The sequence below is a fragment of the Citrobacter telavivensis genome, from assembly GCA_009363175.1.
Lineage (GTDB): Bacteria > Pseudomonadota > Gammaproteobacteria > Enterobacterales > Enterobacteriaceae > Citrobacter_A > Citrobacter_A telavivensis.
The window spans coordinates 1,782,759-1,897,486 of record CP045205.1; the positions used below are offsets into that span (position 1 = coordinate 1,782,759).

Annotated in this window: 116 protein-coding genes, 1 tRNA gene, 3 rRNA genes, 4 pseudogenes and 1 other annotated feature (2 of these 125 cut by a window edge); of the genes and pseudogenes, 92 read left to right on the top strand and 32 right to left on the bottom strand. The window is 52.6% G+C overall.

Going from position 1 to position 114,728, the window contains the following annotated elements:
* The 7 genes from GBC03_10680 to GBC03_10710 form a co-directional block, all read left to right on the top strand.
* Positions 1-976, top strand: partial view of a signal recognition particle protein gene (locus tag GBC03_10680; protein QFS70641.1) — the 3' portion only. It extends 386 nt beyond the left edge of the window; the window shows 976 of its 1,362 coding nt (coding positions 387-1,362); its start codon lies off the left edge, out of view; its stop codon occupies positions 974-976.
* Positions 977-1,231: 255 nt separating this feature from the next.
* Positions 1,232-1,480 carry a 30S ribosomal protein S16 gene (gene rpsP, locus GBC03_10685; GenBank protein ID QFS70642.1) on the top strand — a complete coding sequence of 83 codons (249 nt, stop codon included), beginning with the start codon at positions 1,232-1,234 and terminating at the stop codon, positions 1,478-1,480.
* A gap of 18 nt (positions 1,481-1,498) precedes the next feature.
* Positions 1,499-2,047, top strand: coding sequence for a ribosome maturation factor RimM (gene rimM, locus GBC03_10690; protein QFS73970.1), 549 nt, complete (start codon positions 1,499-1,501; stop codon positions 2,045-2,047).
* Between the two features lie 44 nt (positions 2,048-2,091).
* Positions 2,092-2,859, top strand: coding sequence for a tRNA (guanosine(37)-N1)-methyltransferase TrmD (gene trmD, locus GBC03_10695; protein QFS70643.1), 768 nt, complete (start codon positions 2,092-2,094; stop codon positions 2,857-2,859).
* 40 nt (positions 2,860-2,899) lie between these two features.
* A complete protein-coding gene (rplS, locus tag GBC03_10700) occupies positions 2,900-3,247 on the top strand; it encodes a 50S ribosomal protein L19 (GenBank protein ID QFS70644.1) in 348 nt (115 codons plus the stop codon).
* 141 nt (positions 3,248-3,388) lie between these two features.
* Positions 3,389-3,799, top strand: a complete 411-nt coding sequence (locus GBC03_10705; protein ID QFS70645.1) for a DUF2946 domain-containing protein — start codon at positions 3,389-3,391, stop codon at positions 3,797-3,799.
* A 57-nt stretch (positions 3,800-3,856) separates the two neighbouring features.
* Positions 3,857-5,215 carry a PepSY domain-containing protein gene (locus GBC03_10710; GenBank protein QFS70646.1) on the top strand — a complete coding sequence of 453 codons (1,359 nt, stop codon included), beginning with the start codon at positions 3,857-3,859 and terminating at the stop codon, positions 5,213-5,215.
* A gap of 3 nt (positions 5,216-5,218) precedes the next feature.
* On the opposite strand, the gene GBC03_10715 is transcribed toward GBC03_10710, so the two are convergent.
* From GBC03_10715 to GBC03_10730, 4 genes are all read right to left on the bottom strand, one after another.
* Positions 5,219-5,701 (bottom strand): OmpA family protein, encoded by a 483-nt coding sequence (locus GBC03_10715; GenBank protein QFS70647.1) that lies wholly within the window; start codon positions 5,699-5,701, stop codon positions 5,219-5,221.
* Between the two features lie 15 nt (positions 5,702-5,716).
* Positions 5,717-6,940 carry a diguanylate cyclase DgcN gene (gene dgcN, locus GBC03_10720; protein QFS70648.1) on the bottom strand — a complete coding sequence of 408 codons (1,224 nt, stop codon included), beginning with the start codon at positions 6,938-6,940 and terminating at the stop codon, positions 5,717-5,719.
* Positions 6,933-7,451 (bottom strand): DUF4154 domain-containing protein, encoded by a 519-nt coding sequence (locus tag GBC03_10725; protein ID QFS70649.1) that lies wholly within the window; start codon positions 7,449-7,451, stop codon positions 6,933-6,935. The genes dgcN and GBC03_10725 overlap by 8 nt, the downstream gene beginning before the upstream one ends.
* A 140-nt stretch (positions 7,452-7,591) precedes the next feature.
* A complete protein-coding gene (locus GBC03_10730; GenBank protein QFS70650.1) occupies positions 7,592-7,966 on the bottom strand; it encodes a DUF2799 domain-containing protein in 375 nt (124 codons plus the stop codon).
* Between the two features lie 214 nt (positions 7,967-8,180).
* Between GBC03_10730 and aroF the strand changes: the two genes are divergently transcribed.
* Together aroF and tyrA are read left to right on the top strand one after the other, a co-directional pair.
* Positions 8,181-9,251 (top strand): 3-deoxy-7-phosphoheptulonate synthase AroF, encoded by a 1,071-nt coding sequence (aroF, locus tag GBC03_10735; GenBank protein QFS70651.1) that lies wholly within the window; start codon positions 8,181-8,183, stop codon positions 9,249-9,251.
* 10 nt (positions 9,252-9,261) lie between these two features.
* On the top strand, positions 9,262-10,383 hold the full coding sequence (tyrA, locus tag GBC03_10740) for a bifunctional chorismate mutase/prephenate dehydrogenase (protein ID QFS70652.1): 1,122 nt from the start codon (positions 9,262-9,264) through the stop codon (positions 10,381-10,383).
* A 102-nt stretch (positions 10,384-10,485) separates the two neighbouring features.
* Here the strand turns inward: tyrA and pheA are convergent, their stop codons facing one another.
* The 4 genes from pheA to bamD form a co-directional block, all read right to left on the bottom strand.
* Positions 10,486-11,646 carry a bifunctional chorismate mutase/prephenate dehydratase gene (gene pheA, locus GBC03_10745; GenBank protein QFS70653.1) on the bottom strand — a complete coding sequence of 387 codons (1,161 nt, stop codon included), beginning with the start codon at positions 11,644-11,646 and terminating at the stop codon, positions 10,486-10,488.
* 22 nt (positions 11,647-11,668) lie between these two features.
* Positions 11,669-11,793 (bottom strand) — a sequence feature (Phe leader region).
* Complete coding sequence (locus GBC03_10750) at positions 11,745-11,792, bottom strand: hypothetical protein (protein QFS73971.1); 48 nt, start codon at positions 11,790-11,792, stop codon at positions 11,745-11,747. Its footprint overlaps the feature before it by 48 nt.
* 102 nt (positions 11,794-11,895) lie before the next feature.
* Positions 11,896-12,234: a ribosome-associated translation inhibitor RaiA gene (raiA, locus tag GBC03_10755; GenBank protein QFS70654.1), complete on the bottom strand. Its 339-nt coding sequence runs from the start codon at positions 12,232-12,234 to the stop codon at positions 11,896-11,898.
* Positions 12,235-12,505: 271 nt separating this feature from the next.
* Positions 12,506-13,243 (bottom strand): outer membrane protein assembly factor BamD, encoded by a 738-nt coding sequence (bamD, locus tag GBC03_10760; protein ID QFS70655.1) that lies wholly within the window; start codon positions 13,241-13,243, stop codon positions 12,506-12,508.
* Between the two features lie 34 nt (positions 13,244-13,277).
* Between bamD and GBC03_10765 the strand changes: the two are divergent.
* From GBC03_10765 to GBC03_10805, 9 genes and pseudogenes are all read left to right on the top strand, one after another.
* Positions 13,278-13,462, top strand: a pseudogene (locus tag GBC03_10765) (hypothetical protein).
* The gene (gene rluD / locus GBC03_10770; GenBank protein QFS70656.1) at positions 13,374-14,354 is read left to right on the top strand and encodes a 23S rRNA pseudouridine(1911/1915/1917) synthase RluD; all 981 of its coding nucleotides are present in this window, start codon (positions 13,374-13,376) and stop codon (positions 14,352-14,354) included. Before GBC03_10765 ends, rluD begins: the two are co-directional and overlap by 89 nt.
* Entirely contained in the window at positions 14,351-15,082 is a 732-nt protein-coding gene (pgeF, locus tag GBC03_10775) for a polyphenol oxidase (GenBank protein ID QFS70657.1), read from the top strand. The genes rluD and pgeF overlap by 4 nt, the downstream gene beginning before the upstream one ends.
* Positions 15,083-15,211: 129 nt before the next feature.
* A complete protein-coding gene (gene clpB / locus GBC03_10780) occupies positions 15,212-17,785 on the top strand; it encodes an ATP-dependent chaperone ClpB (GenBank protein QFS70658.1) in 2,574 nt (857 codons plus the stop codon).
* A 455-nt stretch (positions 17,786-18,240) separates the two neighbouring features.
* Positions 18,241-19,792, top strand: a 16S ribosomal RNA gene (locus GBC03_10785).
* Between the two features lie 75 nt (positions 19,793-19,867).
* A tRNA-Glu gene (locus GBC03_10790) sits at positions 19,868-19,943 on the top strand.
* 223 nt (positions 19,944-20,166) lie between these two features.
* Positions 20,167-23,099 (top strand): 23S ribosomal RNA (locus GBC03_10795).
* 83 nt (positions 23,100-23,182) lie between these two features.
* Positions 23,183-23,298 (top strand): 5S ribosomal RNA (rrf, locus tag GBC03_10800).
* Together the 16S, 23S and 5S rRNA genes with 1 tRNA gene alongside form the textbook arrangement of a ribosomal RNA operon.
* Positions 23,299-23,578: 280 nt before the next feature.
* Positions 23,579-24,877 (top strand): MFS transporter, encoded by a 1,299-nt coding sequence (locus GBC03_10805; GenBank protein ID QFS70659.1) that lies wholly within the window; start codon positions 23,579-23,581, stop codon positions 24,875-24,877.
* Here the strand turns inward: GBC03_10805 and GBC03_10810 are convergent.
* The 5 genes from GBC03_10810 to trxC all read right to left on the bottom strand — a co-directional run bounded on the left by GBC03_10810 (position 24,874) and on the right by trxC (position 30,593).
* Positions 24,874-25,197, bottom strand: coding sequence for a YfiM family lipoprotein (locus GBC03_10810; GenBank protein QFS70660.1), 324 nt, complete (start codon positions 25,195-25,197; stop codon positions 24,874-24,876). The two genes, GBC03_10805 and GBC03_10810, sit on opposite strands and share 4 nt — an antisense overlap.
* Before the next feature lie 44 nt (positions 25,198-25,241).
* Positions 25,242-26,597, bottom strand: coding sequence for a CDP-diacylglycerol--serine O-phosphatidyltransferase (pssA, locus tag GBC03_10815; GenBank protein QFS73972.1), 1,356 nt, complete (start codon positions 26,595-26,597; stop codon positions 25,242-25,244).
* Between the two features lie 113 nt (positions 26,598-26,710).
* Complete coding sequence (pat, locus tag GBC03_10820; protein QFS70661.1) at positions 26,711-29,371, bottom strand: protein lysine acetyltransferase; 2,661 nt, start codon at positions 29,369-29,371, stop codon at positions 26,711-26,713.
* A gap of 35 nt (positions 29,372-29,406) precedes the next feature.
* The gene (locus tag GBC03_10825; GenBank protein QFS70662.1) at positions 29,407-30,105 is read right to left on the bottom strand and encodes a DTW domain-containing protein; all 699 of its coding nucleotides are present in this window, start codon (positions 30,103-30,105) and stop codon (positions 29,407-29,409) included.
* 68 nt (positions 30,106-30,173) lie between these two features.
* Complete coding sequence (trxC, locus tag GBC03_10830; protein ID QFS70663.1) at positions 30,174-30,593, bottom strand: thioredoxin TrxC; 420 nt, start codon at positions 30,591-30,593, stop codon at positions 30,174-30,176.
* A 206-nt stretch (positions 30,594-30,799) separates the two neighbouring features.
* Here trxC and GBC03_10835 point away from each other — a divergent pair, with 206 nt between their 5' ends.
* Complete coding sequence (locus tag GBC03_10835) at positions 30,800-31,837, top strand: tRNA/rRNA methyltransferase (protein QFS70664.1); 1,038 nt, start codon at positions 30,800-30,802, stop codon at positions 31,835-31,837.
* Between the two features lie 33 nt (positions 31,838-31,870).
* Here GBC03_10835 and GBC03_10840 read toward each other — a convergent pair whose 3' ends face one another.
* A complete protein-coding gene (locus tag GBC03_10840) occupies positions 31,871-32,560 on the bottom strand; it encodes a uracil-DNA glycosylase (protein ID QFS70665.1) in 690 nt (229 codons plus the stop codon).
* 317 nt (positions 32,561-32,877) lie between these two features.
* On the opposite strand from GBC03_10840, the gene grcA reads away from it, so the two are divergent.
* Complete coding sequence (gene grcA, locus GBC03_10845; GenBank protein QFS70666.1) at positions 32,878-33,261, top strand: autonomous glycyl radical cofactor GrcA; 384 nt, start codon at positions 32,878-32,880, stop codon at positions 33,259-33,261.
* A gap of 45 nt (positions 33,262-33,306) precedes the next feature.
* Here grcA and srmB read toward each other — a convergent pair whose 3' ends face one another.
* Positions 33,307-34,641: an ATP-dependent RNA helicase SrmB gene (srmB, locus tag GBC03_10850; GenBank protein ID QFS70667.1), complete on the bottom strand. Its 1,335-nt coding sequence runs from the start codon at positions 34,639-34,641 to the stop codon at positions 33,307-33,309.
* Between the two features lie 131 nt (positions 34,642-34,772).
* Between srmB and trmN the strand changes: the two genes are divergently transcribed.
* A complete protein-coding gene (gene trmN / locus GBC03_10855; protein ID QFS70668.1) occupies positions 34,773-35,510 on the top strand; it encodes a tRNA(1)(Val) (adenine(37)-N(6))-methyltransferase TrmN in 738 nt (245 codons plus the stop codon).
* On the opposite strand, the gene nadB is transcribed toward trmN, so the two are convergent.
* Positions 35,495-37,117 (bottom strand): L-aspartate oxidase, encoded by a 1,623-nt coding sequence (gene nadB / locus GBC03_10860; GenBank protein ID QFS70669.1) that lies wholly within the window; start codon positions 37,115-37,117, stop codon positions 35,495-35,497. The genes trmN and nadB overlap by 16 nt on opposite strands.
* Positions 37,089-37,227 (bottom strand): annotated as a pseudogene (locus GBC03_10865) (L-aspartate oxidase). Before GBC03_10865 ends, nadB begins: the two are co-directional and overlap by 29 nt.
* Positions 37,228-37,501: 274 nt before the next feature.
* Between GBC03_10865 and rseD the strand changes: the two are divergent.
* From rseD to GBC03_10895, 6 genes and pseudogenes are all read left to right on the top strand, one after another.
* Positions 37,502-37,667 (top strand): annotated as a pseudogene (gene rseD / locus GBC03_10870) (rpoE leader peptide RseD).
* Positions 37,664-38,239 carry an RNA polymerase sigma factor RpoE gene (gene rpoE, locus GBC03_10875; protein QFS70670.1) on the top strand — a complete coding sequence of 192 codons (576 nt, stop codon included), beginning with the start codon at positions 37,664-37,666 and terminating at the stop codon, positions 38,237-38,239. The pseudogene rseD and the gene rpoE overlap by 4 nt, the downstream one beginning before the upstream one ends.
* Before the next feature lie 31 nt (positions 38,240-38,270).
* Positions 38,271-38,921, top strand: coding sequence for an anti-sigma-E factor RseA (gene rseA, locus GBC03_10880; GenBank protein QFS70671.1), 651 nt, complete (start codon positions 38,271-38,273; stop codon positions 38,919-38,921).
* On the top strand, positions 38,921-39,877 hold the full coding sequence (rseB, locus tag GBC03_10885) for a sigma-E factor regulatory protein RseB (GenBank protein QFS70672.1): 957 nt from the start codon (positions 38,921-38,923) through the stop codon (positions 39,875-39,877). Before rseA ends, rseB begins: the two co-directional genes overlap by 1 nt.
* A complete protein-coding gene (rseC, locus tag GBC03_10890) occupies positions 39,874-40,353 on the top strand; it encodes a SoxR-reducing system protein RseC (protein QFS70673.1) in 480 nt (159 codons plus the stop codon). The genes rseB and rseC overlap by 4 nt, the downstream gene beginning before the upstream one ends.
* Positions 40,354-40,881: 528 nt before the next feature.
* Entirely contained in the window at positions 40,882-42,111 is a 1,230-nt protein-coding gene (locus GBC03_10895; GenBank protein ID QFS70674.1) for a DUF4102 domain-containing protein, read from the top strand.
* Here GBC03_10895 and xis read toward each other — a convergent pair.
* The 8 genes from xis to GBC03_10935 form a co-directional block, all read right to left on the bottom strand.
* Complete coding sequence (xis, locus tag GBC03_10900; GenBank protein QFS73973.1) at positions 42,089-42,373, bottom strand: excisionase Xis; 285 nt, start codon at positions 42,371-42,373, stop codon at positions 42,089-42,091. The genes GBC03_10895 and xis overlap by 23 nt on opposite strands.
* 46 nt (positions 42,374-42,419) lie before the next feature.
* The gene (locus GBC03_10905; protein ID QFS70675.1) at positions 42,420-42,659 is read right to left on the bottom strand and encodes a DUF4060 family protein; all 240 of its coding nucleotides are present in this window, start codon (positions 42,657-42,659) and stop codon (positions 42,420-42,422) included.
* Between the two features lie 41 nt (positions 42,660-42,700).
* Complete coding sequence (locus GBC03_10910; protein QFS70676.1) at positions 42,701-43,783, bottom strand: enterohemolysin; 1,083 nt, start codon at positions 43,781-43,783, stop codon at positions 42,701-42,703.
* 10 nt (positions 43,784-43,793) lie between these two features.
* Positions 43,794-46,802, bottom strand: a complete 3,009-nt coding sequence (locus GBC03_10915) for an exodeoxyribonuclease (GenBank protein ID QFS73974.1) — start codon at positions 46,800-46,802, stop codon at positions 43,794-43,796.
* 127 nt (positions 46,803-46,929) lie between these two features.
* Positions 46,930-47,217 carry a DNA breaking-rejoining protein gene (locus GBC03_10920; protein ID QFS70677.1) on the bottom strand — a complete coding sequence of 96 codons (288 nt, stop codon included), beginning with the start codon at positions 47,215-47,217 and terminating at the stop codon, positions 46,930-46,932.
* Positions 47,218-47,302: 85 nt separating this feature from the next.
* On the bottom strand, positions 47,303-47,461 hold the full coding sequence (locus tag GBC03_10925; protein QFS70678.1) for a hypothetical protein: 159 nt from the start codon (positions 47,459-47,461) through the stop codon (positions 47,303-47,305).
* A complete protein-coding gene (locus tag GBC03_10930; protein QFS70679.1) occupies positions 47,461-47,655 on the bottom strand; it encodes a DUF1482 family protein in 195 nt (64 codons plus the stop codon). Before GBC03_10930 ends, GBC03_10925 begins: the two co-directional genes overlap by 1 nt.
* Before the next feature lie 462 nt (positions 47,656-48,117).
* Positions 48,118-48,528, bottom strand: coding sequence for a helix-turn-helix domain-containing protein (locus GBC03_10935; protein ID QFS70680.1), 411 nt, complete (start codon positions 48,526-48,528; stop codon positions 48,118-48,120).
* Positions 48,529-48,643: 115 nt separating this feature from the next.
* On the opposite strand from GBC03_10935, the gene GBC03_10940 reads away from it, so the two are divergent.
* The 46 genes and pseudogenes from GBC03_10940 (at position 48,644) to GBC03_11165 (ending at position 84,732) form a co-directional block, all read left to right on the top strand.
* Positions 48,644-48,877 carry a Cro/Cl family transcriptional regulator gene (locus GBC03_10940; protein QFS70681.1) on the top strand — a complete coding sequence of 78 codons (234 nt, stop codon included), beginning with the start codon at positions 48,644-48,646 and terminating at the stop codon, positions 48,875-48,877.
* 50 nt (positions 48,878-48,927) lie between these two features.
* Positions 48,928-49,422, top strand: a complete 495-nt coding sequence (locus tag GBC03_10945) for a regulator (protein QFS73975.1) — start codon at positions 48,928-48,930, stop codon at positions 49,420-49,422.
* A 376-nt stretch (positions 49,423-49,798) separates the two neighbouring features.
* Positions 49,799-50,797, top strand: a complete 999-nt coding sequence (locus tag GBC03_10950) for a replication protein (protein ID QFS70682.1) — start codon at positions 49,799-49,801, stop codon at positions 50,795-50,797.
* The gene (locus GBC03_10955; protein ID QFS70683.1) at positions 50,794-51,489 is read left to right on the top strand and encodes a phage replication protein; all 696 of its coding nucleotides are present in this window, start codon (positions 50,794-50,796) and stop codon (positions 51,487-51,489) included. The genes GBC03_10950 and GBC03_10955 overlap by 4 nt, the downstream gene beginning before the upstream one ends.
* Before the next feature lie 11 nt (positions 51,490-51,500).
* Positions 51,501-52,214, top strand: a complete 714-nt coding sequence (locus tag GBC03_10960) for a hypothetical protein (GenBank protein ID QFS70684.1) — start codon at positions 51,501-51,503, stop codon at positions 52,212-52,214.
* Positions 52,211-52,438, top strand: coding sequence for a hypothetical protein (locus GBC03_10965; GenBank protein ID QFS70685.1), 228 nt, complete (start codon positions 52,211-52,213; stop codon positions 52,436-52,438). Before GBC03_10960 ends, GBC03_10965 begins: the two co-directional genes overlap by 4 nt.
* Entirely contained in the window at positions 52,435-52,614 is a 180-nt protein-coding gene (locus tag GBC03_10970) for a hypothetical protein (GenBank protein ID QFS70686.1), read from the top strand. Before GBC03_10965 ends, GBC03_10970 begins: the two co-directional genes overlap by 4 nt.
* Before the next feature lie 3 nt (positions 52,615-52,617).
* Complete coding sequence (locus GBC03_10975; protein QFS70687.1) at positions 52,618-53,346, top strand: hypothetical protein; 729 nt, start codon at positions 52,618-52,620, stop codon at positions 53,344-53,346.
* Positions 53,339-53,635, top strand: a complete 297-nt coding sequence (locus tag GBC03_10980; GenBank protein QFS70688.1) for a hypothetical protein — start codon at positions 53,339-53,341, stop codon at positions 53,633-53,635. The genes GBC03_10975 and GBC03_10980 overlap by 8 nt, the downstream gene beginning before the upstream one ends.
* A gap of 228 nt (positions 53,636-53,863) precedes the next feature.
* Complete coding sequence (locus tag GBC03_10985) at positions 53,864-54,121, top strand: hypothetical protein (protein ID QFS73976.1); 258 nt, start codon at positions 53,864-53,866, stop codon at positions 54,119-54,121.
* The gene (locus GBC03_10990) at positions 54,118-56,097 is read left to right on the top strand and encodes a DNA cytosine methyltransferase (GenBank protein ID QFS70689.1); all 1,980 of its coding nucleotides are present in this window, start codon (positions 54,118-54,120) and stop codon (positions 56,095-56,097) included. Before GBC03_10985 ends, GBC03_10990 begins: the two co-directional genes overlap by 4 nt.
* 143 nt (positions 56,098-56,240) lie before the next feature.
* Entirely contained in the window at positions 56,241-56,474 is a 234-nt protein-coding gene (locus GBC03_10995) for a DinI-like family protein (protein ID QFS70690.1), read from the top strand.
* 108 nt (positions 56,475-56,582) lie between these two features.
* Positions 56,583-56,804, top strand: coding sequence for a hypothetical protein (locus GBC03_11000; protein QFS70691.1), 222 nt, complete (start codon positions 56,583-56,585; stop codon positions 56,802-56,804).
* A gap of 82 nt (positions 56,805-56,886) precedes the next feature.
* Positions 56,887-57,489 (top strand): DUF1367 family protein, encoded by a 603-nt coding sequence (locus GBC03_11005; protein ID QFS70692.1) that lies wholly within the window; start codon positions 56,887-56,889, stop codon positions 57,487-57,489.
* 2 nt (positions 57,490-57,491) lie between these two features.
* A complete protein-coding gene (locus GBC03_11010) occupies positions 57,492-58,079 on the top strand; it encodes a recombination protein NinG (GenBank protein ID QFS70693.1) in 588 nt (195 codons plus the stop codon).
* On the top strand, positions 58,076-58,759 hold the full coding sequence (locus GBC03_11015) for a DUF1133 family protein (protein QFS70694.1): 684 nt from the start codon (positions 58,076-58,078) through the stop codon (positions 58,757-58,759). Before GBC03_11010 ends, GBC03_11015 begins: the two co-directional genes overlap by 4 nt.
* A 1,130-nt stretch (positions 58,760-59,889) precedes the next feature.
* Entirely contained in the window at positions 59,890-60,219 is a 330-nt protein-coding gene (locus tag GBC03_11020) for a phage holin, lambda family (protein QFS73977.1), read from the top strand.
* Entirely contained in the window at positions 60,206-60,631 is a 426-nt protein-coding gene (locus GBC03_11025; GenBank protein QFS70695.1) for a structural protein, read from the top strand. Before GBC03_11020 ends, GBC03_11025 begins: the two co-directional genes overlap by 14 nt.
* Before the next feature lie 64 nt (positions 60,632-60,695).
* Entirely contained in the window at positions 60,696-61,577 is an 882-nt protein-coding gene (locus tag GBC03_11030; protein ID QFS70696.1) for a site-specific DNA-methyltransferase, read from the top strand.
* Positions 61,578-61,629: 52 nt separating this feature from the next.
* Positions 61,630-61,911 (top strand): hypothetical protein, encoded by a 282-nt coding sequence (locus tag GBC03_11035; GenBank protein ID QFS70697.1) that lies wholly within the window; start codon positions 61,630-61,632, stop codon positions 61,909-61,911.
* Positions 61,912-61,987: 76 nt separating this feature from the next.
* Positions 61,988-62,527: a hypothetical protein gene (locus GBC03_11040; protein QFS73978.1), complete on the top strand. Its 540-nt coding sequence runs from the start codon at positions 61,988-61,990 to the stop codon at positions 62,525-62,527.
* Between the two features lie 337 nt (positions 62,528-62,864).
* Entirely contained in the window at positions 62,865-63,605 is a 741-nt protein-coding gene (locus GBC03_11045; GenBank protein QFS70698.1) for a hypothetical protein, read from the top strand.
* A gap of 1 nt (position 63,606) precedes the next feature.
* Positions 63,607-64,938 (top strand): terminase, encoded by a 1,332-nt coding sequence (locus tag GBC03_11050; GenBank protein QFS70699.1) that lies wholly within the window; start codon positions 63,607-63,609, stop codon positions 64,936-64,938.
* 11 nt (positions 64,939-64,949) lie between these two features.
* Positions 64,950-66,371, top strand: coding sequence for a DUF1073 domain-containing protein (locus GBC03_11055; protein ID QFS70700.1), 1,422 nt, complete (start codon positions 64,950-64,952; stop codon positions 66,369-66,371).
* Positions 66,368-67,189: a hypothetical protein gene (locus GBC03_11060; GenBank protein QFS70701.1), complete on the top strand. Its 822-nt coding sequence runs from the start codon at positions 66,368-66,370 to the stop codon at positions 67,187-67,189. The genes GBC03_11055 and GBC03_11060 overlap by 4 nt, the downstream gene beginning before the upstream one ends.
* Before the next feature lie 12 nt (positions 67,190-67,201).
* Positions 67,202-68,848 carry an NUDIX domain-containing protein gene (locus GBC03_11065; GenBank protein ID QFS70702.1) on the top strand — a complete coding sequence of 549 codons (1,647 nt, stop codon included), beginning with the start codon at positions 67,202-67,204 and terminating at the stop codon, positions 68,846-68,848.
* A gap of 15 nt (positions 68,849-68,863) precedes the next feature.
* Complete coding sequence (locus tag GBC03_11070; protein QFS70703.1) at positions 68,864-69,724, top strand: hypothetical protein; 861 nt, start codon at positions 68,864-68,866, stop codon at positions 69,722-69,724.
* 16 nt (positions 69,725-69,740) lie between these two features.
* Positions 69,741-70,772 (top strand): DUF2184 domain-containing protein, encoded by a 1,032-nt coding sequence (locus GBC03_11075; protein QFS70704.1) that lies wholly within the window; start codon positions 69,741-69,743, stop codon positions 70,770-70,772.
* 68 nt (positions 70,773-70,840) lie between these two features.
* Positions 70,841-71,323: a hypothetical protein gene (locus GBC03_11080; protein ID QFS70705.1), complete on the top strand. Its 483-nt coding sequence runs from the start codon at positions 70,841-70,843 to the stop codon at positions 71,321-71,323.
* Positions 71,320-71,748: a hypothetical protein gene (locus GBC03_11085; protein ID QFS70706.1), complete on the top strand. Its 429-nt coding sequence runs from the start codon at positions 71,320-71,322 to the stop codon at positions 71,746-71,748. Before GBC03_11080 ends, GBC03_11085 begins: the two co-directional genes overlap by 4 nt.
* Complete coding sequence (locus tag GBC03_11090) at positions 71,745-72,179, top strand: hypothetical protein (GenBank protein ID QFS70707.1); 435 nt, start codon at positions 71,745-71,747, stop codon at positions 72,177-72,179. The genes GBC03_11085 and GBC03_11090 overlap by 4 nt, the downstream gene beginning before the upstream one ends.
* Complete coding sequence (locus GBC03_11095) at positions 72,163-73,104, top strand: hypothetical protein (protein QFS70708.1); 942 nt, start codon at positions 72,163-72,165, stop codon at positions 73,102-73,104. The genes GBC03_11090 and GBC03_11095 overlap by 17 nt, the downstream gene beginning before the upstream one ends.
* Before the next feature lie 4 nt (positions 73,105-73,108).
* Positions 73,109-74,503 carry a hypothetical protein gene (locus GBC03_11100; protein ID QFS70709.1) on the top strand — a complete coding sequence of 465 codons (1,395 nt, stop codon included), beginning with the start codon at positions 73,109-73,111 and terminating at the stop codon, positions 74,501-74,503.
* A gap of 1 nt (position 74,504) precedes the next feature.
* Entirely contained in the window at positions 74,505-74,942 is a 438-nt protein-coding gene (locus tag GBC03_11105) for a hypothetical protein (GenBank protein QFS70710.1), read from the top strand.
* Between the two features lie 2 nt (positions 74,943-74,944).
* On the top strand, positions 74,945-75,520 hold the full coding sequence (locus GBC03_11110; protein QFS70711.1) for a hypothetical protein: 576 nt from the start codon (positions 74,945-74,947) through the stop codon (positions 75,518-75,520).
* A 123-nt stretch (positions 75,521-75,643) separates the two neighbouring features.
* A complete protein-coding gene (locus GBC03_11115; protein ID QFS70712.1) occupies positions 75,644-77,527 on the top strand; it encodes a transglycosylase SLT domain-containing protein in 1,884 nt (627 codons plus the stop codon).
* Positions 77,528-77,529: 2 nt separating this feature from the next.
* A complete protein-coding gene (locus tag GBC03_11120) occupies positions 77,530-78,240 on the top strand; it encodes a hypothetical protein (GenBank protein QFS70713.1) in 711 nt (236 codons plus the stop codon).
* Entirely contained in the window at positions 78,237-78,512 is a 276-nt protein-coding gene (locus GBC03_11125; protein QFS70714.1) for a hypothetical protein, read from the top strand. Before GBC03_11120 ends, GBC03_11125 begins: the two co-directional genes overlap by 4 nt.
* The gene (locus GBC03_11130) at positions 78,512-79,552 is read left to right on the top strand and encodes a hypothetical protein (protein ID QFS70715.1); all 1,041 of its coding nucleotides are present in this window, start codon (positions 78,512-78,514) and stop codon (positions 79,550-79,552) included. The genes GBC03_11125 and GBC03_11130 overlap by 1 nt, the downstream gene beginning before the upstream one ends.
* Entirely contained in the window at positions 79,549-80,265 is a 717-nt protein-coding gene (locus GBC03_11135; GenBank protein QFS70716.1) for a hypothetical protein, read from the top strand. The genes GBC03_11130 and GBC03_11135 overlap by 4 nt, the downstream gene beginning before the upstream one ends.
* Complete coding sequence (locus tag GBC03_11140) at positions 80,262-80,594, top strand: hypothetical protein (protein QFS70717.1); 333 nt, start codon at positions 80,262-80,264, stop codon at positions 80,592-80,594. Before GBC03_11135 ends, GBC03_11140 begins: the two co-directional genes overlap by 4 nt.
* The gene (locus tag GBC03_11145) at positions 80,591-82,009 is read left to right on the top strand and encodes a baseplate J-like family protein (protein QFS70718.1); all 1,419 of its coding nucleotides are present in this window, start codon (positions 80,591-80,593) and stop codon (positions 82,007-82,009) included. The genes GBC03_11140 and GBC03_11145 overlap by 4 nt, the downstream gene beginning before the upstream one ends.
* A gap of 1 nt (position 82,010) precedes the next feature.
* Positions 82,011-82,715: a hypothetical protein gene (locus GBC03_11150; GenBank protein QFS70719.1), complete on the top strand. Its 705-nt coding sequence runs from the start codon at positions 82,011-82,013 to the stop codon at positions 82,713-82,715.
* A 44-nt stretch (positions 82,716-82,759) separates the two neighbouring features.
* Positions 82,760-83,392 carry a hypothetical protein gene (locus tag GBC03_11155; protein QFS70720.1) on the top strand — a complete coding sequence of 211 codons (633 nt, stop codon included), beginning with the start codon at positions 82,760-82,762 and terminating at the stop codon, positions 83,390-83,392.
* Positions 83,393-83,795: 403 nt separating this feature from the next.
* Positions 83,796-84,026 (top strand): annotated as a pseudogene (locus GBC03_11160) (phage tail protein).
* Positions 84,027-84,303: 277 nt separating this feature from the next.
* The gene (locus GBC03_11165) at positions 84,304-84,732 is read left to right on the top strand and encodes a tail fiber assembly protein (protein ID QFS70721.1); all 429 of its coding nucleotides are present in this window, start codon (positions 84,304-84,306) and stop codon (positions 84,730-84,732) included.
* Between the two features lie 127 nt (positions 84,733-84,859).
* Here the strand turns inward: GBC03_11165 and GBC03_11170 are convergent, their stop codons facing one another.
* Entirely contained in the window at positions 84,860-85,099 is a 240-nt protein-coding gene (locus GBC03_11170) for a DinI-like family protein (protein QFS70722.1), read from the bottom strand.
* Positions 85,100-85,177: 78 nt separating this feature from the next.
* Between GBC03_11170 and GBC03_11175 the strand changes: the two genes are divergently transcribed.
* From GBC03_11175 to GBC03_11210, 8 genes are all read left to right on the top strand, one after another.
* Positions 85,178-85,567 carry a LexA family transcriptional regulator gene (locus tag GBC03_11175; protein ID QFS70723.1) on the top strand — a complete coding sequence of 130 codons (390 nt, stop codon included), beginning with the start codon at positions 85,178-85,180 and terminating at the stop codon, positions 85,565-85,567.
* Between the two features lie 154 nt (positions 85,568-85,721).
* Positions 85,722-87,521, top strand: coding sequence for an elongation factor 4 (lepA, locus tag GBC03_11180; GenBank protein ID QFS70724.1), 1,800 nt, complete (start codon positions 85,722-85,724; stop codon positions 87,519-87,521).
* Positions 87,522-87,537: 16 nt separating this feature from the next.
* On the top strand, positions 87,538-88,512 hold the full coding sequence (gene lepB / locus GBC03_11185; GenBank protein QFS70725.1) for a signal peptidase I: 975 nt from the start codon (positions 87,538-87,540) through the stop codon (positions 88,510-88,512).
* A 271-nt stretch (positions 88,513-88,783) separates the two neighbouring features.
* Positions 88,784-89,464: a ribonuclease III gene (locus GBC03_11190; GenBank protein QFS70726.1), complete on the top strand. Its 681-nt coding sequence runs from the start codon at positions 88,784-88,786 to the stop codon at positions 89,462-89,464.
* A complete protein-coding gene (gene era / locus GBC03_11195; protein QFS70727.1) occupies positions 89,461-90,366 on the top strand; it encodes a GTPase Era in 906 nt (301 codons plus the stop codon). Before GBC03_11190 ends, era begins: the two co-directional genes overlap by 4 nt.
* Positions 90,367-90,395: 29 nt before the next feature.
* Entirely contained in the window at positions 90,396-91,106 is a 711-nt protein-coding gene (gene recO, locus GBC03_11200) for a DNA repair protein RecO (GenBank protein ID QFS73979.1), read from the top strand.
* Positions 91,107-91,122: 16 nt separating this feature from the next.
* The gene (pdxJ, locus tag GBC03_11205; protein ID QFS70728.1) at positions 91,123-91,854 is read left to right on the top strand and encodes a pyridoxine 5'-phosphate synthase; all 732 of its coding nucleotides are present in this window, start codon (positions 91,123-91,125) and stop codon (positions 91,852-91,854) included.
* Positions 91,854-92,234, top strand: a complete 381-nt coding sequence (locus tag GBC03_11210) for a holo-ACP synthase (protein ID QFS70729.1) — start codon at positions 91,854-91,856, stop codon at positions 92,232-92,234. The genes pdxJ and GBC03_11210 overlap by 1 nt, the downstream gene beginning before the upstream one ends.
* Here the strand turns inward: GBC03_11210 and GBC03_11215 are convergent.
* Complete coding sequence (locus GBC03_11215; GenBank protein ID QFS70730.1) at positions 92,231-92,491, bottom strand: YfhL family 4Fe-4S dicluster ferredoxin; 261 nt, start codon at positions 92,489-92,491, stop codon at positions 92,231-92,233. The genes GBC03_11210 and GBC03_11215 overlap by 4 nt on opposite strands.
* 55 nt (positions 92,492-92,546) lie before the next feature.
* A complete protein-coding gene (locus GBC03_11220; protein ID QFS70731.1) occupies positions 92,547-93,395 on the bottom strand; it encodes a MurR/RpiR family transcriptional regulator in 849 nt (282 codons plus the stop codon).
* A 116-nt stretch (positions 93,396-93,511) separates the two neighbouring features.
* On the opposite strand from GBC03_11220, the gene murQ reads away from it, so the two are divergent.
* From murQ to tadA, 4 genes are read left to right on the top strand one after another with little or no spacing between them, the layout of a single operon-like run.
* On the top strand, positions 93,512-94,414 hold the full coding sequence (gene murQ / locus GBC03_11225; protein ID QFS70732.1) for an N-acetylmuramic acid 6-phosphate etherase: 903 nt from the start codon (positions 93,512-93,514) through the stop codon (positions 94,412-94,414).
* A gap of 2 nt (positions 94,415-94,416) precedes the next feature.
* Positions 94,417-95,781 carry a PTS sugar transporter subunit IIC gene (locus GBC03_11230; protein ID QFS70733.1) on the top strand — a complete coding sequence of 455 codons (1,365 nt, stop codon included), beginning with the start codon at positions 94,417-94,419 and terminating at the stop codon, positions 95,779-95,781.
* Between the two features lie 3 nt (positions 95,782-95,784).
* The gene (gene yfhb, locus GBC03_11235) at positions 95,785-96,420 is read left to right on the top strand and encodes a phosphatidylglycerophosphatase C (GenBank protein QFS70734.1); all 636 of its coding nucleotides are present in this window, start codon (positions 95,785-95,787) and stop codon (positions 96,418-96,420) included.
* Positions 96,421-96,447: 27 nt separating this feature from the next.
* Positions 96,448-96,966: a tRNA adenosine(34) deaminase TadA gene (tadA, locus tag GBC03_11240; GenBank protein QFS70735.1), complete on the top strand. Its 519-nt coding sequence runs from the start codon at positions 96,448-96,450 to the stop codon at positions 96,964-96,966.
* Positions 96,967-96,981: 15 nt separating this feature from the next.
* Here tadA and mltF read toward each other — a convergent pair whose 3' ends face one another.
* A complete protein-coding gene (gene mltF, locus GBC03_11245; GenBank protein ID QFS70736.1) occupies positions 96,982-98,532 on the bottom strand; it encodes a membrane-bound lytic murein transglycosylase MltF in 1,551 nt (516 codons plus the stop codon).
* A 256-nt stretch (positions 98,533-98,788) separates the two neighbouring features.
* Between mltF and purL the strand changes: the two genes are divergently transcribed.
* The 5 genes from purL (at position 98,789) to glnB (ending at position 107,269) form a co-directional block, all read left to right on the top strand.
* A complete protein-coding gene (purL, locus tag GBC03_11250; GenBank protein ID QFS70737.1) occupies positions 98,789-102,676 on the top strand; it encodes a phosphoribosylformylglycinamidine synthase in 3,888 nt (1,295 codons plus the stop codon).
* Between the two features lie 676 nt (positions 102,677-103,352).
* Complete coding sequence (gene qseE, locus GBC03_11255) at positions 103,353-104,783, top strand: two component system sensor histidine kinase QseE/GlrK (protein QFS70738.1); 1,431 nt, start codon at positions 103,353-103,355, stop codon at positions 104,781-104,783.
* A gap of 21 nt (positions 104,784-104,804) precedes the next feature.
* The gene (qseG, locus tag GBC03_11260) at positions 104,805-105,536 is read left to right on the top strand and encodes a two-component system QseEF-associated lipoprotein QseG (GenBank protein QFS70739.1); all 732 of its coding nucleotides are present in this window, start codon (positions 104,805-104,807) and stop codon (positions 105,534-105,536) included.
* Positions 105,536-106,870, top strand: a complete 1,335-nt coding sequence (gene glrR, locus GBC03_11265; protein ID QFS70740.1) for a two-component system response regulator GlrR — start codon at positions 105,536-105,538, stop codon at positions 106,868-106,870. The genes qseG and glrR overlap by 1 nt, the downstream gene beginning before the upstream one ends.
* A gap of 60 nt (positions 106,871-106,930) precedes the next feature.
* Positions 106,931-107,269, top strand: coding sequence for a nitrogen regulatory protein P-II (gene glnB, locus GBC03_11270; protein QFS70741.1), 339 nt, complete (start codon positions 106,931-106,933; stop codon positions 107,267-107,269).
* Positions 107,270-107,435: 166 nt separating this feature from the next.
* On the opposite strand, the gene hmpA is transcribed toward glnB, so the two are convergent.
* A complete protein-coding gene (gene hmpA / locus GBC03_11275; protein QFS70742.1) occupies positions 107,436-108,626 on the bottom strand; it encodes an NO-inducible flavohemoprotein in 1,191 nt (396 codons plus the stop codon).
* Positions 108,627-108,953: 327 nt separating this feature from the next.
* On the opposite strand from hmpA, the gene GBC03_11280 reads away from it, so the two are divergent.
* Positions 108,954-110,207: an aminotransferase class I/II-fold pyridoxal phosphate-dependent enzyme gene (locus GBC03_11280; GenBank protein QFS70743.1), complete on the top strand. Its 1,254-nt coding sequence runs from the start codon at positions 108,954-108,956 to the stop codon at positions 110,205-110,207.
* A gap of 186 nt (positions 110,208-110,393) precedes the next feature.
* Here GBC03_11280 and GBC03_11285 read toward each other — a convergent pair whose 3' ends face one another.
* Together GBC03_11285 and GBC03_11290 are read right to left on the bottom strand one after the other, a co-directional pair.
* Positions 110,394-110,816: a DoxX family membrane protein gene (locus GBC03_11285; GenBank protein ID QFS70744.1), complete on the bottom strand. Its 423-nt coding sequence runs from the start codon at positions 110,814-110,816 to the stop codon at positions 110,394-110,396.
* 65 nt (positions 110,817-110,881) lie between these two features.
* The gene (locus GBC03_11290) at positions 110,882-112,075 is read right to left on the bottom strand and encodes an ROK family protein (protein QFS70745.1); all 1,194 of its coding nucleotides are present in this window, start codon (positions 112,073-112,075) and stop codon (positions 110,882-110,884) included.
* 113 nt (positions 112,076-112,188) lie between these two features.
* On the opposite strand from GBC03_11290, the gene GBC03_11295 reads away from it, so the two are divergent.
* On the top strand, positions 112,189-114,728 hold the 5' portion of the coding sequence (locus tag GBC03_11295; GenBank protein ID QFS70746.1) for a DUF5107 domain-containing protein. Its footprint extends 727 nt past the window's final position; 2,540 of the gene's 3,267 nt are visible here — the first part of the coding sequence; the start codon lies at positions 112,189-112,191; its stop codon lies beyond the right edge, outside the window.

Below are 114,728 nucleotides of genomic sequence, written 5' to 3' on the forward strand. Positions count from 1 at the left end.
GAAGAAAGTGCTGGTGGTCTCTGCCGACGTGTATCGCCCGGCGGCGATCAAACAGCTGGAGACGCTGGCAGAGCAGGTCGGCGTTGATTTCTTCCCGTCGGATGTCGGTCAGAAGCCGGTCGATATCGTTAACGCGGCGTTGAAAGAAGCCAAACTCAAATTCTACGACGTGCTGCTGGTGGATACCGCCGGTCGTCTGCACGTTGACGAAGCGATGATGGACGAAATCAAACAGGTTCATGCTTCTATCAATCCGGTAGAAACCCTGTTTGTGGTTGACGCGATGACCGGTCAGGATGCGGCGAATACCGCGAAGGCGTTCAACGAAGCGCTGCCGCTGACCGGCGTGGTGCTGACCAAAGTTGACGGTGACGCCCGTGGCGGTGCCGCGCTCTCTATTCGCCACATCACCGGCAAGCCGATCAAATTCCTCGGCGTTGGCGAGAAAAACGAGGCGCTGGAGCCGTTCCATCCGGACCGTATCGCGTCACGTATTCTCGGCATGGGCGACGTGCTGTCGCTGATCGAAGATATCGAAAGTAAAGTTGACCGCGCGCAGGCTGAGAAGCTGGCGACTAAACTGAAAAAGGGCGATGGTTTCGACCTGACCGATTTCCTGGAACAGTTGCGGCAGATGAAAAACATGGGCGGCATGGCGAGCCTGATGGGCAAGCTGCCGGGCATGGGCCAGATCCCGGACAACGTGAAGTCACAGATGGATGACAAAGTGCTGGTGCGCATGGAGGCGATCATCAACTCGATGACGCTGAAAGAGCGCGCGAAGCCAGAAATCATCAAAGGGTCCCGTAAACGCCGTATCGCGCAGGGTTGCGGTATGCAGGTGCAGGACGTTAACCGCCTTCTGAAACAGTTCGATGACATGCAGCGCATGATGAAGAAGATGAAGAAGGGCGGGATGGCTAAGATGATGAGAAGTATGAAAGGGATGATGCCTCCCGGATTCCCCGGTCGTTAATCTTTATAGGCCTGGCTTATTTGCCATTTCGGCACCGGGGTGTGCTCGCCATCCTCACGTACTGCGTGTACGCTCCGGTGGCTGCGCGCACGCCGGCACCGAACTGGCTGCACCGCCGACGGCCTTCTGCGACAGAGTTTTTAACTGCTGATTGCAATTTCCCCAGAAATCAGTAAAATTTTCGGGCTTTTAATATGACACCCGGGCTCCGTTCCTCGATGGGGCCCGGTTGTTTTATTCACACAAGAGGATGTTATGGTAACTATTCGTTTAGCTCGTCACGGCGCTAAAAAGCGTCCGTTCTACCAGGTTGTTGTTACTGACAGCCGTAACGCACGTAACGGTCGCTTCATTGAGCGCGTTGGCTTCTTTAACCCAATCGCTAGCGAAAAAGAAGAAGGCACTCGCCTGGATCTGGATCGCATCGCTCACTGGGTTGGCCAGGGCGCGACCATTTCTGATCGCGTCGCTACGCTGATCAAAGAAGTAAGCAAAGCAGCTTAATCTGTCACGGTGGTCATGATGAGCAAGCAACTCACTGCGCAAGCACCCGTGGACCCAATTGTCTTAGGGAAAATGGGATCGTCTTACGGTATTCGTGGTTGGCTCAGAGTGTTTTCTTCCACTGAAGACGCCGAAAGCATTTTTGACTATCAGCCCTGGTTTATCCAGAAGGCGGGTCAGTGGCAGCAAGTACAGCTGGAAAGCTGGAAGCACCACAATCAGGATCTGATCATCAAGCTGAAAGGCATTGAAGATCGGGATGCTGCGAATCTACTGACCAATTGCGAAATTGTCGTGGATTCTACGCAACTGCCAAAACTGGAAGAGGGTGACTACTACTGGAAAGACCTGATGGGCTGCCAGGTAGTGACTACAGAAGGTTACGATCTCGGGAAAGTCGTCGACATGATGGAAACCGGATCGAATGACGTCATCGTCATTAAGGCAAACCTGAAAGATGCGTTTGGTATCAAGGAACGCCTCGTGCCGTTCCTCGATGGGCAGGTTATCAAGAAAGTCGATCTCACTACGCGGACTATCGAAGTAGATTGGGATCCTGGTTTTTAAACCACCGGATAAGCGGTAAATGACGGCGTGATGGGGATTGGCTTGTGTTTATAGGTATCGTTAGCCTGTTTCCAGAAATGTTTCGTGCAATTACCGATTACGGGGTAACTGGCCGGGCTGTTAAAAATGGCCTGCTGAACATCCAGAGCTGGAGTCCTCGTGACTTCGCGCATGACCGGCACCGTACCGTGGACTCACGTCCTTACGGCGGCGGACCGGGGATGTTAATGATGGTACAACCCTTACGGGATGCCATTCATGCAGCAAAAAGCGCGGCGGGTGAAGGCGCTAAGGTGATTTATCTGTCACCTCAGGGACGCAAGCTTGATCAAGCGGGCGTCAGCGAACTGGCCACGAATCAAAAGCTGATTCTGGTATGTGGTCGCTACGAAGGCATAGATGAGCGTGTGATCCAAACCGAAATTGACGAAGAATGGTCAATCGGCGATTACGTTCTCAGTGGTGGAGAGTTACCAGCAATGGTACTGATTGACTCCGTTTCCCGGTTTATCCCGGGGGTTCTGGGTCATGAAGCATCGGCAACGGAAGATTCCTTTGTGGATGGATTGCTGGACTGCCCGCACTATACCCGACCTGAAGTGTTAGAAGAGATGGACGTCCCGGCAGTGTTACTGTCAGGAAACCATGCTGAGATACGTCGCTGGCGTTTGAAACAGTCGCTGGGCCGCACCTGGCTTAGAAGACCTGAACTTCTGGAAAACCTGGCTCTGACTGAAGAGCAAGCAAGGTTGCTGGCGGAGTTCAAAACGGAACACGCGCAACAGCAACATAAACATGATGGGATGGCGTAAGCCCCCGATTATCAGTTTACCCAGGATAAGAGATTAAATTATGAGCAACATTATTAAGCAAATTGAACAAGAGCAGATGAAGCAGGACGTACCTTCCTTCCGTCCGGGTGATACCGTGGAAGTGAAAGTATGGGTTGTTGAAGGTTCCAAAAAACGTCTGCAGGCATTCGAGGGCGTGGTTATCGCTATTCGTAACCGCGGTCTGCACTCTGCATTCACTGTTCGTAAAATTTCCAACGGCGAAGGCGTTGAGCGTGTCTTCCAGACTCACTCTCCGGTTGTTGACAGCATTACTGTCAAACGTCGTGGTGCCGTTCGTAAAGCTAAACTGTACTACCTGCGTGAGCGTACTGGTAAGGCTGCTCGTATCAAAGAGCGTCTTAACTAAGATATCGCTCAGGCGACATCCTGTTAGAGGGGCTGGCCAGTTGGCTGGCCCTTTTTTTATCTCCGTAATACTCACGACGTTAACCTTCGGTTCATAAATCATTTACAATGCTCTTCGTTTGCAGCGAGTGGGGCAGGTGTTATGGGTAAAATTCGTCAGTCAGGTTTTCAGCAGCGTGCGGCATGTCTCGCGCTGTTGGCGATCCTGCTGATTGTTATTGCCCCGCTGATCTCCGTGGCGCTGCAAAAGGACCCGATGAGTGCGATGCCGGGTATGCATCATGAGATGAATTCGATGACAAAGCACGCCGGGCATCACGGTGATTCTCCTCCCGTCCCGATGCCCGTCGATCACGGCGAAGCCTGTGGTTACTGCGTGTTACTGGCTCACGTTCCCGGGCTTATCCTGGCTCTGGTTATTCTGCTCTGCGGCGTCCTGCTCAGAGTGCCATGCAACCCCATTCGTCCGACGGTTCAACACTGGCACTTCTTCCCCTGGCTGTATCCGGATACTCGCGCGCCGCCGCGCAGGTCTGCGCTTTCCTGTTTCTGAAAATAAGATTGTGCGCATAAGCGTCACGACACTCTTTTGCTTTTTCTGAGGAAAAGTATGACAACCTGCACACCGCGCGCGGCATGGATAACCCTGCTGCGGCGCCTTCATTTCTATATCGGCCTGTTTGTCGGGCCATTTATCTTTGCTGCCGCGCTGACCGGTACGCTGTATGTGGCGACGCCGCAGCTGGAAGAGGCTATTTACGCTCAGGCACTTAACGGGACGATGCAGGGAGAGCCGCAATCGCTGGCGGCACAGGTGGCTATCGCTCAGCAGGTGACCGGTGGGCACCTGCGCTTGCACGCCGTTCGCCCTGGACTGGAACCTGGCGATACAACGCGAGTCATGTTTGCCGATCCTGCACTGGCGGCCTCTGAACACCGGGCTATTTTTATCGATCCAGTGACCCTGGCCATCAAAGGCGATATGCCGGTGTACGGCACCAGCGGCATTCTGCCTCTGCGTCAGTGGATTGATTATGCCCACCGTTCGCTACTGTTGGGGGAGGTCGGGCGCATTTACAGTGAACTGGCGGCATCCTGGATGTGGGTGGCGGCGCTGGGCGGTATCGCACTCTGGTGGTTTACGCGCCCCCGTCGTCGGCTGAACAATCCGGTACAAAACCACCGGCGACTGCACGTTACGCTGGGCTGGCTGTTGTTAGCCGGAATGCTGTTATTTTCGGCAACCGGACTGACCTGGTCACAGTGGGCAGGCGGCAACGTGGATAAAATGCGCGCGGCGTTTGGCTGGCTGACACCACAGCTTAACGCTCAACTCCACGGACCTCGCCAGCTTCATGATGAGCATGCAGACCATCATGGCGGCATGGTGATGCCTGAGACCCGCGTGGATATCCGTCAGTTCGATGCCGTATTACAGACCGCGCAGCAAGCAGGACTGAATGCACTCCGGCTGGAAATCCGCCCGCCGAAGGATGCGCAGCACGGCTGGACGGTGACAGAGATCGATCGCCGTTGGCCTACTCAGGTTGACGCCATTGCTGTCGATCCGGCAACACGGCAGGTGACTGACCGTACGCGGTTTGCCGACTTCCCACTAATGGCGAAGTTGACGCGTTGGGGCGTCGATTTTCATATGGGTATTCTGCTGGGATTGCCGAACCAACTGTTGCTGATCGGTTTTGGCGCCGGGCTATGCCTGATGATAGTGATTGGCTATCGACTGTGGTGGAGCCGCCGCCCTGCGAGCCCATCAGTCAGTCCGGCACAGACGCTGGTTCATTGCTGGCTTATGTTGAGCGTGCGGGGACGTGTTAGCGTCGTGCTGTTGGCGATTGCGCTCGGACTGGCAATGCCGGTGCTGGGGGGAAGTCTGCTGCTGTTCATGCTGATCGACTGGCTGCGCTGGGTTCATGCGTCACGTACGGTGTTCACGCAGTCAGTCGACTGAGGATTAAGGCGTGCTGATGACCACGGCGACGCGGCGGTTTTCAGCGCGACCTTTCGCAGACTGGTTGCTGGCGATCGGATATTTTTTCCCTAATCCCTGGGTGGTCAGATTGGTGCGCGGGATCTTCGCGCCCTCTGACCAAGCATCAGCCACGACATTGGCGCGCTTGAGCGATAAGGCTTCATTGTAGCTGTCCTCACCGTAGTTATCGGTGTGCCCATCCATACGAGCATGGTTCAGACCCACTGAGGCCAGACGAGCGGCCATCGACTCGATCTGCTGCTGGCTTTCCGCTCGTAGCTTGTAGTCATTCTTATCAAACAAAATGGTGTCGGAAAGCCCCAGGGACCAGTCGCCCGCCGATTCCGTAAATCCGTACGATTGCATGGCCGCTACCTGTTCAGGGGTGAATTTCCCCTGTGGAGCCTGACAGCCTGCCAGCAGTAGCGCGGCAAGAATGAGTGGAGATAAAAGACGCTTAAGCATGTGTGCATTCCTTTTTTATTTAATCGAGCGCTCGGTGCGCTGATGTTTAGCCTGATACATATTGCGATCGGCCAGTTCTTGTAATTTCTCGGCGGAAGCGTGCTCCCAGGTCAGCGCGTAACCCATGCTCAGCGTCATACTGACTAAATGCCCGTTATGCAGGTCAAAAGGACGAGTAAACTCTTGTGACAGCGCAGCGCTGATTCGCTGGACTTCGTAGTCTGAATGTACGCCGTAAAGCACGACGGCAAACTCATCTCCGCCGAGGCGATAGGGGATATGGCGGTTGCCACCAAATTCGGCCAGTCGTCTGGCGACTTCAATCAGGACGCGATCGCCTGCGGCATGCCCCCAGGTATCATTCACGAATTTGAAGTTATCGCCATCGAGAAATAAGAGCGCAGAGCTGCTACGGGCGGAATTGTCGTTCATCAGGGCGCTGATACTGCTACGAAAAGCCGCACGGTTTGCCAGACCCGTCAGCGGATCGTGCAGTGCCGTTCGCAGTAATTGCGCATTTTTGGCCTGCAAGCGTAGTTGCCACTCTTCCATTTCATCCAGCAGGCTGTTGAAGTCCTGGGCAAAATTGTGGAACTCTTCAATCCGCTCTTCAGAGACGCGGCGGGAGAAATTGCGGTTGGTACGCACATCGTGCACCACGTCGGTGATATTTTGCAGCGCCTCAACCACGCCGCGGTGCAGATGTCGCGTCAGCAAAATGGCGATACTGGAGGCCAGCAGAATTGACCCGGTGAGCACGGCCAGTGAAAGCCAGATGAAGTGGCTGATTAAACTGTCACGCGCGGTAAGTCGAACTTCACCGATAATCTCTCCGCTGTGCCAGACAGGCTGGGCGACAGGGAAGGGAAAGAGCCAGTGGCTGATAAAATCACCCAACTTATCGTCGTTCTCCTGCGCGTTATAGCGCCAGGAGGCAATGACATTCTGATTATTGTCGCGCACTTCTGCGGCGGAAAATTGCCCCTGCTGGCCAAGTGCGGCCAGCGTTTCTGCGGCGGCGGCATCATCGGTAAATACCAGTGCGGCTTCCAGACTGTGGGTCATTGTCGCCGCAGTGAGCTCGAGGTTTTTTTGCGCATACTGTTTTAACGTCAGTACCGAGGCAACACACAGCAGCAGCCAGATCAGCGTCATGGTCACGATCACGCTGGTGATGTTGATGCGTCGCAACGCTCGCTTAAACGTTGGACGAGTAGTAGGGGAATGATCCTTATCCATGCTTTTTATTCCGTGCGAGCATCAATACATCCGGATTGACTCTTATGCCACTACGCGACAAAGAATCCAGATTAACGGCGAATCTGACATCATTATTGTTAATAATCAGACAAAAGGCGCTACCAATAATGCATTCGGTATTCTGTTCTGCAATTAATAACAACGCCTTAGACGGATATTTATTTGTTAATTCAACCTGAGCAGTGGGAGATTCACTGCCGAAATAAACACCATCACAGCGAGCAGCTAATGCTTCTTGTTCGGTGTTAATAATGACGGGTTGATAAGGCAGTGACGTATCACTGCTGTCCCCCAATACGCTGGCGAACCGGGAAGACGAGAAAATGCACAGTCTGGGCGGCCCTGAGAGGGCAGGCCAGCGCGTATAGCTGACAATGCCAGAGACCATTGCGCGAACGTTTTTTGCCGCATCAGGGATGTCCTGAGCACAAACTGGCGATCCTGCCAGTAAAAGCATTAACAGCATCAGGCGTCGGTGAGAAGCGAACATAACGGTTTCCTCACCAGCATCTTTTATCAGTCATCAAAATACATCCATGTCTTGTTTAAAGCAAAATAGCATTATTTTTGCGGAGCGTCATTATAGCTTATGAATTAACGTATAAGCCTTAAGCTAAATCTGACTAAATATTAATTCAGACGCGTTGAGTTGGCATTTTCATCAGCACCTTGTTGCCATGCTTTACGCAACTGGCTGGCATTTTCTACCGTATCGCAACTGGCAGGGAAAGTTTTCCCCGTCACGCCTCTGGCGTAGGCAAAATTTTGCTGGCAGGTTTTACGTTGACCTTCTGCATAGCCTTTGAGGTATTGCGGACGATCCACTTCCGGATCGTTAAAGGTATCGGCCAGCGTTTCATTATCTTTAACGGCAATGCCGGAAATCGCATCTTCGATGCCGGCATCATACCAGTTGGTACTGGTCCATGTTGGCGCGTGGGTGTAAGGATCTATCTGACAACCGCTGAGCAGAAAAATGACTGCGATACCGACTATTCTCGTCATTGCCCGTTCTCCTGTTTTTTCAAAGCATAGCGGATCGCGTAATAAACACATGTAAATTATTCTGTACGAAAACAAAGGCGTTAAATCGAACAAATATCACTATTGTAACGTAATGTTTACGTATTTTGGATTGATATCTTTACTCGTTGTGTTATCGTTACGTCATCCTCTCTGAGGAAAACTATCGCAAACGAGCTAAAACAGGATCGCCATCATGCAAAAAGACGCGCTGAACAACGTACATATTACCGACGAACAGGTTCTGATGACCCCGGAACAACTTAAAGCGGAATTCCCGCTGAGCCTGGCGCAAGAGGCGCAAATCGGCCAGTCGCGCAAAACCATTTCTGACATCATTGCCGGTCGCGATCCGCGCCTGCTGGTGGTGTGTGGACCGTGTTCCATTCACGATCCTGAAACGGCCCTGGAATATGCTCGTCGATTTAAAGCCCTTGCCGCAGAGGTCAGCGATAGCCTCTATCTGGTGATGCGCGTCTATTTTGAAAAACCCCGTACCACCGTTGGCTGGAAAGGGTTAATTAACGATCCTCATATGGATGGCTCCTTTGACGTTGAAGCGGGTCTGAAAATTGCGCGTCAACTGCTGCTTGAACTGGTCGACATGGGGCTACCGCTGGCGACGGAAGCGCTGGATCCGAACAGCCCACAGTACCTGGGCGATCTGTTTAGCTGGTCGGCGATTGGCGCACGCACCACAGAATCTCAAACGCACCGTGAAATGGCGTCGGGTCTGTCGATGCCGGTGGGTTTCAAAAACGGCACCGACGGCAGCCTGGCGACGGCGATCAACGCCATGCGCGCTGCGGCGCAGTCGCACCGTTTTGTCGGTATTAACCAGGCCGGACAGGTTGCGCTACTGCAAACCCAGGGTAACCCGGACGGGCATGTGATCCTGCGCGGTGGGAAAGCGCCTAACTACAGCCCGGCAGACGTCGCGCAGTGCGAAAAAGAGATGGAGCAGGCGGGACTGCGGCCGTCACTGATGGTAGATTGCAGTCATGGTAACTCCAATAAAGATTACCGTCGTCAGCCTGCCGTGGCAGAGTCGGTGGTTGCACAAATTAAAGATGGCAACCGCTCAATCATCGGTCTGATGATTGAAAGTAACATTCACGAAGGCAACCAGTCCTCCGAGCAACCGCGCAGCGAAATGAAGTACGGCGTGTCCGTTACCGATGCCTGCATCAGTTGGGAAATGACGGACGCGTTGCTGCGTGAAATAAACAAAGACTTGAACGGCCAGTTGGCGGCGCGCCAGGCTTAAGAGGTTCGTTATGGTTGCTGAGTTGACCGCATTACGCGATCAAATTGATGAAGTGGACAAGGCGCTGCTGGATTTGCTGGCGCGCCGTCTGGAACTGGTGGCTGAGGTCGGTGAAGTCAAAAGCCGCTTTGGCCTGCCGATTTACGTACCAGAGCGCGAAGCCTCGATGCTGGCGTCGCGTCGTGCAGAAGCAGAAGCGCTCGGCGTACCGCCCGATCTGATTGAAGACGTGTTGCGCCGGGTGATGCGTGAGTCCTATTCCAGCGAGAACGATAAAGGGTTTAAGACGCTGTGTCCTTCTCTGCGCCCGGTGGTCATTGTCGGCGGGGGCGGGCAGATGGGACGGTTGTTCGAGAAAATGCTCACCCTGTCGGGTTATCAGGTGCGGATCCTTGAACAGCATGACTGGGATCGCGCGCAGGAGATCGTCGCGGATGCCGGTATGGTGATCGTCAGCGTCCCGATCCATCTGACGGAATCGGTGATCGGCAAGTTACCGCCTTTGCCGGCTGACTGTATTCTGGTCGATCTGGCGTCGGTGAAAAATGGTCCCTTACAGGCGATGCTGGCGGCGCACGACGGCCCTGTGCTCGGTCTGCACCCGATGTTCGGTCCGGACAGCGGTAGCCTGGCAAAGCAGGTGGTGGTCTGGTGCGACGGGCGCAATCCGGAAGCCTATCAGTGGTTCCTGGAGCAGATTCAGGTCTGGGGCGCACGACTGCACCGCATCAGCGCCGTCGAGCACGATCAGAACATGGCGTTCATTCAGGCGCTGCGCCACTTTGCGACCTTTGCCTATGGCCTGCATCTGGCGGAAGAAAACGTGCAGCTTGAACAACTGTTGGCACTTTCTTCTCCGATTTATCGTCTTGAACTGGCGATGGTGGGGCGACTGTTTGCCCAGGACCCGCAGCTTTACGCCGATATCATCATGTCCTCGGAGAGCAATCTGGCGCTGATTAAGCGTTACTATAAGCGTTTTGGCGAAGCGATTAGCCTGCTGGAGCAGGGGGATAAACAAGCATTTATCGACAGCTTCCGCAAAGTGGAGCACTGGTTCGGTGACTATGCGAAGCGCTTCCAGAGCGAAAGTCGTACGCTATTACGCCAGGCGAATGACAGTCGACAGTAATGGCAGGATGATGCCGGATGGCGGCTTCGCCTTATCCGGCCTACAAAAGTCGCATGAATTGTAGGCCGGATAAGCGTAGCGCCATCCGGAAAATTAAGATTGTCAGCTCGGATCCACCGGCACCACGTTCTCACTGGGATAGCAGCCCAGCACCTTCATGGAGCGAGTAATTTCGCCCAACTCTTTAAGCGCTTTTTGCATCTGCGGGGATTCCAGGTTGGCCTGGATGTCGAGATAAAACATCTCTTCCCAGGGATTGCCGTGTATGGGGCGGGATTCCAGTTTGGTCATGATCAGATTGTGATTACGCATCACCAGCAGCGCTTCCACCAGAGCACCCGCCTGTTGTCCTGTCGCCATCAGCAGTGTGGTTTTCGCTGGTACCTGGTCGGAGACGTTGATCGCTTTACGTGCCAGCACGATGAAGCGAGTGATGTTCTGCGTCTGGTTCGCTTCGATACGTTCCAGAACCTGTAAACCATGCAGCACGCCACCCGCTTCGCTTCCGAGTGCGGCAACGCGTGGAGAGTTCGCCTGAGCGACCTTTTCCATCGCGGCGGACGTGCTTTCGGTGTACTCAATTTTCCAGTGCGGGTAACGACTGAGAAACTTGCTGCACTGCTGGAACGGCTGCGGATGGCTGTACACCGTTTCGATGGTGTCCAGGTCTGTTGTTCCGCAAACCAGCACGCAGTGGTCGATAGCGATCGTCATCTCGCCCACAATTGACAGCGTCGTGTGTTGCAGCAGATCGTACACATCGTTAATTCCACCGGAGCTGGTGTTTTCAATTGGCACGACCGCGTAGTCGGCCTGGCCGGTTTCGACCTGATTAAAAATATCAGCGAACTTTGCACAGCCGCTTTCAATAAACTGTTCAAAGTGACGTGCAGCATACTGACGAGCCGCGAGATGTGAGTAAGAGCCTTTTGGCCCCAGGAACGCCACGCGCGCGGAATGCGGGTTGGTTTTATTCAGATGTTGCTGGAGCAGCGCCTGCTGGGTGAGAACGGAATCTTCGATGATGAGCTGAAAAAGGCGGGTGATGTAGTGGGCATCAAGATGATGCGCTTTGCCAAGTGTAATCAGCCTGTCCAGCAGATCGCGCTCGCGGTCAATATCCCGTACCGGGCGATGGGATTCGAGCTTGGCTTTACCGACTTCAACCGCCAGCTCACGTCGCTCGGCCAGTAACGCCAGCAATTTTGCATCCAGCGTGCTGATTTTATCGCGCAGCGCCAGTAATGGGTTTTCCGATGTCATAGTGTTGCCTTTATTGTTATCAATAAAAAAGGCCCCCCGGTGTGGGAGGCCTTATTGTTCGTCTTCGCATTCTTTTTCACACGACGAAAGCCTCCCATTCAGGGGAAGGTAAAAAAGAATGCGAAGAAGAACGGGGTGAGTTTCATATCAGTTTCCTTAAGCGATGTGAGTAAAGTACCCGTACTGTTTTCACCCTGTCAACAAAAAACGCGCCCGAAGGCGCGTTGGCGATACACTCAATGTAAGGGACTACTCTTCTTCTGCTTCGACGAAGTTGGCGTCTTTTACTGAAGTTGTTGCACGACGGGCTTCGCCTTTGTGCTGCACTTTATTGAGCTGCCGTTCCAGCTTGTTGATCAAATCGTTAATAGCGGTGTACATATCTTCGTGTTTTGCGCTGGCGACCAGATGTCCGTTCGGTGTATTGATGGTGGCATCAGCAACGAAACCCTTTGGCTCCTTGGACAGAATGATATGCGGATTAATAAGATGGGTTTGCCATTTATCCAGCTTGGCGAGACGGTCTGCGACATGTTGGCGAATTGCCGGAGTAATTTCCATTTGTTTACTGGTAATGTTCATTGTCATAAATTTTACCTCTTGTCTTTCCCGTCTTGGTGATCCCAGCATACCGTTCCTAATGTCAAAATGTGTGACTTTAATCACATTATTTTGTCACTTTTTGTCAAGGGAACCTTTTTGTGAGTTATCGCAGGAAGAGGTGATTTTTCACTTGAGGAAAGCCAGAAAGCAGGCCATATTTGATGGGTTGCGTCATGCAAAAGTCATCAGCGTCATGACGCGAAACGGATAAAAAAACGGCAGCCCTTGGGCTGCCGTTTTTGCATATGAAAATCGATCAGGTGTTGCTGCTATTGGCGGCGATAATTTTCGCCACTTTGTCAGCCTGCGTCGTCATCTGCATTTCGCGATAGGCATTTTCCATTAGCGGCAGGGCGTCACGCGTGGCCTGCGTATCCGGGAAATCGCGCAGCATACCTTCTACACGGTTAACCACGGCAACCCATGCGCCGCGCTTGGTGTAGTAATCCGCAACGGAGTACTCATACTTCGCCAGGCGATCTTTCAGGAACACCAGACGTTTGGTGGCGTCGGTGGTGTACTGGCTGTTCGGATAACCGCGGACCAGTTTCGAAAAGTCATTGAACGCAGCTCGCGCATGCTGCGGATCGCGGTCGCTACGATCGACACCAAAGAATCCTTGTAATGCGCTGTCATCTAACGCCATATTGGTCAGACCACGCATATACATGACATAATCAATGTTAGGATGCGTCGGGTTCAGGCGGATAAAGCGATCGATAGCAGCCTGAGCAAGCGGCAGATCGGCGTTTTTGTAGTAGGCATAGATGAGATCTAACTGCACCTGCTGAGAATAGGGACCAAATGGATAGCGGTTATCCAACGCTTCCAATTGCGTTATTGCCTGTTTCCAGTTACCGTCCTGCAGCTTTTGCTGAGCAGTCGCGTAGATTTCATTAGGCGGATTATCGGGCACCTCTTCCTTTGAACCAGAGCAACCCGCCAAAAACAGGCTCAACGTGGCTGCTGCCACCAGATATTTCATGCGCGTCATGACGTTTTGACTTTCCTCAAAATGTTTACGGGAGATTCTCTGTTCCTGCTCCCGGTTAAGACCAGCTACAATAGCACACTATATTAAACGGCAAAGCCGTAAAACCCAACGATAAACGAAGAAGCTGTATATGGCACAACGAGTACAACTCACCGCAACAGTATCCGAAAATCAACTCGGTCAACGCTTAGATCAAGCTTTGGCCGAAATGTTCCCTGATTATTCGCGATCGCGCATAAAAGATTGGATTCTTGATAGGCGCGTGTTGGTCAACGGTAAACTTTGCGACAGACCTAAAGAAAAAGTGTTAGGCGGAGAGCTGGTCGCCATCGATGCTGAAATCGATGAAGAAATCCGCTTCGAGCCTCAGGATATCCCACTGGATATCGTTTATGAAGATGATGACATCATTGTTATCAACAAGCCGCGCGATCTGGTTGTCCACCCTGGCGCGGGCAATCCGGACGGTACGGTTCTGAATGCGTTACTGCATTATTATCCGCCGATTGCTGATGTTCCACGTGCGGGTATTGTCCATCGTCTGGATAAAGACACCACTGGACTGATGGTGGTCGCGAAAACCGTTCCGGCGCAGACGCGTCTGGTGGAAGCGCTGCAGTTGCGTGAGATCACCCGTGAATATGAAGCGGTAGCGATCGGTCATATGACCGCAGGTGGCACGGTGGAAGAACCTATCAGCCGTCACCCGACGAAACGTACCCATATGGCGGTGCATCCGATGGGTAAACCGGCGGTCACGCACTATCGCATCATGGAGCACTTCCGTGTGCACACGCGTCTGCGGTTACGTCTGGAGACCGGACGTACGCACCAGATCCGCGTGCATATGGCGCATATCACCCATCCGCTGGTGGGCGATCAGGTGTACGGTGGCCGTCCGCGTCCGCCGAAAGGGGCGTCGGATGTGTTTATCTCTACGCTGCGTAAATTCGACCGTCAGGCGCTGCATGCCACTATGCTGCGTTTGTATCACCCGATTTCCGGTATCGAAATGGAATGGCATGCGCCAATCCCGCAGGATATGGTTGAACTGATTGACGCGATGCGCGCGGATTTCGAAGAACATAAGGATGACGTGGCCTGGCTATGAGTGAGCTTATTGTCCCGCAGTGGCCTCTACCGAAAGGTGTGGCGGCCTGCAGTTCGACCCGTACAGGCGGCGTGAGTTTGCCGCCGTATGATGCATTAAATCTGGGGGCTCACTGCGGCGATAACCCGGAGCATGTCGACGAGAACCGCAGACGCCTGTTTGCTGCGGGCAATCTGCCTTCAAAACCGGTCTGGCTGGAGCAGGTTCATGGAAAAGATGTCCTGAAGCTAACCGGCGAGCCTTACGCCTCTAAACGGGCGGATGCTTCATACAGTAATACTCCGGGCACCGTTTGCGCGGTGATGACGGCGGACTGTCTGCCCGTATTATTCTGTAACCGGGCGGGTACTGAAGTGGCGGCAGCCCATGCGGGCTGGCGTGGATTATGTGAAGGCGTACTGGAAGAGACGGTGGCCTGTTTTGTCGACAAGCCAGAAAATATTCTTGCCTGGTTAGGCCCGGCGATTGGTCCAGCCGCGTTTGAAGTTGGGCCAGAGGTGCGTGAGGCATTTATCGCCAAAGAGGCTAACGCGCATGAAGCCTTTGTGCCGCACGGTGAAAAATATCTGGCGAATATTTATCAGCTTGCGCGCCAGCGCCTGGCAAAGGTTGGCATTGAGCAAATTTATGGCGGTGACCGCTGTACTTTTAGTGAAAATGAGACTTTCTTCTCTTATCGTCGCGACAAGACCACGGGGCGTATGGCAAGTTTTATTTGGCTGATATAACCTAAAGAATCAAGACGATCCGGTACGCGTAATTTTCTTTTCACATAATTCAGGTCAATAACCTTGAATAATTGAGGGATGACCTCATTTAATCTCCAGTAGCAAATTTGACCTGTTATGGGAGGAGTTATGCGTCTGGATCGTCTTACTAACAAATTCCAGCTTGCTCTTGCCGATGCCCAGTCACTCGCACTGGGGCACGACAACCAATTCATCGAACCTCTTCATTTAATGAGCGCCTTGCTGAATCAGGAAGGGGGATCGGTACGTCCTTTATTAACCTCTGCCGGCATTAATGCCGGACAGCTACGCACCGCCATCGATCAGGCGCTGAGTCGTTTACCGCAGGTGGAAGGCACCGGCGGCGACGTCCAGCCGTCTCAGGATCTGGTGCGCGTACTGAATCTTTGCGACAAGCTGGCGCAAAAGCGAGGGGACAACTTTATTTCGTCAGAACTGTTCGTTCTGGCGGCGCTTGAGTCGCGCGGCACATTGCCCGATTTACTGAAATCGGCTGGTGCAACAACCGCCAATATTACTCAGGCAATTGAACAAATGCGTGGAGGTGAAAGCGTGAATGACCAGGGGGCTGAAGACCAACGTCAGGCCTTGAAAAAATACACAGTCGATCTGACCGAGCGTGCTGAGCAGGGCAAACTTGACCCGGTTATCGGCCGTGACGAAGAGATCCGCCGTACCATTCAGGTGCTGCAACGTCGTACTAAAAACAACCCGGTGTTAATCGGTGAACCTGGCGTCGGTAAAACGGCGATTGTTGAAGGGCTGGCACAGCGGATCATTAACGGTGAAGTTCCGGAAGGGTTAAAAGGCCGTCGCGTACTGGCGCTGGATATGGGTGCGCTGGTGGCAGGGGCAAAATACCGTGGTGAATTTGAAGAACGCTTAAAAGGCGTACTTACCGATCTCGCCAAACAGGAAGGGAATGTCATCCTGTTTATCGACGAACTGCACACGATGGTCGGCGCGGGTAAAGCGGATGGCGCAATGGATGCCGGGAACATGCTGAAACCGGCGCTGGCGCGTGGGGAACTACACTGCGTGGGGGCGACAACGCTCGACGAGTATCGCCAGTACATCGAAAAAGATGCGGCACTGGAACGTCGTTTCCAGAAAGTGTTTGTAGCAGAGCCTTCAGTGGAAGATACCATCGCGATTCTTCGTGGTCTGAAAGAACGTTATGAACTGCATCACCATGTACAAATTACGGACCCGGCAATCGTTGCGGCGGCTACGCTGTCTCATCGCTACATCGCTGACCGTCAGTTGCCGGATAAAGCTATTGACCTGATCGATGAAGCAGCATCCAGCATCCGTATGCAGATTGACTCCAAGCCGGAAGAACTGGACAGACTCGACCGCCGTATTATCCAGCTCAAACTGGAACAGCAGGCGCTGATGAAAGAGTCTGATGAGGCGAGCAAAAAACGTCTCGACATGCTTAACGAAGAACTGGACGACAAAGAGCGTCAGTACTCTGAATTAGAAGAAGAGTGGAAAGCGGAAAAAGCGTCGCTCTCCGGAACCCAAACGATTAAGGCCGAGCTGGAACAGGCGAAGATTGCCATTGAGCAGGCTCGTCGTGTTGGCGATCTGGCGCGGATGTCCGAACTGCAGTACGGCAAAATCCCTGAGCTGGAAAAACAGCTGGAAGCCGCGACCCAGTCTGAAGGCAAGACCATGCGTCTGCTGCGTAATAAAGTGACGGATGCGGAAATTGCCGAAGTGCTGGCGCGCTGGACTGGCATTCCGGTTGCGAGAATGCTGGAAGGTGAGCGCGAAAAACTGTTGCGTATGGAGCAGGAGTTACACAGCCGCGTGATCGGGCAGAACGAAGCGGTAGAAGCGGTATCGAACGCGATTCGTCGTAGTCGTGCGGGTCTTGCCGATCCAAACCGTCCGATCGGTTCGTTCCTGTTCCTCGGCCCAACCGGGGTAGGTAAAACCGAGCTCTGTAAAGCGCTGGCAAACTTTATGTTTGATAGCGATGATGCGATGGTGCGTATCGACATGTCCGAGTTTATGGAGAAACACTCGGTGTCTCGTCTGGTAGGGGCGCCTCCGGGATATGTCGGCTATGAAGAGGGGGGGTACCTGACAGAAGCGGTTCGTCGTCGTCCTTATTCGGTCATTCTGTTAGATGAAGTTGAAAAAGCGCATCCTGATGTGTTCAACATTCTTCTGCAGGTACTGGATGACGGTCGCCTGACCGACGGGCAGGGGAGAACGGTCGACTTCCGTAATACGGTAGTTATTATGACCTCTAACCTGGGTTCCGATCTGATTCAGGAACGCTTCGGCGATCTGGACTACAGCCATATGAAAGACCTGGTGCTAGGCGTGGTGAGTCACAACTTCCGCCCTGAATTCATAAACCGTATAGATGAGGTTGTCGTATTCCATCCGTTGGGTGAACAACACATCGCATCTATTGCGCAGATCCAACTGCAGCGTCTGTATAAACGTCTGGAAGAGCGTGGCTATGAAATCCACATCTCCGACGAGGCACTGAAACTGCTGAGCGCGAATGGTTATGATCCGGTGTATGGGGCTCGTCCGTTGAAACGTGCAATCCAACAGCAGATCGAAAACCCGCTGGCGCAGCAAATCCTGTCTGGTGAGTTAATTCCAGGCAAAACGATTCGTCTTGAAGTAAACAACGATCGTATTGTCGCAGTACAGTAATTTCTGATGAAATAATAAATGGGCTCTCCGGAGCCCATTTTTGTTTAAAAAACAGGCTAAAATGACGGTTTATGAGGCTGATTGCCTGGAAAGTGAGCGGTTGATAAGTTTTTTGTATTTTTGACTTGTCAGCCTGAAATACTCCCTATAATGCGCCTCCACTGACACGGAACAACGGCACGCAAGCCGCCGGGTCAGCGGGGTTCAGAGATGAATACCCACAGAGAAAAGCGAAATAAATGCTTGACTCTGAAGCGGGAAAGCGTATTATGCACACCCCGCGCCGCTGAGAAAAAAAGCGAAGCGGCACTGCTCTTTAACAATTTATCAGACAATCTGTGTGGGCACTCAAAGTGACATGGATTCTTAATGTCTTCGGACACTAAATGAATACCAAGTCTCAAAGAGTGAACACGTAATTCATTACGAAGTTTAATTCTACGAGCATCAAACTTAAATTGAAGAGTTTGATCATGGCTCAGATTGAACGCTGGCGGCAGGCCTAACACATGCAAGTCGAACGGTAACAGGAAGCAGCTTGCTGCTTCGCTGACGAGTGGCGGACGGGTGAGTAATGTCTGGGAAACTGCCCGATGGAGGGGGATAACTACTGGAAACGGTAGCTAATACCGCATAACGTCGCAAGACCAAAGAGGGGGACCTTCGGGCCTCTTGCCATCGGATGTGCCCAGATGGGATTAGCTTGTTGGTGAGGTAACGGCTCACCAAGGCGACGATCCCTAGCTGGTCTGAGAGGATGACCAGCCACACTGGAACTGAGACACGGTCCAGACTCCTACGGGAGGCAGCAGTGGGGAATATTGCACAATGGGCGCAAGCCTGATGCAGCCATGCCGCGTGTATGAAGAAGGCCTTCGGGTTGTAAAGTACTTTCAGCGGGGAGGAAGGTGTTGTGGTTAATAACCGCAGCAATTGACGTTACCCGCAGAAGAAGCACCGGCTAACTCCGTGCCAGCAGCCGCGGTAATACGGAGGGTGCAAGCGTTAATCGGAATTACTGGGCGTAAAGCGCACGCAGGCGGTCTGTCAAGTCGGATGTGAAATCCCCGGGCTCAACCTGGGAACTGCATTCGAAACTGGCAGGCTTGAGTCTCGTAGAGGGGGGTAGAATTCCAGGTGTAGCGGTGAAATGCGTAGAGATCTGGAGGAATACCGGTGGCGAAGGCGGCCCCCTGGACGAAGACTGACGCTCAGGTGCGAAAGCGTGGGGAGCAAACAGGATTAGATACCCTGGTAGTCCACGCCGTAAACGATGTCTATTTGGAGGTTGTTCCCTTGAGGAGTGGCTTCCGGAGCTAACGCGTTAAATAGACCGCCTGGGGAGTACGGCCGCAAGGTTAAAACTCAAATGAATTGACGGGGGCCCGCACAAGCGGTGGAGCATGTGGTTTAATTCGATGCAACGCGAAGAACCTTACCTGGTCTTGACATCCACAGAACTTGGCAGAGATGCCTTGGTGCCTTCGGGAACTGTGAGACAGGTGCTGCATGGCTGTCGTCAGCTCGTGTTGTGAAATGTTGGGTTAAGTCCCGCAACGAGCGCAACCCTTATCCTTTGTTGCCAGCGGTCCGGCCGGGAACTCAAAGGAGACTGCCAGTGATAAACTGGAGGAAGGTGGGGATGACGTCAAGTCATCATGGCCCTTACGACCAGGGCTACACACGTGCTACAATGGCATATACAAAGAGAAGCGACCTCGCGAGAGTAAGCGGACCTCATAAAGTATGTCGTAGTCCGGATTGGAGTCTGCAACTCGACTCCATGAAGTCGGAATCGCTAGTAATCGTGGATCAGAATGCCACGGTGAATACGTTCCCGGGCCTTGTACACACCGCCCGTCACACCATGGGAGTGGGTTGCAAAAGAAGTAGGTAGCTTAACCTTCGGGAGGGCGCTTACCACTTTGTGATTCATGACTGGGGTGAAGTCGTAACAAGGTAACCGTAGGGGAACCTGCGGTTGGATCACCTCCTTACCTTAAAGAACCTGCCTTTGTAGTGCTCACACAGATTGTCTGATGAAAAGTGAATAGCAAGGCGTCTTGCGATTGAGACTTCAGTGTCCCCTTCGTCTAGAGGCCCAGGACACCGCCCTTTCACGGCGGTAACAGGGGTTCGAATCCCCTAGGGGACGCCAGCGTTCAAACTGATGAGGTGCAAACCTCCCAGGGGACGCCACTTGCTGGTTTGTGAGTGAAAGTCACCTGCCTTAATATCTCAAAACTGACTTCAGAGTCATGTTTGAGATATTTGCTCTTTAAAAATCTGGATCAAGCTGAAAATTGAAACGACACACAGTTAATGTGTGTTCGAGTCTCTCAAATTTTCACAACACTGACGGTGTTTTACGAAACATCTTCGGGTTGTGAGGTTAAGCGACTAAGCGTACACGGTGGATGCCCTGGCAGTCAGAGGCGATGAAGGACGTGCTAATCTGCGAAAAGCGTCGGTAAGGTGATATGAACCGTTATAGCCGGCGATGTCCGAATGGGGAAACCCAGTGCAATTCGTTGCACTATCGTTAAGTGAATACATAGCTTAACGAGGCGAACCGGGGGAACTGAAACATCTAAGTACCCCGAGGAAAAGAAATCAACCGAGATTCCCCCAGTAGCGGCGAGCGAACGGGGAGCAGCCCAGAGCCTGAATCAGCATGTGTGTTAGTGGAACGGTCTGGAAAGGCCGGCGATACAGGGTGACAGCCCCGTACACAAAAGTGCATGTGTTGTGAGCTCGATGAGTAGGGCGGGACACGTGGTATCCTGTCTGAATATGGGGGGACCATCCTCCAAGGCTAAATACTCCTGACTGACCGATAGTGAACCAGTACCGTGAGGGAAAGGCGAAAAGAACCCCGGCGAGGGGAGTGAAAAAGAACCTGAAACCGTGTACGTACAAGCAGTGGGAGCCTCATTTATGGGGTGACTGCGTACCTTTTGTATAATGGGTCAGCGACTTATATTCTGTAGCAAGGTTAACCGAATAGGGGAGCCGAAGGGAAACCGAGTCTTAACTGGGCGTTAAGTTGCAGGGTATAGACCCGAAACCCGGTGATCTAGCCATGGGCAGGTTGAAGGTTGGGTAACACTAACTGGAGGACCGAACCGACTAATGTTGAAAAATTAGCGGATGACTTGTGGCTGGGGGTGAAAGGCCAATCAAACCGGGAGATAGCTGGTTCTCCCCGAAAGCTATTTAGGTAGCGCCTCGTGAACTCATCTTCGGGGGTAGAGCACTGTTTCGGCTAGGGGGTCATCCCGACTTACCAACCCGATGCAAACTGCGAATACCGAAGAATGTTATCACGGGAGACACACGGCGGGTGCTAACGTCCGTCGTGAAGAGGGAAACAACCCAGACCGCCAGCTAAGGTCCCAAAGTCATGGTTAAGTGGGAAACGATGTGGGAAGGCTCAGACAGCCAGGATGTTGGCTTAGAAGCAGCCATCATTTAAAGAAAGCGTAATAGCTCACTGGTCGAGTCGGCCTGCGCGGAAGATGTAACGGGGCTAAACCATGCACCGAAGCTGCGGCAGCGACACTATGTGTTGTTGGGTAGGGGAGCGTTCTGTAAGCCTGTGAAGGTGTGCTGTGAGGCATGCTGGAGGTATCAGAAGTGCGAATGCTGACATAAGTAACGATAAAGCGGGTGAAAAGCCCGCTCGCCGGAAGACCAAGGGTTCCTGTCCAACGTTAATCGGGGCAGGGTGAGTCGACCCCTAAGGCGAGGCCGAAAGGCGTAGTCGATGGGAAACAGGTTAATATTCCTGTACTTGGTGTTACTGCGAAGGGGGGACGGAGAAGGCTATGTTGGCCGGGCGACGGTTGTCCCGGTTTAAGCGTGTAGGTGTGTGTTCCAGGTAAATCCGGTTCACTCTAACACTGAGGCGTGATGACGAGGCACTACGGTGCTGAAGTAACAAATGCCCTGCTTCCAGGAAAAGCCTCTAAGCATCAGGTAACATCAAATCGTACCCCAAACCGACACAGGTGGTCAGGTAGAGAATACCAAGGCGCTTGAGAGAACTCGGGTGAAGGAACTAGGCAAAATGGTGCCGTAACTTCGGGAGAAGGCACGCTGATATGTAGGTGAAGTGATTTACTCATGGAGCTGAAATCAGTCGAAGATACCAGCTGGCTGCAACTGTTTATTAAAAACACAGCACTGTGCAAACACGAAAGTGGACGTATACGGTGTGACGCCTGCCCGGTGCCGGAAGGTTAATTGATGGGGTTATCCTTAGGGAGAAGCTCTTGATCGAAGCCCCGGTAAACGGCGGCCGTAACTATAACGGTCCTAAGGTAGCGAAATTCCTTGTCGGGTAAGTTCCGACCTGCACGAATGGCGTAATGATGGCCAGGCTGTCTCCACCCGAGACTCAGTGAAATTGAACTCGCTGTGAAGATGCAGTGTACCCGCGGCAAGACGGAAAGACCCCGTGAACCTTTACTATAGCTTGACACTGAACACTGGTCCTTGATGTGTAGGATAGGTGGGAGGCTTTGAAGTGTGGACGCCAGTCTGCATGGAGCCAACCTTGAAATACCACCCTTTAATGGCTGGTGTTCTAACGTGGGCCCGTAATCCGGGTTGCGGACAGTGTCTGGTGGGTAGTTTGACTGGGGCGGTCTCCTCCTAAAGAGTAACGGAGGAGCACGAAGGTTAGCTAATCCTGGTCGGACATCAGGAGGTTAGTGCAAAGGCATAAGCTAGCTTGACTGCGAGCGTGACGGCGCGAGCAGGTGCGAAAGCAGGTCTTAGTGATCCGGTGGTTCTGAATGGAAGGGCCATCGCTCAACGGATAAAAGGTACTCCGGGGATAACAGGCTGATACCGCCCAAGAGTTCATATCGACGGCGGTGTTTGGCACCTCGATGTCGGCTCATCACATCCTGGGGCTGAAGTAGGTCCCAAGGGTATGGCTGTTCGCCATTTAAAGTGGTACGCGAGCTGGGTTTAGAACGTCGTGAGACAGTTCGGTCCCTATCTGCCGTGGGCGCTGGAGAATTGAGGGGGGCTGCTCCTAGTACGAGAGGACCGGAGTGGACGCATCACTGGTGTTCGGGTTGTCATGCCAATGGCACTGCCCGGTAGCTAAATGCGGAAAAGATAAGTGCTGAAAGCATCTAAGCACGAAACTTGCCCCGAGATGAGTTCTCCCTGACCCTTTAAGGGTCCTGAAGGAACGTTGAAGACGACGACGTTGATAGGCCGGGTGTGTAAGCGCAGCGATGCGTTGAGCTAACCGGTACTAATGAACCGTGAGGCTTAACCTTACAACGCCGAAGCTGTTTTGGCGGATTTGAGAGAATTTTCAGTTCAGCTTGATAACAGATTATGTCACTTCGAGGAAACGGGGTGATAAAACAGAATTTGCCTGGCGGCTGTAGCGCGGTGGTCCCACCTGACCCCATGCCGAACTCAGAAGTGAAACGCCGTAGCGCTGATGGTAGTGTGGGGTCTCCCCATGTGAGAGTAGGGAACTGCCAGGCATCAAATTAAACAGGAAAACCTCATGCGAAAGCATGGGTTTTTTTGTTTTATCTGCAGTTCAGTGAAGAGGCCATTCTGCGGATGGCCTTTTTGCGTTTATATCTACTTCTAAACCTTTCAAATCTCCTGCGCTTACTCCTAAATTCTTTCCCTGCTAATTAAAATCGTGATCCCTGTCTCATAATAAAATATAACAATTATATAACATTTCATTTACTAAAAATGACAGCAAACACAACCGAAAAGAACAATCGGAACTTTGGCAGGAGTACCATTCTAATGACTGAAAGCAGTGTAACTGCGAACGGGTCACTGACTGACAGTGATACCCGTCGTCGCATATGGGCAATTGTAGGCGCATCATCCGGAAATCTGGTTGAATGGTTTGATTTCTATGTCTACTCGTTCTGCTCGCTCTATTTTGCCCACATCTTCTTTCCTTCCGGAAATACGACAACGCAGCTACTACAAACCGCAGGTGTTTTTGCCGCCGGGTTCTTAATGCGTCCTATTGGCGGCTGGCTATTCGGTCGTATCGCCGATAAACATGGCCGTAAGAAATCCATGCTTTTGTCCGTGTGCATGATGTGTCTGGGATCGCTGGTGATCGCCTACCTGCCGGGTTATGAAACCATTGGAACCTGGGCTCCGGCACTGTTATTGCTGGCGCGTTTGTTCCAGGGGTTATCCGTCGGCGGGGAGTATGGCACCAGCGCAACCTATATGAGTGAAGTTGCCGTAGAAGGCCGTAAGGGGTTCTACGCCTCTTTTCAGTACGTCACGCTTATTGGCGGTCAACTGTTGGCTCTGCTCGTTGTGGTTGTCTTACAGCAGACCATGGAAGATTCAGCACTCAGAGAGTGGGGCTGGCGTATTCCTTTCGCTTTAGGTGCTGTGCTGGCGGTGGTGGCGCTCTGGTTGCGTCGTCAACTGGATGAAACGTCAAAGCAGGAAACTCGTGCGCTGAAAGAGGCGGGATCGCTGAAAGGGTTATGGCGTAACCGCAAAGCCTTCATCATGGTGCTGGGTTTCACTGCGGCAGGATCGCTGTGCTTCTATACCTTCACTACATATATGCAAAAGTATCTGGTGAACACCGCAGGTATGCATGCCAATGTGGCGAGCGGCATTATGACGGCGGCGCTGTTTGTTTATATGCTCGTGCAGCCGCTGTTTGGCGCACTGTCAGATAAAATTGGCCGACGTACCTCTATGTTGTGCTTCGGTGCGCTGGCAACCCTGTTTACTGTGCCTATTTTGACCGCACTTCAGAATGTGACTTCACCGTATGCAGCATTTGGTCTGGTGATGTGTGCGCTGCTGATTGTCAGCTTCTACACGTCAATCAGCGGTATTTTGAAAGCTGAAATGTTCCCGGCGCAGGTTCGCGCACTAGGTGTGGGGCTTTCTTATGCCGTGGCGAATGCGCTGTTTGGTGGTTCTGCGGAATATGTGGCGCTGTCGCTGAAATCGGTCGGTATGGAGACCTCGTTCTTCTGGTATGTCACCGCTATGTCGATCGTGGCATTTCTGGTCTCGCTGACGTTGCATCGAAAAGGGAAAGGTCTGCGTCTCTAGTGATGTGCCATTTGCCAGAGGGTATAGCCGGTCGTTGCGCCGGCGACATCCCAGGCAAAGTCTTTCCAGCTCCAGCCGCTCCCTGCGGGGCGGCTATCCCAAAGTTCTTTTGCTGCCCCCAGACCTACCGAGAACATCAAACCCACCATCGCACTGCGATCGCGGTTCATCCCCTGATGTTGAGCGAACTCATTGCCTGCGGCTGAGAGCATCGCGGAAGCAATAAAGTGCTGTGCTTTGTCCTGCCCACTCCAGCTGTCCTGCGCCATATGGCTACAGCCTGACAAAATAAAGACACTAAGAAGAAAAATAACGCGCACCCGCGGTCCCCATAGAAAAAACCCCGTTCAGGACGGGGTCTCGCTTACAGAATACGGCTTATCAGCCGGTCGATTCGAATACGACGCAATCGACGGATCAGTTTGCGAACTTTTACCGGGTAATCGGCAATGCTCTGCAAGTCACGATAGTGCTTAACGACGGTGGTATGCGTACGAATCAGCGCCAGCTCTTTCTCTCGCTGCGCAGCCAATTCTTGCTTAGGATCGTGGATCAGGATCGCATTTTCCAGATCCAGACGCCAGGCGCGCGGGTTGAGGTTGTTCCCGGTCAACAGCATCCACTTGTCATCGATCCACATCCCTTTGAGATGGTAGGTGTTATCGTCATCTTTCCACAGACGGACAACCAGCTGATCGGTATTCACGTAATACTGCAAACGGCTCAGGAAACGACGCAGGTTAATCTCATAGAGATAGGGTAGTGCGCCGATTATCTTAAATGGCTCGTTTTCCGGGATATAAAAGTCGTTGGCGGTTTTGTCTCCCACAATGATCTCAACCTTTTTCCCTTCCCGCAGCAGTTGAATGATGTTGCGGACAAGAATTGCCGGCAGGTTGAAATAGGGGGTGCAAATCGTAAGCTTATGCTCCGCACAGGGCATAAGGTGGAAAATGGTTTTGTTGAGCAGGCTGGATTTCCCCAGACCGACCAATGGCGTCACGGACAGCTGTTCATTATCGGCATCGCCCTGGAAGTGATAAGCGGCGTCGCGTAACTCCTGGCGATATAAACGAATGTCGTTTTTAATCTCCGGGCTTTTCGGACGCAGGGTATTATCCAGACGATTCACGCCACGACCGTTCATCAGGTTCTGGGTCACCCATTCGAACATGATGTCAGCCATTCGGGCGTTGCGGATTAACTGATAGCGGTCATAGCGATATTTATCGTGCTGATGCAGATAAACATCGTTCAGACTTGCACCGCTATACAGGACGCTATCATCGATGATAAAGCCTTTAAAGTGCAGAACGCCGAGGGCTTCACGGGTATTGATCGGTACGCCGTATACTGGAACATCGACTCCCGGATTTTCATGTGCCATCCGGCAATACCAGTCGGCATTAGTATTGGATGCTGCCGCGCCAATACGTCCACGCTGCGCACGATGCCAGTCGACGAGTACCCGAACATCCAATTCAGGACGCTGCCGTTTCGCCTCGTATAGCGCGCTGAGAATGCCTTTGCCACCGTCGTCCTGTTCCAGATACAGGGCAATAATGCAAATGCGCTGCTTCGCGCTGGCTATCTTTTCCAGCAGGGTCTCCCTGAACCTGGCGGGAGCATAAAAGAAATCGACATCATCAACTGATTGAGAAATCTTAGGTAGTTGGGCAAGGTGTTGTTGATGTTTGTTACGCTTAAATTTTGACAACATCACAGTGCATTTCTTCTCTGTTCATTGAAGGGTCCTCTGTGCTATGCAGACGACATAAGCGGGTAATGATAACACCGTCCCCGTCAAAGTGGTCAACATTTCCAGTACCTTACTCACGATTCCTCGGGCGGAGCCAGATCCAGCGACAGCCCGACGATTCCCTCTTCGAGCTGGATATCCACGCTAAAGCCAAGCTTACGCGCCAGCGCGACCATGCCACGATTATTTGGCATCGTAATACCATTCAGCCTTCTCAGTCCGTGATCTCGTGTATAGGTAATCAATTTTTCCAGCAATCGACGACCCAATCCTAACCCTTTGAGATCGGAACGAACCAGCACGGCAAATTCTGCATCAATGTTATCCGGATCGGAGATCGCACGGGTCACGCCGAGGATCTCTTCCGTTCGTTCTACGCGCCTCACCGCGACAAACGCCATTTCCCGATCGTAGTCGATCTGCGTCATGTTAGCTAAATCTTCATGAGTAAATTCATTTATCTCACTGAAATAACGGTAATAAAGATCTTCTTTGGTGACCTGGGAAATAAACTGCTGAAGCTGAGGTTCATCCTCGGGCAGGATAGGGCGGAACAGACATTGCTCGCCGTTTTTCATCTCCACCCACTCTTCCAGTTGCTGCGGGTAGGGGCGAACGGCAAGACGGCTTTCGTTATCGCCCTCGAATGGGGCGATATCCAGCGTGACGTCCAGAGCAGTGAACTCACCGGCGGAGGCCAGCAGCGGATGAATATCCAGACGCTGGATCTCGGGGCAGTCGACAATCAGGTTTGAGACCTGGACCAGCAGTTGGCTTAATCCTGCAACATCCAATGGGCGCAACGCACTGCGGCCGCGGATCTTTTTATTCTTGATCGCCTGAATCACTAAATAGCGCGCCAGGTTCATGTTCAACGGAGGTAATGCCACCACGGCCTGCTCCTCAGGACGCCACTCCACGCCGCCTTCACCCAACATAATCAATGGGCCAAACACCGGATCGTGCTCAACCACCACGCGCAGTTCCTGTGCCCCAGCACGATTCGCCATGCTTTGCACCAGCAGACCGTGGATCCGCGCCTGCGGCCAGGCCATTTTCACGCGATCGATAATGGCGTTGGCTGCCTGCTGAACTTCATTTGCCGTGCGCAGGTAAAGCATGACGCCCTGAACTTCAGATTTGTGCGGGATGTCCGGCGAACGCAACTTCAGTGCAACCGGATAGCCAATTTGTTCCGCAATATGGACGGCTTCGATGCTGTCGCCGGCAATCCAGGTCGGGAGCGTATGCAAGCCATAAGCCTGCAGGATCGGCTGAACCTCATGGGTGTCAAGCGAGGTCGCGCCTTCAGCAATTGCCTGCTGAAGCAGATCATGCGCCTGGGCCGTGTTGGACGTCAGATTACTGGGCAGGGCCGGCGTTTCACGCAGTTGTTTCTGGTTTCGCCTGTACTCGACCATATGCATAAACGCGGTGATAGTCCCTTCCGGGGTGCGATAAGTGGGGAGTCCGGCTTCACTGAACAGTCTGCGGGCTTCCTGGGAGGAAAACTCCCCACACCAGTTGGTCAACAGCGAGACAAATTTCCCGCGTGGATGATGCTTAACGGATTCAATCAGCGTCTGAGCACACTCGGTTGCGGGGGCGGCGGCGCTGGGGGAATGAATCACCATCAGCGCGTCAAAATCCTGGCTGGCGAGCAGGATATCCAGCGTTCGGGTGTAATGCTCAATGCTGGCATCGTCGCGCAGGTCCAGCGGGTTGGCGATCTCAACATGGACAGGCAGAGCATCGCGCAGCTTCTGACTGGTCTCTTCACTCAACATGGCCAACTTGCCGTTACGTGACCAGAGTTGATCAAGCGCCAGCGCCGCAGGCGCGGCACCGTTACTGATGATCATCAGCCTGTCGCCGCGCAGAGGGCGCATGTGGCTGAGCGTTTCCACTGCGGAAAAAAGCTCGTGGGTATCATTCACGCGCAGCAAACCGGCGCGCTGGATGGCGGCATCCCAGGCAGGATCCATTCCGGCGCTGGTATGCAATAACCGCTGTGCCGCCGGGCTGCGGCCGCTTTTAATCACCAGGATTGGTTTATTGCGTGAGGCACTACGGGCGGCAGAAACAAAGTGTCGGGCATCGCTGAGATGTTCGAGGTAAAGCAGAATGGCACTGGTTTTGCTGTCGCGTGCCAGATAATCCAGCAGCTCATCGACATCAATATCCAGGCTGTCACCGAGTGCAATAAAGTAGGAGAACCCCATTTCCCGCTGCTGCGCCCAGTCGAGAATGGTATTGGAGACCGCGGCGGACTGAGAAATAAACGCCAGCTTGCCGCGTTTAATCGGGACCGGTGAGAAGCTGGCATTCAGCCCCTGCCAGGGGGCCAGCAGGCCAAGACTGTTAGGCCCGAGCAGACGCATGTTGTAGCGTTGCGCACAGGCCAGTAGTTCTGCATGTTGCGCGGCGGGGGCCGAGAGAATAATGCAGGTTTTACAGCCTTTTTCCCCCAGGGCTTCCAGCAATGCCAGATTGCGGCTGGCATTGGTGCACAATACGGCGAGGTCGGGGGTGAAAGGCAGGCTGGCAACATCGGGCCAGGCCAGGACGCCCAGAACGGCTTTCCAGGCGGGGGTTACCGGCAAGACAGGACCGTTAAATCCTCCCGCCAGCAGGTTGCGCATCATCAGATAACCAGCCCGATTGGGCTTCATCGATGCCCCGATTACCGCGATCGATTTTGGTCGCAGAAGCGCTTCCAGTCCTCGCTGACTCATACCGGTTTCCCTTACACAGAAGTGACCGAATGATTCTAAACGCTTTCTGCTGACTCTGCTGTGATGCTTCCCTGATGTTGGGTTTTTCCTGCAAGGTAGCGCGTTTTAAAGCGGGTAAAGTGCTCGCCCAGGCCGCTTGCCGCATCGGTATCCCCGGCCAGATCCAGCAGCGCAATGGCGACTTCGGCCGTGCAATATTGCCCTTCGGCATGGACTTCGCGCAGATGGTAGGCCGACAGACGCGACAGATCCACGGAGATCACGGGTAGAGAGTCGAGATACGGGCTTTTGCGGAACATCTTACGCGCTTCCGGCCAGGTGCCGTCGAGCATTATGAACAGCGGAGGCTTATCTGTTGGTGGGGTAAAAATCACCTCACGTTCGGCTCCGGCATACGATGCAGGAAAGACGACGATCGGTTGATAATCCGGGTTTTTCACCAGATCCAACATGGCCTGCGGCGGTTCTGTTCGTGACCATTGAAACGCGGCGGTGTCCGGTAAAATATCGGCGATCAGACGTCCGGTATTGCTCGGTTTCATCGGTTCCGTATCAAACATCACCAGACAAAAACGGCTTGTCGCCCGAGAGGGTGACAGCGTCGCGCACAGGCAAAGTTTCAGCGGCAGCAGGCAGCGCTGGCAGCGGCGAATGCGATTGCCTCGGGCGAGAAAAGGGCGAGTGGCGCGCGCCAGACGTTCAGCGCGAAGCTTGAGAACAGCGTTTTCAGTCATAGTGAATGCGTTGAAAAACGCTATTGTCGCAGAGGTGAATACGGGGCACAAGATGCGCCCCGCGGAGTTTACAGTGATTCGTTCAGCCAGTTGTCAAATGGCGCTTTGGGAACCGCGCCGTTCAGCATGTCGACAACCTGACCATTTTTGAAGATCATAATGGTGGGAATGCTGCGGATACCAAAGCGCGCGCTGAGCTCACGTTCGGCCTCCGTGTTGACCTTCACGAAGCGAACTTTGCCGCTGCGCTCTTCGGCGACATCTTCAAATATAGGGGCGAAGTTACGGCACGGGCCGCACCACGGTGCCCAAAAGTCGATCACCACGGGCAGATCGTCTTTGAGCAGTTTATCCAGTGTTTCACCGGTCGCATTGATCACCTCCCCGTCGAACAGGTCGTGACCACAGCGTCCGCATTTTGCCGCATCCTCAACCCGATCGTCGGGAATGCGGTTGATGGCCTGGCAGCTGGTACAAACGGTATTCATAACAAACCTCTGGATGCGTCGGGGTGTTGAACGGCAGAAATGCCGGTATGTTTCCAATATGTTACATATTATCGATGAGACTGTTTTAAACGACAATCTGTTTTATTCAATGAGTACAATAGTCATAAGCTTTTAAATGAAATAATGGCTAACCTGGTGCACATCGGGTAATCTGCGCGCTTCGCGCAGCGCTGGTGGAGAAAAGCATGAACGATGAATTGAAAAGTAAAAGCGGCAAGGTCAAAGTGATGTATGTCCGCAGTGATGATGATTCTGATAAACGTACCCATAACCCGCGTACCGGGAAAGGTGGCGGGCGTCCAGGAAAATCTCGTGCCGACGGTGGCCGTCGCCCCGCCCGCGATGAAAGAACCCCTCAGAACCGCGATCGCAAGCGTGAAGACTCGCCGTGGCGGACCGTATCCCGCGCGCCGAGTGATGAAACGCCTGAAAAAGCCGATCACGGTGGTATCAGTGGTAAAAGCTTTATTGATCCTGAAGTCTTACGTCGTCAGCGTGCGGAAGAGACCCGCGTTTACGGTGAAAATGCCTGTCAGGCCCTGTTCCAGAGCCGTCCGGAAGCGATTGTCCGTGCCTGGTTCATTCAGAGCGTCACGCCACGTTTCAAAGAAGCACTACGCTGGATGGCGGCAAACCGCAAAGCGTACCATGTGGTTGATGAAGCGGAACTGACGAAAGCCTCAGGAACTGAGCATCACGGCGGTGTCTGCTTCCTGATTAAAAAACGTAACGGCACCACGGTGAAGCAGTGGGTGAGCCAGGCGGGCACGCAGGACTGCGTGTTAGCGCTGGAAGATGTTTCTAACCCGCACAATCTTGGCGGCATGATGCGTAGCTGCGCGCACTTCGGTGTGAAAGGCGTGGTGGTGCAGGATGCGGCGCTGCTGGAATCCGGCGCGGCGATTCGTACCGCAGAAGGCGGTGCCGAACACGTTCAACCGATTACCGGCGACAGCATCGTTGATGTGCTGGATGATTTCCGTCAGGCGGGCTACACCGTGGTGACAACGTCCAGCGAACGCGGCAAGCCGCTGTTTAAAACCGAACTGCCAGAGAAAATGGTGCTGGTGTTAGGTCAGGAATTTGACGGTTTGCCAGATGCGGCGCGTGATGCCAGCGATCTGTGCGTGAAAATTGATGGCACGGGTCACGTTGAAAGCCTGAACGTCTCGGTGGCAACCGGTGTGTTGCTTGCCGAATGGTGGCGTCAGAACAAAGCCTGACAGAAAAAATGCCAGCGAATCGCTGGCATTTTTTTATTCGCTCTCTGCCGGTAAAACAGGCATCCAGTCAATCGGCTTTTCGCCGCGTTGTTCCAGCCACTGATTCGCCAGGACAAAATGGTTACAGCCAAAGAACCCACGATGCGCCGAGAGCGGTGAGGGGTGAGGCGCTTTCAGAACATGGTGACGTTTCTTGTCAATAATCGCGCCTTTCTTCTGCGCATGAGAGCCCCAGAGCAGGAAAACTACCCCTTCACGATGTTCGTTAATCAGGCTGATCACTTTATCGGTAAAGGTTTCCCATCCCAGACTGGCATGAGAATGCGCCTGACCCGCCCGCACGGTTAATACCGTATTGAGCAGTAGAACCCCCTGATGCGCCCAGCTTTCAAGATAACCGTGGGCAGGACGAGTGAAACCGGGGATTGACCCTTCCAGTTCCTTATACATGTTCAGCAGCGAGGGGGGCGTGGCAATACCGGGGCGAACGGAAAACGCCAGACCATGCGCCTGACCGGGGCCGTGGTACGGGTCCTGTCCAAGGATCACGACCTTAACATCACCCAGCTCGGTGAAGCGAAACGCATTGAACACATCTTTTTGCGGCGGATAAACCGTTATCCCGGATTGACGCTCTCCGGCAACGGTATGCAGCGTATTCATAAAGTAGGGCTGCTGTTTCTCTTCAGCCAGCACATCGTGCCAGGTTAATTCAGTGGCCATCTCGCTCTCCTGCGAATTTTTAATCACCATAGCTTAACTGCTTCTTTCGATGGCGCAAAATGCTCTCCGCAGCGGTGTGTGCTATGCACTTAATAAAGTTGAAAATTTGTGTAAAAAGTTTATGTCTGTATATGGCGTAAGTTGATGTAAAACAATAAAATCATCCAATCACCCTGTTTGATGTGTGGATTTTATTGATTTAAATCAATGAATCGAGGGTGTTAGGGGGGTATATATACACTCAAGCAACAATGGTTTTACCAATTGGCCGCGAGCCGGCCAACCCTAATCAAATAATTTGCCGGGGAGGCATCACAATGATTACAGGTATCCAGATTACTAAAGCCGCTAATGACGATCTGCTGAATTCCTTCTGGCTGCTGGACAGCGAAAAAGGCGAAGCACGCTGCATCGTGGCGAAAGCCGGTTTTGCCGAAGACGACGTGGTAGCGGTCAGCAAACTGGGTGAAATTGAGTACCGCGAAATTCCGATGGAAGTAAAACCGGAAGTTCGTGTGGAAGGTGGTCAGCACCTGAACGTTAATGTTCTGCGTCGCGAAACGCTGGAAGATGCGGTTAAGCATCCGGAAAAATATCCGCAACTGACTATCCGTGTTTCTGGCTATGCCGTGCGCTTTAACTCACTGACGCCGGAACAGCAGCGCGACGTTATCGCTCGTACCTTTACTGAAAGCCTGTAAGGCTTAACGTTTAAATAAAAACGCCGGGTTTCCCCCGGCGTTTTTTTATTCTTCGTTTGATTCCTGCGGTGTCGTTGCCGTACTCGGCTTGCGACGTTTACCAATGTTTTTGGTATCGCGATGGCGTTTTTTCACACGCGGTTTATCTTTGTCTTTCTCTTTTTTCTTCTCTTCGCGTTTCGCGAGCGTTTTCTTCGACGGTTTGCCCGTCATCTTTTCGCTCGGCGCGCGTGAAGTTGGACGCAACTCATCAATCACCCGTGATTTCAGCGGTTCTTCGATATAGCGACCAATTTTCAGCAGCAGCAGGTGATCGTGCGCTTCAACCAGCGAGATTGCCGTCCCCTTGCGACCGGCGCGGCCCGTACGGCCAATACGGTGCAGATAGGTGTCTCCGCTACGCGGCATGTCGAAGTTAATCACGTGGCTGACGTCTGGAATATCGATTCCACGCGCGGCAACGTCGGTGGCAACCAGCACGTTAACGCGACCGTCAGTAAGACGATTAATACCTTCGTTACGCTTGACTTGCGCCATCTCACCTTCGAGATAGCAGTTGTTGATCCCCGCCAGACGCAGTTTTTCAGCCAGTTCGTGCACGCGCTCACGTTTGCGGACAAATACGATGGTACGGGTGGCGTCGTCTTGTTTCAGCAGGTGCTTCAGCAGTTCGAATTTGTGCTCGAAGTTATCCGCACGGTAATACCACTGATGAATCTTCTTACGCTCGCGGGTTGATGGTGTCGCAGAGACTTCAACCGGCTCTTCCAGCAGACGCTCGGCGAAATCTTTAATCGCATCGCCTTCCAGCGTGGCGGAGAACAGCATAGTCTGTTTACGCCAGCGCGTTTCCCCGGCGATGTGCTCGATGTCCTGGGCAAAGCCCATATCCAGCATTCGGTCAGCTTCGTCGAGGATCAGCGTTTCCACGGCGCGGCAGTCAAAATTCTCTTCTTTAATATACTGCATCAGACGCCCGGTGGTGGCGACCACGATATCCTGGTTTTCGCTGAACACTTCGGCGTGGTTCATGTACGCTACGCCGCCGGTAATCGTCGCGATATCCAGGTGGGTGTTTTTGGCCAGTTCACGGGCATGATCGGCGACCTGCATTGCCAGTTCGCGTGTCGGCGTCAGGATCAAAATACGCGGCGGACCGGATTTTTTACGCGGAAAGTCGAGCAGGTGCTGCAACGCTGGCAGCAGATACGCCGCCGTTTTACCGGTGCCTGTCGGCGCAGAACCGAGTACGTCACGGCCTTCGAGCGCAGGCGGAATGGCGGCAGCCTGAATGGCGGTCGGGCGAGTGAAACCTTTTTCCTGGAGGGCATCCAGCAGGCTTTCATCGAGTTCAAGTTCGGAAAAAGTCGTTACAGTCATGTTCTACCTCTGTGTGGGGCGCTGATTATAGACGTTACGGCTGCAATCTTCATCTGTTTGTATGGATATCGCTTCTCAGGTATTGTTTTCACCAGGTGCTGTTGCCGTTTTTCCTGCAAGGTTTTTAATTCATGCCTCAGTCTACATCCGTCCTTCGTCGTAATGGATTTACTTTTAAACAGTTTTTTGTCGCGCACGATCGTTGTGCGATGAAAGTCGGTACAGATGGGATTCTGTTAGGGGCATGGGCACCGGTGGCAGGTGTAAAGCGGATCCTTGATATCGGGACCGGCAGCGGCCTGTTGGCGCTGATGCTGGCGCAGCGTACCGATGAAAGCGTCACCGTCGATGCCGTGGAGCTGGATAGCGACGCCGCCGCACAGGCGAAAGAAAATGTTGCCCGATCGCCATGGGCGGATCGGGTGATCGTACAGGCCGAAGATGTTCAACTCTGGGCTGCGCGCCAGACCGTCAAATATGACCTTATCATCAGCAACCCACCTTATTACGAGCAGGGTGTCGAGTGTGCCACGCCGCAGCGGGAGCAGGCGCGTTATACCACGATGCTGGATCATTCCGCATTGTTAGCGACGGCGACGGGGCTTATCACGGAAGAGGGGTTCTTGTGCGTCGTGCTGCCGGAAAATATCGGCAATACCTTCACGCAGCAGGCGTTAAATATGGGCTGGCATTTACGGCTACGCACTGACGTTGCTGAAACCCAGGCGCGATTGCCGCATCGGGTGCTGCTGGCATTCTCCCCAAAGAAGGGAGAATGCTTTAGCGACAGGCTGGTGATTCGCGGGCCGGATCAACGTTACTCTGAAGGTTACACGGCGCTGACCCAGGCATTTTATCTGTTTATGTGAGCATTTAACGGTGAGAGCACTGATGGGCCTGAATCCTCGAGCAGCGCCGGGTAATCGAGCGTGTAGTGCAGACCCCGGCTCTCTTTGCGCATCATTGCACAGCGGACAATCAGTTCAGCAACCTGTACCAGGTTGCGTAGCTCCAGCAAATTATTCGAGACGCGGAAATGGGCGTAATACTCGTCGATCTCCTGCTGTAACATGGTGATACGGCGCAGGGCGCGCTCCAGGCGTTTGGTGGTGCGTACAATCCCCACATAGTCCCACATAAACAGCCGCAGCTCATGCCAGTTATGCTGGATAACGACCAGTTCGTCGGGGTTGTCCACGCGACTTTCATCCCAGGCGGGCAGGGTGTTGACGCTACGGGCATAAGGCATTCGTCTGTCGATATCTTCCGCTGCGGACCAGCCGTACACCAGACACTCCAGCAGCGAGTTTGAGGCCATGCGGTTCGCGCCGTGCAGGCCGGTATAACTCACTTCCCCGATCGCATACAGGCCATCCACATCAGTGCGACCAAAGTCGTCAACCATCACGCCGCCGCAGGTGTAGTGTGCCGCCGGCACAATGGGCACCGGTTCTTTGGTCAGGTCGATGCCCAGCCCCAGCAGTTTTTCATAAATCATCGGGAAATGCTGACGCACGAAGGCTTCTGGTTTATGGCTGATATCGAGGAACATGCAGTCCGCGCCAAGACGTTTCATCTCATGGTCGATAGCGCGGGCGACGATATCGCGCGGCGCCAGTTCTCCTCGTGCGTCAAAGTCCGGCATAAACCGTGTGCCGTCCGGGCGTTTGAGATGGGCGCCTTCTCCGCGCAGCGCTTCGGTGAGCAGGAAATTACGTGCCTGAGGGTGATACAGCGCGGTAGGGTGGAACTGATTAAACTCGAGGTTTGCGACCCGGCATCCTGCACGCCAGGCCATTGCAATACCGTCGCCGGAGGAAATGTCCGGATTCGTCGTGTATTGATACACCTTGGATGCACCGCCGGTCGCCAGCACGACGGACTTCGCGTGGCAGGTTTCCACCGCTTCTTTATTCCGGTTCCAGACCCATGCTCCGACGACGCGTCGCGTGCCGAGCAGGCCAATTTTATCGGAGATGATTAAATCGACGGCATTACTGCGTTCCAGTACCCGAATGTTCGGGTGGTTTTGCGCCTTGCTGACCAGCGTGGTTTCCACCTCTTTGCCGGTGGCGTCGGCGGCATGCAAAATGCGACGATGACTATGGCCGCCTTCACGCGTCAGATGGTAACTTTCTTCACCGTTAGGCTGGACCTGAGTATCAAACAGCACGCCCTGGTCAATCAGCCACTGTACGCAGGGGCGGGCGTTGCTGGCGACAAACTCCACCGCATGGCGATCGCAAATACCGGCGCCAGCAATGAGCGTATCTTCCACATGTGAATCAATACTGTCGGTTTCATCGAAAACGGCGGCAATCCCGCCCTGCGCATAGAAGGTGGAGCCTTCACTGACGGGGCCTTTACTCAGCACGATAACCTGGTGCTTTTCAGCCAGACGCAGCGCCAGCGAGAGTCCGGCAGCGCCGCTACCGATAATTAACACGTCACAAGAAAGATCTGGAGTGGTTTTCATGATTTTTGTTTAATTTACTAAACATTGTTTGGCCAGCATAGCACCACAATTGGCGATTCAGCACGTTTTATTTTCAGTTGTGTTGTAATGGCTAAACAAAGAAGCGCGATGTAAACGGATATCTGACAGGTAACTCATTTTGCGTGGCAGGCCGTAAGCTCCAGATTAGATGATGAAATAAAGTGGCCATTGGGTTACTCTGCTCGCGGTTTATGGGCATTTCTAAACAATATACCCTTCATACTTCAGGTTGCATGTGCGTTGGCTTTCCTCGCTTACCCAGTCACGTACTGGAGTACGCTCCCGGGGATTCACTGCGTCGCCCCTTTCCGCAACTCGAATTATTTAGGGTATTGTGCGTTGTTCGGACTCTGTAGACTTATAATGAGAGATAATGACCGTCTACAACATGACAAACAAAAAACAGATGCGTAACGGAACTTTACGAAAACGAGACACTCTAACCTGTTGCTTGCTCATAGTGCAGCTAATGGAGTGGCGTTTCGCGAACGCGTGGAAATTTGGTTTGGGGAGACTTTACCTCGGATGAGCGAGCAGTTAACGGACCAGGTCCTGGTTGAACGGGTCCAGAAGGGAGATCAGAAAGCCTTCAATTTACTGGTAGTACGCTACCAGCATAAAGTGGCGAGTCTGGTTTCCCGCTATGTACCGTCGGGCGATGTTCCCGATGTGGTGCAAGAATCATTTATTAAAGCCTATCGTGCGCTGGATTCGTTCCGGGGAGATAGTGCTTTTTATACCTGGCTGTATCGCATTGCGGTGAATACAGCGAAGAATTACCTGGTGGCTCAGGGGCGTCGTCCGCCATCAAGCGATGTTGATGCGATTGAAGCAGAAAACTTCGAAAGTGGCGGTGCGCTGAAAGAAATTTCGAACCCTGAGAACTTAATGTTGTCAGAAGAACTGAGACAGATAGTTTTCCGAACTATTGAGTCCCTCCCGGAAGATTTACGCATGGCAATAACCTTGCGGGAGCTGGATGGCCTGAGCTATGAAGAGATAGCCGCTATCATGGATTGTCCGGTGGGTACGGTGCGTTCACGTATCTTCCGAGCGCGGGAAGCTATTGATAATAAAGTTCAACCGCTTATCAGGCGTTGACGATAGCGGGATACTGGAAAAGGTATTAGGCATGCAGAAAGAAAAACTTTCCGCTTTAATGGATGGCGAGACGCTGGATAGTGAGTTGCTTAATGAACTGGCTCACGACCCGGATATGCAAAAAACCTGGGAAGGCTATCACCTGATCCGTGATTCAATGCGGGGTGATACACCTGAGGTTCTTCATTTCGATATTTCCGCTCGCGTAATGGCCGCTATTGAAGATGAGCCGGTACGCCAGACGGTGCCATTCATTCCAGAGGCCCAGCCTGCGCCGCAGCAATGGCAGAAAATGCCGTTCTGGAAAAAAATGCGTCCGTGGGCCGCGCAACTTACCCAAATGGGTGTTGCCGCGTGCGTATCGCTTGCAGTTATCGTTGGTGTCCAGCACTATAATGGACAATCTGAAACGTCCCAGCAGCCTGAAACACCGGTCTTCAATACTTTGCCGATGATGGGTAAAGCCAGCCCGGTAAGCCTGGGAGTACCTTCTGATGCGACCGCAAACGGTGGGCAACAGCAGCAGGTACAGGAGCAGCGTCGTCGGATCAACGCTATGTTGCAGGATTACGAACTGCAACGCCGACTGCACTCCGAACAGCTTCAGTTTGAGCAGGCACAGACACAGCAAGCCGCTGTTCAGGTGCCAGGAATTCAAACTCTAGGAACGCAATCGCAGTAATGAAGCAACTTTGGTTTGCCATGTCACTTGTGACGGGTAGCCTGTTCTTCTCTGTCAACGCCTCGGCCAACACTGCGTCCGGGGCGTTGTTGCAGCAGATGAACGTGGCCAGCCAGTCACTCAATTACGAGCTGTCATTCGTCAGCATTACGAAACAAGGCGTTGAGTCTCTGCGCTATCGCCATGCACGCCTGGAAAATCGTCCGCTTGCGCAACTGCTGCAAATGGATGGTCCGCGTCGTGAAGTGGTCCAGCGTGGGAATGAAATCAGCTATTTCGAGCCTGGACTCGAACCGTTCACCCTGAACGGTGACTACATCGTCGACTCCCTGCCATCGCTTATCTATACCGATTTCAAACGTCTCGCCCCCTACTATGATTTCATTGCGGTGGGCCGTACCCGTATTGCCGATCACCTGTGTGAAGTGATTCGCGTGGTGGCGCGTGATGGTACGCGTTACAGCTATATCGTCTGGATGGATACTGAAACGAAGCTGCCAATGCGGGTTGATCTTCTCGATCGCGATGGCGAAACGTTAGAGCAGTTCCGGGTGATCGCCTTCACCGTGAATCAGGATGTGGGTAGCAGCATGCAGACGCTGGCGAAAGCCAGTTTGCCGCCGCTGCTTTCCGTTCCGGCGGGTGAAAAAGCGAAATTCAACTGGAATCCAACCTGGCTTCCGAAAGGGTTTAGCGAGGTGTCCAGCGGTCGCAGACCGTTGCCAACGATGGACAATATGCCGATTGAATCGCGTCTCTACTCTGACGGTCTGTTTAGCTTTTCGGTTAACGTAAACCGGGCGACTCAGGCCAGCACCGATCAGATGCTGCGCACCGGACGCAGAACGGTCAGCACCAGCGTACGCGACAACGTGGAAATCACCATCGTGGGTGAATTGCCGCCGCAGACTGCGAAGCGTATTGCCGACACCATTAAGTTTGGAGCCTCACAATGATTAAAGAGTGGGCTACCGTGGTTTCATGGCAAAACGGCGAAGCGCTGGTGAGTTGCGATGTGAAAGCGTCCTGTAGCAGTTGTGCTTCGCGCGCCGGTTGCGGCACCCGTGTGCTGAACAAACTGGGGCCGCAAACCACGCATACCATTGTCGTGGCGAGCGATGTGCCGTTAGAGCCGGGCCAGAAAGTGGAACTGGGGATTGCCGAAGGCAGCCTGTTAGGTTCCGCCATGCTGGTTTATCTGTCGCCGCTGGTGGGGTTATTTCTCATCGCATCGCTTTTTCAGGTGCTGTTTGGCTCTGATCTTGCGGCGTTAAGCGGCGCGATACTCGGTGGCGTCGGCGGATTCCTGATTGCCCGCGGTTATTCCCGCAAACTTGCCGCACGCGAAGCCTGGCAGCCCATTATTCTTAATGTTGCTCTCCCGCCCGATATGATTCGCGTTGAAACACCCTCTGCCGAAACGACCCCATGATATTCTTGCCGGATGGCGGCTTCGCCTTATCCGGCCTGCTAACGATCGGCAAGCCCAGTAGGCCCGATAAGCTTGCGCCATCGGGCATCATGCTTCTTTTACGATGTTTTACATCAGAAAAGCGATGCCGTTTCCAGTTCCCGCTATCCTGACTCTACGAACATTTCCTCGCCTTCGCGTTGTAGTGTAGAATGCGGCGTTTCAGTTAAACAGACGTTAAGCTCAGAACAGCGACTTCTCAAAGCCTGTCCAACCAGGCGTAAGGCACAATAATTACACTATATGAAGAACATACGTAACTTTTCGATCATTGCTCACATCGATAACTGACACCACGTCACCCTCCGCAAACCTCCGACAGAATCCCCTCAAAAACCCCACTAAATAAGCTTTCACAAAAATAATACTGGTTGCATGTACAGTCAACCTGCGACATCATAAGTCATGGTTTTTGTGTCCACCAGTGCGTCCATATTCTATGATGGACACAGAACCAACTGTTCTGATGGACACACGTAGGGACAAACCATGACTATTTCAGATAGTTATCTAAAGTCGTGCCTGGGGCGCGAACGCGATAAAGTTGAAGAGAAGGCAGACCGGGACGGTCTGTGGGTGCGCATTTCTAAGAAAGGTGCCGTTACCTTTTTCTACCGATTCCGCTTCCTGGGAAAACAAGACAAGATGACGATCGGCAGCTACCCGGAATTCGGGTTGAAAGCCGCGCGCGACGAAGTGACGAAGTGGGCCGCTATTCTTGCCCGCGGCGAGAATCCGCGCATCAGGCAAAATCTCGACAAAGCCAAAATTAACAGTCAGTACACATTCGAAGAGCTTTTCCGCGAATGGCATTCTATGGTCTGCATTCAGAAAGAGACCTCCGGGCAAATACTGCGTACGTTCGAGCTTCACGTCTTCCCTAAGCTTGGGAAATATCCGGCGCATCAGTTGACGCTTCACAACTGGCTTACGGTTCTGGACCGGCTGGCGCAAGGGTACAGCGAGATCACCCGGCGCGTAATAAGTAACGGTCGGCAGTGCTATTCGTGGGCGGTTAAACGCCAGTTGCTGGAGGTGAACCCGTTGTCAGAGATGTCTGGCCGTGATTTCGGTATCCAGAAACAAATGGGTGAACGAACCCTGGACAGAAAAGAACTGGCGATTGTCTGGCGAGCAATAGAGGATTCCCGTCTTATTGAGCGAAATAAAATTCTTTATAAATTGTCCCTGGTCTGGGCGTGCAGGGTAGGCGAACTCCGGCAGGCTGAAGTTTCGCATTTCGATTTTGAGGAAGGCACCTGGACCGTACCATGGGAAAATCACAAAACAGGACGGAAAAGTAAGAAGCCTATAATCCGCCCAATCATCCCTGAGATGCTCCCGCTGATAAAGCGGGCTATTGATCTGGCACCGGGCCGTTTTGTTTTCTCGAAATACGAAGACAAGCCGATGAGCGAGGGATTCCACATGAGCATCAGCAGCAACCTGGTGAAATTCATGTTGAAGGCCTATAACGAGCAGGTGCCGCATTTTACTATTCATGATCTGCGCCGGACAGCACGAACGAATTTTTCTGAACTGACGGAACCACACATCGCCGAGATGATGCTGGGCCATAAACTACCTGGTGTGTGGTCGGTGTACGATAAGCACACCTATATCGAGGAGATGAGAGAGGCGTACAGTAAATGGTGGGCCCGACTGATGAGCATCATCGAGCCCGATGTTCTGGAGTTCACGCCACGTCAGACCGGATGATCCGACCTTTGCTGTCACGCTGAAGATTCAGATGCGACATTGGGCGCCGTACTGGACGTGACATTTCTCTGACTTGCCACTCGTGAACTTTGGTTTTCAGCCATTTGTTGGATCCCCCCATGTATGAACAGTCTGGTTCAGGGAAAGGATTGCTGTCGCTCGGTCGCTTACGATAACGCTCCAGTGTTCTGGCGGAGATCCGCAACTGGCAGCAAATTTCGCGTGTGCTCATCAGATCGAAGTCTTCAATTTTTTCGCTCATCATCTCTCCAGTGGCCCCGACCGGGGCCGTTATTGATTATTCGTTATCAGTTAAACCGACCAGGCAGAGTTCTCAGGCGGCGCATGCCAGTCATAGCGGTTGCCACATAACTCTTATGACGGTTGACCACTTCTACCCAGATCTTCACGCCGTCCACGTTCACTGTGTATGTTTCCTTCCTGTCGCTGCGACCATAGTCACCGTATCGTTCAACATGCTTTGTCAGTGCTGCATCACATGCCCGGCGGCCCAATGGTGATTGTTTACTGCGATTGATAAGGCGCATAAACCCCCCTGTGAGGGAGGGTGTTACCCCTCCCTATTCAATTAGCCGATGTATTCCGGTTTCATGTCGTCAAGAGTTATGCGGTACTTATCGTGCAGTTCGTCGCCAAGATGCCGTTTCGCTGCGGAGAGTTTTTTCTCTACCACTTCAAAGCATGCTGCAGCGTCTGGTGTGCCAGGCTGTGGCAGACCGTTGATTGCTTCATCAAGCATGGCGCGATGCTTAACCAGGTGATAACGGCGGGTAGCTTTATTTTTCAACTCAGTGAACAGTGCCGTACCTAATGCAGGTTTTGCCGTATTGATATCGTTTCCCACAGCGGTTGCATCTTCCAGCGTCTCAGCCGAATCAATGCGCGCACGGAATTTCTCTGCCGTATCATCGATGTTTACATCAGCTTCCTGCGTACTGGTGGTCTGCAGGTTATCGGCATTAATATCCTGCATGGTGATGCTTTGGGTGCTCTGGTCGGGGTTGATAATCTTCTCTTCCCGCTCATCGAGTTCGTCTGGCGTATAGACGCCAAGAATGACGTCAGGGCAGAAAAGGCGAGCCCAGCGCTTCACTGCGAGGTAAGCAAGTTGCTGGCGCGGATCGTCAGCCCAGAGAGTGGAATTACGAACGCGTGCCTGAGCAAGCAACAGGTCGAGTTCTCGCGGTTGATCCTCACCTTTCAGGCGCGCTTTGATAATGATGCCGATACCTTCTTCATCAGCCATTGTCCAACCCGGTACGCGATATTCGCCTTTTTCACCTTTTCTGATGTTGAACTTGCCGATGACCTTTTCCCATGGGCCATACCATTCATATTCAAAACGGCTTGCCAGTACGCCACTGCGGGAAATAACTGCGTTAACCAGTTGTGCTTCGTAACCCAGAACGCCATTGATCAGGTGCGTTTTCTGCGCCACAGCGAAAGGATTCATCTGCCATTGTGCGGCCTGCATAGCTACTGCCATGCAATCTGCTGCATTGCCCTGCAGATGGCGAGGAACCGTTGCAGCACCCTGGGACATCATCTGAGCGAATGCACTGATAGCGTTCAGATACTGCGAGTCAAACAAAGCAATATTTGAGTTAACTACTGCATTCTGATCGGCAACAGTTATGTTTTTGTTTTCCATAGTTTCCCCCTTAAGCCATTTCACGAAGCGCATCGAGACGGCGCAGGTCGTAATCGTTCAGTTCGTCGGTGTAGTCTTCAGTTATCGGTGCTGGCCATTCGCCTGTGTCCATGGCGTTCGCGATGGAACGAATCGTCTGGCGATACTCAAGCTTTCCGAGTTCCAGCAGTGATTCCGAAGCCCACACAACAGCCACCCAGTGATAACCCTCGTCTTTGTTCACGAAGATCCACGCGAATTTGTCCAGGTCGGCAACGTTGCAGTACATACCGGCGCTGAGGTGGTAATCGCGCATGGTTATTTCGCGGTGAAGCCGTGATTTCAGGGCGTCTTCCTTCACATCCCACATGCTGATTGTTTTCAGGTCGAAGCCGATACGCAGACCTTCGTACTCGAGTTCAACATCCGGGCGAACACGGATTTCAAGCCCGGTGTCGTCATCAATGCCGAAATAGCTGACTTCAACGGCACGTGTTGGGTTTTGCAGTAACTTGCCTGCTTCAGGGTGGGTGTAGAGCGCAGACTGGATAGCCAGCGCGGTAGCGTACTGCTGACGGGTAACCAGGATTTTATCGCCTGGGTTTTCTCGCCATGCGTCAAGCAACTCGTCGGCGAACACTATGTCGGGTTTGACGGATTTCACTGCCTGAATCAGATCCGCTTTCGTGCCGGATACTTTCAACGGTTGAGGTTTTTGTGCTTCCTGCGCAACGAGATCAGGATTGATGATTGCCAGTTGCTCCAGTAGCGTGTCACGGCTACCGCTGGTTTTCATTTGCGTTGGCAGAGTGGCGTTGTATTCCCTGATGCACGCCTTCATTTTTGCTGCTGTGACTTTTTGGCCTTCCTCCACACGCTGGAATTCAGGTGGTAAAGACATGTAGCTTTCACCAGTCTGGGTGACATCATCGCCTAACGGAACTGGCTGTGGCATGGTGGCGTTGTATTCCTCCAGGAACCTTTTAATATCGTCTGCGCTGAGCTGCACTGGCAGACCATTGTTGTAGTCGTCGATAACAGCGCGGATCGTTGCTGTCGTCGTGAGCGCGCCTTCCGGGATAACCGGTTCAATGCTGAACTCTTCATCCAGAATTTCAGGCTGTAACGCCAGCGCGTGCACCAGATTTCCCATATCCAGAACTTTGGAGCGTTCTTTCTTTATGGTTTTAGATACGTGGCGGCCGTCGTAATACATCAGGCTCACTCGTGCGTCTTTCACCATCGTTGAACTGATACCATTCGCGGCGTGATAAACGTCGTTCGGCACGCCTTCATAACGTCCAGGCTCGAAGTATGACGGCCACTCCGGTGCTGGCTCCTCCTGTTGCGTTTCCGGCGCATTTTGTTGCGCTTCTGGTTCAGAATGGTTTACTGAGTCGTCATTTTGGTGCGTTTCAGCCTGACTCTGGTTCAGAATGGCCTGCTCTCCGGCATCTGCTTCTTCACCATTCCCCAGATTACTTTCGCCTGCGTACAGCGCATCACCAGCCTGTTTTTCATCACCGTTAGTTTCTTGAACCTGCACATTGCTGGTGGTCTCCGGATCCTTTTTAGTGCCATGAGTCGAAGAGTTCTTGATTAAAGCGGCAGCGTCAAAAATGCCATCGGCAGCTTTTTCCGGTTGTGTGGTCTGCTGGCTTGTCTCTGTCTTCACCCATTTCGGATCGTTCGGGTCGCTGATTCCTTCAACGTAATCACCACATGAAGCCGCAAGGATTTTATTTACTTCTTCTGCTGTTACCTTCTGAGGCATTGGCATTGATGAGCGACCGCAGGCGATATCAACGATCATTTCATCCGGGTGAGCGTGGTCGGTTTCAGTCATGACACGATTGAGATACTCGCGATGACGGAAAGGAGATTTAAACAGTTCCTCTGGCGTTGTTTTTACCGTAGCGACATTGCAGGCGCGGGAGTAATCCATCCCACCAGGCATTTCTTCAAACAATTTGCAGGTCGCAATAAATTCATCGAGTACGTTATCTTCCCCTGAGCGGGAGAGATTCATAATGGCGTTGGCTTCAACATCGATCTCGAAGGAAGGGCTGTAAATATCGAACTCTTTGTTACGGGCGATCAGGCCAAGTGCTATTTCATAATCGAGCCCGGTTTTTGTCAGTGGAGTAAGACGGTCAGTCTTATTACCGCCACCGGCGTTCGCGCCAGATGGTGTGCGATTAATTTCAGACACACGATTGCCTTTCACCCATTCTTTAACGAGCAGGCCACGATCGATGTATTCTGTATCAACAAATGCCTGTGCAAAATTCATCATCAAATGCAGGGTGTGTCGTTTGTCCTGCGGGAAAATTCGTTTAAAGGCGTCAGTAAATTTCCACAGGTTTGGGGTATCCAGCTTTTGAATGGCTGGTACGTTATGGCAGGCAAGCAACATGTCCTGGATATAGCTGTTACTCATGTCCAGTTCAAGGCGGCTTACTTCGGCGAGCTGTACCGGTGTCACGTGATGTGAGAAGGCATCATCAAGAATGAACTGAGAAAGTATGCGGTGGCGTTCGCTCATTCTGGCGACCGGCTGGTTCATTTCCTTTTCCACTTCCTCCATCAGTTCGCCGTTGACGTTGTAAGCGTAAGCAGGGAGATCTCCAGGCTTTACGGCGTTATCTTCGTTGCCAAAGGTTTCTGTATGGTCTTCCAGCACTTCGCCTGTTTCGGTATCAACACCATCAACGATACGCTGACGAGCGGCGGCAACGGCTTCAGATGATGGAAGTGTCACGCCTGGAATTTGCGCCCAGGTCATGTTGTCGCTGCCGAGCTGGTAGAATTCGCAAAAGGTTAAGCTCAATTCGCCTTCCGGCGGCAGATCGTTAACAACAGGGAAATTAGTAGCGACAGCTTTGAAATAATCTTTCAGCTTTGCGCCAGATTTAATCAGGAGATAATCCAGTGTTGCATTTGCCACTTCAAAATCATCGCTGCACCAGAGAACAGCATCTTTCTGGCCTGATGATTTCTTTGCTTTGCGGACTAAAAATACGGGATTAGTTCCACTCATTATTTTATCCTCACTTCGTGTAGAATAGAGGGGCCTTAACAGCACCCCGATATATCTGGTTGTTATGTCCGGTTCGCTTTGGTCGGTGAGACCGGACAGGGCAAGCCCACCTTGTGTGGGCTTTTTCTTAATGAACGGTGCTGAAAACTTTTTCTGAGTAATCGAGCTTATAGCTGCGGTAGTTACCAAACCCGGCGTTATCGCCATCACTCACTTTCACGGACAGCATTGAAATTGCCTCTACAGCGCAGAGAGGACAGTCGAACTTGCCGAACACATAGCCACCGTCGAGAATGACCGTGACCGCGCCCGTATCGGCTGAATGAATAACGCCTGAAACTTTCTTCTCGCAGTTGAATACAGCCACTTCTTTATTCACTGCTTTCAGGTTCATTTCGATTTTTACGATTTCCATAACATCTCCAGTTATTAAATTAAGGGTGTAAGAAGCCGCGCCAAATTAATGGCGAATTTTTCATTTCATATTTCAGGGGTACTAATTAACTTTCGTGCGCCATCTGGTCGTATTCAGCGCATTGTTTAGAGCAATATTCTTTTTCTTTCTGTGCCAGTTGCGAGCCGTTGAGATAGAGCAGGGTGCTCTTTACTTCTGCGCCTTCTTCAACAGGCTTGTGGCAATAACCACATTCTTTTTTCATCACCTGTCCTTAAAGTGTTTTGGCAACTCTCCGTTTTGAACGATACCTTCGAGCGGATAACAATCAGTGATACTGCTTTGCTCACTGGCTGCGGATTCACACTGTTCCTTGCTTCCGTATACGCCGATGATGCCTTCCTGGAAGTCTCCGTTTGCCATGGCGATCGTCAGCACTAATGCGTACAGAGTTCCCATCAGTGTGTCCCCGCAGGTACAAGATTCGGTTCGATGGTTCGTGAGGCATACGGGCGGCGAATGTTGCGCAGATTTCCCTGCGGTTCGTGCCAGTAGGTGCCGTCTCGGTAGTCGAATGAAACCTGCCATGCTGCGCCGGTACGGATGTTCCGCATTGGGACGGCGCGTCCGCTGTTAGGAATTGAGATGGTGGTTTTCATGACAGAGCCTCTTTAAATTCTGCGAAACTCAGTGCTTCCTCGCCCTCGGCGAGACCTTCAAAGTATTCCTCGTATGCCTTTTCCATACTTTTCCCCTTGCCGTCTTCCCGGCTGCCAGAACGTTTATCACCTGACAACGATGCGCTTGTTGTCGATATAGATAACGATACAAGAAGAATTTTCATTCATCAAGAGATATTGAAAAATTTTATTTCAATTTAGGGTGAAAAAATAACCACTTCATTGATTTCCAATGAAATGATTATTTGTCGTTGAGGTCTTGAATGATGTTTAGCACATCACCTTTTAGGAGGTCTAACTCATGTAGCATCGCCTTGGCATGCATTATCAGGCGAAGTTTTTCAGTTTCAGGCATCTGATTGAACAGATTAAGAAGGGCTTCTTCTTTTTGATCCAACTCCCTGACTGGAGGTAGTGTTGAGTCCTCATCAGTACCATCTGGAGGGGTAAAAAACCAATGTTCGGGTTTTCCCGCTGCGGCAGCTAATCGCTTGAGCCTGACTCCTCTGGCAGCAGTCTCACCCTTAGCCCATTGCTGAACGGCCTGGGGAGTAACCATGGCTCTCCGGGCTATATCTGAAAGATTCCATCCTCTTTCATCTCTCACCTGTTGAAGGCGAAGGGCAAAGATTTCATGCGGTGCTTTTTTCATGACTTCAATTCTACAAGTTAAGCTTGCGGGTATCATTGCAAAATTATTTTTCATTAATAATTGAAAAGTTTTTTTTCATGTTGTAGCCTTTCCTTGTATCGTAAAGGAGACAGCAATGGGCATTGACCTCAAAAACACAATCTGTGCGCTTATGACTCAAACCGAGATAGCAAGCAGGATTGGTACGACATCACAGGCAGTAAGTAGCTGGTTAAACAATCAAATACCTCCCGAGCGCGTAATTCCATTGTGCGAGATTCTCAGCTGGAGAATTACACCTCATCAAATGCGTTCAGATATTTACCCAAACCCCACCGATGGGTTGCCCGGGCAGGATGCGAGGACATAACCGTGCAATCAATATCATTCCAACAAAATACCGGGTTTAAACCGGCAGCGATGATAAATCGCAATCACCAGCATCAGGCGGATAAGCATGACCAGATTCGGGCTGCCGTTCGTGCGTGGTCGGCATCGCTGGACAACCAGGATGTGGTTGCCGGGATCATCGTTGAGGAATGGGAGCGGCAGGGCGGCGCCGGGCTGGATTTTCCTGACGACCTGAGCCGTAAGCGACAGAAGCTTTTCCGCTGGCTGGACAGCGACACCGGATATGCGCGCGAAAACATCCGTCAGCTGGCTCCGGCAATCCTGGCTGTTTTACCGCTGGAATTTCGTGGGCGCCTTATCGGACAGGATTGTTTCATGACGCGTTTTGCAGCGATGGAGAAGGAAATCAGCGAGGCGAAACAGGCCGTAATGCTGAATGCGCCTACGCATCAACTGGTGAAAGAGGTCAGGGAAGGGATTGAACATCTGCTGAATATGCTGCCGGGTGAGGCTGTCGTTCAGGTTCTGAGTGGTATCGCGGCTATGGCGCCGGGTGTCATGTAGGAGGCGTTATGAGTTGGGGAAGTTTTGTTCGTGACCAGGTTGAAAAAACACTGATGCAGGAAGGTTTCTCTCCCGTAGTCGCCAGGGGGGGGCAATACATGCAGAGGATTTATATAACCGAATGTCACAGGCAAGCCGTAAAGGAGGAATTTTCGATGATGCGTTACGGCACGGCAGATTGTGGGCGGAAAAGCAGGAGTTACCCGCTGACAGGAACGAAAAGAAGCGGAGCAAACGTGGCAAGCAGCAAGGTTTGTTCTGAGGGTGAAGGTCGGACCGCGCCAACGGAACCGACCTTCCATGTAATTCCAGGCAGAAATTACGGAGTCATTATGACAAAGAGTTTTTCAAAACACCAGGCAAGGGAGGCATAGCTATGTCTAATGTCGCCTACGCCGATTTTGCGGCGCGTACCGCCGTCAGGAGCAACCGGATGGAAAACCAGAAGACCGGATTCATCCCGTTGTACCGGAGTGTACTCAAGCAGCCATGGTCAGAAGATGTTTACCTGCGCACGTTGTGGGATAACCTGCTTTTGGGCGCTGCCAGCCAGCCATATACAGCGAGCTTTAAAGGTCGCCAATGGCCGCTACAAACCGGACAACTGGTAACCACGGCGGCCGATCTGGGCCTGAAACTACGTGACAGAAAAGGCAACCCAACAAGCCGTGATGCTGTTGAGAGAATGCTGACATTTTTTGTGCGCGAAGGGATGATTTCCATTGAAGGGGAGCGGCAAAGAGGGCGTGTGATCACGATCTCAAATTATGCCGAATATGCTCAAAAAATGGACAATTTGCCCGCACAAACTTCCGCACATGAAGGCGCACATACATCCGCACATGGCGAAGCCAGTAACGGCGCGGGTTTGACAGTAGGTAGCGCACATGAAAGCGCACATACATCCGCACAAACAAGCGCACATCATGAACAATATATATTAAATACTAACGTATTTAATGTACGTCAGAGAATTTCTAAAGTTGTTCCTGATGCAGCAGTCCAGACTCCGAAAGGTGACAAGTGGGGGACATCTGACGATCTCCGCTGCGCGGAGTGGATGCTGGCACTGCGTGACATCACCAAACCATCCCTGAAAAAACCAAACATGGCTGGCTGGGCGAATGATATACGCCTGATGCGCCAGTTGGACGGACGCACCCACAAAGAGATTTGTGAGTTGTTCAGATGGGCCTGCAAAGATTCGTTCTGGTACAAAAATATTCTCTCCCCCGCAAAGCTCCGCGCCAAGTGGGACACGTTAACCCTTCACCGCGAAGACCCTACCCGCAAGCCACGCGCAGATGTCAGCGCAAACAAATCCGAAACCGGCCCGCACTGGAACAGTGCTAAAGCATGGGAGAAATTTATATGACCCCGGATCTTTATCGTGCGATTCAGAATCGCGACAGCGAAATGCTATCGCGCATAGCTGGCGATTCTTACGACGACAGAAAGGTTGTTAACACTGATGCTGAGGAACTGGTGGATATGCTTTTTGAGAACCTCATGCAGGTATTTCCGGCATCCACTCAGACGAACCTACGCACTGACGATGATATTCGCGTTGCGAAGCAGCAATGGATCGCTGCTTTCGCCGAGTCAGGAATCACCTCCCGTGAACAACTTTCCGCCGGAATGCAGAAAGCCCGATCCAGTCAGTCGCCGTTCTGGCCATCGCCGGGTCAGTTTATTTCGTGGTGCCGTGATGGGAGTGGTGCGCTGGGCGTCAGTGTGGACGACATCATGAGCGAGTACTGGCGCTGGCGGAAACTTGTTTTTCGCTACCCGACGAGTGAGCAGTTCCCATGGAGGGATAAAAACCCGCTGTATTACCACGTCTGCCTTGAGTTGCGTCGTCGGGGAACAGATGGGCAACTCAGCGAAAAGGAACTTATCCGTACCGCTGGCGACATCCTGCATGACTGGGAAAAGCGAGCGCTGTCCGGTAAGCCGGTTCCCCCTATCCGCCGTGCACTGTCCGCGCCAAAAGTGGCTGCCGGGCCAACTCCGGCAGAGATGCTGATGGCTAAGTACAAACAACGCAAAGACGCCGGTTTGATTTAACAGGAGACACCATGGAAACCGTAATCGATGTTTTAAAAGCTATGGGCAAAGCAACATACCGTGAAGTTGCGGCACGCCTGGAAATCGAACCTGTTGAAGCTCTTACTATGCTTCGCGAACAGGAAGAAAGCGGAACTGTGACTTTCATCAACGGCTACTGGGATATTGCAAGCAACGATGCATCAGTTCCGAAGATAATTACGGCGCCAGCCGTTACCCCGAAAAGAACTATACCGCCGCGCAAAAGCTCCAAAGTTGTGCGCGGAGCCGAACCTTCTCCCGTCACCCCGGAAATGGTTATCGATCTGCTTACCGGAAATGGTTCGATGAACACGTCAGATCTTGCCGAACTGCTCAAACGTAATCCTCGTGGCCTGGGTACAACGCTGCGTCACTTTTCTGACCGAGGGCTGATTGTGAAAAACGGTTCAGGGAAGGGCGTTACCTGGTCCTGTATTCCGACAACGCCGGAAGCAGTTCACATTCCCGCGTCAGAAGTCACTGCCAAAAAGGAGCAAAAATACAATGCCGATGACCTGGCAGAACCGGCCTTACACGGAGCGTGCCCGGATGACCTGCTTATCCCTAATGTCCGTTTTATTTCAAACGAGATCCGCCGGACGAAAGCCAAACTGGAGCGTCTGTACAAACTACGGGATGCGGCGCGCGAAGTGAGCAAACAGAATCACGGATTGAAACGGTTAGGTGGGAGGGTGTCAGCGTGAAAACTATCAAAACGCACACCGGGATCGTCATAACTCGCGACGGGAAAAAACGGCTGAAACTGCATTCCACTGAAAACTCATGGGTTGTAGGGCGTTGTGAATCCTACGACAAAAAGACTGGTTACCGCTGGGGCGCGCCTAACATGCGCCGCCGGTTGCTCCTGGACAGTATCAAGCCAATCAGCGCGGTCGCCCCTGGCATCGATAAGGGGGGACAAGTATGAAGCTGGATGTCACCCCCGCTCAACTTGAAGCAATTAAGCGCCTCACCGATGACTGCGCATCAATGATCGGTAGCGGTGAGGATGATTCAGACAAAGCTTGGGCGCGTTATGTTGGCCTTATTGACCGCATGCTCAAAAAGAACGGTCACGAAAGAAGCTTCAAAGGTGAGGACTAACCCATGACCACTATTACCAAAGAAAGAGTTGCAGAAATCATTCACGCCGCTGGGCTTGAGCCATGCGATTACGAAGAAGTATTTGGCTCGATTAAAACCGGTGAAATTGTTGCTATGGCGCGTATCGCGCTGGCATCTCTGGAGGCTGAGCCTGTTGGTACATTCCGGAAAGGACCGTGTGGGTACTCTCCCTCCTTTCATGAAGATGCTATGCCGCTTTACGCCGCCCCGCCAGCGCCGGTAGTACCGGAAGAAATGACTATGGCAGATGCCATTATGGAAATTGATGCCAAAGACGCTGACAGGTGGACAGGGCGTATCGGTTTCAAAAAAGGCTGGAACGCCTGCCGCGCCGCCATGCTTCAGGGTACAGATGGCAAGCCTGAGTTAACTGTCTGGTATGGCTCGATGCCTGAAACGAACGGAAAAACAAACTGGACAGCAATGCTGCATCGCAAAGGTCAGCACCCGTGGGAAGGCATTACAATCGACCGTTCCGAGTATCCTGATCGCGTGCGCTATGAGGCTGACCGGATGAGTCACCTTATTGGTGAGTTGGCTGATGAGCCGGATATTCTGGCTTACGATGCAGATGCTCACAGCGGGTACGTTGAACCTGTAAGTAATCGTGATGAGTTGCCGGTATCTGAAATAGAGTGTGACATCTGCGGATTTAAAAGCACTGATCCTGACGGTGCGCACTACTGCTGTGAGGATAACAGCAATGATTGATAAATATCGTTTAGATGATTTACGGCTTGAATCCGGCGAAAAAGGGGAGCTCGCCCGCTGGGTGATTCAGTTGCAAACAGACCTGGATAGCGAGCGGCGTAAGGCTGGAAACTCTCCGGTGATTCCGGATTGGCAAGCTGAAGCTGAGAAGATGTCTGAGCTCCACGGCAGCAGTTTCGTTGTATTCCGGAATGGAGAATCTCCGCAGTGCGCTGATCCGTCAAAAGTGATTATATCATTCACTGATAAAGGGCTTGGACATGAATCAGCACCACAGCAGGAGGAGTGAGGTGAGTACTTATCTTTTTTTCGGTTTCCTTGTTGTTTGCACTCTGTTTTGTATGGTGATGCTGTGGCGGGTGGTCAAGGTGGCAGAGTGGCGACTCAAGGCCTTCGAAATGAGTGCTGATGATTATCGGGCACTACCTGAATTTAATAAGATGTTGTGGATGATTTGGATATGGAGGCTAGAACGCTTCCCGAGATGTAATAAGCGGGCATGGCGGGAGGCGAAGTGATGGATCAACTACTGCAATACGCCACCAACCGGATCATTGAACTGGAAAATCTGCTGCTGGTGGATGTTCCTGAAACCGTCTGGCCAGCGGAAGTGAAAATGGTTTTTTCTCAGGTCGAGAATGCCAGTGATCTCCCTTCTCACCACCAGCGACGCCTGCAGCATCACATAAACAGGATGTGGCTGGAGAAAATGCCGGTACCGTCAATTGTTACAGCTGCCCGTTCGCTGGCAAGCGCGATGGAGAATTACGCGTGAGAGAAATCATTGTTGATAATTTTGCTGGTGGTGGTGGCGCGTCAACCGGTATTGAAATGGCGATTGGTCGAAGCGTTGATATTGCGATTAATCACGATGAGAACGCCGTGGCGATGCATACGACAAACCATCCTGATACGTTGCACTACTGTGAATCCGTATACGATGTCAGTCCAAAAGTTGCGACTGCTGGTCGCCCGGTTGCGCTCGCGTGGTTTTCCCCGGATTGCCGCCACTTTTCCAAGGCCAAGGGCGCGAAGCCTGTTGAAAAAGCGATACGCGGTCTGGCCTGGGTGACACTGCGCTGGGGGCTTGATGTTAAGCCTCGTGTTATGAAGCTGGAGAACGTCGAAGAGTTTAAAACATGGGGGCCGCTTCTTGCTGGTGAAATGCGCCCGGATCCTGAACGTGTTGGCGAAACCTTCCGGGCTTTCGTCGCTATGCTGACGACGGGGATTTCTCCCGATCATCCTGCGCTGGTGGAGTGCTGTGAATTCCTGGGTATTCCTCTCGACAGCGAGGACGCCGCCAGGCTGGTAAAAGGTCTGGGTTATGTTGTTGAGTATCGCGAACTGCGCGCCTGTGACTACGGTGCGCCGACGATCAGAAAACGCTTCTTCATGGTTATACGCTGTGACGGGAAACCGATAGTGTGGCCGGAGCCAACACATGGGGATCCGAAATCACCGGCGGTTCAGGCTGGCAAGCTGATGCCGTGGCGCACCGCTGCGGAGTGTATCGACTGGACTATTCCTGCTCCGTCGATCTTCGACCGCAAAAAGCCACTGGCAGTGAATACGCTCAAGCGCATCGCGCGCGGCATTCAGCGTTTCGTAATCGACAGCGCGTCGCCGTTTATCGTGAAGTGCAACCATACCAGCACCAAAACGCATTACGACTGCTTCCGGGGCCAGTCGCTGGAAGAACCGCTGCAGACCATCACCAAAACGCATGGTTACGCGGTTGCCGTTCCGCACCTGACGAAGTTCCGAACAGGCGCGACAGGGCAGGATGTCACACAACCAGTCCCGACAATCACCGCCGGCACATCGCGGCGCCCGGGTGGGAATGGTCATGCCCTCGGCATCGTTGAGGCCGCGCTTACACCGTTCCTGGCTGGTAACGGTGGCAGTGAGTACCAGGCAAAACCGCGTCCGCTTGATAAACCCGCCCATACCATCCTGAAGCAATCTCGCGCCTGTCTGGTTGCGCCGGTTATCGCCCGCCAGTTTGGGGCCAGCATCGGTCACCGGGCAGACGAGCCGAGCGCGACGATTACGGCAGGCGGCGGCGGTCATTCACAACTGGTGACGCCAACGTTGATCCAGATGGGTTATGGCGAAAGACCGGGGCAGGACCCGCGCGTGTTGCAGCTTGAAAAGCCGCTGGGGACAGTAACCGCTGGTGGTAACAAGTTCGCCGTGGCCAGCGCATTTCTGGCGAAGCACTACGGCGGCAACTATACGGGGCCGGGCGTCGGGCTGGATGAACCAGTCCACTCGGTGACGACGGTCGATCATCATGCTGTTGTGGCTTCTCACCTGGTAAAACTGCGCGGCACCTGTCGCGATGGTCAGCCCACGAGTGAACCAATGCCGACAGTTACGGCTGGTGGTCTGCATGTCGGGGAAGTCAAAACCACACTGGCTGTCGAAGACTACGACGAACAGCGCGCACAGCAAACGCTGGCGTTCCTGCGTGAATACTGCGGAGAGGAATGCACCGGGATGGTCGACATCGACGGGATAACGTACCGCATCGTCGATATCGGTATGCGCATGCTTCAGCCGCACGAGCTCTATCGTGCACAGGGTTTCCCTGACTGGTACATCATCGATCAGGATTATCGCGGCAAGCGCTACGCCAAAGATAAACAAGTGGCCCGCTGCGGCAACGCAGTCCCGCCACCGTTCGCTGAAGCGCTGGTGCGCGCCAATCTGCCAGAGTTGTGCCAGAAGAAAGAAATTGCAGCCTAAAAACACTCTTTAATTCAACCCACTACGGTGGGTTTTGTAATTTTCTACTGACAGTGACTTAACAATTTGTGCTCTTAAGACGTTGATCATTTCCTCTCATAGGTATACTGTATAAAAATACAGTATATGCAATGGGGGCTATTATGAAAGTTGAATTAACCATTGATCGCACTAAAGAACTTCCAAAGGGAGCGCTGCCTGCACTTGAGAAAGAACTGCTTAAGCGCCTTAATTATCAGTATGAGGATTGCAGTCTGATAATTCGTCGGGCTGGTTCTGATGGTTTGAGCGTTTTCGGGGCTGATAAGGACGACAAAAAGAAAATTGAGAAGATCCTCCAGGAAACCTGGGAAAGTGCTGACGACTGGTTTTACTGACATTGCGCTTGGGGCTGGCGCGCATTTATCCGAATACCGCATTGTGTATACCTTTGATGCTGCTGCCGACATTTTTAATCGCGTCTGTATGTCGCTCAGGGGGATTACGTGGCGGATATAGCTCAATCAGATCTTGCTGATAATTTTCGGGTGACCATAACTGATGGGAAAGGGCGGGAGGTTCTGTCTTTCGGGATCAGAACGGATGAACGGTTTATAATTTCAAACAGGGATGGGACAGTGACTACCAGAAAACTATCCAGGGATGATCTTTACTGGTCAAAAGAAACCATCATGGAAGTTGTCAGGGAAATGACACCCGGAAATTGACTTAATGCTGCATACGCAATCATAATTCACTCACTGGCCTGAACAACCAGTAGCCTGACAATCATGCGCCACGGGGAATACCATGGCGCACGAACTACAACTCATCAAGCAGTCCTCAGGAATCCTGATCCCCGCGACGCCGGAGACCAGCGATATTTTGCAATCAAAAATCAAGCTCGGCGCTGTGCTGGTGGCTGAATTTCGCCAGGTGAGGAATCCTGCATTCCATCGCCGTTTCTTTGCGCTCCTTAATCTCGGGTTTGAATACTGGGAACCAACCGGCGGCGCTATTTCTTCGAATGAACGCAAACTCGTTAATGGTTATGCCAGATTCCTTGCCTCTTACGGCGGCAATGAAAGCGCTCTGCTGGATGCTGCTGAGCAGTATCTGGAGCAGATCGCCAGTCGGCGTATCACGAACGGCATAAGTCTATGCAAATCCTTCGACGCTTACCGCGCATGGGTGACCGTCGAAGCCGGGCACTATGATGCAATCCAGTTACCAGATGGAACTCTCCGCAAACATCCCCGAAGTATCGCCTTCGCGAACATGGACGAAACAGAATTCCAGGACCTGTATAAATCTGCTCTGGATGTGCTCTGGCGCTGGATCTTGTCCCGTACTTTCAACAGCAGGGAAGAGGCCGAAAATGCTGCGGCCCAGCTTATGAGCTTTGCGGGGTGAACATGGCTAAGTTACCTCGACGCAAATGCTCAGTATGTAAAAAATGGTTCCATCCAACACGCGACGGCCAGTTTGTCTGCTCGTTTGAGTGCGCCTGCCGCTACGGAAAAGTAGCGAATGATACTGCGAAGGCAGAAGCTCAGCGGGAAAAGAAGAAAGTCGAGAAGGTTGAGCGTAAGCGCCAGGCCGAACGCCGGCAGGCGGTTAAGCCTCTGAGCTATTTCATCCGACAGGCTCAGCAGGCGTTTAACGAATTCATCCGGTACCGGGATCGTAACCTGCCGTGCATCAGCTGCGGTCGCCATCACGACGGCCAGTATCATGCCGGTCATTTCCGAACGACCGGCGCTAACCCGGAACTGCGATTCAACGAAGACAACTGTCATCGCCAGTGCGCTCCCTGTAACAACCATCTATCCGGAAACCTTATTGCATACCGCCCGGCGCTGATTTCCAAAATCGGACAGGCTCGCTTTGACGCTTTGATGGGGCCGCACGAATTACCGAAATGGAAACGCGACGACTACATCCGGATCCGCGATGAGTACCGCGCCAAACTGAAAGAACTGAAACAGGAGATGACAGCATGAATCGTACCGATATTGAAAATTACCAGAAAACCTCGGTACTGCGTGCCGATCCTGAATGCTATTGGATGAAACTGGCTTCCATACCTCGCCGTTCATACCTTGGGAAATACCGTCGTATCACTCCTGCACAAAGCCGTTGGGTGCGCTCGTTGCTTGGACTTTGGGGAAGAGAGTTTGGCGGTAGTGATACGGCATATCTTTCTGGCGGTGGCAGTATGTGGGCAATGATTCTTACTGGCTGGACTGGCGAGCAACAGGAGAGAATTACCAGTGTACTGGCTGGACTGCGAAAGATGGGCTATTCCGGTGACCAGCTTATCACCCAAGCAAAAGCCATCATCTGGCCCAAAAAGTCACTGTCTGACCTGATGGGCAAAGCCAGTGATGAGGAAGAGGCTGAGTTCATGGAGCGGATGATCCTCAAATCCTTCGCTAAAAACAGCATTGTCTACGAGATCGGAAAGGATTATTACACCTGGCGCAAGACCATTAACGATATGGCTCGTTGGATGCAGTACCATCACGCACCTTTTCTGACTGAAAAGCAATGTATTGACCGTGTGCGTTGGTGTATTGAACTGTTCAATTCTGCTGTCTTCTTCACGTTAAAAGATGAATTAGGCTTCGAAAATGCAAAAACTTGCGAAAAAGACTTGAAAACAAGTTTTGAAGATGCATAATTCATATATGCTCGGACGTCGAAGGCGAAAGAGCGAGGAGATATAAAATCACCGACAGAATTTAAGCCCGAGGTCAATGCCTTGGGCTTTTAGTTTTGATAAACGGGAACTTTGAACTTGTGTAACGACCCGTTGTCATAAAATGTGCTCTCTTTTAACCGTAAATTGTTGGTTGTGTTATCTGTTTGTAAGCTAAATGTAAGTGTTGGTGGCTTCACGCCAGCAAAGCTGCCCATACTTTTGAAGAAACAGCACATTTTGCGTGCATTTGGTGGCAATTTCTGTTGATAACTTGAGTTATCTCCGTATAATGCCGCGCCATCGGAAACAAAACCGATCCCAATTTGATAAAAAAAGTAGTGTTTTTCCTCTTGTATCGATCAATGTCTTTAGGTAGGTTGGATGTTGTAGGACACATAGAGCCCTACTAAGGAAATTTAATTTGAATAAATTACAGCCTGCAGTCGTTTACACAATGACGTTTTTTATCATCCCTGCATGGGGTTTTTGGCTGTTTTCGCTCATTAAATAACCAAACAAACCATCATTTCATTTTTTCCGAAGATCTTCATAACCTTATGTAGTTAAAATACCCATGGTTCTAACGTCGCGGCCGCGCGTTGGGTGTTTTTTCTATTCATAAGGAATTTCTTATAGAAGCCTCTGATAATTCTGCTTCCGGTGTGAAGGTCTGGATTCTTACCGCTATGGTCGTTCTTCTCATGGCCATTGTTTCATTCTTGACGGTTCGTTTGATTAACACCGTCGATGAGACTGAGGCGGCCGTTCAGGCCTCAAAAGAAGTACAGGCGTCCCAAGGTGAAGTAATAAAAGGTCTTCAGCGCGACCGAGACAACACCGATAAGGAAATCGAAAGGTTGCGAAACCAAGTAGATCGTCTGAAAGATGATAACGCTGCATTAAAGGCGAAGGTGGGTATACCTCTAACGCTGAACAGTGAGCCACCTTCGGGTGGCTTTTTCATTTCTAAGGGCTGCGCATTTGCGTGGCCTTTTTCATTTCAGGCTCATGGGTATCACTCACTGCGTGCTTTGTTGATAAATTCAGCCCGTGAAGCCTGACCCTTTCAAACACAGCACCCGCTAACTATGCGAGGTGAGGCTATGAAAATGAATGACAAAAACCCTGAATTCTGGGCTGCGGTTTTGACCGGACTCAAAAATGCGTGGCCCCAGATTCTGGGGGCGTCAATGGCCGGACTCATTGCCTACGGTCGACTGATATACGACGGTGCCACCCGTAAGAATAAATGGCTCGAGGGCGTCCTTTGTGGCGCTCTTTCTTTATGTATCACCAGTGCACTTGATGTTGTCGGGCTTCCGGTATCGATATCACCCTTTGTTGGTGGCGTGATTGGATTCGTCGGGGTGGACAAGTTGCGCGAGATCGCTATCAGCGCACTTAAAAAAAAGGCAGGAGTGAACGATGACAACCAGTAATGTTTCCCGCGGTATCCGCAACAACAATCCCGGCAATATCCGCTGGGGTGACGAATGGCAGGGTCTGGTACCCAAAGCACAGCGTACAGATAAATCATTTTGCCAGTTCACCACGTCTGAGTATGGTGTCCGGGCGATGATCATCATCCTGCGCAATTACCAGCGTAAGCACGGGCTGAACACGGTAAGCGGCATTATTAAACGCTGGGCACCGCCGAATGAGAACAACACACAGTCGTATATCAATAGCGTGGCTCAGGCGACGGGCGTTTCCCCCGACCAGCGCATCGATACCAGCGACAGTCGTTTCATGATGAAGTTGTTGCAGGCCATCATTAAGCACGAGAACGGCAGTCAGCCTTACGGCTTCGATACGTTTGTTCGCGCAGTCGAACTGGCGTCCAGTAAATAAAGAGATGGACCGCGTGAGAATTGCCTGCTATTCTTCTGGTACTTTAGCTTTGAGGTATTCAGGGATGCTTAGAAAAACGACGATTAATATACATACTGATGATGTGAATCTCTACCAAGGGGACTGCCTCAGTATGTTGTCAATGATGGAAGACTCATCAGTCGACCTGATTGTTACATCGCCGCCGTATGCAGACCAGAGAAAGGGAACCTATGGTGGCATTTCTCCTGACCAGTATGTTGATTGGTTTTCACCTATAGCTGAGCAACTGCTACGGGTTCTTAAGCCCTCAGGATCCTTTGTTCTTAACATTAAAGAAAAAGCCGTGAATGGCGAAAGACATACATATGTTTTAGAACTTATTCTTAAAATGCGAGAGCTTGGCTGGTTGTGGACAGAAGAATACATCTGGCACAAAAAGAATTCATTCCCTGGAAAGTGGCCAAACCGGTTCAGAGATTCATGGGAACGCTGTCTTCATTTCACCAAAAGTAAAAAATTCTCGATGTATCAGGAAGCTGTAATGGTGCCTATGGGAGACTGGAAAAATGAACGACTAAAAAAACTGAGCGCCAGAGATGTAACCCGCGATGAATCTCGTGTTGGAAGCGGCTTCGGTAAAAACATATCTAACTGGAAAGGTAGAGATATGGCTTATCCAACAAACGTGCTCCATATGGCCACCGAATGTGGTAATAAAAGCCATAGCGCGGCATTCCCTGAGTCTCTTCCCGAGTGGTTTATCCGTTTATTCACTGCTGAAGGGGATGTTGTTTTGGATCCGTTTGCAGGTTCTGGGACAACTCTTCTGGTGGCGGAGCGTCTTGCAAGAAAGACAGTGGGTTTTGAATTGCTGGAAGAACACTGCCTTGTTGCAAAAGAGAGACTAGGCCTGAAGAGAAAAAGATTAGGCGGAGTAATAAGTTATAGCAAAAAGGCTGAATAGGCTTCTGGTTTGTGGTAGTTTCCTTCTTGGTTAACCAAAGAAGGAAAAAATAATGTCAGGAACATGCATCATTGACGGATGTGGTAGACATGCAGATAAAATTATCGGTGTTCGTCTGAGACGTGAGCTGGATAATTTATCTGCAATTTGGGCCCACAATACCAATGCTTATTTGTGCGACGAGCATGCAGCGATGGGATTTGATGTTGAAGTAACCTTCACGCCAAGGGACGACAAGACAATCCGAACATCCGTTAGTGATGGTCGCGGTAGTCCTGTTGTTCGCTTGAGGGAAATCACAAAGCCTGTAAACCCAGGTGGAGTGGAAGACTAAAATGGTATCTTAGTAATGCTAACCGCCCTTGTGGCGGTTTTTTTACGTCCATATAAAGCGCGGACTGATAGTTATGATGCTTACATTGACGGGAAAATACTGGAAGCCACTGGCGGTGATGACCATGGTTATCGTTGTCGCCGTGTTGTGTATCCTGCTGGCAAATAGCCGTTCTGATGTCGCTCTACTTCAGAGTGATAACGATGTGCTTCGCAATGACAACTCGCTGCAGGGACAGGTTATTGCCACTCAGGCACTCAACTTCAACCGCTTCAATCAGGTGGCTGAGAATTCCAGTCGCCTTAATTCGTTGATCGATGCAGGTACCGAAAAAACTGTCATCGAATACCGGGAGATTCTTCGACGTGAAAAAACCTGTGATCTGCCTGTTCCTGCTGATGTCGCTGGTGGGCTGCTCAGCTACGCGAACAGTTTACGTGCCAGCGCAATGCAAGCCGATTCCGGGAACGCTGACGCAGCCAGTGATAGCGCCACTTCCACCGGCACGCTGACGTATTGCCAGGCTGTTCTCTGGATTAAGCCGTTGCTGGCCGCTATTGAAAAAGCGAATAACCAACTGGCTGGCATACGTCAAATCGAGCAGGACCGAAAATGAGCCTTATCCCCTTGTGCGGATAAATTACTAAATATCCCCACGCGAGGATAAGACCATGAAGCATTAAGCGGATTGACCGCAGCCGATAGGCAATGCAGCAGTAGTGATGCTGCTCCGAGTCGCGTAATGGCGAGCCTGTGTAGTGATGGGTAAGGGTTCATAGATAACAATAAGCTCCGGGAAGGCAGCGCGATCGCCAAACGCGCACCGGTTATCAGCGGCGATGATGCGACAGCAACTCAAGGGCATGAGCGTGGCCACTCCGGGAAGTGGCAAAGTATTACAGAAGCTCTTCGCTGAGGGGCTTCGATAATAACAAACAGGCAGGTGATCAGATATGGCAAAACCGGACTGGGGAGCACTGCAACACCAGTTCCTCGCCGAGCATGCTAAATCCGGTATCTCCCCTAAAGACTGGTGTGAAGCGCAGGGACTGAATTACGCCAGCGCAAAGCGCTATATCAAAATTGCGAATGGTGGTGCGAATTCGCAAAAAAAAAGTGCGAATAAAACTGCGAATTCGCAGAAGGGAAAAATCAGTAAGCGTGGGGATTCTGAAACCGAAGACAAATGCAAAGGTAGCCCAAAACCCTCAAATTCTCCAGAAACGAAACCGATACGCGGTTCAAGGCGATCACCGCCAACAAATCCATTCAAGCCTGGTAATCAGCAAGCCCTCAAACATGGGGGGTATGGGCGCCGCATGCTTCTCTCTGATGCCATCACTGAGGATGCGCAGGCTCTCACTCTGGATGATGAGCTTTTCTGGCTTCGCGCTGCGAATCTGACGGCGGCGGAAAATATCGGTCGCTGGCAGGCAGAATTAGAGATTGCTGATGACGACAAGGTTAAAGATCTGCACTCGCTTATCTCGTCAGCTGAGAAAGCCATGCACCGAAACACGGCGCGCATTGAGTCCCTGGAATACACCAAGGGATCGATAGCAAAGCTTCATGTCGATGCTGCGTATAGAGAAGCCGCCACTGAAAAAGTGGAATTGGAAATTGACGTGATGAGAGACGGCGATAAAGACAACGCGATTGTCGTTCATAACTCGCTGCCAATACCGGGAAGATAATATGGCTGACATTTACCTTCCCACTCTTCACGATGGGCAGTTAATGGTCTGGTCCGATTCTTGGGATCACCAGTTAAACGCTGTTCGATGTGGCCGACGCTGGGGTAAAACCTTCATGCTCTCCAGCGCAGCGGTGACTTACGCTACAACGAAGTTTAAGCGGCCTGGCATGGATATTGAGCTCGGCGGCAGGGTGGGGATTTTTACCGCTGAATACCGTCAGTATCAGGAAATTTACGACAAGCTGGAAGAAGTCCTGCTGCCGTTAAAAAAGAGTTTCAGCCGTCAGGAAAAACGCCTGATGCTGAAGAACGGCGGGAAGATAGACTTCTGGGTAACAAACGATAACAAGCTGGCTGGTCGTGGTCGTGAATACGAAATAATCCTGATAGATGAGGCAGCGTTCACCAAATCACCGGAAATGCTGAAGGAGATCTGGCCGAAGTCGATAAAGCCAACGCTCCTTACGACGAAAGGTCGGGCTTACGTATTTTCTACCCCTGATGGGGTGGATGAAGAAAACTTTTTCTACGCAATTTGCCACAACAAAAATCTGGGATTTTTTGAGCATCACGCTCCGACATCCTCAAACCCGTTCGTGCCTCCTGAGGAACTGGAGAAAGAAAGGGAAAATAACGATCCAAGGGTGTTTCGTCAGGAGTTTCTGGCAGAGTTCGTCGACTGGTCAGCGGCATCCCTTTTCGATGTGCGCAAATGGTTCGAAGGTGAGAATCAGGATCAGCCCGTCGAATTCCCTGAAATGTGCGAAGCCGTTTTCGCTGTTCTGGATACTGCAGTCAAAGGTGGTTCTGAGCATGATGGCACCGCGGTGGTGTACTACGCCGTCGATACCAGGCCAGGGCGGCAGCGCCTGACCATTCTCGACTGGGATGTTGTTCAAATTGACGGGGCTCTGCTTGAAACGTGGATCCCGTCAGTGTTCGAAAGACTCAATGAGTTATCCAGCCAGTGCGTGGCCGTAAATGGCAGCCTTGGTGTGTTCATTGAAGATGCCAGCATGGGCAGCATCCTTCTGCAAAAAGGGGAGAGCCTGGGCTGGCCAGTAAACAAAATTGAATCTTCGCTGACCAGCAAAGGAAAGGACGAACGCGCAATTATGGCTTCTAGTTACCATTACCGAGGCCTGGCGAAAATTTCCCGTTACGCCTACGAAAAAACAGCAGTTTTTAAAGGCGAAACAGCTAACCATCTGCATAAGCAGGTTTCCCGATTTCACCTTGCCGACAAGAACGCGCATAAACGCGCCGATGACTTGCTCGATGATTATACCTACGGGCTGATCATTGCATTCGGTAGCGGCGACGCAATCTGACGAGAAAACCAATGAACGAAGATGATTTCGAAATCGGCAGCAGCTCTCACTCAGAGTTGATGGCATTGCTGGACAGCGACGACATCCAGCCCGGGGCAACGGCTGGCTATCAGACCTGCAAAACGGTTTACCTCTACCACCCACTGGGCGGCAAGATGGTTGATCGCCCAATTAAAATGGCGATGAATGAGCCGCGCACTATACATGTTGCTCAGTCGTACGGACTTGAGCAACGCCTGCGTGACGCATTCGAGCGCGAATGGAAAGCAATGGGCGCTAACCAGCACATTGCTAACGCCGCTCGCATTGCCAGAATTTACGGCGTATCAGCGATCGCAATGCTGGTGGATAACCAAGAACCAAATGAGTCGCTGGATTACCGCACGCTGTACAAGCATAACGTCAGCTTTAACATTCTCGACCCTCTTAACACCGCGGGTAGTATCGTGCTGAACCAGGACCCCAATGCTCATGACTTCCAGAAAGTCGACGGCATCCGGGTGGCAGGAAAGCCGTATCATAAATCGCGCTGTGTCGTCGTACAGAACGAGGATCCGATTTATCTCGCGTACAACCCTGCTGCGTTCGGCTTTACTGGGCGCAGCGTATACCAGCGCGCGCTCTATCCGTTGAAGTCTTTCATCCAGACCATGCGTACTGACGATATGGTTGCGGTGAAAGGCGGTCTTCTGGTGACGAAAATCAAGGGGCCAAGCTCCGTTGTCAACAACATGATGCAGAAGCTCAGCGGCATCAAGCGAATGATGTTGAAGCGCGGGAAGACGGGAGAGGTTCTTCAGATCGGCGATAATGACAATATCGAGTCAATCGACCTAAGCAACCTGGAAAAGCCGCTCGACTCAGCGCGTAAGCATATCCTGGAGAACGTGGCCGCCGCCGCTGACATGCCGGCTATCATCCTCAACTCTGAAACGTTCGCTCAAGGCTTCGGTGAAGGCACAGAAGATGCCCGCGCCGTCGCGGTGTACATCGACAATATCCGTGAATGGCTTGACCCGCTTTATGCTTTCTTCATTCGCGTGTGCCAGTACCGCGCCTGGAGCATTGAGTTCTTCCAGTCGCTGCGCGCCGATTTTCCGGATCTGAAAAACACCTACAGCGTGTATTTCGCAAGCTGGATAAACAACTTCGAATATCGATGGCCGTCCTCTCTGAAAGAGCCGGAAAGCGAGAAGGTGAAGGTTGACGAAACACGCTTCAAGGCGATCGTCAGCATGCTGGAAGTGGTGCTGCCGCAGCTCACAGCAGACCCGGAGAACCGCGCGACACTTATCGAGTGGGCGTGTGAAAACGCCAACGCCAACGAGAACCTCTTCCCTCAGCGGCTTAATCTTGATTACGACTCGCTGAAAGACAACCCTCCGCCGGAGCCGACAAAAGCTGAAGAACCTGGCGACGGGATGTTGCTATGAACAATTTCACCAGAACAGTGAGAGAAGCGGTGAAGTTCTTTCTCCGCAACGGCTACACGTCTCGGGAGGAACTGGAACGCTGGCAGAGCATTATCAGGCAGGCGGCTGAGAGCGAAACAGCCGATGATTACTCTGCAATGGTTTCCAGAAACCTAACTCATGCATATGACCTACAGATCGGGCGTGCCGCTGCGCTAAAGCGTCATCCAGGTATTTCCCGCTTTACCATCAATTATTTGGAGCCGAAGCTACGGACGGAGCTCGACAGGCGAATACTGGCCAGCGCTGACCTGATAAAGATCAACCGCAAAAAAGCCATCGACACCACATTATCGCGGTTTAGCGGCTGGGCCAGCAGTATTCCTTCGGCAGATACGATTGCTTTGACTGGCATTCAGGGAACGATGAGGGAAACAGCGGCGCATATCCAGAAAACTGCTGAACAAATGGACTATGAAGCGCGGCGGGTGATGATAGACCAGAACCGCAAGCTGATAGCCAATATCGACAACGTGATTGCGACCAGTAATAACGCGATTGCAGCGATTTGGCACAGCCACTGGCGCCGACCGGGTTACAACTATCGCGAAGACCACAAAGAACGTGACCAGCTTTATTACCTAATTCGCGGTAACTGGGCACAAAAAAACGGGTACGTCAAAGTCGGCCCTGCCGGGTATCTCGACGGGATTACCCAGCCGGGTGAAGAGGTCTTCTGCGATTGCTATGTGACCTACATCTACAACCTCCGCAGTATTCCTGAATATATGCTTACCCAGAAGGGGCGCAAATTCATGGAGTCAATGAAAGCAGCATAGGAGCATTAAAACGTGGCTATTTTTGGCAGCGGGATAATGTTTCGTCAGGGTGATTTCGTCTTCCTGATCCAGCGCTCAGATGATGGCACGTGGTGTCAGCCCGGCGGCACGGTCGAACCGGGTGAACTGGCTATTGACGCTGCGCGCCGCGAAGTGCTGGAAGAGGTGGGTTATCAGTACGATGGCCCGCTGACCCCGCACAGCGTTTACGGCGATTATCTGACGTTTCGCGCCGAAGTGCCGGAAAAGTTCGAGGCGAAACTCAACGATGAATCGCTGGCCGCCGGGTGGTTCCACATTGAAGACCTGCCAACGCCACTCCATCAGCCATTCGCTGAGATGCTGGCGCAGCAGGCACTCAATGAAACGGAAGTCGCCGCACTCATCGCTGACGGGACATTAAGCAGCCCGCAATACTTTATCAACATGTGGATGTTCGCCATCCGGGTGACCGGAACAGGGGTTACCTGGCGCTCTGCAGATCAACAGATGACCTTCCGTAACCCGGATGACTATCTCACCCCCGAATTTCTCCAGCGGGTTGCCGGGTTACCTCTAATCTGGCTGCACCCCGAGAAAAATACGCTCGATAGTGATGAGTTCGCAAAACGCGTTATCGGCACCCTGACCAACAGTTGGGTTGCTGATAATGGCGAGGTGTGGGCCATTGCGCGCGTATACGACGCCGAGGCTGCCGAAATTATGGCGACCAGGCAATTAAGCACCTCCCCAACTGTGAAGTTTGTTGAGGTACCTAAATCAATCATTGTCGACGGTCAGCCTCTGCTGGTGGAGCCATCCCCCGAGCTGCTCGACCACGTTGCAATTTGTGAACAGGGCGTATGGGACAAACTCCTTGCCCCTACTGGTGTTAAATCTGATTCCATTCCAAATGAGGCTGAAATAATGGACGAGGAAAAAATCGTTGCGCTGATTAATAAAGCGATCGATGCACGTATGGCTAAAGCTGATTCAGAAGCTGCAGATCTGAAAGCCAAAGCCGATGCTGAAGAGGCTGCCAAGAAGGAAAAGGCTGACGCGGAGGCCAAAGAGGCAGAAGAAGCGAAAGCCAAAGCAGACGAGGAAGAAAAAGCCGCTAAGGCAAAGGCCGATGAAGGTGAGCTGAAAAAACTCGAGCATGAAGCAAAGGGAGAAGATGACCGTCTGGAGCGTGAACGTAAAGAACGTGATCGCGAAAAAGCAGACTCTCAACTGCGACAGGAAATTGCAGAGCTTCGTTCGCGCATTCCTACGGAACTGAGCGATGAAGAGCGCAACGAAGTCGCCGACGCACAGGTGAAGGCTGACAGCGTTTTCTCATGCTTTGGCAAACGTGCTCCTGTGCCGTTGTCCGGTGAAAAACCGCTGTCGTACCGCCGCCGCCTGATGATCCAGCTTCAGGAGCATTCGCCTGACTTCAAGTCTGTCGACCTGTCCTCTATCGCTGATTCCGCGCTGCTGAATGTGGCGGAAAAACAGATCTACGCCGATGCGCAGAAATCAGCAAGTCTGTCGGTTGGTCCTGGCATGCTGCGTGAAATTAAGCGCGCTGATGCTACTGGTCGCCAGATTAGCACCTTTGAAGGCGATCCTGCTGCCACCTGGGCACCGTTCCAGTCTGGTAAACGTCAGGTCACCAGTTTTAACAACCAGGCTTAACGGGAGCGCTGAAGCATGTCTTATTTATCTCTTAACCCGATGGCAACCACGAATGCTCTGGGGTCCTTCGGTGTACAGTCTGACGGTTATGTTCAGGGTATTGCACTGGACGACCCGGCAAACCGTTTCAATCTTTCATCCGGTACGGTAGCGGCTACTGAAACCAAACCTCTTTGGGGCGGTCTGCCAGTTGCCGAACTTTTGCCAGGCAATCAGTCAAGCCCTCGAGGCTCAACGATTCGCCGCGCGGTATCCGTAGCAGAGCTGGAAGGTTTTACTGTATTCAATCAGGCGCATAACGGTCTGACCACTCCACAATCACCGGTTCCGCTATATGCATCCGGTATGAGTGTGTCGTTCTACCGTCTGGGATCAAACATGCGCGTTCCTCTGAAAGCGTCTGCTCAGGTGGTCGCGCTGGCTACTTCCGGCGCGTCGGTGAAAACGGCGCTGGCGTGGGACTTCGTCAACAACCAACTCACCACTGCCGCCGCAGCGGGTTTTGCTGGCGCTGATATTGCAACTACCGACGTGACCTATGCGTCTGGCGTGGCTACAGCCACCACTGCTTCAGCGCATGGCCTGACGGCTGGCCAGTACGTAAAAATCAGCGGCGTTGCTCCATCGGCGTACAACGGCACCGTTGTTGTGTTGTCTGTACCGAGTGCAACCACCTTTACTTACACCCCGGCGACAGCACCTGGCGGTGCAGCGACCACGCAGGGTAACATCGGTGCGGTAACGCTTTCCGACATCACACTGCCAGTGAAAGTGCTCGCCGTCGAAACAGGTAACTCCAAAACTGTCACCTATGACAGCTCAACCGGTTTCCTGACCTGGAATAACAACGACAGCTGCGCGCTGGTCTTACTTTAATCGGGAGCTGAATTAAATGGCTGCAATTACCCCCAGCTACACTATCGTCAATCCGTCGTATATCGCGCCGGAAATGATCCTCAGTTACCAGCAGGCGTCAGGTGCATTTGAAACTATCGCCAGCGGTAATCCTCAGGTCCGACTTGGCGTTGGCGACCAGTACGCCTACATGCGCCGCCTGGATATTCGCACCCAGGTAACCTCCAGCCAGTCTGGTAACGCCAACCAGTTGCCGAGCGTGGCACTTGATGCCCGGATGATTTCCACCCCAACTTACCTGTTCCGCTGCCGTGGTATCTACGATCACCACGACATGGCGGCAGCCGGTAACTGGAATTTTGCTCTGCCTGAAGCTCAGCGTCTCGGCATGCGACAGGGTATTTTCCAGCAACTTCGTTCTGCACTGTTGTACGGCATGAATCCGGCTGGTGGTGAAGGGCTGCTGAATACTGCTGGCGCAACAACCGAAACACTACCGGCAGACAGCGCCGGAAATACCACCGTGCTGACCTACGATCACGGTCAAATGGCCGTTTACCTGCTCGGTCACGTCCAGGCGGCAATGACCCGTACCATGCAGCTAGGTCGCCAGTTGCGCGTCGTTATTCTCGGTCCTCAGCGCGTTCTGGGTGCAATGGAGATCCAGCAGATTGTCCAGCTGACCTCATATCAGCGTCCTGGTGGCGGTACTGATACCGTTGGCGGCACCGTGAAGGAGGTCCTGAAAGGGGCAAATGTTCAGGTGGACTGGGTTTATGACGACACACTGATCGGAAAAGGCGCGGGCGGAACAGACGCGGTGGTCATTACCATCCCTGAAGTTGAAGTGCCGATGGTCAATTCCACCGTGAACACCAACGAATTCGCCAAACTGACCCCGTCTCTTGCCGCGAATGCGCTGATGTTCTGTGATATGGCTGCCCCGCGTGAAATTCCGACACCGATCGCGGGTGGCGCCATTGATGTTCTGTCCGAAATGCGTTCAACCGCAGGCTGGGCAGTTCGTCCGGAAGCCATCACCATCCTGTCTATGGCGTACAGCGCCTGATCCATTGTTTGAAATGAACTGGCCCCCACAGGGATATCTCTGCGGGGGCTTTTTTACGAGGGTAACTAATGAAACTGTATATCGCCAACACCACTAAACAGCGTCATATCTTCACCTATCGCAATCTGGAGACAGGGAGACTTGTTCAGATCCCTATTGAGCACGGCGCACAAATGATGGTTCTTGATGGCTCCACCGAAGAGGTTGACGCGGTTATTCAGCATCACCGGGTTTATGGCCTGGTTGATTCGACAAGAATTGACCAGAGCAAAGATTTTGTCGGTCTTTGCTACAGCATTAACAAGCCTGTTTCGGCAGCGGTAATCGAGAAAACTATTCGCGACAACGATGTTCATTTGACGCGTAACGCTCACAACCTCCGCCAGGCATCAATTATTGCTCACGACAGCACGCTGCGAGAAAGCGGTACGGGTTACGACGGTGATATGGAATTCAGCGTTGAGCAGGCCAGAGGCCGTGATGAAAGCGACGAAACTCAGGTCGTTAACGAGACGATTGTTACTCCGAAAGCCGGGAATAAGAAAAAATGAGCGTAAATCTGGCTGCATTCATCATATTCGTTCGCACAGATATGGGCGTAACCGCCAGCCAGGTTCCTTATGACTCTCCGTCCTTTGTTGTTGCGTATAACGCGGCCGTGGAATGGGTGAACCGGGATATTGAACTGGTTATGCCCAACCTGTATGAGGTTGCCGTTTACAATCTTGGCGCATCGTTTCTGGTCAACTACGGTACTGAGTCGGTATTTGCTGAATTCAGGAAAGCGTATGGTCTGAATGATTTCAGGGCTGGCGTGATAACGGGGGCCGGGGATAACTCAACCAGCGCGCAGCGTCTTGTGCCTGACTTCTTCAAAGATTTGTCTCTGGCCGATCTGCAGATGTTGCAGGACCCCTGGGGACGCCGCTATCTGATGATTGCCCAGCAGTTCGGTAGCCTGTGGGGGCTGTCATGATCACCTTTCATCTTGGTGTTATCGACATTCCCTACGAGGATGAAAACACCACAACCGGGGATGTTGCTGAGTACCTGGAAGAAAAATACCAGATTATGCAGACCTTTTTTGACAGGTACGGAAACGACATCGCCGATCTGATGAGTAAAGACCTCGCCGCAAATCTTGAAAATATGCTGGCTGGCGCGCCGCCGTTAAGGGATCCGCTTGCGGAATCCATGTCACGTGTTCACGACCTGTTCGTGGCCTTTCTGGATAACGAAGAGATGAACGGCATGTCAGGTGTGCCAACCCGACGCGCGCTGCTGGGTATATCTAAGCGCTTTAAAAATAAGAAGGGCGATCCGCGGGCATCCTTTATCGATACAGGAAACTATCAGGCGGCAATGCGCGCCTGGGTAAGCGGGGTATTAAATGCCTTCCCTGAGTGAACTACAGCAGAATGCAAAAACAGAGCTTAACGCGGCTCTGACGCAGGGGCTTGACGACCTCAGTCGCTTTCAGGTGGTTACGTTTACGAAGTATATCCGTAAGGTTCTCCCGCTTGATGGCTTCGTGTTCTGGGTGAAAGCCTCAGTCCTGTCTGATAACCCGGGCAACGAACCCGACACGGTGAACGTCAAAGGCTACCTTCATCTGACGACAGAAACCATCCAGGACGATGAACAACTCTACGACCGAAACGTCGTTACGTTTACTGCGCAGGCCGATATAGACCCATTCAACGATATTGGATCGGACGTCCTGTACATCGGCGAGTTTTTTGGCATTCAGTTTTCTTTCTCCCGTCGAACCGGACTGAACGAACCGGCCAATCTTTATCACTACACAGGGGAGGCGATCTATCCGCATATGCGGTCGCAGATTATCAACTCTGCGGATGATATCGACCTGAGTGACGTTGTGGTTTCCAGTTCGTTGCCTGTATGGCTTGGGCTTAGTCAGTTTATGCCAATGTTTCCGGCGATGCTTTCCACGCAGAACCTGTCGCCTCCCTTCGCGACAATACGGTGCAGCAATGTCTCTCCGATCGCCGGGGCGTTTTATATCGATGAACGCGACAACCAGTACCAGCTGGTTTCCGAGGATGTGACGATTTCGATTACAGGCCTCAGGAATGCCGTGGTTGAGGACTTTCTGCGATACGTTCAGCAGTACACCCTGCGCGATGATGCAGAAATGGGCGTAATGAACATCCCCGTTGTGCAGGATGAGCGCGTTACGCAGAACGAACTGAACGTTATCGCCATGCGCAAGACCATCAAATTCAAAGTCAATTATTACCAGCAGCGGATGCGCAACGTAGCCCGCGGGCTGATCCTGTCTGCAATTCCGTCCATTTATCCGGAGAAATAATTAAATGGCAATTGTTAACATTAACGTATCGGTGACCAATCCGCCGAAGCCCTCGCAGCTGCTTAAATCCGGCGCGATGATCTCCATGGGCGGGACGACTCTGGCGGCAGGCGAATATCAGTTGCTTACGTCAAAAGACGATCTGAAAGCTATCACCGCCCCGGGGAAAACGATATCAACCATTGTCTGGGCGGCCAATCTGGTCACTGTTACCCTCGCATCGCCTCATGGCTGGACGAATGGCAGCACCGTGCCTGTTGTGATTTCTGGCGTGGCACCAGCGGCATACAACCGCTCTGCTGAGGCGACGGTTACCAGCGCGACGGAATTTACTTATTCGCTGAGCAGCGACCCGGGGACGGCAACCACCATGGGCGTTGTTAAGACGGTTGTTGCTGGTGAAATTATCCAGATGAACACCACGTACTGGGCGCAGGGTGCAGCTCGCGCGGTCTATGTGCTGGAACTTGGTGACATCACCATCCCGGCAGCCGTGGCAGCTCTGAGTGATTTTATCGACAAGGATATTTCCCTCGGCAACACGTACCAGAAATTCTTTTCGTATCTGGTACCTCGTGAGTGGGATTCTGAAGCGACTTTCAAAACGCTCACGGGTCAGTACACATCCCCCGGATCGCTGGTTTATTTCTTTGTCACAAGCACGATTGCCACCTATCAGTCCTGGGTGGCAACAAAGAATAAAACCGTATTTGCAGGGGTCGAAGCTCCGAATATTCCAGCTACTGAATTTTCGATGGCGGCAGCGTTCCAGTCCTCGCTGTCAAATGACCCCGGTTCGTCGAACATGGTACCGCCGATGGCGTTCCGCTTCATGTATGGGGTGACTGAATACCCGGTTGAGAACAACGGGACGTTGCTGAAAACGCTCCAGGAAAACCACGTCAACTACATCGGGTCATCTGCAGAAGGCGGCCTGAGTAACAAGATGCTGGTAGCCGGTCACATGCTTGACGGTAATCCGTTTAACTACTGGTATGCAGTAGCATGGGCCGCTATTAACCTTGAACTGGACCTGGCTAACGAAGTGATCAACGGGTCTAACACCACAACCAACCCACTGTATTACGACCAGAACGGTATTGACCGCCTGCAAAACCGCGCACTGAAAACGCTGCGTAATGGAATTAGCTATGGGCTGATTCTGGGCCGCGTTATCGGTACAAAACTTATTCAGTCCGATTTCAACACCGAATACGAGAAAGGTTCTTACGCGGGTAATGCTGTTATCAACGCGGTTCCTTTTGCTAACTATTCCAGCCTGAATCCTTCGGATTACCAGGAGGGTAAGTACAACGGGCTAAGTGCTGTTATCACGCCGCGCCGTGGCTTCGAGTCCATCACGTTTAACCTGAACGTTACCAATTTTGTAGGGGCATAAAATGGCAAACCCATTAGTACCACAGGGATTCCTCAACCGCGTCCGTGGAGCGGTTTCCATCACTGATGTTCCGGCTCTGAATGTCACCGCATCTTATCTTGGTAAAGACGGGATCAGCATACGCCCGGACGGTCCTGCAACGGACATTCTGCCGACCATGACCGGCACTGTTGGCAGTCAGGTACCGTATCAGCAGGTTACCTTAACCGTCCACATGCTGCGCACTCAGGGTCTTGCCGCAAGCTATCAACAGCGCTTTACGACGGACACAGCGCTTGGCGAGGTGGTCGTTACCCCGGACGCAACCACATTTGGCAACTTCACCCTGCTTAACTGCTATCTGGTCAACTTTAACGAAATGCCATTTAACGGCATGGATGCCGGGTACGTGGTAACCATCAGCGGCTACCTCATCACTAACGACAACATGTGGATCTGACCGTGAAAATTGATAAAAAACTTAATCTGGTCTGTTCGATCAGCCGTGATGACGGCTCTCTCATTTACGTTCACACCTCACCTTTCCCCTATGAGGTGGTGGAAGAGCATTGCCTGATGCTCGGTAGTCTGTTTACCAGCTTCATCGCTCAGGTTGGTGGGCTTGGTGCGGCCCGGGTAGCTGCAATGATGCTCCGGAAGAAAATTAAAAAGGAACAGGAGGTAACCGGGGAGGGTAGCCCAAACATTGTTGATGAAATCCAGCGTCAGACAACGGTCATTTTTAATGACAACGGTCAGTGGAAATCTGTGCCGTTAGATTCTGCGATGAAACAGGGCATTATTTCTGCTGACGAGTTTCGTGAGGTGGAAGGCGAAATCGTTTTTTTTATGGTTTCCTCTGCCATTCAGAAACCGGAACTCATCAAACCGACGGTGGGGAGCGTGATCGGTATGTTCGGTGGTCAGTTAACGTTATCGACCGCTACGGAGTGGCGAGGTTCTTTACTGACGTCGAAAACGGATACCGATACCCCGAACCAGACTGCCCCGCAGGAAACGTCGTTTATACCCTCCTAGACTGGGCCTCTAACGAGGGGTTCAGGGACGTTGTAAGGGAAATAGCTGGCGAAGAATACGCCAGCCCATCCCAGTTCAGGCAGCGCTTTATTATCTCTGCGTTAAAAGAAAGAGGCTATTTCAATGGCAGCTAAATCCATTATTGAAGTTGACGTGAATGATGAGAAATTCCTGTCATTTATGGATAAATTCAATGAGTACCAGGCTGCTCTTGAAGATCTTCCCGAAGCATGGCGGGCATCTGCGCAGGGTATTGGCGACACCGCCCGCGAAACGTCAAAAGCATCCTCAGAAGCAGAGGGGATGACAAAGGCTTTTTTGGATGGCGTTGATGCTTTGAATATGATGGTGAATAACCTCGATCGCATCAACACCAGCCTTGACGATGCCAATAAGCGTCAGAGTGACCTGAATAAGAAAACTGCTGGCTCTTCCAGCATATTTGGCAAACTTAAAAAGGACTCAAAAGAGTTCGCCGGCCATATCAAAGACGCCACAGTCAGCCTGCTGTCATGGGGCGGTATTGTAGGGCTGTTTACTGGTGTTCTCGGCGCTGGTGGGTTGTTCGGACTGAACCGCCTGGCATCCACCGCGAGCGCCCAGCGATTCACCTCTATGGGGTTGAATACCTCGATTGGTGCCCTGGATTCAACGGCCATTAACTACCAGCGTGCAGTGGCCAACCCAACAGCGACACTGGGCGCCATTCGTGACACTCAGGCCGATTTATCCCAGCGCTGGAAATTCCAGGCTATGGGGATCAATAACCCTGACCGTTCACCGGACCAGTTGCTGCCGGAGATGATTCGTGCCGCCAGGAGTATTTTCACGCAAACAGGTGGCACGTTGCAGGGGGCTAACGCCTACGGGTTGACCAGCTTCTTCAGCATTGACGACCTCAATCGCTTTAAAAATATGAGCGATGCCGAGATCGACGCTATGGAGAAACGTGCGAAGCGTGACGCTCAGTTGCTGCAGATCACTGATGAGCAGGCCCGGCAATGGCAGGACTTCAATGTTCAACTCGACTACAGCAGTCAGAGCATCAAAAACACGTTCATCCGTGGACTTGGCCCGCTTACCCCTGGACTGACAAAACTCTCTGATGCGCTGTCTGGTGCTATCGATACTGTTCTTCAATCTCCAGAACTTGGGAAATGGATAGACGGGCTCGCTGGTGGTATTCAGCGATTTGGTGATTACCTGGCCTCTCCCGACTTTAAAAATGATGTCGAAAACTTCATGGTAAAAGTCGAGAAGCTTGGAAAAGTAATTGGGAAGGTTGTTGACTGGATTATTGGTAAAACTAACCTGTCAGTCGATGACATTAAATCAGGCTCATCAATCCTAAGTGATAAACCAGTTGTCGACCCAAAAACTGGACAGAGTTACATTCCAGGGAGTGAAAGTGACCCAAATGTTTCAGCTGGTTTGAAATGGTTGAAAAGAGCTTCAGGCGTGACACCAACAGCCTACGATTCGTATTTTGAAGAAGCCGCGAAAAAATTCGACCTCGACCCAAAACTCCTTAAATCAGTTGCGGCTGCGGAATCATCCTGGGATCAGAATGCTGTGAGCAAAGCTGGTGCTCAGGGTCTGATGCAAGTAATGCCCATGAATTTTCAACCAGGTGAAAATCCTTTTGATCCACGAGACAACATAATGGCCGGAGCACGGGTTATGTCGTGGGCAAAACAGCAATCTGGAGGCGATTTTGATGAGATGTTGCGCTGGTATAATGGGGGTAAGAACCGCGGTAGTCAGGAGAATATTAACTATCCTGGGCGTGTGAAAGAGCAATACGCGGCTATTTACGGCACACAGCCAAATCCAGCCAACACCCCCAGCCAGGAAACTTCAGAAATTGCTCGTAACACTGCTAAAACCAATCAGCTTCTCCAGCAGGCTATCGACAGCAACAGAAACTCTGGTGGCGCCGGACTTGTTGTTTATAACAATACTGGTGGAAATGCAGTCGTAACAAGCGCTCAACTCGGAGCACGATAATAATGGGGTTCACTCGTGAGATGTACAAGCTGGGGTTTGAAATATCCCCGGTTATCCTGTGCGATGGCATCGCGCAGGCAATCCCAGGTGGTATGCTACCGATTGTTGCCCTGACCCAAAGTGCCAGTTTTGTTACTGGTCTTTTAGGGGGCGCAATAAATCTTACAGACCTGGATAAGTATTTCTGTCACTGGAAGCCAGTGCAGGGCGCGACGATAGTAGATTATGACATTGCCCGCTATCCTTTTGCTAACCAGGTTGTGGCCGCGAATGCCTTACTGGCACAACCGTTGCGTGTTGCTCTGGAAATGAAGGCCCCGGTTAACGAAAACACCGGGGTAATGACAAAGCTGGTAACAATAAGCGCACTCCAGTCTGTCTTACAGGCACACGCCAACTTGGGCGGAACATTCATCGTTGCTACCCCATCAGTTATCTATAACCGCTGCATTTTGCGCACTGTAAAGGATGTCACCAGCGGAAATGATGCATTACCTCAGCTGACATGGATGTGGGATTTCGAGCAGCCTCTGATCACCGAAACTGGTGCAGAGCAGGCGGTAAATAACTTTCTTGGGAAAATTGGTGGCGGAGACAAGGTTACAGAATCAGCCTGGACAAGTACTGTAAACGCCCTTGGTAACACATCTCTTGGAGGTTCTGTCTCTGAGGCTATTACTGGTCTGCTTGGTAAATTGGGAGTGGCAACATGACAACTCAATATTACCCTTTTACTGGCAACGAACGTCAGAGCATGACCTTCACGCCCGTTCTTGACGGAACGGTTTATAACTGCCAGCTGAAATGGAATATCGCAGCTCAGCGATGGTATCTGTTAATAACGGACAGTTCCGACAATACCGTTATTAATACGGCATTAGTCGGTTCTCCTGTAACTGGTGGAATTAACCTTATATCCGGTATTTTCAGTTCTACAGAAATGTACTGGAGGGAAAAAAACGGACAAATTGAGGTAACCAGTTAATGCGTTATTACGATATCCAGATTTTCTCTCCAGCTGAAGGTGATAAACCAGAAAAATTAATCCAGCAGTATTCAAGCCATAAGAACGGTGTTTATAACCCTGGCGCGCTAATGATTGAATTCGATATTCTCAGGTTTGGTGAGTCGACCCCTCAGGGAGAAACGCATTTAGCAATCTATGGCATTGGCCCAAAAGAAATGCAGCAGGCTCGACAGGACCTGTTTGGTAAGAGAATAAAAATATTCCTCGGCATGAAATCGGGTTTACCACTGGCTGGTAAGATTACGGCACCAGGACTGGTGCTGGACGGCACAATTAACCAGGTGTTTGGTAACTGGCAAGGTACTGAGTTAAGGCTGGATTTCATAATTGTTGCGGGGCCGGTTACCAGCACACCAAGAGGAAAGTTAGCCCCACTACCACTTACGTTTAACTGGAATGTTGGTCAGAAGCTATCTGTAGCATTAACTCAGTGCTTTCAGAGAATTGGCGGTTATACATTTAATATCAATATTAGCGATCTGCTTGTCCTTTCCTATTACAGGGATCTGTTTTGTGATTCAATTGAAGAGTTGGCAAAAGATCTCAAAGCTTTTTCTTTATCTAAAATAAAAAATAAAGGCTATACCGGAGTAGAAATAGCGATAGTCAACGGTAATGAAATAAGGGTATGGGACAATGACTACCCAAACCATCCAGACAAGACATCCAGAGGCAGCGCAACCGAACGAAGTAAAAAACCAGTTCAAATTCACTTTAATGATCTTATCGGTCAGCCTACCTGGGTAAAGTTCGACGTTATGAGTGTTGCTTGCGTCATGCGTGGCGATATCCAGGTGGGAGATCATATTCTTATGCCGCAGCAGGCAACCCCGATGATTAAGGCTGCGTCGTATTCTCAGTACCGAGATGACTCTGCATTCTCTGGGCAATTTGAGGTTTCCTCTGTTCGTTTGCTCGGTAACAGCAGACAACCGTCAGCAGAGTCGTGGATAACAATCATTGAAGCGTATCCGTTCATTGAGGTAGGTAAAAAATGAGCATCGGCCAGAAATTAAATTTTGGTGCAAACATGAACCGGTTTGCAGAAAGAAAAGTGGAAGCTGCGCTGCAAAAAGCAGGAAAGGTGCTCCCTGCCAGTGTAGTAAAACAGAGCGGGAAGATGGTTACAGTGGCTTTTGAGCTGCGCGACATCCCTTATGTGCTTCCTCAGGTTACCATCCCGCTATTTGGTCCTCAGTACATCCGATACCCAATGCAGCCGGGCGATAAGGGGATAGTCATCCCGGCGGATACTTATCTGGGAGGGGTAAGCGGGCAGGGAGGTGGTATTGCCGACCTGACACCACCGGCTAACCTTAGCGCGCTGGTATTTTTGCCAATCAGTAATACAGAGTGGGAAGGCGTCGACGGTCAGGTTGTGACCATTTACGGGCCCGAAGGTGTCACCATTCGGGATGCTGGCAGCAACACAACGTTTTTACTTACTCCTGACAGCATAACCATCGCCACTCCAACGCAGTTCAAAGTGACCGTAGGGTCAACAGTTTTCACACTCACGGACGGTATGTGGAATCTGACTGGTCAGGCAGGGAAGTTGCAGGACGGAACAGCCAGCACAAGCCCGGCGATCATGCACGAGGGCTGGAAGTCGCTTGTTTCCTGGTGCAACAGCCATGTTCACTCCAACGGAAACGGCGGCAGCAATACCGGGAACGCGACAGTGCAATTTAACGGGAATATCACTGAATGAGAACTTACGGCAGGAATTCAGATGGTAAGTGGACTCTGGTCGAAACAGATGAGAATGGATTCAACGACGCGGTTTACCTGACTACTCTGGTGCAAAATCTTAAGCTTGCGCCGCAGGAGTCTCCGTTCTTCGCGAACAATGGTATTCCGGCTAACGGATCAGTAATACAGCAGGTATTGCCGACGTACTACGTTAACCGCCTGCAACAGCAATTTAGTCCCTACTTTTCATCGCTACAAATTGCTTTGGTTAGTGATGATCCACCTGTTTATAACATTTCGGCGATAACCAACGCCGGTTCTAAAATTATTGCAACGGTGAACGTATGAGTGATTTATCTGTTAGCTACACAGCTGCTGGCCCGGTTCCGCAAACCCCAGAAAGTCTGCGCGAGCAGCTGGTGTCACTGGCCGTTCAAATGGCGCCAGGCATCACCACCGAATTACCAGGCTCACTGATTGAGGATATCGTGAGTACAGACGTTGGCGCGTTGCTGATTTGCGATCAGGCGAGAGTCGATCTGATTAATTCGGTAGGGCCGCTTAAGGCTAACATTTACATGCTTAACCTGCTGGCTCAACAGGCTGGTATTGCACCACAGAAGACGCAGGGAGCAACGACTGTTCCTGTGCAATTCGATGGCCCGGCGGGATTTGGTATTCCTCAGGGGTTTGTAGTGTCCGATGGGACCTATACCTATACGCTTAACGATGCCACAATTATTCCCTCGTCTGGAATTACACCGCAGGTAACCTGTACGGCCACCACGACAGGATCATGGGCGGTACCTGCTGGCACCGTTACCCAGATAATTAGCAGCGTTCCTGACGAAATTACATTGACCTGCACAAATCCGGTTGCAGGAGTTCCTGGCTTAGAACGTGAATCAAACTATCAGTTTCGTGATCGCGTCTGGGAATCCCAGATGTCTACTGTTCAGGGATATCCTGGCTTCATCAGGCAGAAGCTTACTGATGTTAATGGTGTGCAGGCTCGCCTGGTATCAGTCGTACAGGACGGTAACAGCTGGATAATCATGTGCGGGGGAGGTGATATTTATGAAATGGCTGGGGCCATTTTTAAATCTGCCGGCGATATCAGCAGGCTAAAAGGAGCGAAAGTAGACGTTACTGGCATAACGAATGCTAATCCTGGCGTCGTTACCACAGGTATAACTCATGGACTGACCAGCGGGCAGGTGGTCAACATCTCTGGCGTGAATGGTATGACTGGAATTAACAACGTTCCGCTAACCGCAACAGTGCTCACACCGCATACGTTTTCAATAGGTATAGATACTTCAACGTCCGGTTCGTGGGTCGGGGGAGGAGAGGTCACGCCCAATGTAAGAAATAATGTGGTGGCCATAAACGACTGGCCGGATAACTACCTAATCCCATTTGTTATACCGTTGCAGCAAAATGTTACGGTGAAATTTGAGTGGGGATCTGAAGGGGTGAATTACCTGACTGATGCTACAATTTTAACGCTGGTATCAGCACCTGTAATTCAGTACATAAACGGGATTTATGCGGGTAAGCCGTTAAATATTAATAATCTGAAAGATACCTTCCTTCAGTCCGTCAATACTACTATTGACATGAGTTTAATTAGTAAGCTCAATGTTATTATCACTGTTAATGGAATTATTACTAATCCTGACCCGAACACAAACATTATAAGTGGCGACCCATTTAGTTACTTCTACATAGCGTCAGATGGCGTAACCGTTGATGGAGTGTGAAATGCTTGAGGATATTATCCGTTCGTACCTGTACACGCAGTACAATGATGATGACAATATCCGTGCTTTCGTGACTGCGTATAACACGATGGCAAAAAATATTTATGACTGGATGCGGAGTGCAAATCTGCCGATTTTTGTTGGTGGGTATAATGCAGGGGATCAACTCAGGTGGATAGCTCGTGGCATATACGGCGTGAAACCTCCTGTACTGGCAAGCGGTCGCCTGCTGGTGATCGGGGCATTCAATACATTCACGTTTAACACTGTACCGTTTAATACCCGCAGAGTAATAAACCAGTCAGAACAGGTCGTTGTCTCTGATGACCTGTTCAAGCGGATCATGACGTGGAATTTCTATAAGGGGGATGGGTTTTACTTCACAATACCCTGGCTGAAACGTCGGATTATGCGGTTCCTCACGGGAGTAAACGGGGGGGATGTCGTGAACGACCAACACTGGAGTATTTCGGTGTTGTTCTCTGGTAGCGGGGCTAGTGTTTCAATTATTAAGGGTTTCAGAAAGCTGACTGATTCTTCGGTATACAACGCGCAGACGTTTAATAGCAGGGCTTACAACCAGAAGACTAGCGTTCTCATCAAAAGTAATGAGTATGAGTACGCATCGCTGTTCAAGCAGGCTTTCGACAGCGGCCTGCTCCACATGCCGTTTTACCAGCCAGTGAGCGTGACTATAGTTGGTTGAGTGGTGTAAAATCAGGCATCTTTTATAGACTTTTAGGGATGAATATGAAAATTATCGCCAAGGCCTTGTTTCTTTGTTTTTTCCTTTCAGGATGTGGAACTACTGCATATCAAAAATCTAGTGATTTTTCCTCAGCTTATACTTTGCAACAAAAAAGAGATGTTTTGATAAAATGGCTTCCATCTTATAATGGGATGCAAAAAAACTTCCCCAAAATACGTAACGAATTGATTGAGAGCGTAGGTGAAGATAATGCGTTTTTAAATGGTCTTGTATTGGAGTGTTATAATAATAGAAATGATGAGTGCGTATACCATTATTACATTAATGCCATAGATGAATACAATGACAAAAAATGCGAAGAAAATCCATCTTGCCTTAAAGAAAGAAATCTTAATGAAGCGATAAACAAGCTAAATAGCACTTATTATCTCGTAATGGCTAGGAATCAATACCATCAATCAGAATTTGATCTAATTATAAGAGAACTATGTAAGTCTGCCGGAATAGGCCAGAGAGGTGGGATATCACTCATGCAGATTGAAAATGACGTAAACCAAGCATCAGGCCTATCCCCTGAAGTAAGAGGGCAGTTCAGAGATATAGCAATGGAATGTTGGAAATTAAGTTCATATGGTATTAACGATGGAACTACTAAAATAAAAAATATCTACTAACGAAACAAGATAAACGACTATTCAGTAGCAGTCAATATGCCCCGCTTCGGCGGGGTTTTTTATTGCCAAAAATCCCGGAGGAAAAATGGCACTATCTCTTTTAGCCGCTAACAATGCCCAGACAGTGCTTGCGGCCGGAATTAGCTCAACGGCAACATCTCTTACCGTAAACGCTGGAACGGGAACGCTTTTCCCATCCCCGGTAGCAGGATCCAGCTTCTTTAAACTGACGATTATTGATGCCGCCACAGGTACTCTCACTGAGATTATTCATGTTACTGCCCGAAATGGTGATGTCTTTACTATTCAGCGTGGGCAGGAAGGAACTGTCCCACGAGCGTGGTCAGCAAATGACATTGTTGCAAACATGATGACGGCCGGAACGCTGTCCTACATCCTTGGGAACTTCCAGCCGCTGGATCCTACATTGACGGCGTTAGCCGCGTTAGTGGGCGTTGCGAATAAATTACCGTATTTCAATGGGAATGATACTGCAGCTTTGACCGACCTCACTCAGGTAGGCCGAGATATTATCGGTAAAAGCACTATTGCCGACATTCTCACATACCTTGGTTTGGGAACAGCGGCAACGAAGGACGTAGGAACAGGTGAAAATCAAATCCCGGACATGTCCAGCTTTGGTTCTGGTTCAGGATGGAGCCAATTACCAAACGGGAAATTATTGCAGTGGGGGACTTACACTGGCTCTGCAACAACAGGGACCATAAATTTTCCGGTTCCTTTCCCCATTTCAGTAGGGCGAGTAATTATGTCTCTATCAGGGACCAGTGCTGATGCGGGATCTATTGCCTACGTTCTCCAGGACGATAACTCGTTATCAAAAACATCGTTTTTCTTTCGTCGTGCCGGTGCGCAGGTGCGATTTAACTGGTTCTGCATAGGTGAATAAAATGAATAAATATAAATGGTCAGCAAAATATAACGCGTTTTTCCCGATTGAAATGCTCCCTGCCTATCAATCGTCATGGGATGATCTTAGTGATTTAATTGATATTGATGATACTGTTGTGGCTGAATTTATCGGGAAGCCGCCTGAAGGTAAAGTGCGGGGTATTGTTGATAACATGCCAGCATGGGTAAGCACACCTCCACCCACTAAAGTTGAGTTGATCGCAGATGCTGATGCCGAAAAGCAGTACCTGATTGCTAAGGCTAATATCTACATGAACAGCAAGCAGTGGCCTGGTAAAGCCGCGATCGGACGCCTGAAAGTCGACGAAATGACACAATACAATTTGTGGTTAGATTATCTTGATGCGCTGGAAGCGGTTGATACGACTACTGCCCACGATATTACCTGGCCTGATATTCCCGACTGATGAAATACCGCCGCTCGTCATATGCAAGAACTTGCGGCGGCAGGCTGGCGTTCGTTCGATAGTGCGGGTATTGAATGATTGTCAGCCGGGGCGGATTCTACATATTCAATATGACATAACAATGTAGTTAATCTGAAACCAGCCACATGTCAGATTCTTCAAACATTTCTTCCAGCATGCGGTTCAGCCGTTCTTTCTCAGTTTTGGTGCAGTCGCTGTTTAAAGCATTAGCCTGCATTGGCTTCACCTTCACCTCAGCATCGGGAAAAATCCGGTGCACCCGCTTTGTCAGTTCTGCCAGAATGATGTTACTTGCTCCTGGCAACCCGGCAACGTTTCTCTTGTCATAAACCAGCTCAACAAACATTTTTACCTTCTCCCTTTACTGGTTGGATATACAGTATTTATACTGTGTTTTTATCCAGTGTCAATAGTAGAGGTAACTATGGGCTTTCCCTCTCCGGCAGCTGACTATGTCGAGCGCCACATATCGCTAGATGAGAAGTTTATTGAGCATCCAGCAGCTACATACTTCATGAGAGCAGGGCAGACATACTGGAGAGAAGGCATCATAAATGGTGCCTTGTTAGTGGTAGATAGCTCCTTGTTACCTTGCGATGGTTCTTTGCTCATCTGTAGGATAGATGGTGATTTAAAGATAAAACGCTTCCGCGTGCACCCAAGACCTCACCTGGTGAACTTGGAGAACGGTAAGCGCGAAGAGATACCAGACGCAGTGGGGGATTACAATGTGACTTCGCCAGTGTTTGGGGTGATCACTTACATCATCAACGATGCTCGCTCAGGTGAGTTTGATGATTGCCCGGTGATGTAACATAGTATGTTAATGAAGAGATCGTATGCTGACGATTTCGGCGCTACAGTGTAATATGCACGCCAGTCATTGATGGGGTAGTTACTGTGGAATGTCCACCGCTGTGTCCATCAAGAAAAAATTATCAGCATAGCGAGTTAAAAAATTCATATTTATGAAGAACATAAGAAATTTCTCCATCATTGCTCACATCGACCACGGTAAATCGACGCTGTCTGACCGTATTATCCAGATCTGCGGTGGCCTGTCTGACCGTGAAATGGAAGCGCAGGTTCTCGACTCGATGGATCTTGAGCGTGAGCGCGGTATTACTATCAAAGCGCAGAGCGTAACGCTCGATTTCAAATCCGCTGATGGTGAAACTTACCAGCTTAACTTCATTGACACCCCAGGCCACGTTGACTTCTCGTATGAAGTTTCCCGTTCGCTTGCTGCCTGCGAAGGCGCACTGCTGGTGGTGGATGCCGGACAGGGCGTAGAAGCGCAAACCCTGGCAAACTGCTACACCGCGATGGAAATGGATCTCGAAGTGGTGCCAGTCCTCAACAAAATTGACCTGCCAGCCGCCGATCCCGAGCGTGTCGCCGAAGAGATTGAAGATATCGTCGGTATTGATGCGACCGATGCCGTGCGCTGCTCGGCGAAAACCGGTGTGGGCGTGACCGACGTACTGGAACGTCTGGTGCGTGATATTCCGCCGCCGGAAGGCGATCCGGATGGCCCGTTACAGGCGCTGATCATCGACTCCTGGTTCGATAACTACCTCGGCGTTGTTTCGCTGGTGCGTATTAAAAACGGCACCCTGCGCAAAGGCGATAAAATTAAAGTGATGAGCACCGGTCAGACCTATAACGCGGACCGTCTGGGGATCTTCACGCCAAAACAGGTTGATCGTACCGAACTGAAATGCGGCGAGGTAGGCTGGCTGGTGTGCGCCATCAAAGACATTCTCGGCGCACCGGTTGGCGATACCCTGACGCAGGCGCGTAACCCGGCAGAAAAAGCGCTGCCAGGCTTCAAAAAGGTAAAACCGCAGGTTTACGCGGGTCTGTTCCCGGTCAGCTCTGATGACTACGAGAACTTCCGCGATGCGCTTGGCAAACTGAGCCTCAACGACGCCTCCCTGTTCTATGAACCAGAAAGTTCTACCGCGCTGGGCTTCGGCTTCCGCTGTGGCTTCCTCGGCCTGTTGCACATGGAGATCATTCAGGAACGTCTGGAACGTGAATACGATCTGGACCTGATCACCACCGCGCCGACCGTCGTGTATGAAGTCGAAACCACGGCGAAAGAGACAATCTACGTCGACAGTCCGTCCAAGCTGCCACCGTTGAACAACATCTACGAACTGCGCGAGCCGATTGCGGAATGTCATATGCTGCTGCCTCAGGCTTACCTCGGTAACGTCATTACCCTGTGCATTGAGAAACGCGGCGTGCAGACCAACATGGTCTACCACGGTAACCAGGTGGCGCTGACCTATGAAATTCCGATGGCTGAAGTGGTACTCGACTTCTTCGATCGTCTGAAATCCACCTCGCGCGGTTATGCATCACTGGATTACAACTTCAAACGCTTCCAGGCCTCCGACATGGTGCGTGTTGATGTCTTGATCAACAACGAACGTGTCGATGCGCTGGCGCTGATCACACACCGTGATAACTCGCAAAGTCGTGGTCGCGAACTGGTGGAGAAGATGAAAGAACTGATCCCACGCCAGCAGTTCGATATCGCGATTCAGGCAGCTATTGGTACGCACATTATTGCGCGTTCTACCGTGAAACAGTTGCGTAAAAACGTTCTGGCAAAATGCTATGGCGGTGATATCAGCCGTAAGAAAAAGCTGTTGCAGAAACAGAAAGAAGGTAAGAAGCGTATGAAGCAGATCGGTAACGTCGAACTGCCTCAGGAAGCGTTCCTCGCCATTCTGCATGTCGGCAAAGACAGCAAATAATCCTTAAGGAGTTGGCATGGCGAATATGTTTGCCCTGATTCTGGTGATTGCCACATTGGTCACGGGCATGTTGTGGTGCGTGGATAAATTTATCTTCGCGCCAAAACGTCGGGAGCGTCAGGCGGCAGCGCAGGCTGCTGCCGGAGATTCACTGGATAAAGCAACGCTGAAGAAAGTGTCGCCGAAGCCTGGCTGGCTGGAAACCGGTGCCTCGGTTTTTCCGGTGCTGGCTATCGTGCTGGTCGTGCGTTCGTTTATCTATGAACCTTTCCAGATCCCGTCGGGTTCGATGATGCCGACACTGTTGATCGGTGATTTTATCCTGGTGGAGAAATTCGCCTACGGTATTAAAGATCCGATTTACCAGAAAACGCTGATCGAAACGGGTCATCCACAACGTGGCGATATCGTGGTCTTTAAATACCCGGAAGATCCGCGTCTGGATTACATCAAGCGGGCAGTCGGTTTACCCGGCGATAAAGTAACCTATGATCCGGTCGCGAAAGAAGTGACTATTCAACCGGGTTGCCGTTCGGGCCAGGCGTGTGAAAACGCGTTACCTGTCACCTATAGCGACGTTCAGCCGAGCGATTTTGTGCAGACGTTTGCACGTCGTAACGGTGGAGAGGCCACCAGTGGTTTCTTCGAGATCCCTCTGAGCGAAACGAAAGAGAACGGTATTCGTCTGTCTGAGCGTAAAGAGACGCTGGGCGACGTGACGCACCGCATTCTGACCGTGCCGATTGCTCAGGATCAGGTGGGGATGTATTACCAGCAGTCTGGGCAGCCACTGGCGACCTGGATTGTGCCGCCGGGCCAGTATTTCATGATGGGTGACAACCGCGATAACAGCGCAGACAGCCGTTATTGGGGCTTTGTCCCTGAAGCGAATCTGGTTGGCAAAGCCACTGCTATCTGGATGAGTTTCGACAAACAAGAAGGCGAATGGCCTACTGGCGTTCGTTTAAGCCGCATTGGTGGTATTCACTAATTGCTGCGAATCGTTCACGTTGCCGTCATTATGACGGCAACGTGAATTATTTCTTCGATAAATCCGTCCAGGCTAACGACATCCCTTGTCGTTGTGTATAGAATATTCCCCCGAAGTTTCAGGTTGGCGCCTCCTGGTCGCCACGGCACACGAAACAGCGTTGGTCCCCTATATGAGCGACATAAGCTGCTTAGCGCGGCTGATAGAATGCTACGTATATCAGGTCTGTTTCGTGTGCTGAATTGTTGACGCATTTATTTATTGGTATCGCATGAACCCCATCGTAATTAATCGGCTTCAACGGAAGCTGGGCTACACTTTTACTCATCAGGAGCTGTTGCAGCAGGCATTAACCCACCGCAGTGCCAGCAGCAAACATAACGAGCGTTTAGAATTTCTTGGCGACTCAATTTTAAGTTTTGTGATTGCGAATGCGCTTTATCACCGCTTCCCGCGTGTGGACGAAGGTGATATGAGTCGTATGCGCGCGACGCTGGTGCGCGGTAATACGCTGGCTGAATTGGCCCGTGAGTTCGATCTGGGCGAGTGTTTGCGCTTAGGGCCGGGCGAACTGAAAAGCGGCGGATTCCGTCGCGAATCGATTCTGGCCGATACCGTCGAAGCGCTGATTGGCGGGGTCTTCCTCGACAGTGATATTCAGACCGTCGAAAAGCTGATCCTCAACTGGTATCAGACTCGTCTGGACGAAATCAGTCCAGGCGATAAGCAAAAAGATCCGAAAACGCGTTTGCAGGAATATTTGCAGGGCCGCCATCTGCCGCTGCCGTCATATCTGGTGGTGCAGGTGCGTGGTGAAGCGCACGATCAGGAATTTACTATCCACTGCCAGGTTAGCGGCCTGAGTGAACCGGTGGTTGGCACAGGTTCAAGCCGTCGCAAGGCGGAACAGGCTGCCGCCGAACAGGCGTTGAAAAAACTGGAGCTGGAATGAGCGACGAAAAAACTTACTGCGGATTTATTGCTATCGTTGGACGCCCGAACGTTGGCAAATCCACGCTGTTGAACAACCTGCTCGGGCAGAAGATTTCGATCACCTCCCGTAAAGCGCAGACCACGCGTCACCGCATTGTCGGGATCCATACCGAAGGGGCATGGCAGGCGATTTACGTCGATACCCCGGGCCTGCACATGGAAGAAAAACGCGCGATTAACCGTCTGATGAACAAAGCCGCCAGCAGCTCCATTGGTGATGTTGAACTGGTGATCTTTGTGGTGGAAGGCACTCGCTGGACACCGGACGACGAGATGGTGCTCAACAAACTGCGTGACGGTAAAGCGCCGGTGATTCTGGCCGTCAACAAAGTGGATAACGTGCAGGATAAAGCCGATCTGCTGCCGCACCTGCAGTTCCTGGCAAGTCAGATGGACTTCCTCGACATCGTGCCAATCTCTGCGGAAACCGGGATGAATGTCGACACCGTTGCGGGCATCGTGCGTAAGCATCTGCCGGAAGCGGAGCATCACTTCCCGGAAGATTACATCACCGATCGTTCACAGCGCTTTATGGCTTCTGAAATCATCCGTGAAAAGCTGATGCGTTTCCTGGGCGCTGAGCTGCCGTACTCGGTGACCGTGGAAATCGAACGTTTTGTGACTAACGAACGCGGCGGTTACGATATCAACGGGCTGATCCTCGTCGAGCGCGAAGGGCAGAAGAAGATGGTCATTGGCAACAAAGGGGCCAAAATCAAGACCATTGGTATTGAAGCGCGTAAAGACATGCAGGAAATGTTTGAAGCCCCGGTTCACCTTGAACTGTGGGTGAAAGTGAAATCCGGCTGGGCCGATGACGAACGCGCGCTGCGCAGTCTCGGTTACGTCGACGATCTCTAAACCTGCGCTCTGAACAGGCGACGAGCATGATGGAGGGCTGGCAGCGCGCATTTGTCCTGCATAGCCGTCCCTGGAGCGAAACCAGTCTGATGCTGGACGTCTTCACGGAAGAGTCGGGTCGCGTGCGCCTTGTTGCCAAAGGCGCTCGTTCTAAACGCTCTAATCTGAAGGGTGCACTCCAGCCTTTTACCCCCCTGTTAGTCCGCTTTGGTGGACGTGGCGAAGTCAAAACGCTGCGTAGCGCAGAAGCCGTTTCTCTGGCGCTTCCTCTGAGTGGTATCACCTTGTACAGCGGTCTGTACGTCAATGAGCTGCTCGCCCGCGTGCTGGAGCACGAGACCCGCTTTTCTGAACTCTTTTTCGATTACCTGCACTGCATACAGGCACTGGCGGGGGCAACGGGAACGCCGGAGCCTGTGCTGCGCCGTTTTGAACTGGCGTTGCTCGGTCATCTCGGTTATGGGGTCGATTTCCTGCACTGTGCGGGCAGCGGTGAGCCGGTGGATGACGCCATGACCTACCGCTACCGCGAGGAGAAAGGCTTTATCGCCAGTGTCGTGATCGACAACAGTACCTTTACCGGACGCCATCTGCGGGCGCTGGCAGAACGCGAATTTCCGGATATCGATACGCTGCGCGCGGCGAAACGCTTTACCCGCATAGCGCTGAAGCCGTATCTTGGTGGTAAGCCCTTAAAGAGCCGCGAATTATTCCGGCAGTTCATGCCGAAGCGAACATAAAATCACGAGGATTGTCATGGCTGAATTACTGTTAGGCGTCAACATTGACCACATTGCCACGTTACGTAATGCGCGCGGTACCGCGTATCCGGATCCGGTTCAGGCGGCATTCATTGCCGAGCAGGCGGGTGCTGATGGCATCACCGTCCATTTACGCGAAGATCGCCGCCACATTACCGACCGCGATGTCCGCATTCTGCGCCAGACGCTGGACACGCGTATGAATCTGGAAATGGCGGTGACGGAAGAGATGCTGGCGATTGCCGTTGAAACCAAACCGCATTTCTGTTGCCTGGTGCCGGAAAAGCGCCAGGAAGTGACCACTGAAGGCGGTCTGGACGTAGCCGGGCAGCGCGACAAAATGCGTGATGCCTGCAAACGTCTGGCTGACGCCGGGATCCTTGTCTCGTTGTTCATTGATGCGGATGACGTGCAAATCAAAGCGGCTGCAGATGTCGGCGCGCCATACATTGAAATTCATACCGGCTGCTACGCGGATGCGAAAACCGATGCAGAACAGGCGCAAGAGCTGGCGCGCATCGCGAAAGCCGCGACCTTCGCGGCGAGTCTGGGGCTGAAGGTCAATGCGGGGCACGGTCTGACCTATCACAACGTCAAAGCTATCGCCGCACTGCCGGAAATGCACGAGCTGAATATCGGCCATGCGATTATTGGTCGCGCGGTAATGAGCGGATTGCGTGAAGCCGTAGGGGAAATGAAGCGTCTGATGCTGGAAGCGCGCGGCTAATGGCCATTCTTGGATTAGGCACCGATATCGTGGAGATCGCTCGCATAGAAGCGGTGATCTCCCGCTCCGGTGATCGGCTTGCCAGACGGGTGCTCAGCGATAACGAATGGGCTATCTGGGAAACGCACCAGCAGCCGGTGCGTTTTCTGGCTAAACGCTTTGCCGTCAAAGAGGCCGCCGCGAAAGCCTTTGGTACCGGTATCCGCAATGGGCTGGCGTTTAATCAGTTTGAAGTGTTTAACGATGCGCTCGGTAAACCGCGCCTGCGGTTATGGGGAGAGGCGCTCGCGCTGGCGGAGAAACTGGGCGTTGCGCATATGCACGTGACGCTGGCCGATGAACGTCACTATGCCTGCGCCACGGTCATTATCGAAAGTTAGATTTTATCGGCGTGGTGCATCTGGACGAACTTGTCCCAGAGTTGTTCTTCCGTTTCGACATGTGCCGGATCTTTAAGGATCGTGTTGGGGATTGGGCACACCTTCTGGCAGGTGGGCGTGTCGTAATGACCGACGCACTCGGTGCACTTGTCGCTGTTAATCTCATAGATGCTGTCACCCATCGAAATCGCCTCATTCGGGCATTCGGGTTCGCACATATCGCAATTGATGCATTTTTTTGTGATTAACAGGGCCATCAGGAAACTCTCAAAACAACACAAACCGGGCGGGCATTATACGCGCATTCTTTGCTCAGACCAGTTTTTTTACCAGCGCCTCACTGTGGCGAATACGTCCCGGTGCGTGCTCCAGATCCTGCTGTACCAGCGCCATAAAAAGCAGGTCGGTGAGCATCATTTGCGCGTGGGTTGATGAGATAGCCGCACTGCGGGTGGCCTGTTCTTCCGCGATGGTATACAGACAGTGGCTGGCGCGCTGCTGGAGCGCATTGGGCGTGAACCCGGTGATCGCCAGGATCTGCCCCCCGACGCGCAGGGTTTCCTCTGCTGCCAGATTCAGTTCCCGACGTTCCCCGCTGTAGGAAATCGCCACCAGCAGAGAGTCTGGCGTCAGCGCCTGAACCGTGGCCAGCAGCGCATGCATATCGCGCTCAACAATGGCGTTCAGACCGATCTTCATCAGTTTCCAGGCAAAATTCTGCGCCACCAGGCCGGATGCGCCAATCCCGGTTAACACAATCCGGCGGGCGTTGCGCAGCATCGTTACGCTTTCGGTCAACTTCTCTTCGTCGTTGACATCCAGCGTGGCATGCATCGCCGCCACGTTCTCTTTGATCAGTTTTTCACCGACCAGACGCAGGGGATCGTCGCCGCGGATTTGGTTATGCACCGGCACGGAATGCGGGTTCGGGTTGCTGACCAGCGCTTCGCTGATCGCCAGTTTCAGCGCCGGGAACCCCTTATAGCCGAGCTTTTGCGCGAATTTCACCACGCTTGACTGGCTGACGCCCGCTTCGGCTGCCAACTGCTGTGAACTGAGGTGTCGGGCGGCATCGGGTTGGATCAGAAGATAGTCCGCGAGTTTTTTATCGCTTTGCGCAAACCCCGGGTAGCGCTGGCGGATGCGAATCAAACAGTTCATGGTCTCTCCTGGCGAAAACGTGATGGCGGCAACAAAATGAAATTTCACTCGCCTGTACGAATATTATATTCCATTATTGGTCGCTAATATGAATTAAAAATTCCTGAGGAGCAAACATGAATCTCGGTGCTTTAGTGTCAGAAACCCGTAATCCGCAAACAATGGACCTCGATGCGCTGTCGACGCTGGAGCTGGTTCACCGTTTTAATCAACAGGATACGCTGGTAGCGGAAGCAGTAAAAGCAACATTGCCCGATGTTGCGAGCGCCGTCGATGCAGCGGCTGAAGCGTTAAAATCCGGTGGCCGGATTATCTACATGGGTGCGGGGACCAGCGGCCGACTCGGCGTGCTGGATGCGTCTGAATGCCCACCCACGTTTGGCGTTCCTCACGGTCTGGTGGTGGGGCTGATTGCCGGTGGTCCGGGGGCCTTACTGAAAGCGGTTGAAGGGGCAGAAGACAATGCGCAGCTCGGTGAAGACGATCTGATTGCCCTGAACCTCGCGCCGCAGGATCTGGTGGTTGGACTGGCGGCCTCAGGGCGTACGCCGTATGTCATCGGCGGACTGAAATATGCCCGCAAAACGGGCTGTACCACGGTCGCTATCTCCTGTAATCCCGACTCTCCTATTGCCCGGGAAGCCGACATCGCGATTTCTCCTGTGGTAGGGCCGGAAGCATTGACAGGCTCAACGCGGTTGAAATCCGGCACCGCGCAAAAGCTGGTGCTCAATATGATCTCCACCGGGGCGATGGTGAAGTGTGGCAAGGTTTACCAGAACCTGATGGTGGATATGAAGGCCACCAATATCAAGCTGATGGACCGCGCATGCCGGATGGTGGTTGAAGCCACTGGCATTGCGCGTGCTGAGGCACAAACGTTGCTGAAGCAGACCGATTTTGATGTGAAACCGGCCATTCTCATGGCGCTCAGTGGCCTCAACGCCGATGCGGCGCGAGAAAAACTGGCCACCCATCAGGGATTTTTACGGGCTGCGTTAGCAGACTCATCGAGGTAACTATGGATAAGACGGCGACCCTTGCCAGCGACATTCTGCTGGGGATAGGCGGAGAACAAAACATTCTGCGTCTGGAAAATTGCATGACGCGCGTCAGGGTGGAGGTGAAGGACGATGCGGCGTTGGATATCCCGCGTCTGAAACAGCTACCCGGCGTCAGTGGCTACGTAAAGCAGGGGGCGCAGCATCAGCTTATCGTCGGGCCCGGCAAGGCGGCAAAGGTCGTTGATGCCATGCGTTCACTACTGACAGAAGGGGGAGAGCGCCCGGTCGGCGATGATATTGAGCGCACGAAATCGCAGGCGAAAGCGAAGTACAAAGCGCCCATGAGCGATGCGCTACGCAAACTGGCGAACGTTTTTATTCCCCTGATCCCGGCGTTTATCGCTTCCGGTTTAATCACCGGCATTATTAACATTCTCAAGCGCCCGGATATCGTCGGTGATTTCGCCACCCATTATCCCAATATGCTGGGGCTGATGGGGATCTTCGGCAGTGCGGTCTTTGCCATCATGAACATTCTGGTGGGGGTGAATACTGCCAAAGTCTTCGGCGGTTCGCTGGCGATGGGGGGCGTGATGGCGGGCATCCTGTCGAGTCCGCAACTGGCGCAAATTACCCTCTTTGGCGAAGCGTTGCAGCCAGGCCGCGGTGGGGTTATCGCCGTGCTGCTGGTGGTGGCGCTGATGTGCTGGATCGAGCGTAAGTTCCGCGAGATATTGCCTGGCTCGCTGGAGCTGATCCTCAATCCGCTGCTGACGACGATCATCACCGGCACTATTGCGATTGTGGCGCTGCAACCGCTGGGCGGCTGGATTTCAGAATCGATAGCCCAAGGCGCGTCCTGGGCTATCGATCGCGGCGGCTTGCTGGTGGGCGCGGTCCTGGCGGGAACATTCCTGCCGCTGGTGCTGACGGGGCTGCATCAGGGACTGGTGCCAATTCACGTCGAGCTGGTGCAGGCTCACGGCTACAACGCGCTCTTTCCCATTCTGGCGATGGCAGGCGTCGGGCAGGTGGGGGCGGCGATTGCCGTGCTGATGAAAACCCGTAACGCGCGGCTGAAAAAAGTGATTAAGGGGGCATTACCGGTAGGATTACTCGGGATTGGCGAACCGCTGATTTTTGGCGTCACGTTACCGCTGGGCAAGCCGTTCATGGGGGCCTGCCTGGGCGGCGCGGTAGGCGGGGCGCTGATCAGCTACTGGAAGGTCGCAACCGTTATCACCTTTGGCATTTCCGGATTGCCGCTGGCGTTAACGATTGTTGCCGGAAAAGTGATGTTCTATCTGTTAGGCTATTTAGTAGCAGTCATAGCCGGGTTTTTGTTTACCTGGCTGTTAGGATTCAACGATCCCGAGGAGTAAGGTTTGACCAATCACGCGCGTCGTGTCGTTTTTTTTGATTTGGATGGTACGTTACATCAGCAGGATATGTTCGGCAGTTTCCTGCGCTATCTGTTGCGTCGCCAGCCGCTGAATGCGCTGCTCGTGCTGCCGTTGTTGCCGGTGATCGTTGGCGCATTACTGATCAAAGGGCGCGCCGCGCGCTGGCCGATGAGTCTGTTGCTGTGGGGGTGTACCTTCGGTCATCGCGAGGCTCGTTTACAGGCCAGACATGCCGATTTTGTCCGCTGGTTTCGACAGAACGTCACGGCGTTTCCTCAGGTGCAGGAACGTCTGACCACCTATCTGCTCAGTTCTGATGCCGATATCTGGCTCATCACCGGTTCGCCGCAGTCGCTGGTGGAACAGGTCTACATTGATACGCCGTGGCTGCCGCGCGTGAATCTGATCGCCAGTCAGATGACGCGAGGATACGGCGGTTGGGTGCTGACCCTGCGCTGTCTGGGACACGAAAAAGTGGCTCAGCTTGAACGTAAGATCGGCACGCCGCTGCGCCTTTACAGCGGCTACAGCGACAGTAATCAGGACAACCCGCTGCTCTATTTTTGTCAGCACCGCTGGCGCGTTACGCCTCGTGGAGAACTCCAGCAACTGGAATAGTTGAAATCATAGTATAATGCGCCCGCTATGATTACCGGAGTACTCCCTTTGTCAGATGTTGAATTTAGCCACGAATACTGGATGCGTCACGCGTTAACGCTGGCGAAGCGCGCCTGGGATGAACGAGAAGTCCCGGTCGGTGCCGTATTGGTGCACAACAATCGCGTGATTGGCGAGGGGTGGAACCGCCCGATTGGCCATCACGATCCCACCGCGCACGCAGAGATCATGGCGCTGCGCCAGGGCGGCCTGGTCCAGCAAAACTATCGTCTGATTGATGCGACGCTGTACGTGACCCTTGAACCGTGCGTCATGTGCGCGGGTGCGATGGTGCACAGTCGCATTCGTCACGTGGTATTCGGCGCGCGTGATGCAAAAACCGGTGCAGCCGGTTCGCTGATGGATGTCCTTCATCATCCGGGAATGAATCATCGCGTTGAGGTCACTGAGGGGATACTGCGTGAGGAGTGTGCGACGCTGCTCAGCGATTTCTTCCGCATGCGCCGTCAGGAGATCAAAGCGTTGAAGAAAGCCGCAGGTCAGTAACCATTGCGGCTCTGTTTACTTCTTCTCTTCTTTCTTCTGCGGTAAACGCAGCAGTGATGGAGAGTGCGTCAGATAGCCAGATGACGATTGTGACAGGAAGGCGACGAGCGGTCGTCGCTGTTTGCCAAAATCTGTCGGCGAGACGACCGGATACTCCTCAGCCAGTTTCATCTCTTCTGCCAGCTGCTTTTCTTTCTCCTGCAAATAGCCCAGCAGGCTTATCTGATACTTACGGATGTTCTCAACATAGGCGTAGGCTTCATGTCCGCGCGCATAGCCATAGGTCAGCTTGCTGTAATACTGTTTTTGACTGAGCATGGGCAGGCGCTGTTTGACGTCCGCCCAACTGTCCGGATTGCCCTTCGTCTTGGCCGTCAGCGCCCGCGCATCAAGCATATGCGCATAACCCATGTTGTAGGCCGCCAGCGCAAACCAGATGCGCTCGTTTTCCGGCACGGTGTCCGGCACTTTACTCATCATGTCCTGTAAATAGCGCGCCCCACCGCTGATGCTCTGCTCAGGATCGGTCCTGTCGGTCAGACCCAGACTTTGCGCGGTGTTCTTAGTGAGCATCATCATGCCGCGCACGCCGGTGGGCGATGTGGCCTGCGGATCCCAGTGTGATTCCTGCCAGGCAATCGCGGCAAGCAGCTGCCAGTCAATCTCCTGGGCGTATTTCTCAAACAGCGGTTTCAGGTCGGGGAGCATGGCGTCAACCGCGCGCAGAAAGGTGCGGGTATCGACATAGTCAAAATCATCGCCGTGCCCCAGATACTTTTCTTCGAGACGTGCCAGTGAGCCGTCTTCATTCATGCCGTTGAAGAAATCGAGCAGGGCGGCAGATAGCGAGTTGTCATTATCCAGCGGGCTAAACCAGGTCACCGGCTGTTCGTCGGTGACGTCCAGCGCAACGGCAAGTTCGGGGTGGACGCGCTGGTAAAGGCTGATGGCGACAGAGTCGGCGATGGTGTAATCCAGTTGACCGGCAATCACCGCATCAAGCAGTTCAGTTGAGCCTTTTTTCTCGTCGATCCGCCAGCTCAGTTCAGGGTATTTTGTCTGTTTCAGGGTTTGCAGATCGTTCGCCACCACATGTCCTGGGGTGATGGTGAGCTGACTTTCCGTCACGCTGCCCAACGAGCGGGGACGATACTGGCCCACTTTGTAGACCAGTTGCTGGGATACTGAATAGTAGGTTGGCCCCGGCTGATAGTTTTTCACCCGTTCGCTGTTGTAGACCAGCCCGGCCGCCAGCAGGTCGGCGTTGCCATTATCGAGGTCGTCAAACAACTGGCTGATGTTCTGGCGTACGGTAATCTTCAGCTTTACGCCCAGATAGCTGGCGAACTGCTGCGCCAGCTCATAATCGAGCCCGTACGGCTTACCGTTAAGTTTTGACCAGGTGAGCGGCGACTCAATGGTGCTCACGCGCAACTCTCCCCGCGACTGGATCGCGGCGATACGATTATCAGCTTTACCGAACCAGGGGATTGAGGGCCAGAGGGCCGCCGCCAGCAACAGCGTCAGTATGCCGATGAACAGATAATTAATCTTTAATTTTTTCAATTAGTTAATTCTCTGAACCGTGCGTTGCCTCAGGATGGGAAAAGAAATAGAAAGACCAGGATTATTCATCAATGAGCGGCATTTTGCTTAAACTTGCGCCAGTTGGCAACTAATTAGCGCTATCGATAGCATCGTATGACAACAATGCGGGGTGATTTTATTTCGACGCAAACGGTTTCGTCTGCGGCTCAGATTCTTTATAATGACGCCCGTTTCCCCACTTGGGCACACCGAAAGCTTAGAAGACGAGAGACTTATGATGGAAATTCTGCGTGGTTCGCCTGCACTGTCCGCATTCCGTATTAACAAACTGCTGGCACGTTTTCAGGCTGCCAACCTCCAGGTAAGCAATATTTACGCCGAGTACGTCCATTTCGCTGACCTGAACGCCCCGTTGAACGAGGATGAGCACGCGCAGCTTGCCCGTCTGCTGAAATACGGCCCTAGCCTGAGCAGCCACACCCCGGAAGGGAAACTGCTGCTGGTGACGCCTCGTCCTGGCACCATCTCCCCCTGGTCTTCCAAAGCGACGGACATCGCCCATAACTGCGGTCTGCAACAGATTGACCGTCTGGAACGCGGCGTCGCTTATTATGTTGAGGCCTCCACGCTGACCGCTGAACAGTGGCAGCAGGTTGCCGCTGAACTACACGATCGAATGATGGAGACGGTGTTCTCTTCATTAACCGACGCTGAAAAACTGTTTGCCCACCATCAGCCTGCGCCGGTTGCAAGCGTTGACCTGCTGGGTGAAGGCCGTCAGGCGTTGATTGACGCTAACCTGCGTCTCGGTCTGGCGCTGGCGGATGACGAAATTGATTATCTGCAAGACGCGTTTACCCGACTGCGGCGCAACCCGAACGATATTGAACTCTACATGTTTGCGCAGGCGAACTCTGAGCACTGCCGTCACAAGATTTTCAACGCTGACTGGGTTATTGATGGCAAGCAACAGCCGAAGTCGCTGTTCAAGATGATCAAAAACACCTTTGAGACCACCCCGGATCACGTGCTTTCCGCTTATAAAGACAACGCGGCGGTGATGGAAGGGTCTGAAGTGGGTCGTTACTTTGCCGACCACGCGACCGGACGCTACGACTTTCACCAGGAGCCGGCGCATATCCTGATGAAGGTGGAAACCCATAACCACCCGACGGCGATCTCCCCGTGGCCGGGGGCGGCGACCGGTTCCGGCGGCGAAATTCGTGATGAAGGGGCTACCGGACGCGGCGCGAAGCCAAAAGCGGGTCTGGTCGGTTTCTCGGTCTCTAACCTGCGTATTCCGGGTTTTGAGCAGCCGTGGGAAGAAGACTTCGGCAAGCCGGAGCGCATTGTGACCGCGCTGGATATCATGACCGAAGGCCCGCTGGGCGGCGCGGCGTTTAACAACGAATTTGGTCGTCCGGCGCTCAACGGCTATTTCCGGACTTACGAAGAAAAAGTGAACAGCCACAATGGCGAAGAGCTGCGCGGTTATCATAAGCCGATCATGCTGGCGGGTGGGATCGGTAATATCCGCGCCGATCACGTGCAGAAAGGCGAAATAGTCGTTGGGGCGAAGCTGATTGTCCTCGGCGGCCCGGCGATGAACATCGGCCTGGGCGGCGGCGCGGCGTCCTCCATGGCGTCCGGCCAGTCTGACGCGGATCTCGATTTTGCCTCCGTCCAGCGTGATAACCCGGAGATGGAACGCCGCTGTCAGGAGGTTATCGACCGCTGCTGGCAGTTGGGCGACGCCAACCCGATCCTGTTTATCCACGACGTCGGCGCGGGCGGTCTGTCGAACGCCATGCCTGAACTGGTCAGCGACGGCGGACGCGGCGGTAAATTTGAACTGCGTGACATCCTCAGCGATGAACCAGGAATGAGCCCGCTGGAGATCTGGTGCAACGAGTCCCAGGAACGTTATGTGCTGGCCGTTGCTGCGGATCAACTGCCGTTATTTGACGAGCTGTGCAAGCGCGAGCGCGCGCCGTATGCGGTGATTGGCGAGGCGACCGAAGAGCTGCATCTGTCGTTAAACGACCGTCACTTCGACAATCAGCCTATCGACCTGCCGCTTGACGTACTGCTTGGCAAAACGCCGAAGATGACCCGCGACGTCCAGACGCTGAAGGCGAAAGGTGAGGCGCTGAACCGCGCGGACATCACCATCGCGGATGCCGTAAAACGCGTTCTGCATCTGCCGACGGTGGCGGAAAAAACCTTCCTGGTGACCATTGGCGACCGTACCGTGACCGGGATGGTATCCCGCGATCAGATGGTCGGTCCGTGGCAGGTGCCGGTGGCTAACTGCGCGGTGACCACCGCCAGCCTCGACAGCTACTACGGCGAAGCGATGTCGATCGGTGAACGTGCGCCGGTAGCACTGCTCGACTTCTCCGCCTCTGCCCGTCTGGCGGTCGGCGAGGCGCTGACCAACATTGCGGCAACGCAGATTGGCGATATCAAACGTATTAAGCTTTCCGCCAACTGGATGGCCGCAGCCGGTCACCCGGGGGAAGATGCGGGTCTGTATGAAGCGGTGAAAGCGGTCGGTGAAGAACTCTGCCCGGCGCTGGGTCTGACCATTCCGGTGGGCAAAGACTCCATGTCAATGAAAACCCGCTGGCAGGAAGGCAACGAACAGCGCGAAATGACCTCGCCGCTGTCGCTGGTGATTTCCGCTTTTGCCCGCGTGGAAGATGTACGCCATACCATCACCCCGCAGCTTTCGACCGAAGACAACGCGCTGCTGCTGATCGACCTGGGTCGTGGCCATAATGCGCTGGGTGCCACAGCGCTGGCGCAGGTCTACCGTCAGCTTGGCGATACACCGGCAGACGTGCGCGATGTCGCGCAACTGAAAGGCTTCTACGACGCAATGCAGGCGCTGGTGGCGCAACGTAAACTGCTGGCCTATCACGACCGCTCCGACGGCGGCCTGCTGGTTCTGCTTGCAGAAATGGCCTTTACCGGTCACTGTGGTATTCAGGCGGATATCGCGACCCTGGGTGACGATCGTCTGGCGGCGCTGTTTAACGAAGAACTGGGCGCGGTTATTCAGGTTCGCACAGCGGATCGCGAGGCGGTGGAAGCGCTGCTGGCACAACACGGTCTGGGCGATTGCGTCCATTACCTGGGGCAGGCCGTCGAGGGCGACCGTTTTGTTATCGAAGCCAACGGTCAGGTCGTCTTCAGCGAAAGCCGCACCACACTGCGAATCTGGTGGGCAGAAACCACCTGGCAGATGCAGCGTCTGCGTGATAACCCGGAGTGTGCCGATCAGGAGCACGACGCCAAAACCAACGATGCCGATCCGGGCCTCAGCGTGGAGCTGACGTTTGATATCAATGAAGATATCGCCGCGCCTTACATTGCGACCGGTGCTCGTCCGAAAGTGGCGGTGCTGCGTGAGCAGGGGGTGAACTCCCACGTAGAAATGGCCGCGGCGTTCCAGCGTGCCGGTTTTGACGCGATTGACGTACACATGAGCGATCTGCTCGGTGGCCGTACCGGTCTGGGTAACTTCCAGGCGCTGGTGGCCTGCGGCGGTTTCTCTTATGGTGACGTGCTGGGCGCGGGTGAGGGCTGGGCGAAATCTATTCTGTTCAACAACCGCGTGCGCGATGAGTTTGAAACCTTCTTCCATCGTCCACAAACGCTGGCGCTGGGGGTGTGCAACGGCTGCCAGATGATGTCGAACTTGCGCGAGCTGATCCCTGGCAGCGACCTGTGGCCGCGTTTTGTGCGTAACCATTCGGATCGCTTTGAAGCCCGTTTCAGCCTGGTCGAAGTGACTCAAAGCCCGTCTCTGCTGTTGCAGGGAATGGTCGGGTCAATGATGCCTATCGCCGTCTCGCACGGGGAAGGGCGTGTTGAAGTTCGCGACGCTGCTCATCTGGCGGCACTGGAAAGCAAAGGCCTGGTCGCGCTGCGCTTCGTCGATAACTTCGGCAACGTCACGGAAACTTACCCGGCTAACCCGAACGGTTCGCCAAACGGCATTACCGCGGTGACCACCGAAAATGGTCGCGTGACCATCATGATGCCGCACCCGGAACGCGTGTTCCGTACCGTCAGTAACTCATGGCACCCGGAAAACTGGGGTGAAGACGGTCCGTGGATGCGTATCTTCCGCAATGCGCGCAAGCAGTTGGGGTAAGGTACTCGTCATGATCAAAGCCCGGTGGACGTTACCGGGCTTTTTTTATGGCAGGCGCAGGTGCAGGTTATTTTTTGACTTCCTGTACGTACAATAATTCCCCCGCGTAAGCCCGTCACGGTCAGTCAGGATGAGGGCCGAAGGTGCTCAGCCGTTATGTCGTGTGTCTCGCGTATCTTTATAATCACTGTCGTTAATTAAGCCTGTCGGGAATTCACGACAAACATGCGTCAGGAGTGTCTCCAAAAAGAGACATTTAACTTATTGATTTGTATATAGCTAAGTATATTGCGTTTAAGGTGTTGCTAATTGGCGACGGTTTGGTTGAAAAATGCTCACTTTATTAATGATGTGAATGTCATTTAAAGTTCAATAAATTCATTGTGTTAAATAATTGTTTTGAATATTGGCACAGTTACTGCATAATACTAACCAGTGGCTCATTCACCTTCTTATGTCAGCCCCTTCGGGACGTGCTACATAAACTTCGAATGACGCACAACAAGGTGCCTGCCGTCCAACTTCTGATAATAGCTTTGCTTTATCAACCATCGGGCGAAACGTCGAGTTAGGCACCGCCTTATTCCACAACAAAGCCGGGTTCATCCCGGCTTTGTTGTATCTGGCGTTCCCCTCAGTTAGCATCGTCCTATTCATCTGTTGTGAGAGTAACGCATTGAAGCGCTGGTCTGTTTTCCCCCGGTCATTACGCCAACTGGTGACGCTGGCATTCCTGCTGATCCTGTTACCACTGCTGGTCCTCGCCTGGCAGGCGTGGCAAAGTCTGAACGCACTCAGCGCCCAGGCGGCGCTGACGAACCGTACCACGCTTATTGACGCGCGCCGCAGCGAGGCGATGACCAATGCCGCGCTGGAGATGGAGCGCAGCTACCGCCAGTATTGCGTCCTTGACGATCCGACGTTGGCGAAGGTGTATCAGAGCCAGCGCAAACGCTACAGTGAAATGCTGGATGCTCATGCGGGCGTTCTGCCGGATGATAAGCTGTATCAGGCGTTGCGGCAGGATCTCAACGGTCTGGCACAACTGCAATGTCGTAACAGTGGACCCGATACCGCCGCCGCCGCACGTCTGGAAGCGTTTGCCAACGCCAATACTGAAATGGTGCAAGCGACGCGTACCGTGGTTTTTTCGCGCGGGCAGCAGTTGCAGCAGGAGATTGCCGAACGCGGGCAGTTCTTCGGCTGGCAGGCTCTGGTGCTGTTTCTGGTGAGCCTGGCGATGGTGCTGCTGTTCACGCGAATGATTATCGGGCCGGTAAAGGGGATCGAGCGGATGATCAATCGGCTGGGGGAAGGGCGATCGCTGGGCAATACCGTCACTTTTGCCGGGCCGCGCGAGTTGCGTTCCGTTGGGCAACGGATCATCTGGCTGAGCGAGCGCCTTTCCTGGCTGGAATCCCAGCGCCATCAATTTTTGCGTCATCTCTCCCATGAGCTGAAAACCCCCCTGGCCAGTATGCGTGAAGGTACCGAACTGCTGGCGGATCAGGTGGTGGGGCCGCTGACGCCGGAACAAAAAGAAGTGGTTGGCATTCTTGATGACAGCAGCCGCAATCTGCAAAAATTGATTGAGCAACTGCTTGATTACAACCGCAAACTGGCTGACAGCGCCATTGAAATGGAAAGCGTGGAGATTGAACCGCTGGTGGATATGGTGGTTTCCGCTCATAGTCTACCGGCTCGCGCTAAAATGATGCATACCGACATTGAACTGGCGGCGGAACGCTGTCTTGCCGAGCCAATGTTACTGATGAGTGTACTGGACAATCTTTATTCCAATGCGGTGCACTACGGGGCTGAATCCGGTAACATTCGTATTCGCAGCCGCTTACAGGGGACTACGGTGTATATCGATGTTATCAATACCGGAACGCCTATCCCCGAAGCAGAAAGAACCATGATTTTCGAGCCTTTTTTCCAGGGAAGTCATCAACGGAAAGGGGCAGTGAAGGGGAGTGGACTGGGGTTGAGCATCGCCAGAGATTGTATCCGCCGTATGCAGGGGGAGCTGTATCTTGTCGATGAACAGGCGCAAGAGGTTTGCTTTCGCATAGAACTGCCGCTATCTGCAACGAAAAACGATTAAATAACGCTAAGCCTGGTGAATATGCCACACGTTTTTGTTCACATTTTCCAACGTTTATTCTCCCGTCAGGTTATCCTGGCGGGGATGCCATGCCTTGCGCTGATGGGCTGTACGCCGCATGCGGTGAAACACATCACGGGAGATGCGCCACAGGACGTTCTCCCGACGTATCAACTGGCGGACTACCTGTCGGTTGAGTGCACCGATATCTGGGCATTGCAGGGGCAATCGACCGACACCAATCCCCTTTACTGGCTGCGCGCCATTGACTGCGCGGATCGCCTGTTGCCGGTACAGTCGCGTAGCGAAGCCCGCATGCTGAGTGACGACAGCTGGCAAAACGCCTTTAAGCGCGGCATCTTGCTGGCGAACGCCAAAATCACGCCGCTGGAACGTCGTGAGAACGTCTCGCGACTGGATGCGCTAAGCCCGCAAATCCCGGCGCAGGTGCGTCCGCTTTATCAGATCTGGCGCGACGGCCAGTCGCTTCAGCTCCAGCTCGCCGAAGAACGCCAGCGCTACAGCAAACTGCAGCAAACGACCGATGGCGATCTGGATACGCTGCGTCAACAGCATCAGTACCTTCAGGCGCAGCTCGATCTTACGACGCGCAAGCTGGAAAACCTGACCGATATTGAGCGACAGCTTTCTACCCGTAAACCGGCAGGAAATTACAATCCGGATACGACACATGGCGGCGACAAGTCTGAGGGACAAGCGCCAGTATCTTCACAAGATGAGGTGACCCCATAATGAGTCGTAAACCGGCGCATTTACTGCTCGTGGACGATGACCCTGGTCTGTTGAAACTGCTGGGAATGCGCCTGACCAGTGAAGGCTATAGCGTGGTGACCGCAGAGAGCGGGGCCGAAGGTCTGCGCGTTCTGAACCGTGAAAAAGTGGATCTGGTGATTAGCGACCTGCGCATGGATGAGATGGACGGCATGCAGCTGTTCAGCGAGATCCAGAAGGTTCAGCCGGGGATGCCAGTCATCATTCTTACCGCCCACGGTTCTATTCCGGATGCGGTTGCGGCAACGCAAAAAGGCGTGTTCAGCTTCCTGACCAAACCCGTGGACAAAGATGCGTTGTATCAGGCGATTGACGAGGCGCTTGAACAGTCGGCGCCCGCCACGGACGATAGCTGGCGCGAATCGATTGTCACCCGTAGCCCGCTGATGCTGCGTCTGCTGGAGCAGGCGAGGATGGTGGCGCAGTCCGACGTCAGCGTGTTGATCAATGGTCAGAGCGGCACCGGGAAAGAGATCTTCGCTCAGGCTATTCACAATGCCAGCCCGCGCAGCAGCAAACCGTTTATCGCCATCAACTGCGGTGCACTACCGGAACAACTGCTGGAGTCGGAGTTGTTCGGACACTCCCGCGGTGCGTTTACCGGCGCGGTGAGCAACCGTGAAGGGCTGTTTCAGGCGGCGGAAGGCGGGACGCTGTTCCTTGACGAGATTGGCGATATGCCTGCGCCGTTACAGGTCAAACTGCTGCGCGTCTTGCAGGAACGTAAAGTCAGACCGCTGGGCAGCAACCGCGATATCGATATTGATGTGCGCATCATCTCGGCAACCCATCGCGATCTGCCGAAAGCGATGGCACGCGGTGAGTTTCGCGAAGATTTATACTACCGTCTCAATGTGGTAAGTCTGAAAATTCCGGCGCTGGCGGAGCGAACAGAAGATATTCCGCTGTTGGCGAATCATCTGCTGCGCCAGTCGGCGGAGCGGCATAAGCCGTTTGTGCGCGCGTTTTCGACGGATGCAATGAAGCGGCTGATGACCGCCAGTTGGCCTGGCAACGTGCGTCAGTTGGTGAACGTGATCGAACAGTGTGTGGCACTGACCTCCTCGCCGGTGATCAGCGATGCTCTGGTGGAGCAGGCGCTGGAAGGGGAAAATACTGCACTGCCGACCTTTGTCGAAGCGCGTAATCAATTTGAGCTGAACTATCTGCGCAAATTGCTGCAAATCACCCGAGGCAATGTCACGCATGCGGCAAGAATGGCGGGCCGTAACCGGACGGAGTTTTATAAGCTACTGTCGCGCCATGAGCTGGATGCAAACGATTTCAAAGAATAAGTCAGCGTAATATGTTACGTTTATCCGATTAAAAGACAGGCGACCTTTTCAAGGACTAGCATGAAAAAGATTGATGCGATTATTAAACCCTTCAAGCTCGATGATGTGCGTGAAGCGCTGGCTGAGGTAGGGATCACCGGTATGACCGTCACCGAAGTGAAAGGCTTTGGGCGTCAGAAAGGGCATACCGAGCTGTACCGTGGCGCGGAATATATGGTGGATTTTCTGCCGAAGGTCAAAATTGAAATCGTCGTGCCGGACGATATCGTTGAAACCTGCGTCGATACCATTATCCGTACGGCGCAGACGGGCAAAATTGGCGACGGTAAGATTTTCGTCTTTGATGTGGCACGCGTGGTACGTATCCGCACCGGTGAAGAAGACGACGCGGCAATTTAAGCCGCGCCGTGCTTGCCGGATGGCGGCGTGAACGCCTTATCCGGCCTACAACATCCCGTAGGCCTGATAAACGCAGCGCCATCAGGTATGACGTAATTACAAGACCTTATCCGGCCTACAACATCCCGTAGGCCTGATAAGCGCAGCGCCATCAGGCATGACGTAATTACAAGACCTTATGCGGGCCGAAGCATTCGTAATGAATGTTTTCGTTATTCACACCCAGTTCAACAAGCTGCTTCGCGGCAAACTGCATAAAGCCCACCGGACCGCACAAATAGAACTGCATTCCCGGAATATCGATAGCCGCTTTCATCGCCTTCAGATCCATCAGACCTTCGCTGTCAAAGGCATCGTTAGCGCGATCCGTTTCGCTCGGTTCGCGGTACCAGGTGTGCGCGGTAAAGTTCGGCAACGTTTTACCCAGTTCGTTTACCTCATCGGCAAACGCATGCACATCGCCGTTTTCTGCGGCGTGGAACCAGTTGACCTGGGCGCTGTGCTGCGCGTTGGCCAGCGTATCCAGCATTGCCAGCATCGGCGTTTGACCGACACCGGCAGAAATCAGCGAAACCGGCGTGTCGTGGTCAACTGCCATAAAGAAATCGCCAGCCGGCGCCGCTAAATGCACCACGTCGCCAACGCGCGCCTGATTGTGCAGCCAACTGGAGACCTGACCACCCTCTTCACGCTTAACGGCAATGCGGTAACCTTTACCCTCCGCTTTACGGGTCAGAGAATACTGACGAATTTCCTGATGCGGAAAACCTTCCGATTTCAGCCAGACGCCCAGATACTGGCCTGGCTGGTAGTCAGCCACGGCGCCACCGTCCACCGGTTCAAATTCAAAGCTGGTAATCAGTGCGCTGCGCGGGGTTTTCGCCACGATCCGAAACGGACGTGTGCCTTCCCAGCCGCCGGTTTTACTGGCGTTTTCACGGTAGATTTGCGCTTCGCGATTGATAAAGACGTTAGCCAGCACGCCGTAGGCTTTGCCCCACGCCTCCAGCACTTCCTGGCCCGGGTTGAACATTTCGTCCAGGGTCGCCAGCAGATGGGTTCCGACAATGTTGTACTGTTCTGGCTTGATCTGGAAGCTGGTGTGCTTCTGGGCGATTTTTTCGACCGCAGGCAGCAGGGCAGGCAGATTCTCAATGTTGCTGGCATAGGCGGCAATGGCATTGAACAGGGCTTCACGCTGGGAGTCATTACGCTGGTTACTCATGTTAAAAATTTCTTTGAGTTCAGGGTTATGAGCAAACATGCGATCGTAAAAATGGGCGGTCAGTTTGGGGCCCGTTTCAACCAGCAGGGGAATGGTAGCTTTTACAGTGGCGATGGTTTGAGCGTCAAGCATACGGTCTTCCTTTATGTGAACTTTTAATGATGTATGTCAAATACATCTTATAAAAAATACCCCCGCACTGTAAATGGTTCTTTGACGCTTTGCGTTTTAAAAGCGACAACGTGAAAAATCTGCATCACAAACCTGAAAAGAAATCCGTTGAAATTTGTAAGGTCTTCATTCGGCAAAGCCTTGTGTCGTGTGAAGGTAATCGTTTGCGTAAATTCCTTTGTCAAGACCTGTTATCGCAGAATGATTCAGTTATACTGTTGCCCGTTGTCCAACAGGACCGCCTTTTAAGGCCAAAAATTCTATCGTTAGCTGAGTCAGGAGATGCGGATGTTAAAGCGTGAAATGAACATTGCCGATTATGATGCCGAACTGTGGCAGGCTATGGAGCAGGAAAAAGTACGTCAGGAAGAGCACATCGAACTGATCGCCTCCGAAAACTACACCAGTCCGCGCGTCATGCAGGCGCAGGGCTCTCAGCTGACTAACAAATACGCTGAAGGATATCCGGGCAAGCGCTACTACGGCGGCTGCGAATACGTGGATATCGTTGAGCAACTGGCGATTGACCGCGCGAAAGAACTGTTTGGCGCAGACTACGCTAACGTGCAACCGCACTCTGGCTCCCAGGCTAACTTCGCCGTCTATACCGCGCTGCTGCAACCGGGTGATACCGTTCTGGGTATGAACCTGGCGCAAGGCGGTCACCTGACTCACGGCTCCCCGGTTAACTTCTCTGGCAAACTGTACAACATCGTGCCTTACGGTATTGATGAGTCCGGTAAAATTGACTACGAAGAGATGGCGCAGCTGGCTCAGACCCACAAACCGAAGATGATCATCGGCGGCTTCTCTGCCTATTCCGGCGTGGTTGATTGGGCAAAAATGCGTGAAATCGCTGACAGCATTGGCGCATACCTGTTCGTCGATATGGCGCACGTCGCGGGTCTTATCGCCGCAGGCGTTTACCCGAACCCGGTTCCGCATGCTCACGTTGTGACCACCACCACCCACAAAACGCTGGCTGGCCCGCGCGGTGGCCTGATCCTGGCGAAAGGCGGTGACGAAGAGCTGTACAAAAAACTGAACTCTGCCGTTTTCCCAAGCGCGCAGGGCGGACCGCTGATGCACGTGATCGCGGGTAAAGCCGTGGCGCTGAAAGAAGCCATGGAGCCAGAGTTCAAAGTCTACCAGCAGCAGGTTGCGAAAAACGCCAAAGCGATGGTGGAAGTATTCCTGAATCGTGGCTACAAAGTCGTGTCCGGCGGTACTGAGAACCACCTGTTCCTGCTGGATCTGGTGGACAAAAATCTGACCGGTAAAGAAGCTGACGCCGCGCTGGGTCGTGCCAACATCACGGTAAACAAAAACAGCGTGCCGAACGATCCGAAAAGCCCGTTCGTCACTTCCGGTATCCGTATCGGTTCTCCGGCTATCACGCGTCGCGGCTTTAAAGAAGCGGAAGCGAAAGAGCTGGCAGGCTGGATGTGTGACGTGCTGGACAACATCAATGATGAAGCGGTGATTGAGCGCATCAAAGGTAAAGTTCTGGATATCTGCGCACGCTTCCCGGTTTACGCATAAGTTATCGCAGAAGTCAAAAAGGCCGCGCGAGCGGCCTTTTTGACTGATGACAAACATCCTGCAGACGAAATTGGTACATCTTCGACACATGAATTGTCGGGTGGCGCTACGCTTACCCGACCTACAAAAACCTACGATATCAATGGTTTTGTAGGCCCGATAAGCGAAGCGTCATCGGGCGACGGTCTAACGCCTGTCTACCGATATCGCTCCCGGTCCCGTCAGCGCCAGCAGCAGGAAACCTCCCGCAATGCTGACATTCTTATAGAAATTAATCATATTCGGACCGACCGCATCACCGGTCATATTCCAGAAATGATGGCCGATTACTGCCGTACCCAGCGTATAGAAAACGAAGAGGATTGCCAGCGGGCGAGTAAAAAAGCCCAGAACAATCAGTATCGCTGCGGGAACCTCCATGACGACGGCAATAATGGCCGCCAGCATTGGCGCAGGCGTACCGAGAGAGGTCATGTACTGTACGGTCCCGTCGAAACCCGTCAGCTTAGGAAAGCCAAAAATAATAAACAGAACCGCCAGCGCAATGCGGGCAATCAATAAAAACAGATGGCGTGATTCACCGAACTCAAAATAACGTAACGTGTTCATAGCAGGCTCATTGACATGAGTAACGTACTTTAAAATTAATACACAACGGCCCGCCTCGCCATTGGCTAAATGTCGTTCAGCTGCGACTCAACGTACAGATAGCCAATTCCCATCAACTGCTGGGCGCGAGTCAGCGTACCAAAGCCAATCTGTGTCGCTTTTGCTCGCGGGTTATCTCCGTGATCGAAAGGATTAAATCCCGTCTGTTGTCTTAGCGTGTTGAGCCAGGGTTCACCGAAGGCGCAACTGCGCCCGTACAGCCAGATCTGATTAATATTCAGGATATTGAGAAAGTTATACAGGCTTAGACCAATCGCGCTGGCGGCATGTTCCACCCACGCCTGAATGCGCACATCACCCCTGCGCCAGGCATCGATTAGCATATCCGTGGTCAGCGTTTCCGGATCCCTTCCCGGCACCGGCTGCGCTTTCATCCAGACTCTGGCCTGCTTTTTCAATGCGCTCAGTGAGGCGACGGTTTCCAGACAGCCATAACGGCCACAGTCGCAGGCGATGCCGTCGGGGTTAATGATGGTATGACCAATCTGACCGCTGCCGTACAGACTGCCGCGATAAATCTGTTCGTTGATAACGAAAGAGGACCCAATACCGTAGTCGACGTTGATGACGCAGAAATCTTCATTGGCTGCCGGGTTTTGCCATTTTTCCGCTAGCGCCAACATCACACAGTCGTTGTCCAGACGGACCTGTATGCCGAGCCGCTCCTCCAGCAGATACTTTATTTCCACTGGCGTTTTCCACGGTGCCTGCGGCATGGTTTTCGACGCGCCGGTGATCGGATCCACCTGACCGTGGACGCCCAGCGCCAGGTTGATTGTGATGTCGGGATAGCGCTGACGCCAGCGCCGCCAGTGGCTGGCAATCGCCGCGAGCAGCGCTTCAGGCGTTGCGGCGTTGATCACCTCGTGCTGCCAGTTGCCAACCGCCATCAGTCGGGCATCGGCAAGTTGGCTGGTCAGGCTGGTGGGGGTGACGTTCATACACAGCGTCCACGCGCCCCGTTCCGGCAGATGAAAACTCCCGCTGCTGAGCCCGCGCTGGCTTAGCGTTTCCCGGGAGTGGTAAATTCGGCCTTCATCCAGCAACTCTTCAAGAATGTTACTCACTGCCGGAATCGACAGGCCGGTGAGCTGCGCCAGTTGCGATTTACTGAGCTGCTTTTCGCGCCACAAATGCGACAGAAAGATCTGTTTATTCGCCTGTCTGACCCGGGCGTTATTGAATCCCGAACGCTGCATACACTTAACTCCCTTAACTATATTGCGTGAGCATTGCGCATTTTACCGCCAGTTAACTGCCACACAATAGCCACAAGATGACATTTTACTTTTGTTTATTGAGTGGAGGCAGCATGTACGGTTCAGTTAAGGTCTGGCAGGAAACCCTCTCATTACCGACCTGGACGGTGGGTGAGGAAGACACCAACCCAATGTTCCTGGAAAAACGGGTTTATCAGGGTTCTTCAGGGGCGGTTTACCCTTACGGCGTGATCGACACCCTGACCGGCAAACGCGAGATGCGCGATTACCAGGCCGTGTGGATGGAAAACGATTTTATCCGCGTCATGCTGTTACCAGAACTGGGTGGGCGTATTCACCGCGCGTATGACAAAGTACAGCAGCGCGATTTTGTCTATTACAACGAGGTGGTGAAACCCGCGCTGGTTGGTCTGTTGGGGCCGTGGATCTCGGGTGGGATCGAATTTAACTGGCCGCAGCACCATCGTCCCACCACTTTTATGCCGGTGGATTTTACGCAGCGGGCAGGGGAGCACGGTGAGCAAACCGTCTGGATGGGCGAAGTGGAGCCGATGCGCGGCCTACAGGTGATGACCGGATTCACCCTCTACCCGGATCGCGCGCTGATAGAAATTACCGGTAAAGTCTTCAACGGCAACGCCACGCCGCGCCACTTTTTATGGTGGGCGAACCCGGCGGTGAAGGGCGGCGACGATCATCAAAGCGTGTTCCCACCTGATGTTACGGCGGTATTCGATCACGGCAAGCGCGATGTTTCCGCTTTTCCGATCGCCACGGGCACCTATTACAAAGTCGATTACTCGGCGGGGGTGGATATCTCCCGCTACAAGAATGTGCCGGTGCCGACTTCGTACATGGCGGAAAAATCGGACTACGACTTTGTCGGGGCCTGGCATCACGGCGAGCGCGGCGGACTGTTGCACGTTGCCGATCATCATATCTCGCCGGGAAAAAAACAGTGGAGCTGGGGCTACGGGGATTTCGGTGTCGCCTGGGATCGCAACCTGACCGATGAAAATGGTCCGTACATCGAATTAATGACCGGGGTGTTTACCGACAACCAGCCTGATTTCACCTGGCTTGCGCCTTACGAAGAGAAGGTGTTCGTTCAGAACTTCCTGCCGTATAGCGAATTAGGGACGGTGCAAAACGCCAGCACTGACCTGGCGCTGCGACTGGTGCGTGATGAAAACCATCTGTCCGTCGGCGTCTATGCCGTTGCGCCATTACATGACGTGCGGGTGACGCTCAGCGCAGACCGCGGGCCTTTCTTCGAAACCATGCTGACGCTGGCACCGGGGGAACACTGGCTGACGACGCTTGCCGATTCGGGCTCTACGCGGATCGCCATGACGGTCACGCGTCACGACGGTCAGACGCTGCTGCGATACGAAGAGCATATTGCTGACGACCTGCCGCTACCTTCGGCGGCAACGGCCCCCGCACAACCGGAGGCGTTGTCTAACACTGATGAACTCTACTTTATCGGTCAGCATCTGGAGCAGTACAACCATGCCAGTCGTTACGCCGGGGATTACTATCGCCGGGCGTTAGCGATTGATCCGCTGGATTACCGCAACAACGTCGCATTGGGGACGCTGGCGCTGAACCAGGCTGACTGGAGGCAGGCTGAACGCTGTGCGAGAGCAGCGTTACAGCGAGCGCATCACCTGAACAAAAACCCGCGCGATGGCGAAGCCAGTATGTTGTTGGCCACTGCGCTGGAGCGCCAGGGCGATTGCGAACAGGCCTGGGAGCATTACTACAAGGCGAGCTGGAGTGGAAACTGTCGCGATGCGGCCTTCTGGGCTCTGGCGAGGATCGCGATGGCGCGCGGCGACCAGGCGGATGCATTGGAAAAAGTGACGCAGAGTCTGCGTTTTAACGGCAGCAACAACCTGGCGATGGGGCTGAAAGCGCTGGTGCTGGCAGCGTTGGGGCGCACATCAGAGGCGTTGAAGTACATCGAACAGCAGCTCCATGACTATCCGCTCAGCTATGCGTTGCACTATGCGCGCTGGGCAATACGCCGGGATGAACTGTCGAAGACGGCGCTGATCGCTATTACGGGTCGACGCGGTACCAACGCTTGTGAACTGGCGGGGTGGCTGCTCTCTTTCGGTCAGAAAGCCGCGTCTCGCGAACTGCTGGAGCTACTGGACAGCCAGGAAACGCTGCCGCTGCTGTGGCGGGCGTCGCTAAGCGACAATCCGCAGCCGTTCATCGACCAGGCGCGGGCCTGCCTGCACAACCGGGTGCGTTTCCCAAACACTCTTGATGAAGTGCAGATGCTGGAAACGCTGTCGCACAGCGCCTATGCCCGCTATCTGCTGGGCTGCTTCTGGTACAGCAAACGCCGCTACGAAGAGGCGCTTTCCTGCTGGCAATTCACCCTGCAACAAGAACCTGAATTTGCGCCAGTGCATCGTCTGCTGGGGATTTATGCGTGGAACAAACAGCAGGATGCCGTAAAAGCACACCAGTATTTGTCGCAGGCAGTGGCGCTGGAGCCCGATAACGCCCGCTTCCTGTTTGAACTGGATTATCTCAATAAGCTATTGGCTACGCCTGTCGGGCAGCGTTTGCAACAGCTTGAATCACGCAAAACGGTGGTATTCCAGCGTGACGATCT

Excerpts from the sequence above, each read along its gene's own strand:
- GBC03_10705 (QFS70645.1), top strand. The coding sequence starts at position 3,389 with ATGGGTAAAATTCGTCAGTCAGGTTTTCAGCAGCGTGCGGCATGTCTC.
- GBC03_11095 (QFS70708.1), top strand. The coding sequence starts at position 72,163 with ATGCCTTCCCTGAGTGAACTACAGCAGAATGCAAAAACAGAGCTTAAC.
- GBC03_10825 (QFS70662.1), bottom strand. The coding sequence starts at position 30,105 with ATGACTGAAAACGCTGTTCTCAAGCTTCGCGCTGAACGTCTGGCGCGC.
- GBC03_10835 (QFS70664.1), top strand. The coding sequence starts at position 30,800 with ATGAACGATGAATTGAAAAGTAAAAGCGGCAAGGTCAAAGTGATGTAT.
- GBC03_11290 (QFS70745.1), bottom strand. The coding sequence starts at position 112,075 with ATGCAGCGTTCGGGATTCAATAACGCCCGGGTCAGACAGGCGAATAAA.
- GBC03_10935 (QFS70680.1), bottom strand. The coding sequence starts at position 48,528 with ATGAAAAAAGCACCGCATGAAATCTTTGCCCTTCGCCTTCAACAGGTG.
- GBC03_11055 (QFS70700.1), top strand. The coding sequence starts at position 64,950 with ATGAACGAAGATGATTTCGAAATCGGCAGCAGCTCTCACTCAGAGTTG.
- GBC03_11035 (QFS70697.1), top strand. The coding sequence starts at position 61,630 with ATGTCAGGAACATGCATCATTGACGGATGTGGTAGACATGCAGATAAA.
- GBC03_11165 (QFS70721.1), top strand. The coding sequence starts at position 84,304 with ATGAATAAATATAAATGGTCAGCAAAATATAACGCGTTTTTCCCGATT.
- GBC03_11220 (QFS70731.1), bottom strand. The coding sequence starts at position 93,395 with ATGAACTGTTTGATTCGCATCCGCCAGCGCTACCCGGGGTTTGCGCAA.
- era (QFS70727.1), top strand. The coding sequence starts at position 89,461 with ATGAGCGACGAAAAAACTTACTGCGGATTTATTGCTATCGTTGGACGC.
- GBC03_11050 (QFS70699.1), top strand. The coding sequence starts at position 63,607 with ATGGCTGACATTTACCTTCCCACTCTTCACGATGGGCAGTTAATGGTC.
- GBC03_10945 (QFS73975.1), top strand. The coding sequence starts at position 48,928 with ATGATAAATCGCAATCACCAGCATCAGGCGGATAAGCATGACCAGATT.
- dgcN (QFS70648.1), bottom strand. The coding sequence starts at position 6,940 with ATGGATAAGGATCATTCCCCTACTACTCGTCCAACGTTTAAGCGAGCG.
- GBC03_11040 (QFS73978.1), top strand. The coding sequence starts at position 61,988 with ATGCTTACATTGACGGGAAAATACTGGAAGCCACTGGCGGTGATGACC.
- rpoE (QFS70670.1), top strand. The coding sequence starts at position 37,664 with ATGAGCGAGCAGTTAACGGACCAGGTCCTGGTTGAACGGGTCCAGAAG.
- nadB (QFS70669.1), bottom strand. The coding sequence starts at position 37,117 with ATGAAAACCACTCCAGATCTTTCTTGTGACGTGTTAATTATCGGTAGC.
- GBC03_10940 (QFS70681.1), top strand. The coding sequence starts at position 48,644 with ATGGGCATTGACCTCAAAAACACAATCTGTGCGCTTATGACTCAAACC.
- GBC03_11190 (QFS70726.1), top strand. The coding sequence starts at position 88,784 with ATGAACCCCATCGTAATTAATCGGCTTCAACGGAAGCTGGGCTACACT.
- GBC03_10960 (QFS70684.1), top strand. The coding sequence starts at position 51,501 with ATGGAAACCGTAATCGATGTTTTAAAAGCTATGGGCAAAGCAACATAC.
- raiA (QFS70654.1), bottom strand. The coding sequence starts at position 12,234 with ATGACAATGAACATTACCAGTAAACAAATGGAAATTACTCCGGCAATT.
- GBC03_10905 (QFS70675.1), bottom strand. The coding sequence starts at position 42,659 with ATGCGCCTTATCAATCGCAGTAAACAATCACCATTGGGCCGCCGGGCA.
- GBC03_11230 (QFS70733.1), top strand. The coding sequence starts at position 94,417 with ATGGATAAGACGGCGACCCTTGCCAGCGACATTCTGCTGGGGATAGGC.
- pheA (QFS70653.1), bottom strand. The coding sequence starts at position 11,646 with ATGACATCGGAAAACCCATTACTGGCGCTGCGCGATAAAATCAGCACG.
- rplS (QFS70644.1), top strand. The coding sequence starts at position 2,900 with ATGAGCAACATTATTAAGCAAATTGAACAAGAGCAGATGAAGCAGGAC.
- GBC03_10975 (QFS70687.1), top strand. The coding sequence starts at position 52,618 with ATGACCACTATTACCAAAGAAAGAGTTGCAGAAATCATTCACGCCGCT.
- GBC03_11115 (QFS70712.1), top strand. The coding sequence starts at position 75,644 with ATGGCAGCTAAATCCATTATTGAAGTTGACGTGAATGATGAGAAATTC.
- trmN (QFS70668.1), top strand. The coding sequence starts at position 34,773 with ATGCCTCAGTCTACATCCGTCCTTCGTCGTAATGGATTTACTTTTAAA.
- GBC03_11125 (QFS70714.1), top strand. The coding sequence starts at position 78,237 with ATGACAACTCAATATTACCCTTTTACTGGCAACGAACGTCAGAGCATG.
- GBC03_11045 (QFS70698.1), top strand. The coding sequence starts at position 62,865 with ATGGCAAAACCGGACTGGGGAGCACTGCAACACCAGTTCCTCGCCGAG.
- GBC03_11140 (QFS70717.1), top strand. The coding sequence starts at position 80,262 with ATGAGAACTTACGGCAGGAATTCAGATGGTAAGTGGACTCTGGTCGAA.
- GBC03_11170 (QFS70722.1), bottom strand. The coding sequence starts at position 85,099 with ATGTTTGTTGAGCTGGTTTATGACAAGAGAAACGTTGCCGGGTTGCCA.
- GBC03_11150 (QFS70719.1), top strand. The coding sequence starts at position 82,011 with ATGCTTGAGGATATTATCCGTTCGTACCTGTACACGCAGTACAATGAT.
- GBC03_10920 (QFS70677.1), bottom strand. The coding sequence starts at position 47,217 with ATGGAAATCGTAAAAATCGAAATGAACCTGAAAGCAGTGAATAAAGAA.
- GBC03_10805 (QFS70659.1), top strand. The coding sequence starts at position 23,579 with ATGACTGAAAGCAGTGTAACTGCGAACGGGTCACTGACTGACAGTGAT.
- lepA (QFS70724.1), top strand. The coding sequence starts at position 85,722 with ATGAAGAACATAAGAAATTTCTCCATCATTGCTCACATCGACCACGGT.
- rluD (QFS70656.1), top strand. The coding sequence starts at position 13,374 with ATGGCACAACGAGTACAACTCACCGCAACAGTATCCGAAAATCAACTC.
- GBC03_11020 (QFS73977.1), top strand. The coding sequence starts at position 59,890 with ATGAATGACAAAAACCCTGAATTCTGGGCTGCGGTTTTGACCGGACTC.
- GBC03_10895 (QFS70674.1), top strand. The coding sequence starts at position 40,882 with ATGACTATTTCAGATAGTTATCTAAAGTCGTGCCTGGGGCGCGAACGC.
- clpB (QFS70658.1), top strand. The coding sequence starts at position 15,212 with ATGCGTCTGGATCGTCTTACTAACAAATTCCAGCTTGCTCTTGCCGAT.
- GBC03_11085 (QFS70706.1), top strand. The coding sequence starts at position 71,320 with ATGAGCGTAAATCTGGCTGCATTCATCATATTCGTTCGCACAGATATG.
- GBC03_10970 (QFS70686.1), top strand. The coding sequence starts at position 52,435 with ATGAAGCTGGATGTCACCCCCGCTCAACTTGAAGCAATTAAGCGCCTC.
- GBC03_11155 (QFS70720.1), top strand. The coding sequence starts at position 82,760 with ATGAAAATTATCGCCAAGGCCTTGTTTCTTTGTTTTTTCCTTTCAGGA.
- tadA (QFS70735.1), top strand. The coding sequence starts at position 96,448 with ATGATTACCGGAGTACTCCCTTTGTCAGATGTTGAATTTAGCCACGAA.
- GBC03_10915 (QFS73974.1), bottom strand. The coding sequence starts at position 46,802 with ATGAGTGGAACTAATCCCGTATTTTTAGTCCGCAAAGCAAAGAAATCA.
- GBC03_11280 (QFS70743.1), top strand. The coding sequence starts at position 108,954 with ATGTTAAAGCGTGAAATGAACATTGCCGATTATGATGCCGAACTGTGG.
- GBC03_11080 (QFS70705.1), top strand. The coding sequence starts at position 70,841 with ATGAAACTGTATATCGCCAACACCACTAAACAGCGTCATATCTTCACC.
- trxC (QFS70663.1), bottom strand. The coding sequence starts at position 30,593 with ATGAATACCGTTTGTACCAGCTGCCAGGCCATCAACCGCATTCCCGAC.
- pdxJ (QFS70728.1), top strand. The coding sequence starts at position 91,123 with ATGGCTGAATTACTGTTAGGCGTCAACATTGACCACATTGCCACGTTA.
- rseB (QFS70672.1), top strand. The coding sequence starts at position 38,921 with ATGAAGCAACTTTGGTTTGCCATGTCACTTGTGACGGGTAGCCTGTTC.
- GBC03_10840 (QFS70665.1), bottom strand. The coding sequence starts at position 32,560 with ATGGCCACTGAATTAACCTGGCACGATGTGCTGGCTGAAGAGAAACAG.
- GBC03_10955 (QFS70683.1), top strand. The coding sequence starts at position 50,794 with ATGACCCCGGATCTTTATCGTGCGATTCAGAATCGCGACAGCGAAATG.
- GBC03_11015 (QFS70694.1), top strand. The coding sequence starts at position 58,076 with ATGAATCGTACCGATATTGAAAATTACCAGAAAACCTCGGTACTGCGT.
- GBC03_11090 (QFS70707.1), top strand. The coding sequence starts at position 71,745 with ATGATCACCTTTCATCTTGGTGTTATCGACATTCCCTACGAGGATGAA.
- GBC03_11010 (QFS70693.1), top strand. The coding sequence starts at position 57,492 with ATGGCTAAGTTACCTCGACGCAAATGCTCAGTATGTAAAAAATGGTTC.
- GBC03_11075 (QFS70704.1), top strand. The coding sequence starts at position 69,741 with ATGGCTGCAATTACCCCCAGCTACACTATCGTCAATCCGTCGTATATC.
- GBC03_10925 (QFS70678.1), bottom strand. The coding sequence starts at position 47,461 with ATGAAAAAAGAATGTGGTTATTGCCACAAGCCTGTTGAAGAAGGCGCA.
- purL (QFS70737.1), top strand. The coding sequence starts at position 98,789 with ATGATGGAAATTCTGCGTGGTTCGCCTGCACTGTCCGCATTCCGTATT.
- GBC03_11030 (QFS70696.1), top strand. The coding sequence starts at position 60,696 with ATGCTTAGAAAAACGACGATTAATATACATACTGATGATGTGAATCTC.
- rimM (QFS73970.1), top strand. The coding sequence starts at position 1,499 with ATGAGCAAGCAACTCACTGCGCAAGCACCCGTGGACCCAATTGTCTTA.
- GBC03_11060 (QFS70701.1), top strand. The coding sequence starts at position 66,368 with ATGAACAATTTCACCAGAACAGTGAGAGAAGCGGTGAAGTTCTTTCTC.
- GBC03_11120 (QFS70713.1), top strand. The coding sequence starts at position 77,530 with ATGGGGTTCACTCGTGAGATGTACAAGCTGGGGTTTGAAATATCCCCG.
- GBC03_10985 (QFS73976.1), top strand. The coding sequence starts at position 53,864 with ATGGATCAACTACTGCAATACGCCACCAACCGGATCATTGAACTGGAA.
- rseC (QFS70673.1), top strand. The coding sequence starts at position 39,874 with ATGATTAAAGAGTGGGCTACCGTGGTTTCATGGCAAAACGGCGAAGCG.
- xis (QFS73973.1), bottom strand. The coding sequence starts at position 42,373 with ATGAGCGAAAAAATTGAAGACTTCGATCTGATGAGCACACGCGAAATT.
- GBC03_10930 (QFS70679.1), bottom strand. The coding sequence starts at position 47,655 with ATGGGAACTCTGTACGCATTAGTGCTGACGATCGCCATGGCAAACGGA.
- bamD (QFS70655.1), bottom strand. The coding sequence starts at position 13,243 with ATGACGCGCATGAAATATCTGGTGGCAGCAGCCACGTTGAGCCTGTTT.
- murQ (QFS70732.1), top strand. The coding sequence starts at position 93,512 with ATGAATCTCGGTGCTTTAGTGTCAGAAACCCGTAATCCGCAAACAATG.
- rseA (QFS70671.1), top strand. The coding sequence starts at position 38,271 with ATGCAGAAAGAAAAACTTTCCGCTTTAATGGATGGCGAGACGCTGGAT.
- GBC03_10725 (QFS70649.1), bottom strand. The coding sequence starts at position 7,451 with ATGTTCGCTTCTCACCGACGCCTGATGCTGTTAATGCTTTTACTGGCA.
- GBC03_10995 (QFS70690.1), top strand. The coding sequence starts at position 56,241 with ATGAAAGTTGAATTAACCATTGATCGCACTAAAGAACTTCCAAAGGGA.
- tyrA (QFS70652.1), top strand. The coding sequence starts at position 9,262 with ATGGTTGCTGAGTTGACCGCATTACGCGATCAAATTGATGAAGTGGAC.
- GBC03_11105 (QFS70710.1), top strand. The coding sequence starts at position 74,505 with ATGGCAAACCCATTAGTACCACAGGGATTCCTCAACCGCGTCCGTGGA.
- GBC03_11130 (QFS70715.1), top strand. The coding sequence starts at position 78,512 with ATGCGTTATTACGATATCCAGATTTTCTCTCCAGCTGAAGGTGATAAA.
- hmpA (QFS70742.1), bottom strand. The coding sequence starts at position 108,626 with ATGCTTGACGCTCAAACCATCGCCACTGTAAAAGCTACCATTCCCCTG.
- glnB (QFS70741.1), top strand. The coding sequence starts at position 106,931 with ATGAAAAAGATTGATGCGATTATTAAACCCTTCAAGCTCGATGATGTG.
- GBC03_10910 (QFS70676.1), bottom strand. The coding sequence starts at position 43,783 with ATGGAAAACAAAAACATAACTGTTGCCGATCAGAATGCAGTAGTTAAC.
- grcA (QFS70666.1), top strand. The coding sequence starts at position 32,878 with ATGATTACAGGTATCCAGATTACTAAAGCCGCTAATGACGATCTGCTG.
- rpsP (QFS70642.1), top strand. The coding sequence starts at position 1,232 with ATGGTAACTATTCGTTTAGCTCGTCACGGCGCTAAAAAGCGTCCGTTC.
- GBC03_11285 (QFS70744.1), bottom strand. The coding sequence starts at position 110,816 with ATGAACACGTTACGTTATTTTGAGTTCGGTGAATCACGCCATCTGTTT.
- GBC03_11210 (QFS70729.1), top strand. The coding sequence starts at position 91,854 with ATGGCCATTCTTGGATTAGGCACCGATATCGTGGAGATCGCTCGCATA.
- pat (QFS70661.1), bottom strand. The coding sequence starts at position 29,371 with ATGAGTCAGCGAGGACTGGAAGCGCTTCTGCGACCAAAATCGATCGCG.
- aroF (QFS70651.1), top strand. The coding sequence starts at position 8,181 with ATGCAAAAAGACGCGCTGAACAACGTACATATTACCGACGAACAGGTT.
- GBC03_11145 (QFS70718.1), top strand. The coding sequence starts at position 80,591 with ATGAGTGATTTATCTGTTAGCTACACAGCTGCTGGCCCGGTTCCGCAA.
- glrR (QFS70740.1), top strand. The coding sequence starts at position 105,536 with ATGAGTCGTAAACCGGCGCATTTACTGCTCGTGGACGATGACCCTGGT.
- srmB (QFS70667.1), bottom strand. The coding sequence starts at position 34,641 with ATGACTGTAACGACTTTTTCCGAACTTGAACTCGATGAAAGCCTGCTG.
- GBC03_11070 (QFS70703.1), top strand. The coding sequence starts at position 68,864 with ATGTCTTATTTATCTCTTAACCCGATGGCAACCACGAATGCTCTGGGG.
- GBC03_11215 (QFS70730.1), bottom strand. The coding sequence starts at position 92,491 with ATGGCCCTGTTAATCACAAAAAAATGCATCAATTGCGATATGTGCGAA.
- GBC03_11175 (QFS70723.1), top strand. The coding sequence starts at position 85,178 with ATGGGCTTTCCCTCTCCGGCAGCTGACTATGTCGAGCGCCACATATCG.
- pssA (QFS73972.1), bottom strand. The coding sequence starts at position 26,597 with ATGTTGTCAAAATTTAAGCGTAACAAACATCAACAACACCTTGCCCAA.
- GBC03_10715 (QFS70647.1), bottom strand. The coding sequence starts at position 5,701 with ATGCTTAAGCGTCTTTTATCTCCACTCATTCTTGCCGCGCTACTGCTG.
- GBC03_10710 (QFS70646.1), top strand. The coding sequence starts at position 3,857 with ATGACAACCTGCACACCGCGCGCGGCATGGATAACCCTGCTGCGGCGC.
- pgeF (QFS70657.1), top strand. The coding sequence starts at position 14,351 with ATGAGTGAGCTTATTGTCCCGCAGTGGCCTCTACCGAAAGGTGTGGCG.
- recO (QFS73979.1), top strand. The coding sequence starts at position 90,396 with ATGGAGGGCTGGCAGCGCGCATTTGTCCTGCATAGCCGTCCCTGGAGC.
- GBC03_11100 (QFS70709.1), top strand. The coding sequence starts at position 73,109 with ATGGCAATTGTTAACATTAACGTATCGGTGACCAATCCGCCGAAGCCC.
- qseG (QFS70739.1), top strand. The coding sequence starts at position 104,805 with ATGCCACACGTTTTTGTTCACATTTTCCAACGTTTATTCTCCCGTCAG.
- GBC03_10980 (QFS70688.1), top strand. The coding sequence starts at position 53,339 with ATGATTGATAAATATCGTTTAGATGATTTACGGCTTGAATCCGGCGAA.
- GBC03_11025 (QFS70695.1), top strand. The coding sequence starts at position 60,206 with ATGACAACCAGTAATGTTTCCCGCGGTATCCGCAACAACAATCCCGGC.
- GBC03_10730 (QFS70650.1), bottom strand. The coding sequence starts at position 7,966 with ATGACGAGAATAGTCGGTATCGCAGTCATTTTTCTGCTCAGCGGTTGT.
- GBC03_11135 (QFS70716.1), top strand. The coding sequence starts at position 79,549 with ATGAGCATCGGCCAGAAATTAAATTTTGGTGCAAACATGAACCGGTTT.
- GBC03_10950 (QFS70682.1), top strand. The coding sequence starts at position 49,799 with ATGTCTAATGTCGCCTACGCCGATTTTGCGGCGCGTACCGCCGTCAGG.
- lepB (QFS70725.1), top strand. The coding sequence starts at position 87,538 with ATGGCGAATATGTTTGCCCTGATTCTGGTGATTGCCACATTGGTCACG.
- GBC03_11005 (QFS70692.1), top strand. The coding sequence starts at position 56,887 with ATGGCGCACGAACTACAACTCATCAAGCAGTCCTCAGGAATCCTGATC.